Below are 113082 nucleotides of genomic sequence, written 5' to 3' on the forward strand. Positions count from 1 at the left end.
GCTGTGGATCGGGCCGTCGCCGCAAGCCAGTGCGGCCTCACGCACGGCCTCGGAATAGGTCGGGTGCGCGTGGCAGGGTTTGACGTGGTTCGGCGCAGCCGATGAAAGGTCCGGTGGACCTTTCACGCGTCAAACGGGCGGAGCCCGACCTGCCTAGCTGTGGATCGGGCCGTCGCCGCAAGCCAGTGCGGCCTCACGCACGGCCTCGGAATAGGTCGGGTGCGCGTGGCAGGTCAGGGCCAGATCCTCGGCGGATGCGCCGAATTCCATCGCCACGCAGACCTCGTGGATCAGGTCACCTGCGCCGGGGCCGATGATGTGGCAGCCCAGGATACGGTCGGTTTCCTTGTCTGCCAGAATCTTGACGAAACCGTCAGAAGCAAAGTTGGCTTTGGCGCGGCCGTTGCCCATGAACATGAACTTGCCGACCTTGTAGGCACGGCCTTGTTCTTTGAGCGTCGCCTCGGTTTCACCCACATTGGCGACCTCGGGCCACGTATAGATCACACCCGGTATAACACCATAGTTTACATGGCCATGCTTGCCGGCAACCTGTTCCGCGGCGGCCATGCCCTCATCTTCGGCCTTGTGCGCCAGCATCGGACCTTCGATCACGTCACCGATGGCGTAGATGCCCGGTACGTTGGTCTGCCAGTCCGCACCCACCTTGATCTGGCCGCGCGGGGTCATCTCGACGCCCAGAGCGTCCAGCCCAAGACCATCGGAATAAGGTTTGCGCCCGGTGGCCACCAGCACGGTATCGGCGTCGATCACATGCTCGCTGTCGTCCTTGAGCAGTTTGTAGGTCACCTTGGCCTTGGTCTTGGTTGCTTCGGTTTTCTGCACCGCCGCACCCATGATGAAATTCAGCCCCTGTTTCTTGAGGATACGCTGGAATGTCTTCTGAACTTCGGGGTCCATGCCCGGCGTGATTTCCTTGAGGAATTCGATCACCGTTACTTCGGCGCCCAGGCGGCTGTACACCGACCCCAGTTCCAGCCCGATCACACCCGCGCCGATCACCACCATTTTCTTGGGGATCTTGCCCAGAGACAGCGCACCGGTTGAGGTCACAACCACCTTCTCATCCACTTCGACACCGGGCAGCGAGGACGGTTCGGAGCCTGACGCAATGATGATGTTCTTGGTTTCATGGATTTCATCGCCAACCTGAACCTTGCCGGCCGCAGGGATCGAGCCCCAGCCTTTCAGCCAGTCGATCTTGTTCTTCTTGAACAGAAACTCGATGCCCTTGGTGTTGCCCTCGATCACCTCATCTTTGTAAGCCTGCATCTGTTTCCAATCGACCGAAGGCGATTTGCCCTTCAGGCCCATCTTGGCAAAGTTGTGTTCGGCTTCATGAAGCTGATGGCTGGCATGCAGCAACGCTTTCGAGGGGATGCAGCCCACGTTCAGACAAGTGCCGCCCAGCGTTTCGCGCCCTTCGACTACAGCGGTTTTCAAACCCAGTTGAGCGCAGCGGATCGCGCAGACATAGCCGCCGGGTCCGGCGCCGATTACGATGACGTCATAGTTTGCCATTACATTCTCCTAATCCGACCGGACGATCCGGCGCTTTCCCGACCCGATCTGGCGGGTCGGGAATATCTATTGTCAAACGGGTTCCAGCAGTTTGATCGAGATATGGGCAATGCCGCCTCGTTCATGGTGCATCGCCAGTTCTTCGGAACCGAAAAATGCCTTGGCCTTGTCCAGGTTGATCACCTCGAACATCGCGATCGCATGGTCCTTCTGATCGGGATCGCGCCAGACATGCAGGTCGCGGATGCCCGCGGCCTTGCGCATCGGCTTGTCCTCGCGGAACACTTTCAGCCAGGCGTCGAAATCGGCAACATCGGCCTGCCAGAGTACATGTGTCGCCATGGTTACAGATCCATCAGCAGGCGGCGCGGATCTTCCAGCGCCTCTTTCACACGTACCAGGAAGGTCACCGCGCCTTTGCCGTCAACGATCCGGTGGTCGTAGGACAGCGCCAGATACATCATCGGGCGGATCTTGATCTCGCCATTGATGACCATCGGCCGTTCCTGGATCTTGTGCATGCCCAGAATGCCCGACTGCGGGGGGTTCAGGATCGGCGACGACATCAGCGAGCCGTAAACACCACCGTTCGAGATTGTGAAGGTGCCACCCTGCATTTCGGCCATGGACAGCTTGCCATCGCGGGCGCGCTTGCCCTTTTCGGCGATGGCTTTTTCGATGGCTGCAAAGGACATGCTGTCCGCGTCGCGAATGACCGGCACGACCAGACCCTGCGGCGTGCCGGCCGCAACGCCCATGTGAACGAAGTTCTTGTAGACGATGTCGGTGCCATCGATCTCGGCATTGACCTCAGGCACTTCTTTCAGGGCATGGCAGCAGGCCTTGGTGAAGAATGACATGAAGCCCAGACGCACGCCGTGCTTCTTCTCGAACTGGTCCTTGTACTGATTGCGCAGGGCCATGACCTCGGTCATGTCCACCTCGTTATAGGTGGTCAGGATCGCGGCGGTGTTCTGCGCATCCTTCAGGCGCTTGGCAATGGTCTGACGCAGACGGGTCATCCGTACGCGTTCTTCGCGGGCCGCATCTTCGGCAGCAACCGGTGCGCGCGGAGCCTGTGCAGCAGGTGCGGGCGCAGCCGCCGCAGGTGCCGGAGCCGAAGCAGCCGCAACCGCCTTGGCAACATCTTCTTTCATGATGCGACCATCGCGACCGGTGCCGGTGACCTGATCGGCCGACAACCCGGCTTCGGCCATCGCCTTTTCGGCAGACGGCGCATTTGCAACATCCTTGCCGGTGCTTGTCGCAGCAGGAGCCGCCGCCGCCGCCGCAGGAGCGGGCGCAGGAGCTGCGCCAGCGGCCGCGCCAGAGATGACTGCCAGCTTTGCGGTTGCATCCACGGTTGCACCTTCCGATGCGACGATTTCCGCCAGAACACCCGCAGCCGGGGCCGGTACTTCGACCGAGACTTTGTCGGTTTCCAGCTCACACAACATCTCGTCCTGCGCGACGCTGTCGCCGACTTGCTTGAACCAGGTCGAAACAGTCGCCTCAGTCACGGATTCGCCTAGCGTGGGCACCATCACGTCAACCGACCCGCCCGATGCGGCAGGTGCGGCCTCGGGGGTTGCTGCCGCTGTTGCCGGGGCAGGCGCGGCTGCACCTTCGCCGGCAGCAATCGTCGCCAGCAGAGCATCGACACCAACCGTTTCGCCTTCGGCGGCCACAATCTCACCCATCACGCCGGCCGAGGGAGAGGGCACTTCGACCGTGACCTTGTCAGTCTCCAGCTCACACAGCATCTCATCCACGGCGACCGCATCACCGGGCTTTTTGAACCATGTTGCAACAGTGGCTTCGGTGACCGACTCGCCAAGCGTGGGAACACGAACTTCAATCGTCATCGCTTATTTTCCTTCGAGGCTCAGCGCTTCGTTAACCAGCGCTTCTTGTTGGGCTTTGTGTTGGCTGGCCAGGCCCGTTGCGGGCGAGGCCGAGGTTGCGCGACCGACATAAGCCGGACGGGTATGTTTCGCGCCGATCCGGGAAAGAACCCATTCGATATTGGGCTCGATAAAGGTCCACGCGCCTTGGTTTTTGGGCTCTTCCTGACACCAGACCATTTCGGCATTCTTGAACCGTTCAAGCTCGTTGATCAGAGAATGCGCCGGGAAAGGATAGAACTGTTCGATCCGCATCAGGTAAATGTCGTCGATGCCGCGTGCATCGCGTTCCTCCAGCAGGTCGAAATAGACTTTGCCGGAACACATCACCACGCGCTTGATCTTGTCATCCGCCACCAGCTTGGTGTCGGAATTGCCCTTCTGTGCATCATCCCACAGTACCCGGTGGAAGCTGGAGCCGGTGGTGAAATCCTCGGCGGTGCTGACCGCCAGCTTGTGGCGCAGCAGTGATTTGGGCGTCACCAGGATCAGCGGTTTGCGGAACGTTCGATGCAGTTGGCGGCGCAGGATGTGGAAATAGTTCGCAGGCGTGGTGCAGTTCGCCACGATCCAGTTGTCCTGACCGCACATTTGCAGGAACCGCTCCAGCCTTGCCGACGAATGCTCGGGGCCTTGCCCCTCGAACCCGTGCGGCAGCAGACAGACCAGGCCGGACATCCGCAGCCATTTCGATTCACCCGAACTGATGAATTGGTCGAACATGATCTGCGCGCCGTTGGCGAAGTCCCCGAACTGGGCTTCCCAAAGAACAAGCGCATTTGGTTCGGCCAGCGAGTATCCGTATTCGAACCCGAGCACAGCATATTCGGACAACATCGAGTCAATCACTTCGTACTGCGACTGACCTGCGCGAATGTTGTTCAGCGGGTAGTACCGTTCTTCGGTTTCCTGATGAATGAACCCCGAATGGCGCTGGCTGAAGGTGCCGCGCGTGGCGTCCTGACCTGCCAGGCGTACCGGGTACCCTTCGGTCAGCAGGGATCCGAAAGCCAGCGCCTCACCAGTGGCCCAGTCAAAGCCTTTACCGGTTTCAAACATCTGTTTCTTGTGCTCAAGCAGCCGACCAACCGTCTTGTGCATGGCAAATCCGCTTGGTGCGCGGGTCAAGGCGCCACCGATTTCTGCCATGGTTTCGGGCGTGATCGCCGTCTCGCCGCGCATGTATTCGTCTTTGTTCTTGTCAAGATGCGACCAGCGCCCATCCAGCCAATCGGCCTTGTTGGGTTTATAGTCCTTACCGGCCTCGAATTCGTCGTTCAGATGGGCCTGGAAGGCCGCTTTCATATCCTCGATCTCACCTTCGGGGATCAGGCCATCCTTGACCAGGCGTTCCGTGTACAGAGACAGCGTGGTCTTATGCGTCTTGATCTTCTTGTACATGATCGGGTTGGTGAACATGGGCTCGTCGCCCTCGTTGTGACCAAACCGGCGATAGCAGAAGATATCCAGAACCACGTCCTTGTGGAATTTCTGGCGGAACTCGGTGGCCACCTTGGCTGCATGAACAACCGCCTCGGGGTCATCCCCGTTCACGTGGAAGATCGGCGCCTCGACCATCAGCGCGATATCCGTTGGATACGGGCTGGAGCGTGAGAAATGCGGCGCGGTGGTAAAGCCGATCTGGTTGTTCACCACGATATGCATTGTCCCGCCGGTGCGATGCCCGCGCAGACCGCTCAGGCCAAAACCTTCGGCCACGACGCCCTGTCCGGCAAAGGCCGCATCCCCGTGCAACAGAATGGCCATGACCTTGGTGCGGTCCGTGTCGCCCAACTGATCCTGCTTGGCGCGGACCTTGCCCAGAACCACAGGGTTCACCGCCTCAAGATGCGACGGGTTCGCAGTCAGCGACAGGTGCACGCTGTTGCCATCAAACTCGCGGTCGCTGGAAGCACCCAGATGGTATTTCACGTCGCCCGAACCATCCACGTCTTCAGGTTTGAAACTGCCGCCCTGAAATTCGTTGAAAATGGCGCGGTACGGTTTGCCCATCACGTTGGCCAGAATGTTCAAACGGCCCCGGTGCGGCATGCCGATGACGATGTCGCTCAGGCCCAGCGCGCCGCCGCGCTTGATGATCTGCTCCATCGCCGGAATAAGCGCCTCACCGCCATCGAGACCAAAGCGCTTGGTGCCCATGTACTTGACGTGCAGGAATTTCTCAAAGCCTTCGGCCTCGACCATCTTGTTCAGGATGGCTTTGCGGCCTTCCTTGGTGAACTGGATTTCCTTGCCATAGCCCTCAATCCGCTCTTTCAGCCATGCAGCCTCTTCCGGGTTCGAGATATGCATGTATTGCAGCGCGAAGGTGCCGCAATATGTCCGCTTCACGATCTCGACGATCTGCCGCATCGAGGCAACCTGAAGGCCCAGAACGTTGTCGATGAAGATCGGGCGATCCATGTCGGCGTCGGTGAAGCCGTAGGTCTTGGGGTCGAGCTCTGGGTGATTGGTTGCCGCGCGCATGCCCAGCGGATCCAGATCGGCGGCCAGATGACCCCGGATGCGGTAGGCCCGGATCAGCATCAGGGCGCGCAGGCTGTCCAACACCGCACGCTTGATCTGGTCATCGCTGACTTCGACACCTTTGTCGGCGGCCTTTTCCTTGATCTTCTTGCCTGCGGCCTTGGCGTCAATCTCGGCCCACTCACCGGTCAGCGCACCGGTCAGATCATCGGCCGGCATCGGAGGCCAGTCCGTGCGCGCCCACGAAGGCCCTTCGGCCTCACGCTGCACATCAGGCGCGGCGTCGCCCATGGCCTTGAAGAACTCGACCCAGGCAGCGTCTACCGCACCGGGGTTCTTGGTGTACTGCGCATAAAGCTGTTCCAGGTATTCGGCGTTGTGCCCCTGCATGAAGCTGGAGGCATGAAAGGCAGTATTGGGCGAGTGTTCGGTCATTGGGCTACCTCATGTGGGTTGGGACCGTATTGATTGGTGCCTGGCTGGCTGGGGCGGGTCAGCCACCACAGCACCAGGAGGGGCGACACCACCAGAACGATAAGTGTCGGGATGACAATCAGCAATGTTGCGCGGGTGAACAAAATGTCCAGAGTGCCACCATGCTGGAAATGAGAGGCGAGGCCGATGCCGAAGATCAGAACCGCAAAGGCCCCAAGGATCAGCAGGATCGGCAGCAAAGCATAAAGCCCGCTGCGCCCGGTATCATGCATCCGTCGCCACGCGACAGCCAGATGCGGGAAGAAAACGATCAGGCCGACGATGCTCTGCACCGGTTGCGAAGAAGTGGCGGTGATGGATTTGGACGTATCCGTTTCAGTCACAGTGACCTGAGTGAAGAACTGCCAGTCGATGATCCCGGCGATGATGTTCCAGATCACGATGAACAGGAAAAAGAACCAGTACTCGGGCCGCGAGGCACGACCTGAGAAGGTGAAGAACTTGGCGAAACAGGTGCGGATGGCGTCAGAGAAGGTCATGGGGTTACCTCACTGAGGCTTAATGGGAGAGATACTGATGACTGCCGGTGGCAGAGCATCGAAGATTTGCGGATCGAATGTTCTTCTGGATTCGGGGAGCTCGATTGTCGTCGACGAATAGAGCGTTCTGAGTGTCGGTTCGTCCAGATTGGCGGCAAAGATCTTTGCGTTGCCCGCCGTTCCAAACAAGGCTGTCACGCCGTCCCGGTTGCTCTTTGGCATGTCCTCGGGCCATTTTTCTGCAAATCTGTCGAATTGTGTTACGGCGTCAAGGATGGTGCTGGGTCCCGCCATGATGCAATAACCCTTACCGAGGCTTACGCCGAGAACTGCCAGTTGGTACTCGCCTTTGCTATATGCGGGCTGGTTCGGAGGCAGCGCAGAGTTACCCAGAATTGAGGCGGCCATGAAGTCAGCATTGACAATCAAATAGCCAAGCTGCGTGCCAAAGTCGTCGCTATTTGCCACTAGCTCGAGGGCTTCATCGCCAAAGACTGCGAAGTCCCGCGCAAACAACAACCAGAACAATACTCCTAGACTAGTTTGTGGAGTATCAGCAGCTTGCCAGCCGAGATTATTTAACTTGTCATCAACCGTCGCAGCGTCGTTTCCGAGGTCAGAACACAGGCTCAGTGCCTCGCGGAAGGTTTCCGTTTCACCGGTTGCGTGTGAAGGATTACACAGAACGCTTAGCGTGGCGAATAATGCACCCGCCCCGCGGCAACGCCGGGCAGCGCCCGACCCTCCCCCCGGGAGGGCGCTTGCAGCACCCACCCAAGGTCGGGCGCTGCCCTCAGCGCCTGTGGAGAGTCGGCTTGCCATCAGCCAATCGCTTCCAGTACAGCCTCACCCAGCTGCGCCGGGCTTTCGGCCACGACGATACCGGCCGAGCGCATGGCTTCGATCTTGTCCTCGGCACCGCCTTTGCCACCAGCGACAATCGCGCCCGCGTGGCCCATGCGGCGGCCCGGAGGGGCTGTGCGGCCCGCGATGAAACCGGCGGTCGGCTTTTTGCGGCCCTTCTTGGCCTCATCCGCCAGGAACTGCGCGGCTTCTTCTTCGGCCGAGCCGCCGATCTCACCGATCATGATGATCGACTCGGTCTCGTCATCCGCCAGGAACCATTCCAGAACGTCGATATGCTCGGTGCCTTTGATCGGGTCGCCGCCGATGCCCACGCAGGTGGACTGGCCCAGACCCACGTCGGTGGTCTGCTTGACGGCCTCATAGGTCAGGGTGCCCGAGCGGGACACAACGCCGACCGAACCGCGCTTGTGGATGTGGCCGGGCATGATCCCGATCTTGCAGGCGTCGGGCGTGATGACACCGGGGCAGTTCGGGCCGATCAGGCGCGATTTGCTGCCTTCCAGCGCGCGCTTCACCTTCATCATGTCCAGAACAGGGATGCCTTCGGTGATGCAGACGATCACCTCCATCTCGGCATCAATCGCTTCGAGGATCGAGTCCGCCGCAAACGGCGGCGGCACATAGATCACCGAGGCATTGGCTTCGGTCACATGTTTGGCCTCGTGGACCGAGTTGAACACGGGCAGGTCGAGATGCGTCATCCCACCTTTGCCGGGGGTGACGCCGCCGACCATCCTGGTGCCATAAGCGATGGCTTGTTCAGAGTGGAATGTGCCCTGCGAGCCGGTAAAGCCCTGACAGATCACTTTGGTGTTTTCGTCGATGAGGACTGCCATTTTGTCCCTTTCTCTAGGCGGTGTTGGATTGATTGGGTTCGGTCGCCGGCAGAACCTGCGGCGCATAGGTAATTTTCTCGAGCGTGGCGCGTCCCAGCGCCAGATTGGCCGTCGTGCGCAGGCCGCTGCTGATTTCAGCGATGCCGCGCCTGACTTTTTGCCGGATCAGGGGCCAGCCTGTTGGCCGCGCGCGCGGTGCACCCATATTGTATTCGCCGGGCGCTTCGTTGCCCTGTTCGACCATGGCCGGGATCACCTGATAGATGTTGATCTGACGCGCCGCCGGCGAGGCGGACGGGTTGAACAACAAACCATCCAGCGTGATGTCAAAGGGTTTCTGCGCCAGAAAGTGCCGGGCCGCTTCGCGTGTCAGCGCATAAGCTGCACCACCGGGATGGCGCGAGCGCATCAGGCGCAATTCCCGCCCCAGATGGGGCAGCCGCTTGCGCCCAAGGGCCACGTAAAGCTTCGTGCTGCGCCAGCGTTCGAACCGCACGATGTCGGCATCCTCTGGCCACCATGATGCATCATTCAACCAGTCTGCCAATTCCGGTGTCAGAAACACATCATCCTCAAGGATCAAGGCCTGTTCCGCCCCCGAGGCGATCAGCGCCTCCCACGCTTTGGCATGGCTGAGGGTGCAGGCCATGTCCTTGGTGTGGAAATAGCCCCAAGGTCCTTCCGCCCGGCAGTCGCGCAGGAAATCCTCACGGGTGGCGGCATCGCAATCAACAGCGTTGACGCGCGTCGCCGACAGGCCTGCCTTTTGCAACTCCTGCTCCATCAAACGCGCCCGCCCGGTGGCGCGTTCCAAGCCTATGAGGAAAATGGGGATGGTCATCAGATCGATTGCTTCTTTCCGCCTTGCGCGGCAATGATTTTCAGCTTGGTTTTAGACGCGATGGGGCGGGCCTCAGGCCAGCCCCACGTGAACAAGCTTACCCTTTGACCGCCTTCACGATCTTCTCGGCACCGTCTTTCAGGTTGTCCGCCGCGATCACGTCCAGGCCAGAGGTGTTGATGATCTCTTTGCCCTTCTCGACATTCGTGCCTTCCAGACGCACGACCAGCGGCACTTTCAGACCAACTTCTTTCACCGCGGCGACAACGCCCTCGGCAATCACATCACAGCGCATGATGCCGCCGAAGATGTTGACCAGAATGCCTTTGACCTGCGGGTCCGAGGTGATGATCTTGAACGCCTCGGTCACTTTCTCTTTGGTGGCACCGCCGCCCACGTCGAGGAAGTTGGCAGGCTCAGCCCCATAAAGCTTGATGATATCCATGGTGGCCATCGCCAGACCGGCACCGTTGACCATACAGCCGATCTCACCATCCAGCGCGATGTAGTTCAGGTCGTACTTGCTGGCTTCCAGTTCCTTGGGGTCTTCCTCGGTCGTGTCGCGCAGTTCGGCGATATCCGGGTGGCGGTAGACCGCGTTGCCGTCAAAGCCGACCTTGGCGTCCAGCACCTTGAGATCGCCGCTGTCCGAGACGATCAGCGGGTTGATCTCCAGCATCTCCATGTCCTTTTCGACGAAGGCTTGATAGAGCTGACCCATCAGTTTGACGCATTGCTTGACCTGCGCGCCTTCCAGACCAAGCGAAAAGGCGATACGGCGGCCGTGATAGGGCATGTAACCGGTGGCCGGGTCGACCGAGAAGGACAGGATTTTCTCGGGCGTCGCGGCGGCCACTTCTTCGATGTCCATGCCGCCCTCGGTCGAACAGACGAAGGAAATGCGGCTGGTCTGGCGATCCACCAGCAGGGCCAGGTACAGTTCACGCTCGATGCCCGAGCCTGCTTCGATATAGATGCGGTTGACCTGCTTGCCGGCCGGGCCGGTCTGATGCGTGACCAGTGTACGGCCCAGCATCTTTTTGGCTTCTTCGGCCGCTTCTTCAACCGATTTGGTCAGACGAACGCCGCCTTTTTCACCGGCATCGGCCTCTTTGAACGAACCCTTGCCGCGACCACCCGCGTGGATCTGTGCTTTGACAACCCAAAGCGGGCCGTCCAGCTCACCTGCTGCGGTTTTGGCTTCTTCGGCGCGCAACACGGCGCGACCATCGGACACCGGTGCGCCATAGCTGCGAAGGAGGGCTTTGGCCTGATATTCGTGAATGTTCATCGAAACTGTCCCGTCTGACTGCGTTTAATCGTTATAGGGGTGTCTAGCGGGCAAGTTTAAAGGGTTTTTTGATGCTCGATGGGTTTTTAGCGAAGATTTTCGCTATTTGTGATCACAGTATTTTAGGGTGTGATCACAAACTTTCCGATGTGGCAAAACGATTCGAAAAAACGGCGCAGCATAAGAAAATCATATTCGAAAAAAGGGATTTGCGGCGTTTGCGCCAACATTTGCGACCGGGCATGCACGGGCCAAACGAAAACCGGCCCTGAAACGGGCCGGTCTCAAACTCGGATTGTATGGCTGACTTATGCCAGCGAGCTGTCGATGCCCTTGCACGCGTCGATCAGGCCCTTCACGGCGTTCACAGAGTTGTCGAACCCTGCCTGCTCGTCTTCGTTTAGCTTGATGTCGACGATACGCTCGACACCACCAGCACCGATGACGGTCGGAACGCCGACATAGAGGCCATCGACGCCCAGCTCGCCGTTGCAGTAGGCCGCGCATGGCAGAACGCGTTTCTGGTCTTTCAGATAGGCCTCGGCCATTTCGATCGCCGACGTGGCAGGCGCGTAATAGGCAGAACCGGTCTTCAACAGGCCAACAATTTCAGCGCCGCCGTCACGGGTGCGCTGCACGATGGCGTCCAGTTTCTCTTGCGTGGTCCAGCCCATCTCGACCAGATCAGGCAGCGGAATACCGGCAACCGTCGAGTAGCGTACCGACGGTACCATGGTGTCGCCGTGGCCGCCCAGCACGAATGCGGTGACGTCGCGCATCGAGACGTTGAACTCTTCCGACAGGAAATGTGCAAAGCGGGCAGAGTCAAGCACCCCAGCCATGCCACAAACCTTGTTGTGCGGCAGGCCCGAGAATTCACGCAGGGCCCAGACCATGGCATCCAGCGGGTTGGTGATGCAGATCACGAACGCATCGGGTGCGTGGGCAGCGATGCCTTCACCGACCGACTTCATGACTTTCAGGTTGATGCCCAGCAGATCATCGCGGCTCATGCCCGGCTTGCGGGCCACACCTGCGGTCACGATGCATACATCCGCACCGGCGATATCGGCATAGTCGCTGGTGCCTTTCATCGAGGCGTCGAACCCTTCCGAAGGGCCGGATTCCGCGATGTCGAGCGCCTTGCCCTGCGGCAGTCCGTCTGCGATGTCAAACAGGACAACGTCACCCAGTTCTTTGACAGCTGCGAGATGTGCAAGCGTGCCGCCGATGTTCCCCGCGCCGATCAGCGCAATCTTGGGTCTGGCCATTTGGAATTTCTCCATATCCGGTCGGTATTGAAATCGCGGTTGTGCTAGTCGTTAAAACGTCAATAGGCAAGAGTTCTGCGACGTGGCATACAACCGCATACTGTTTGCAGGCCCTGCTTTGATTGCGCTAAACGGCCTTTGACACAAGCCAAAACCGGGACTGTCACATGTTCGAACTGAACCTGATGTTTTTTGCCGTGGCGATCCCTGCCGTGATCTTTGCCGGCATTTCAAAGGGCGGTTTCGGTTCCGGCGTGGCTTTTGCGTCTTCGTCGATTCTGGCCTTGATCCTGACACCCGGGCAGGCTTTGGCCTTGATGCTGCCGATTCTGATGGTGATCGACGTGGCCACATTGGGTCCTTTTTGGAGACGGTGGAGCTGGCCGGATTCACGTCTGCTGATTCTGGGCGCGGTGCCCGGCGTGGCGATGGGAGCATGGCTTTATCGTGCAACGGATGATGATCTGCTGCGCCTGCTGATCGGTGGGATCTCTGTCGGGTTCGTGATTTGGCACATGGCGCAATCGCAAGGTTGGGTGCGGGGGTTTGCCAGGCGACTGCCGCCGTCTTCTGGTTTGTTTGCCGGGCTGGTCGCGGGTTTCACAAGCTTCGTCAGCCACGCCGGCGGCCCCCCGGCGGCTGTCTATCTTTTGTCGCAACGGCTGACCAAAACCGAGTTTCAGGCCAGCACGGTATTGGTTTTCTGGGTGATCAATATCGCGAAATTCGTACCCTACGCTTATCTGGGCATGTTCACATGGCAGACGTTGTGGGCGGACTTGTTGCTGACACCCTTTGCGATCCTGGGGGCATGGCTGGGCGTTCGGGCGCATTTCATGTTGTCCGAACGCCTGTTCTTCGGGCTCGCCTATGTGCTGCTGACACTCACCGGCAGCAAACTGATCTGGGACGCGCTTACCTGATCAGGCATTGGGGGGCAGCGCCTCGGTCACCTCTTCAAAAGCCTGACCGGAAGCCACAAGGCAGGTGATCCCGTTGGGCAAAGTCACCGTGATCGTCCAGCTGCCGGTTTCGCCCGAGGCAAAAAGCTCCATCACAGCGCCTTTCCGGGCCAGTCCCAAACCCCTGCGCGTTTCACCATAGGCCTCGTGCAAGCGCTCCAGCACAGCTTCTCTGGGCGCACAGTTTTGACCCTGAGCGTGCACATGTTGCGCGGCCAGGACCATGATCCCAAGCCCCATCGTCATCTTGAACACCGTCTTTTGCATCCCGTACCCTTTTTTGATTCCAACTGCCGATCAGGGTGGGTGGCAAGGGACGAAATCCGGTTAAGGGAACGCACGTTGCGTCGGGTTTGCTGCAGTGCGGCGATTTTATGCTTGAACTTTCCTGCAAAAAATGCCCCATTCCGCGCAACTTTATTTCAATGGGAGTGGTCCATGGATCCTCGTCAGCGCCCCTATCGTTCGGTTCTCTACATTCCTGGTTCGAAGGACCGGGCCCTGGACAAGGCCCGTTCTTTGCCTGTGGATGCGATCATCTTCGACCTGGAAGATGCAGTTGCAGCGGACGAAAAAGAAAACGCTCGCGAAACGCTGAAAGGGGCCTTGGCCGCCGGGGGGTATGGGGCACGGGTCAAGATCGTCCGGATCAATGGGTTGGATACCGAATGGGGGCGTGCCGACGCCGAGGCGGTGCGCGACATGGATGCCGATGTTGTCCTGTTGCCCAAGGTGAATGCGGCGGCTGACGTGGATGCACTGGCGGCGATCACCGGAGAAATGCCGATCTGGGCCATGATGGAAACACCGCGCGGAATGCTGAACGCCGCCGAAATCGCCGCGCATCCGTTGATGGCCGGGTTCGTGATGGGCACAAACGATCTGGCCAAAGAACTGCAAACCCGCTTCCGTCCTGATCGCTTGCCGATGATGACTTCACTGGGTCTGTGCCTGTTGGCCGCCAAGGCCGAAGGGCTGATCATCATCGATGGCGTGTACAACGCATTCAAGGATGCCGAGGGTCTGGCCGCCGAGTGTGCGCAGGGTCGCGACATGGGCTTTGATGGCAAAACACTGATCCATCCGGCCCAGGTCGATGTGGCCAACACGGCCTTCGCGCCATCGGATGACGAGATCGATCTGGCCCGCCGTCAAATCTCGGCATTCGAAGAGACCGAAGCGCAAGGACAGGGTGTTGCTGTCGTGGATGGCAAGATCGTTGAAAATCTGCACGTTGCAACGGCCCGCGAAATTCTGGCAAAAGCAGAGGCGATTTCAGCTTTGCAAGCGGGGTAAGCCAGCATGGGCTTTTTTCTTCTGATCTTGGGCGTGGCACTGTGGTGGGCGGCGCATCTGTTCAAACGTGTGGCGCCTGAACGCCGCGCCGCTATGGGCGACGGGGGCAAGGGGGCAGTTGCCCTGGCGCTGGTCGCGTCGATCCTGCTGATGGTGTTCGGCTATCGCATGACCGACTTCATCTATGTCTGGGCGCCGCCGACCTTCCTGATTCACGTCAACAATCTGTTGGTCCTTGTCGCGATCTACATGATGAGCCCAGCGGGCACCAAAGGTCGGGTGCTGAACAAGTTTCGCCATCCGATGCTGGGTGGGTTCAAGCTGTGGGCCTTTGCGCATTTGCTGGTGAACGGAGATCTGGCCTCGATCATCCTGTTCGGCGGTCTTCTGGCATGGGCCGTGGTGGAAGTCATTGTAATCAACAAGTCCGAACCCGACTGGACGCCGGGTGAGCCCGGTACTTACGGCAAGGATGCGATGTTCTTTGTGGCCTCGATCGTTCTGCTGGGGATTATCGGATATATCCACGGCCTGGTCGGTCCGTCTCCGTTCGGCTCATGAGGACCTGACTCCATGGCGAAACTCTATCGTTTGTTGACCGAAGAGGACACGTCAGCCTTCTGCCACAAGGTGTCGGATGCGTTGGCAAAGGGATGGGAGCTGTACGGCGACCCGTCCTATGCCTTTGACTCAGCCAGCAACGTAATGCGGTGTGCGCAGGCCGTGACAAAAGAGGTCGAAGCCGACTATTCCCCCGACATGAAACTGGGACAACAGTAATGGTAAAAACAAATCCGGGCCGATTTTTCGAGGATTATTCCGTAGGGCAGGTATTGCAACACGCCGTGCCACGCACAGTGACCGAGGGCGAACGCGGTTTGTATCACGCGCTTTATCCCGCGCGTCACGCGCTGTATTCCTCGGACGAATTTGCCCGGGATTGTGGTTTGCCGGAAAGTCCGCTTGATGATCTGGCCGCGTTTCATCTGGTGTTCGGTAAGACAGTACCGGATGTTTCGCTGAACGCGGTTGCCAATCTTGGCTACGGCGAAGGCCGCTGGCTGAAACCTGTCTACGCCGGTGATACTCTGCGGTCCGTATCCGAGGTGATTGGTCTCAAACAGAATTCCAACGGAAAAACGGGTGTCGTTTGGGTCCGCACCCGTGGATTGAACCAATTGGACGAAGTGGTCATCGAATATGTCCGTTGGGTCATGGTGCGCAAAGCAGACGTGAATGCGCCAGCGCCCGAAACGGTTGTTCCCGAGTTGAAGAAGGCATTGACACCCCAGGATCTGATCGTGCCCGAAGGTCTCGATTTCTCGAATTACGACTTCGCTTTGGCCGGTGAAGCGCATCGTTGGGGCGATTATGAAATCGGTGAGAAAATCGACCACGTGGACGGCGTCACCGTGGAAGAGGCCGAGCATATGCTGGCCACCCGGCTTTGGCAGAACACCGCCAAGGTGCATTTCGATCTGACGTTCCGCCCGGAAGGCAGGTTGATCTATGGCGGGCACGTGATCTCGATGGCGCGGACCTTGTCGTTCAATGGACTTGCGAACGCGCAGATGATTGTTGGCCTGAATGGCGGCGCGCATGCCAACCCCTGTTTCGCGGGTGACACGATCAAGGCCTGGTCCGAAGTCCTGGATAAAGCGGAAACCGGTGTTCCCGGCGTGGGTGCGATCCGTCTGCGCCTGGTGGCGACAAAGGGTGGCGATCCGTTCGTGTTGAAGACTGACGAGGGCCGGTATTTGCCCGATGTGCTTCTGGACCTCGATTATTGGGCACTCATGCCGCAGTAAGAGAACTGACGGTAATGTGAGCCATTTGCGTGCAAGCCGTGCTAGGCTTGCACCATGCATCTTCTGCGCGCGATACTAGCCAGTATTTGTCTGGCCCCGTCGGCTCAGGCCTGCGATCTGGCATTGGCCCTGGCGGTTGACGTTTCCGGCTCGGTCGACAGCAACGAGTACCGCATCCAGATGGACGGGCTGGCCGCCGGTCTGCGCGACCCGATCGTGTCCGAGGCGCTGGTGCGGGGTCAGGCGCAGTTGATGCTGGTGCAATGGACCGGGTCATCGCGCCAGCAGGTCACGATCCCCTGGACCCGTATCGACAGTTTCGCGGCGTTGGATCGTTTCGCCGATCAGGTTGCCGCAGATCCACGCATCTGGCGGAATTTCTCGACGGCGATAGGTGAGGCGTTGCACACGACGCTGGACGCTTTTGATTCCGTTTCCGATTGCAAGCGACGTCTGATCGATCTGTCGGGGGACGGCGTATCCAATGAAGGGGTCGAACCAACGCAGGTTCATGCCGCTCTGCGCAACCGCGGCATTGTCGTCAATGCGTTGGCCATCGAAGAAAGTGAACCGGATCTGACGGCCTATTTCTTTGAGAATGTCATCGTGGGCGAGGGCGCTTTTGTGGTTTCGGCCTCGGGCTTCGCGGACTATCCGGAACGAATTCGCAAAAAACTGCTGCGCGAAGTGACGCAGCAAACAGCGGGCCTGAAATGACAGTCAGGAGATTCGTGATCACATGCCTTTGATCTTGAAATCGCTAACATTGATGACGGGGGATGTGAAATGTGATCACGACAATATTTTGTGTGATCACATACCTGAATAATCCGCCAATTTGCACTGAATTTAGTGGTTTTTGCACCCGCAGCACGTGACAGTGTCGCAAAAACCAGTAAAACGTTCGGTAGCCAACCGAAAAGGAGCCGCCATGGCCGATGTAAATCGGGGCAACCGCCCACTTTCGCCGCACCTGTCGATCTATCGTCCACAGCTGACGTCGGTCACATCCATCCTGACACGCATCACCGGAAACGCGCTTCTACTGGCGGCGCTGTTGATCGTCTGGTGGTTTCTGGCCGCAGCAACGTCGCCCGAGGCCTTCGCCGTTGCGAACGGAGTGATTACTTCGGTGCTTGGCGACCTGGTGATGGCTCTGTCCGTTTGGGGTCTTTGGTATCACACGCTGGCCGGTGTGCGGCACCTGATCTGGGACAATGCGGTTGGTCTGGACCTTCCCACAGCGACAAAGCTGGGCTGGGCGGTTGTCATCGGATCGGTCGTTCTGACCCTTCTGACCCTTGTCATCGTCGCGTGATTGGAGGCCTGACATGCGTTATCTGACCGACCGCAAACGCGCCGCTGGCCTTGGCTCGGCGAAATCCGGCACAGCCCATTTCTGGGCGATGAAAGTCAGCTCGGTGGCTCTGCTGATCCTTGTGCCTTTGTTTGTCTTCACCTTCGGCCCGGTTCTGGGTCAGCCGTTTGACGTGGTGCTCGAGTATTACTCGCGGCCTTTCCCAGCCATCGTGGCAGCATTGACGCTGGCGGTTGGCTTCAAACACTTCGCAGACGGTGCGCAGGTGATGCTTGAGGACTATGTTCACGGCACGCTTGAAAAGGTCCTGATCATCTTGGTGACCTGCCTGTCCTACGGTGCGGCTGCGGCCGGCATCTTCGCCATCGCGCGCATTGCCCTTTAATTCCCGGAGCTGAAAGAAATGGCTGCATACGAATACGAAACGCATGAATATGACGTGGTCGTTGTCGGCGCCGGTGGGGCCGGTCTGCGGGCGACATTGGGTATGGCGGAACAAGGCCTGCGTACGGCCTGCGTGACCAAGGTTTTCCCAACCCGTTCCCATACCGTGGCCGCGCAGGGTGGCATTGCCGCATCGCTGTCAAACATGGGCCCCGACCATTGGCAGTGGCACATGTACGACACCGTCAAGGGCTCGGACTGGTTGGGCGATACCGACGCGATGGAGTATCTCGCGCGGGAGGCACCCAAGGCAGTCTACGAGCTGGAGCATTATGGCGTGCCATTCAGCCGGACGGAAGAGGGCAAGATTTATCAGCGCCCCTTCGGTGGGCACACCACTGAATTCGGAGAAGGTCCTGCGGTGCAGCGCACCTGTGCAGCCGCCGACCGGACCGGCCACGCGATTTTGCATACGCTGTACGGGCAGTCTCTCAAGAACAACGCCGAGTTCTATATCGAATATTTCGCCATCGACCTGATCATGTCCGAGGACGGCCAGTGTCAGGGGGTCGTCTGCTGGAAGCTGGACGACGGCACCATGCATGTCTTCAACGCCAAGATGGTGGTTCTGGCGACCGGCGGCTATGGCCGTGCCTATTTCAGCGCCACCTCGGCCCATACCTGCACCGGCGATGGCGGCGGCATGGTGGCCCGTGCTGGGCTGGCCTTGCAGGATATGGAATTCGTTCAGTTCCACCCCACCGGCATCTACGGGTCAGGCTGCCTGATCACCGAAGGTGCGCGCGGCGAGGGCGGTTACCTGACCAACTCGGAAGGCGAACGGTTCATGGAGCGCTATGCGCCCCAGTACAAGGACCTCGCGCCGCGCGACTACGTTTCGCGCTCGATGACCATGGAAATCCGCGAGGGACGTGGCGTAGGGGCCGAAGGAGATCACATTCACCTGAACCTCAGCCACTTGCCTGCCGAGGCACTGGCGGAACGCCTGCCCGGCATCTCGGAAAGCGCAAAGATTTTCGCGGGTGTGGATGTCACCAAGGAACCGATCCCGGTACTGCCGACAGTGCATTACAACATGGGCGGTATCCCCACGAACTATTGGGGTGAGGTTCTGAACCCAACTGCCGACGATCCGACTGCGGTCGTTCCCGGTTTGATGGCCGTTGGCGAAGCCGGCTGTGCCTCGGTCCACGGTGCGAACCGACTGGGGTCGAACTCGCTGATTGACCTCGTGGTCTTTGGCCGGGCGGCAGCGATCCGGGCCGGCAAGGTTGTCGACGCCGAATCCGCCAACCCGGTTCTGAACCAGGCGTCGGTCGACAAGGCGTATGACCGTTTTGATGCGGTGCGCAACGCCAGCGGCTCAATCCCAACCGCCGAACTGCGGCTTGAGATGCAAAAGACCATGCAGGCGGATGCGGCCGTGTTCCGAACCGCCACGACCATGGCCGAAGGCGTCGAGAAGATGACAGCGATTGCCGCAAAGATGGACGACCTGAAGGTCACAGACCGTTCGTTGGTCTGGAACAGCGATCTGATGGAAACCCTTGAACTGACCAACCTGATGCCAAACGCGCTTGCCACCATCGTCGGTGCCGAGGCCCGCAAGGAATCCCGTGGGGCCCACGCGCATGAGGATTTCAGCGAGCGCGATGACAAAAACTGGCGCGTTCATACGGTCAGCCGGGTTGAGGGCAACAAGGTTGAGCTCAGCTACCGTCCGGTCATCGTTGATCCACTGACGACCGAAGAACAAGGCGGTATCAGCTTGCAGAAAATCGCGCCCAAAGCGCGGACGTTCTAAGGGCTGGTCAGGAACAGGGCGAGATGGCAGAGTTTTCTTCGACCGATTATTGGCAACGCCGATATGAGCACGGCAAGACCTCGGGTGCGGGGTCTTACGGGCGTCTTGCTGTCTACAAAGCGAATTTCATCAACACGATGGTCGAGATGGAAGGCGTGGAATCGGTTGTAGAATTGGGATCGGGCGACGGAAATCAGGCGCAATTGTTTGATATCCCGAAATATACCGGCTTGGATGTCTCGGACCTCTGCGTTCGGCGCTGCAACGAAGTTTTTCGATCCCGCCCCAATTGGGTGTTCAAAAACGCCGATTCCGAGGTTGAGCCGCATGACGTTTCTCTTTCGTTGGATGTCATTTATCATCTGACCGAGGACAGCGTTTTCGACAACTACATGCGGCGGCTCTTCGGGTTGGCACAGCGTTATGTCGTTATCTATTCGTCGGATTTTGACCTGAACCCTTCCAACCAGCATGTGCGCCATCGTTCGTATTCCGCCTGGATAGAAGACTTCATGCCCGGCTGGCAGCTCTATTGTGAAGAAGAGAACCCGTTTGCCGTCAAAGGGCATGCCCATGCCTCAAAGAACAGCTTCGCCGCGTTCAAAGTGTTCGAGCGGAGATGAACGAGTGACTGGCGCAAGCACCATATCGACCGGGGAAGCCAAACAAGCCGCTTTTGATCCTGTCAAATGCCGGTGGGGCGTTCAAAAAAGCGCAAGCCATGATGAAATCCCAGGCGCATCGCGGCGTATGCTATGCTGGTGCTTGCAATGACGGTCGAGAAACTCCAATCCGGGCAAAGTGATCCCAAGATCATCCTGATCGGCTTGAACCGATGTGCGACGACCTCGTTTCACATGCTGTTTCAGAATAGCGGGATTCCTTCGGTGCATTGGGAAGATGACCAGGGTCTAAACCTTGCACATCGCATGGTAACCAATATTGCCATGGGGCGCAGACCGCTGGATGGGTTTGGTACAGTCCGGGCCTTCACTGATATCGCCTTCGTCAATTCGCGCTTCATGCTGGACGGCGCGCGGTTCTTTCGAGAGCTGCACGCGGCTTACCCGGACGCCTATTTCTTGCTGAACACGCGCAATCGCGATGACTGGATCGCATCACGTGCCAACCATTCCGGCGGTAGGTACCTTGAGCGATGCTGCAAGGCCAATGGACAGACGGCCGACCAAGTGAAGCGGGGCTGGGTGCATATGTATGACGTGCACCATTCCGAGGTCGAAGCTTTCTTTGACGACAACCCGCGCTTTCTGCGTTTTGATATCGACCGGGACGACCCGCAAAACCTTGCGGATTGGCTTTCTCCGGATTTCGACGTGAACATCGCCCATTGGGGGCATTATAACCGAGGGGCGTCTGAACGCGCCCGGACAGGCTGAAAGGCGGCCTTGTGCTGAATGGAGAATTGACATGGTTCAACTGACCCTGCCCAAGAATTCCCGGATTACCACCGGCAAGACCTGGCCAAAGCCGGACGGCGCCACGAACGTGCGCAAGTTCCAGATCTATCGTTGGAACCCCGATGACGGGCAGAACCCGCGTGTCGATACGTATTTCGTTGATATGGATACGTGCGGTCCGATGGTTCTGGACGCGCTGATCAAGATCAAGAACGAGATTGATCCGACCTTGACGTTCCGCCGGTCTTGCCGCGAAGGCATCTGTGGATCCTGCGCGATGAATATCGATGGGATCAACACGCTGGCCTGTATCTATGGTATGGATGAGATCAAGGGTGACGTGAAAATCTACCCGCTGCCGCATATGCCGGTGGTCAAGGACCTGATCCCTGATCTGACCCACTTCTATGCCCAGCACGCCTCGATCATGCCGTGGCTGGAAACCAAGACCAATCGCCCTGCGAAGGAATGGAAGCAATCCATCGAAGACCGCAAGAAACTGGACGGTCTTTATGAATGCGTGATGTGCGCCAGCTGCTCGACCTCTTGCCCCAGCTACTGGTGGAACGGCGACCGCTATCTTGGCCCCGCGGCCTTGCTGCATGCCTATCGCTGGATCATCGACAGCCGGGATGAGGCGACGGGTGAACGTCTGGATGAGCTGGAAGATCCGTTCAAGCTCTACCGCTGTCACACAATCATGAACTGTGCCAAGACCTGTCCGAAAGGTCTGAACCCGGCCAAGGCGATTGCCGAGATCAAGAAGATGATGGTCGAGCGCGCGGTCTAACCACGGGCGCGATTTGCGGTTTTCGCATGTCCATCTTGCAAAATTAGGCGATGCAGCCCCGGCTGCATTGCCTTATTTTTTGGACAGGGAGGAGTGATGAGTTTTAGTCAGGATCACTCCAATGAGCAAAGAAACATCCAAACGGAAAACCGACGCCCAAGAAGCGCTGGACCTGCTTGAACAGGCATGGGCCTATTACACGCCAGAACCTGCGAAGGCTGACAAGGAACCAGAGCTTTTCGAATACGCAAACGCTGCCTGATACGGGCGGCAAGACTTGAAAACCGACGGTTTATCGGCAAAGCAGAGGGATGCCTGTTCTTCTGCTTCTTCTGGCGACCGGCGTGTTTGCCTATTTCCTCTGGCGCTCGCGCCATTCCGGGCTGACACGTGATTGCAGGTGGCGGCAGGACAAGAGCCACGGCATCTGGCGGTGCAGCTTCTGCGGTGCCGAAATCACTGCGCTGGACCAACCATTGCGGTGTTTGCGGGCGCGTGATCCCTGAAAGATAGTGCTTTTCGCGGGCTGAATAATGCGCCACTCTGCCCGGCATGACCGTTTCAGAAAACACTGTCCACCCTCCCGAAGATGCCGAAGCCCGACGCGCGGTTGCCCCTGTCATCTGTTACCCGAACGAGGCATTGCCGCGACCGGATGTGCGCTGGATGAGGTCCCTTCGCGAACGCGCAAGCAAAACGGGCGAAGTGCTGGTGCCGCCACGTGATGCGCGTTGTTTCGAAGTGCCTGCCGGCCATTTCTTTCGCATCACTTCCGTCGAGGGGCCGCAGGTTGGCGATCTGAACCTGTGGAACCGAAACGACTTGTCGGAACGCTTCTATTCCGGAAAAACCCGGGCGCTGCATGGCACGCATCTGACCACCGGAGAGCGGATGTGGTCCAGTTTCCCGCATCTGCGCCCGATGGCCACGATTATTGCGGATACGCTTGAGTGGTACGGAATCGATCCCTATGGGGGGTCGGTTCATGACGTCATCGGCACGCGATGCGATCCGTATACGGGCAACCTTTTGTCCGGCACGCAATACCACCATTGCTGCCATTCCAACCTGACCCGCGCGCTTGCGGATCACCTCAATATTCCGCTGACTGAAGCCGAACCAGCGGTACACGACGTGCTGAACGTTTTCATGTGTACCGGTTTCACCCGCGACACGGGTCAATACTTCATGAAAGCCTCACCCGTACGTCCCGGAGATTTTCTGGAGTTCTTTGCCGAGATTGATCTGCTGGGCAATCTCAGCGCCTGCCCGGGCGGGGATTGTTCGTCCGAGCATTCCTCGGACACAGCTGCGTGTTACCCCTTGCTGGTCGAGGTTTTTGCTCCGGCTAGAGGCGATTTGGAGGGGTGGGACAGCCCCGCGAGCAATGGTTATGATCGCTCGCACGGGCGTTAGGATCGGCAGGCACCAATATTCGGTACCTGCGCTTTGTCAGCTGTTCGGGAATGCGGCCTGAAGCGCGATCTCGACCATATCGCCAAAGCTGCTTTCACGTTCTGAGGATGGCAGAGCCTCTCCGGTCAACAGGTGATCGGAAACAGTCAGAACGGCCAAGGCGCGGCATTTGTGGCGCGCCGCCAAAATATAGAGTTCGGCCGCTTCCATTTCGACGCCCAGAATGCCGTGACGCACCATCTGTTCGTTGAGATCAGGGCGCTCGTCATAAAAGACATCTGACGAGTAAATTCCACCAACATGGGTCGGCGTTCCCTTGGCCGCAGCCGCTGTGGCGGCAGCTTGCAGCAGCCCCCAATCGGCGCAGGGCGCAAAGTTGAGCTCTTTCATGATGCCGCGCGACGGTGTGCTCAGCGTGGTTGATGTCATGGCCAGAATAACGTCACGAATTTTGACGCTGTCCTGCATCCCTCCGCAGGATCCGATGCGGATCAGGGTTTTCGCACCGTAATCGCGGATCAACTCATTTACATAAATGGAAAGAGACGGCATTCCCATGCCGCTTCCCTGAATTGTTACGGGATTTCCCTTCCAGTTTCCGGTAAAGCCAAGCATTCCGCGAACGTTATTGACCTGTTTGACATCGCCCAAAAACGTCTCGGCTGCCCATTTCGCCCGGTAGGGATCACCGGGCAAAAGAACGGTTTCAGCTATTTCGCCTTTTTCGGCGCCAATATGAATTGTCATTTTCAAAATCGCTCAGATTAGATTTCCAGATCAGAAATATCCACGCCTGCGGTCAGCGCGTCATGCACCCATTGAGGTTTGCGGCCGCGACCGGTCCAGGTTTGATCGGGGTTTTCCGGGTTGCGGTATTTAGCCTTTGTTTTTGTTGGCTTAATACCGCGCGGCGCTTCTCCGGACAGTTCAGACAAAGAAAAGCCGAATTCTGCCGCAGCCTTTTCTGCGGCTTTCAAAGCCTCCTGACGTTCGCGTTTTTCTGCCCTGATCAAAGCTTTTTCGACGTCATTGCGCAAAGCCAAAAGGTCTTTACGTGACATTTGCTCAAGATTGATCCCCATCAGTCTTCTCCATCAGATAATAATTACGGTGCACATGAGCGCGCACCGTAATTCCAAATACCAGCTTATTCCATCCCGAATATTTCAGGGACGGAAACAGGAGAAAAAGTGCCTTAAACCTTGATTACTCTGCTGCGAGATTCCGAGGATCCGCCAGAGTAACAATATCGCCCATTATCGAATTGAGTTCGAAGTTCTTCGGGGTGTAGACCTTGGCCACACCCATGGATTTCAGTTTTTCGGCATCTTCGTCCGGAATAATGCCGCCCACCACGACTGGGATATGAGACAACCCCGCCTGCCGCAGACGTTCCATGACGTCTTTGACCAGTGGCAGGTGGCTGCCGGACAAGATCGACAGTCCAATGACATGCGCGTCATCTTCGCGGGCGGCTGCAACGATTTCTTCGGGTGTCAGGCGAATGCCCTCATAGCTGATGTCCATACCGCAATCGCGGGCACGGAAGGCAATCTGTTCGGCGCCGTTGGAATGGCCGTCCAGCCCGGGTTTGCCTACAAGGAACTTCAGACGCCGGCCCAGCTTGTCGCTGACGGCATCAACGGCGGCACGCAGGTCGTCCAACCCTTCGGTCTTGTTCGAAACAGACCCCGAAACACCGGTTGGGCCGCGATAGGTTCCGTAGACCTTTCGCATCTCTTCGGCCCATTCGCCCGTCGTCGCGCCGGCCTTTGCGGCGGCAATGGACGGTTCCATGATGTTTGCCCCGGTCTGTGCCGCTTCGCGCAGCGCCGCCAGGGCGGCTGTTACGGCCGCTTCGTCCCGTTCTGCGCGCCACGTATTCAGGCGGTCGATCTGTTCTTGCTCCACGGCAGGATCAACAACCATGATGCCACCGTCTTCGGTTTGCAGGGGGGATGCCTCGCCTTCGATCCATTTGTTCACACCGACGACGACGGTTTCATTGCGCTCGATCCGGTTCAGGCGTTCAGCGTTGGAATCCACAAGTCGGGATTTCATGTATTCGATCGAAGCGACCGCGCCGCCCATCGAATCCAGGTTGGCCAATTCGGCCCGTGCGCCTTCTTTCAGGTCTTTGACCTTGGCATCTACAGCGGGGTTGCCATCGAACAGGTCATCATATTCCAGCAGATCGGTCTCATAGGCCAGAATCTGCTGCATCCGCATCGACCACTGCTGGTCCCACGGACGCGGCAGACCCAGCGCCTCGTTCCAGGCGGGCAACTGCACTGCACGGGCGCGTGCATTCTTCGACAGGGTTACGGCCAGCATCTCGATCAGGATGCGATAGACGTTGTTTTCGGGCTGCTGCTCAGTCAGACCCAGAGAGTTCACCTGCACGCCATACCGGAATCGACGGAATTTCGGATTTTCAACGCCATAGCGTTGTTGCAGGATCTCATCCCAAAGATCCACGAAGGCGCGCATCTTGCACATTTCGGTGACAAAGCGGATGCCAGCATTCACGAAAAAGGAAATCCGGCCGCAGAGCGCCGGGAAATCTTCGGCAGGTACACGTGGGCGCAATTCGTCCAGCACGGCGATGGCAGTGGCCAAGGCATAGGCCAGTTCCTGCTCTGGCGTCGCACCCGCCTCTTGCAGGTGATACGAGCACACGTTCATCGGGTTCCATTTCGGAACATTGGTATAGCAATACTCGGCCACGTCCGCGATCATCTTGAGCGACGGCTTGGGCGGGCAAACATAAGTGCCGCGGCTCAGGTATTCCTTGATCAGGTCGTTTTGAACGGTGCCCTGTAGTTTGGATACATCCGCGCCTTGCTCCTCGGCGACGGCGATGTAAAGCGCCAAAAGCCATGGCGCAGTGGCGTTGATCGTCATCGAGGTGTTCATCTGTTCCAGGGGGATCTGGTCGAACAGAACCCGCATGTCACCCAGATGACAGACCGGCACACCCACCTTGCCGACTTCACCGCGCGCCAATGTGTGGTCGCTGTCATAGCCTGTTTGTGTCGGCAGATCGAAGGCCACGGACAGACCGGTTTGGCCCTTCGCAAGATTCCCCCGATAGAGCGCGTTCGAGGCTTTGGCCGTGGAATGACCGGCATAGGTTCGGATGAGCCAGGGGCGATCTTTCTGCGTCTGCGTCATAGCGGGGCCTCGCATTTCAGTGGGCAATAAAATTTCGTCTTGAGGTTCTAAAGCGCAATTTTCGGGACATGTCAATTCGCTGCGTTGCGGCATGCCGCAATTGTTCAGATTGTGGGTCAGTGTGATTGGTGGCAATGTGCGGCCATGACGCAAACCGTGGAACTTCCGCTTTGGCTTTTCGTGCTGATCGTGGTCTTTGCCATGGTCACTTTCGCATCGCATTTCCTGTTCCCATCTGTCCGCTGGTTTTTCCGCCGGAGGCTGGAACGCGCGGTGGCACGCCTGAACCAGCGCCTTCAGCGCCCGATCCAGCCTTTCAAGCTGGCGCGTCGACACGACATGATTCAGCGCTTGATTTATGATCCGCAGGTCGGTCAGGCGGTTCAGCAACATGCCCGCGAAACCGGTATGCCCGAGGCTGTCGCCTCGGAGCAGGCGCGCCGCTATGCCCGTGAGATCGTGCCGTCCTTTTCGGCCTTCGCCTATTTCAGCTTTGCGATTCGACTGGCCCGGCTGCTGAGCAACACATTCTACGAGGTGCGGCTTAGCTACCAAGACGAAGAATCCGTCAGGAATATCGACCCTGAAGCAACGGTTGTCTTTGTCATGAACCACCGGAGCAACATGGATTACGTATTGGTCACGTATCTTGCAGCCCGACATTCTGCGCTGTCCTATGCTGTCGGAGAGTGGGCCCGGGTCTGGCCGCTCAGCCGATTGATCCGGGCGATGGGGGCTTACTTTATCCGGCGCAAGTCCGGCAGCGAACTCTATCGCCAGGTTCTGTCCACCTATGTGCGTCACGCAACCGAAGCCGGCGTAACTCAAGCCATGTTTCCAGAAGGCGGGCTGAGCCTGACCGGGGCCATTGCGCGCCCCAAGCTTGGACTGCTCAAATATATTATGGATGGAACGTCGCCACAGGGGCGCGATGTGGTGTTTGTTCCGGTGGCACTGAATTACGACCGTGTGTTGGAAGACACCATCCTGACCCGCGCGGCACTTGGCACTGAGCGGCGGTTTCGCGCGCGGATCGGTGTCATCACGCGTTGGATATTGAAACAGCTTTGGCGTCGTTTGATCGGCCGATACAAGCGGTTCGGTCTGGCGTCCGTCCGGTACGGCAGGCCGATCTCTCTGAAGGACTTCCGGGCTGAGGGCAGCGACGACGTGATGACGGATTTGGCCCGGGTGCTGATGCAGCGAATCCAGCATGCTATTCCGCTGGTGCCGGCACCAGCGGCCTGTTTGCTGGTACGCGACAACGGCCCGATGTCCGAAGAAGACGCTCTGTCACGAATTCAACAGATGATGGAGCGCGATGACCCGCAGACAAGGGACAATTCGCAGGCCATATCAAATGCTTTGGATCAACTGGTTGAACGCCGGATTCTGAACCGACAGGGGAATATGCTGTCTGTATCAGGTCAGCGCGGCGATCTTCTGGACTATTACGCCGCATCCGTCCCGGCGGATTCAGGTATCGGAGTTTCTGCATCCGCAAAATAACTTTCTGCAACCGCTGGGTCATAAAATTACAATATGATGCCAAAAACGGTTGCAATATTACTCGGCGCCCAATATTCCAGTCTGTGAAGCGCGCGATTCTGCGTCGCGGCAAAGGTACTGAAAAGAGGAGGCCGGCATGGCTTTGGACACCGAAAGTGGTATCGCGTCGTACGAGGCACCTGAAAAAGATCTGTATGAAATGGGTGAAATCCCACCCATGGGATATGTCCCAAAGCAGATGTATGCCTGGGCCATCCGCAAAGAACGTCATGGCGAGCCGAACACGGCCATGCAGCAGGAAGTTGTGGATGTTCCGACCTTGGACAGCAACGAAGTGCTGGTTCTGGTTATGGCTGCCGGGGTCAACTACAACGGCGTCTGGGCCGCTCTGGGGCAGCCGATCAGCCCGTTTGATGGCCACAAAGCACCCTACCACATCGCGGGTTCGGATGCGTCGGGCATCGTTTGGGCCGTTGGCGACAAGGTAAAGCGCTGGAAAGTTGGCGACGAGGTTGTGATCCACTGCAACCAGGACGACGGCGATGACGAGGAATGCAACGGCGGCGATCCGATGTATTCGCCCAGCCAGCGGATCTGGGGTTATGAAACGCCGGATGGCTCGTTCAGCCAGTTCACGCGCGTGCAGGCTCAGCAGCTTATGCCGCGCCCCAAGCATCTGACATGGGAAGAAGCGGCGTGCTACACCCTGACGCTGGCAACCGCATACCGGATGCTGTTTGGCCACGAGCCACACGATCTGAAACCGGGTCAGAACGTCCTGGTCTGGGGTGCATCCGGGGGCCTGGGTTCCTATGCGATCCAATTGATCAATACCGCCGGTGCAAATGCGATCGGTGTGATTTCAGACGAAAGCAAGCGTGATTTCGTTATGGGTCTGGGCGCCAAAGGTGTTCTGAACCGTCGTGATTTCAACTGCTGGGGACAATTGCCCACGGTCAACACACCGGAATATGCCGAATGGTTCAAAGAGGCCCGCAAATTCGGCAAGGCGATCTGGGACATAACCGGCAAAGGCAACAATGTTGACATGGTGTTCGAACACCCGGGTGAAAGCACTTTCCCCGTGTCGACCTTCGTTGTGAAAAAAGGCGGTATGGTCGTGATTTGCGCTGGAACATCGGGTTTCAACTGTACATTCGATGTGCGCTACATGTGGATGCACCAAAAGCGTTTGCAGGGCTCGCACTTTGCTCATCTGAAGCAGGCGGCAGCCGCGAACAAACTGATGGTCGAGCGTCGTCTGGATCCCTGCATGTCCGAAGTGTTCACCTGGAATGACCTGCCTGAAGCACACATGAAAATGCTGCGGAACGAGCACAAGCCGGGCAATATGTCCGTTCTTGTTCAGGCGCCGCGTACTGGTCTGCGTACCCTCGAGGAAGTCCTGGACGCAGGTTGATAACCCGCCAGGGTTGTAGACAAAAAAACACCCGCGAATCACCTTGTTGGTTCGCGGGTGTTTTGTGTTTTTCAGGCCTCTGACGATCTTTCAAATGTTTGCATTTTTGCCCATCGCTATTATTGGGGAGTAGAAACCGGCGAATAGGCTGAAAAAGATCATACATGTTATGGTTGTGTTAACCCTTCGTTAACTGTTTCAGAGAGACCCTGATGGCGCAAAATGAGTGGATATTGGACGTATTGTCGGACCTCAATGCTTTCGCCGTTGCGAATGGTTTGAGCGCGCTTGCAGAGCAGCTTGATGACACAAGACTGATCGCGGCTGCCGAGATTGCGTCCTTGAAGAACGAGGTACGGGCGCCCGCGGATGGCAACGAAGGTCGATTTGGGTCAAATCCTTCAGGATTTGGAAAACACCAACACGCTTGAAGAACTCAGCGCCGTAGCGGAGCGTTTGCGGGACGCGTTGAAGGTCGAGCACCTGACGTATCACTGGGTTGACGGTGCCGGAGATCAATACGGCTACACCACCTATTCAGACGCTTGGGATGAGCGCTACAGGGAAAAAAACTATCACCGTATCGACCCAGTGATCTTGGGGTGTTTCCAGCGGTTTCACCCGGTTGACTGGAAGTCTCTGGATTGGTCCGGCAAGGTGGCAAAAGCCTTCCTTCTGGATGCGCAAAGCCATGGCGTTGGCAATCAGGGGTATTCCATCCCAATTCGGGGTCCAAATGGTCAGTTCGCCCTGTTCACGGTCAACCACAGTTGTGATGATCAAACCTGGAAGAACTTTATCTCGACTTACGGGCGTGATTTGATTCTTGTTGCGCATTACATAAATCGCAAGGCGCTGGAGTTTGAAAAAGACAGGCAGCCGGACTGCCCGCGCAGCTTGTCGCCAAGGGAAATCGACGCGATCACACTTTTGGCGTTGGGATACAGCCGCGCCCAAGTGGCCCATTCTCTGACGATTTCCGAGCATACGTTGCGCGTTTACATTGAAAGCGCGCGCTCAAAGCTGGGCGCACATAACACAACCCACGCAATTGCCACGGCACTCAGCCGGGGATTAATAGTGGTTTAAGGGGTGAACGGCCTCCACACGCAAAATTAACCACGACTCTGTACTCCCTTCGTTCCTGCACAGGACGACAAGGGGAACAAGTCATGTTGCGTTATCTATATGCCGATGAGTTACACAGATTTCCGACTCTGGCAGAGGGGATGTTCAAGGATCGCGCGGATCAGTTCAAGACCCGGTTGGGGTGGGATGTCCACGTCAACGAGAAAGGGGAAGAGCGGGACGAATACGATGATCTCAATCCGCTTTATGTCATCTGGGAAGAGCCGGATGGCAGCCACGGAGGGTCGATGCGTGTATTGCCTACGACCGGCCGGGTGATGATCAATGAGGTTTTTGGTCATCTCAACGGCGGCAAGCCGATTTGCAGCCCCCTGATCTGGGAGGTCACCCGGTTCTGCCTGTCCCGAACAGCCAGCCCGCATACTGCCGGCGCCATTATGTTGAGCGGCGGTGAAATGATGGAAGGTTTCGGCCTGACGCATATTGCCGGCGTATTCGATGCCAGAATGATCAGAATCTATCGCCTGATCGGGTCATCGCCCGAGGTTCTGGGAACCCAGGGCAGCGGACGCGATCAGATTTCAGTCGGTTTGTGGCCCTATTCCGCGGATGACTGCAACCGGGTGGCCGCGCGTGCGGGCATCCCGCGCGACCTGTCTCGGATGTGGTTCAAGGCCGCATTCGGCCCGAAGAAACAGCACCGGTTCGCCCTGTCCGCCTAAGTGTCGGAAAACGCAAATCCACATCTGGTGATGGCTGGCGCGGCCCTGTAGGGTCGCGCCATGTCCTTGCCGAATGTAACGTTCTCAGATGATCAGGCCGCCGCGTATGACAGCATCGCCGAGATGCTGCGGGCAGCAGGTGTTGATCTGGAAGATGATGCCCTTCTGAAACTGCCGGGCGCAGGAAAATCCGGTGTGATGGCCGTGATCGGCAAGGCCGGCTCGGGCAAAACGCTGCTGTTGGCCGAGTTGTACAAGGCACTGGCAGAGACGGGTGTTCAGATCGTGTCCGGCGATTATGAAAGCCGTAAATCGAAAGACAAGCGCAGCCTTGCCATACTGGCCCCGACGAACAAGGCTGCAAGCGTTCTGCGATTGCGCGGCGTGCCTGCGACCACGATTCACCGAATACTGTACACGCCGGTTTATGATCCGGAATACGAGCGTATTGCGGAATGGCTGGCCGGCAATGACGAACGCCCCGATATCGAAGGTTTGACGGATGAAGCCTTGGATCGCGCGGCTGCTTTCTATCAAAACAACAAATCGATCCCCGGGGCCCTGGCCGCCGCCGGTTTGCGAGGGTCGGATTTCATCACAGGGTGGAAGCGCCGTGACGAACCACTGGATATCGGGTTTGTCGATGAAGCGTCGATGCTGGATGACCGTCAGTTCGATGATCTCAAAGAGATTTTCCCGACCCTTCTTTTGTTCGGCGACCCGGCTCAGCTGGCACCGGTAAATCAGTCCGGCAGCATGGTTTTCGAGGCATTGCCCGAGCCCAGGAAGCTGACTCTCCAGCGGGTGCACCGCCAGGATGCGGACAATCCAATTCTGGATCTTGCGCATGCGCTGGCCGATCCGGCAATGGGCTTCGAGGATTTCGAGCGACTGATCGAAGAATCCGCTCGTCGGGATGACCGGGTTGTCTGGGGCCAGCGGGTCGAGGTCGATCTGATGGCCCGAAGCCCGGTTCTTGTCTGGCGCAACGCCACGCGCATTCGTTTGATACAGGCTTTCAGGCAAGTTCACGGTGCGCCGGATACGGAATTGCTGGAAGGTGAACCGCTCATTTGTGATGGGATCGAGTTGCCCCTGAAACATCGCAAGAAGCGGCTGGATCTAGAGGCGCGCGGGCTGATCAAAGGAGCTCAGGTGGTGTATCTGGGGCCGGGACGAAAGCCGGGTTTCTCGCGTCTTCACGTGATGGGGGCCGAAGACCCTCAGGTCAGTGCCGCCTCGATCGTTCAGATCGAAAAACCGGATGAGGAAGAGCCTTTTATTCCTTACGCTGCCCGCATGGGGGCGACCTTTTTGCACGGGGCGGCCGTTACGATCCACAAGGCGCAAGGGTCACAATGGGATACGGTTCAGGTGTTCGCTCCGGATCTCTATGCCGCCGCTCGCATGGGCCGGACCGAGGCCGGACAGCCATTGTGGAAACGTTTGGCATATGTCGCGATCACGCGGGCGCAAGAGCGTTTGATCTGGGTGGTGCGCAATCGCCTGTCAAAGCCCACGCACCCCCTGCGTGTGGATGACTTGAGGGCGCTTCCGGCGGCTTCGCTGACATTGGAGGCGGAAGAGACATGAAATCCATCATCGTGACGGGTGCCAGTTCAGGTATTGGTCGGGCGACAGCCCAGCTGTTCTTGTCCGAAGGGTGGACGGTCGGGCTGTTGGCACGCAGCAAGGAAAAGCTGGAAGCCCTGGCAAAAGAACATCAGGCGGCCATTGTCCTGCCTACGGATGTGACCGACCCGGATGCGGTTGAACGGGCTTTCCGGGCTTTTACAGACCACACGGGGCGGCTGGATGTTCTGTTCAACAACGCCGGGATCTTTGCGCCGGGCGGTACGATCGACGAGATCGCTCTGGACGATTGGTACCAAAGCGTCAACGTGAACCTGAACGGCATGTTCCTCTGTGCGCGAGAAGCCTTCAGGATCATGCGCCACCAAAACCCGCAGGGCGGCCGGATCATAAACAACGGCTCGATAGCGGCGCATGTTCCGCGCCCGAATTCGGTGCACTATTCGGCCACGAAGCACGCCATTACAGGGCTGACGCGCAGCCTTTCGCTGGATGGGCGACCCTTTGGAATCGCATGCGGGCAGATCGATATCGGAAATGCGCGCACGCAGATGGTGCAAGGCCTTGTGGACGCGGCGCATGCCGCTGGCGAGACACCGGACCCGACGATGGCCGTGGAAGACGCCGCGCGTTCGGTCCTGCATATGGCAAGCCTGCCGCCCGAGGCAAACGTGCAGTTCATGACCGTCATGGCCACGACCATGCCCTATATCGGCCGAGGTTGACCGTTATTTTTCACGCAACAGCCGGAAGGCTGTCGAGGCGCCCCAGCCTGCCGCAATCGCTATGACCAGCGACATCAGGCCGTACCAGACGGGTTGCTGGCGGGACATATTGTACAAAAAACGCTCCAGGCCGACTTTCCGGACATCGATGATCGCTTCATATTGCGAGACGACCTCTCCGCCACGGGTCAGGAATATCCGGGCGGCATAATCGCCTTCGGTCAGGTCGGCGGGCATATCGATCGAGGTGCGGAACAAGGTCTGTTCATCCACTGCCACGGTATTTTCGCGGATGGAATACAGGTGTTCGTTTTCTCGAATCCTTATCACGGCATCTGCAAAATCCTGTGCGCCCCGGATGTGCATCGCGGCACCGACCGAGCGGATCGCGCGTTCGATCGAAATCCGGTAACGCAGGTCTTCGGTGTCGGACAGGATGTCGTCGAAGGGCCCGCTGGTCGCAACAGCATAAAAGCTGGGTGCAAGGTCGACAAGAACACTGTCGGTGTTCACCCAGATCCCAAGCTTGCGTTCCTTGCGTCGCACGGTGACAGGTTCGGACGGACCCGCAACCGCGACGATGACTTCAACCGGTGGGCCGGAAGGGATTGGGGTTTCCCGCTTGATGGCCCCAAAAATCAGAAGCTCCGATCCGTCGAATGTAGCGGTGATGGCAACCCGGTCCTGGCTGAGACCAAGGACAACCTGCTCTTCCGCCGCCAAAGCGGGCACGCAGAACAAGCACAGGGCGGCAATAAGCGAACGCAGCATCCTCAGTGCCCTCCGCCATTGCCAAGCGAGTAGAGCTCGGCAGGTTCAAGAAGCAGATCAAGTGCCAGCTTGCCACATACGGCCAGTACCAAAGCGGCAAGCAGCACGCGCAATTGTTCCGCCGGCATCCGGGCTCCGATCACGGTTCCGATCTGGGCGCCAATGACGCCGCCGACCAGCAACAAGACCGCCAGAACAACATCAACCGTATAGTTGGTGGTGGCGTGCAGCATCGTGGTGAAGGCTGTCACAAAGATGATCTGGAACAGCGACGTGCCGACAACGACCTTGGTCGGCATACCCAGCAGATAGATCATGGCAGGAACCATGATGAAGCCGCCGCCAACACCCATGATCGCGGACAGAACCCCAACGCACAGACCGACCAAGGCCGGTGGAATGACCGAGATATACAGGCCCGAGGTGCGGAAACGCATTTTGAAGGGCATGGCATGGACCCAGCCCCGCTGCCGACGCTTGGCAGGGGCCGCGCCGCCCTTCTTGGCTTTACGCAGGGCCCTCAGGCTTTCGACAAACATCAGGCTGCCGATGACGCCAAGAAAAACAACGTAACAGAGTGTCACCAGCAGATCGACCTGACCCAGGCTTTTGAGATAGTTGAAGACAACCACGCCCAAAGCGGCCCCGACAAGCCCGCCAACCAGCAATACCGTTCCCATCTTGAGGTCCACGGTCTTTCGTCGGAAATGTGCCAGAACTCCGGAAAAGGATGATGCGACGATCTGATTGGCTTCGGTTGCAACGGCCACCGCCGGCGGAATACCGATGAAAAACAGCAGCGGGGTCATCAAAAATCCGCCACCGACACCGAACATGCCGGACAGGATGCCGACCATGCCGCCCAACCCCAACAAGAGGAAGGCGTTTACTGAGACTTCTGCGATGGGAAGGTAAATGTGCATGGTACTGTTACTTTGCGTATGGTCGTGGCTTGCCTGTTATAGGTTGAGAATTCAAGTGTGGTAATTGTCATGTGCCGTGGGTCAAACAACATCAAATCCCCCCGGGTTCCGCCAAAGAAAAGATCTCTTCTTGCGGTAAAAAAAGGTCAAACCCGATCTTTCCGGCGACACCCATGACTAGAAGCGCCAAAAGGATACGCAACTGTTCGGCTTTCAGACGTGCACCAATCTGCGTTCCCAATTGCGCACCCAAAACACCGCCCAGCAACAAGAACAGGGCGAGGACAATGTCGACACTGTAGTTGGTTGAGGCATGTATCATCGTTGTGAACCCGGCGACGAAGATGATCTGGAACAGGGATGTCCCGATGACCACCTTTGTCGGGATACCAAGAACATAGATCATTGCGGGCACCATGATGAACCCGCCGCCGACTCCCATGATTGCCGACAGAACACCAACGCCGAATCCGACCAGCGCCGGAGGTATGACCGAGATGTAAAGTCCAGATGCCGGGAACCGTTTCTTGAACGGCAGGGCATGAATCCAGGTTCGCTGGCGTCGCTTGGGGGCAGGTTCATTGCCTGACTGTCTGGCCTTTCGGATGGCTGCCAGGCTTTCGATGAACATCAGGGTTCCGATAGCCCCCAAAAACGCCACATAGCAAAGCTGTACCGCCAGATCGACCTGCCCGAGATGCTTGAGGAAATTGAAAACCACCATCCCAAGGGCCGCACCGAACAACCCTCCGGCCAGCAGAACGCTTCCCATTTTCAGGTCCACGGTCTTGCGTCTGAGATGAGCCAACAAACCCGAAATGGACGAGGCAACAACCTGATTGGCGGATGTTGCCACAGCAACCGCAGGAGGTATTCCGATAATGAACAGCAACGGGGTGATCAAAAACCCGCCTCCGACCCCGAACATACCGGACAAAATGCCGACGGCCCCGCCGATCCCCAATAGCAGGAATGGGCTGACGGAAACTTCTGCTATGGGAAGGTATACGTGCATACCCTCTTAGAACGGTTGCGGCATGCAAAATCAACTCTGCATGCCGCTCCGCAGCGAACAGGACTGAAACTCAGTTCGGAACTGGCCTTATCAGCGCTCTTTGACGTAGGGTTCTCCGCCCGCCCGCGGTGGAATGGCTTTGCCGACGAACCCGGCAAGAATCACCACCGTCAGGATATAGGGCAGGGCGTCCATCACCTGCACGGGAATCACGACGCCACCCAGGTCGATATTTTGGAACCGCAGCGCGATCGCTTGCAGCAGACCGAACAGCAAGCAGGCCCACATGGCATGCCACGGGCGCCACTTGGCAAAGATCAGCGCGGCCAAGGCGATAAAGCCACGACCGGCGGTCATTTCCTTGACAAACCCTGCCTGCAAGGCCGTGGCCAGATAGGCGCCTGCAATACCGCACAGCACACCGCAGATGGCGACAGCGGCGAACCGCAGGCCAATCACTGAAACACCGGCAGTGTCCACTGCGGCAGGGTTCTCACCCACCGCCCGCAGGCGCAGACCGAACCGGGTGCGATACAGAATCCACCAGGTGGCCGGAACCATCAGGAACGCGACATAAACCAGGATCGAGTGGCCCGAGAGCAGTTCGGAATAGATGGGGCCGATAATCGGCACACCGCTGAGGGACTCGGCGAATGGGAAGTTGATCGGTTCGAACCGCCCGCCGCCAAACAGCGATGGTGTCCGCCCACCCTGCTGAAACCAGCTTTGGGCGACCAGAACAGTCAGCCCCGAGGCCAGAAAGTTGATGGCCACACCCGATATCAGTTGGTTGCCCCGGAAGGTGATAGATGCCAGCCCATGCAGACCCGACAGCAACAACGAGGACGCAATACCAGCCAGCAAGCCCAGCCAAACCGACCCAGTAACAGCAGCGATGGCAGCCGAAAAGAACGCTGCCATCAACATCTTGCCTTCGAGGCCGATGTCAAAGATCCCGGCCCGTTCTGAAAACAGACCGGCCAGACAGGCAAGCAGCAGCGGCGTAGACAGGCGAATGGTCGAATCCAGAACCTGAATGAGGGTAACAAAGATTTCCATCACTCAGCCCTCTTCCGCATACCCAGGAACAGTTTTTCAAGCGGCATTCGCACCATGTTGTCCAATGCGCCGGTGAACAGGATGACCAGGGCCTGAATGACCACGATCAGTTCCCGCGGGATCGAAGCCCACAGCGCCAGCTCGGCGCCCCCCTGGTACAGAAACCCGAACAAGAGCGCGGCCAGAAACACACCGAACGGATGTGAACGCCCCATCAGAGCCACGGCGATGCCAATGAAACCCGCGCCCTCAGTCGAGTTCATAACAAGTCGCTCGGCTTCGCCCATGACATTGTTGATGGCCATCAGCCCCGCCAGCCCGCCGGAAATCAGCATCGCAACAATCGTGATGCGCACAGGTGAAATACCGGCATAGACAGCGCCGGTCTCGGAATGGCCATAAGCCCGGATTTCATAACCCAGACGCGTGCGCCAGATCAGTGCCCAGACTACGACGCAGGCAAGCAACGCGATGAAGAAGGTGATGTTCGCCGGGGCGCCTCGGAAAACAACGTTCTCTGCGGTCGAGAACATTTCTTGGAAAGAGGGCAGATGCACGCTTTCAGAGAACCGCGCGGTGGCCGGGTCCTGCGACCCTTGGGGGCGCATGACATTGACCAGCATGTAGTTCAGGAAAGCAGCGGCGATGAAGTTGAACATGATCGTGGTGATCACGATATGGCTGCCGCGTTTTGCTTGCAGATAGGCCGGAATGGCCGCCCAGAGCGCGCCGAACAGCATCGATGCCGCGCAGGCGGCAAGCAAGGCAATGCTCCAATGCGGCCAGTCGACATACAGACAGACCATGGCCACGCCCAGCCCGCCCAGCATCGCCTGGCCTTCGCCCCCGATGTTGAACATACGGGCATGGAAGGCGACGGCCACCGCAAGACCGGTAAACATGAAGTTTGTCGCGTAATAGAGCGTATAGCCCCAGCCATAGGTCGATCCCAGCGCACCGGTGACCATCAGTTTGACGGCTTCGACAGGGTTTTCGCCGATGGCGAGGATGACCAGCGCCGAAAGGATTGCGGCCAGTATCAGACTGATCAGCGGGATCAGAATGACATCGGCCCATTTAGGCATTTTTTCCATGTTACGCGGCCTCTCCCGCAACACCGGCCATCAGCAGGCCCAGTTCTTTTTCATCTGTCTCATGGGGCAGGCGTTCTCCCATGATATGTCCGTCAAACATCACCGCGATCCGGTCCGAGAGCGAGAAGATTTCTTCCAGCTCGACCGATACCAGCAGGATTGCCTTGCCCTGATCACGCAGCGCAACAATCTGTTTGTGAATGAACTCGATGGCGCCGATGTCCACGCCCCGCGTGGGTTGCCCGACCAGCAGCAGGTCAGGGTTGCGTTCAATCTCGCGCGCGACAACGATTTTCTGCTGGTTGCCGCCCGAGAAACTCTTGGCTGCCAACCAGGGATTGGGCGGGCGGACGTCGAATTTCTGGATCTTGGCTTCGGTATCGGCGCGCAACGCCGCGTTGTCCATGAAGATACCGCGTTTGTAGGCCGGGTCGCGGTGATATCCGAAGGCCACGTTTTCCCAGGCGTGGAAGTCCATGATCAGGCCTTCGCGCTGCCGGTCTTCGGGCACGTGGGCGATATGTTGCGCGCGGCGGGCCTGACCATCTGATCCGGCCCCACTCAGTGCCAGCGGTTCGCCGTTCAGCTTGATCGTGCCCTGTCCGGGGCGCATTCCGCCAAGAACTTCCAGCAGTTCGGATTGACCATTGCCGGCCACGCCGGCGATGCCGACGATCTCACCTGCGCGCACGGTCAGGTCGATATTTTTGACCCGTTCAACGCCCGCCGAATCAAAAACGCTGAGATTTTCGATCTCGAGGATGGGTTTGCCGGGCGTCGCGGGCACCTTGTCGACCTGTAGCAGAACCTTGCGGCCGACCATCAGTTCGGCCAGCTCCTCGGGACTGGTCTCGGATGTTTTGACAGTCGCCGTCATTTGCCCGCGCCGCATAACCGATACCGTGTCGGTGTTTTCCATGATTTCGCGCAGTTTGTGGGTGATCACGATGACCGTCTTGCCCTCGGACCGCAGCCGGTCGAGGATGCGGAACAGCTGATCGGCCTCGGCAGGGGTCAACACGCCGGTCGGTTCGTCCAGAATCAGAATTTCGGCCTTGCGGTACAGCGCCTTCAGGATCTCGACCCGCTGTTGCATCCCCACGCCGATCTCGTCGATACGCTTGTCGGGATCGACGAACAGTTCGTACTCTTCGTCGAGCTCTTTCAGCTCTTTGCGGGCTTTTGCCAGTGATGGCGCCAGCAACCCGCCATCCTCGGCGCCCAGTACGATGTTTTCCAGTACGGTGAAATTTTCCACCAGCTTGAAATGCTGGAACACCATCCCGATGCCCGAGGCGATGGCCGCTTGGCTGTCCGGGATGTCGGTCTTGGTCCCATTGATCCAGATCTCACCTTTGTCGGCTTTGTAAAAGCCGAAGAGAATGCTCATCAACGTGGATTTGCCTGCGCCGTTTTCGCCGATGATCCCATGGATCGTACCGGGTGCAACGCTGATCGAGATGTCTTTGTTGGCCTGAACTGGCCCAAAGGCCTTGGATATCCCTTTGAGCTCAATGGCTGGGACGGTCATGTCTTGCCCTCAACTGCCGAGAAAGCCATCCGGCTGTCCGCTCGGATGGCGAAGTGGGTGGCGAGGCGGAAGGCACTCTCCCGCCCCGCACGTTATCAGAACTGCAGTGCCGGGCAGCTGTCGTTCTCGTAATAGCTTACAACTTCGATGTCGCCGTTGATGATCGCCTTGCGGGCTTCGTCGACAGCGTCGCTCATGCGAACCGAAACAAGCTCTTTGTTGTTTTCATCCATGGCAACGCCGACCCCATCTTCGGCCAGACCCATGATGAAAACGCCGGTTTCGACGTTTTCGCCTGCTTTCATCGCTTCATAAACAGCAACGTCCACACGCTTCAGCATCGAAGTCAGCACCTTGCCTGGGTGCAGGTGGTTCTGGTTGCTGTCCACACCAATCGACAGGATGCCTTCGTCAGCCGCAGTTTGCAGAACGCCAACGCCGGTTCCGCCGGCCGCGGCGTAAATCACATCAGCACCCTGGCTGATCTGTGCTTTCGTCAACTCCGAACCTTTTACAGGATCGTTCCAGGCGGCAGGAGTCGTGCCAGTCATGTTGGCGACAACATTGATGTCCGGGTTCACGGCCTTCGCGCCCTGGGCATAGCCGCAGCCGAAGTGGCGAATCAACGGGATGTCCATGCCTCCGATGAAACCAACGGTGCCGGTTTTCGACGCCATGGCGGCCATCATGCCGACCAGGTAAGAACCTTCGTGCTCGGCAAAGCCGATCTGGCGGATGTTTGGAGCGTCCAGCCAAGTCACGTCAACCGCGACGAATTTGGTGTCGGGGTAATCACTTGCAACAGCGGCCAGGGCGTCAGCGATTCCGAACCCCATGGTGATGATCGGATTTGCACCGGATTCCGCGAAACGGCGCAGGGCCTGTTCGCGCTGCGGTTCTGCCTGAATTTCGATTTCCAGATACTTGCCGCCGGTTTCATTCGCCCAGCGCTGCGCGCCGTTATAGGCGGCCTCGTTGAAGGACTTGTCGAACTTGCCGCCCAGGTCAAAGATCACCGCCGGCTCGGCCAGAACCGCTCCGGCTGACATTGCGACCGCAGCGGCAGCACCCATCAAGGATTTCATCAGGGTCATTTCAGTCTCCCAATATTATTTTGTTGGCACAGGGTCAGATTAGCCCCGTTCACCCACTTTTAGCGAGCATAACTGTTGTGATGGCGGGTATTAAGGGGGTTTGCAACCACCATGGTCAACTGAATTCTGACCAAATGGTCTAAGAAACGGGCGATTGCCGTTGGGGCAGGCAGCATTCCATTACAAGTGCATCAGTTTTTTGGCCCGTTTCGCGCGCATAGTACGCCTTGCGCAGCCCGCACTGCCGATATCCGCATCGATTGTACAGGAAAATGGCCGCAATGTTGTCGGCCGCGACATCCAGAAAGGCACGCGTTGCCTGCAAAACGATTGCCTGATCATGCCATTCCTGCATGAGTCGAAGTGCCAGGCCCTGCCGTTGAAACGAAGGGTGGGTCGCAATTGTCAGCAACTCGGCTTCGCCCGCAATCACCTGAAACAGTGCAAAGCACCGGGAATCTCCGACCGCATGAGTAAAGCGGTTTTCGAGAAGGTCGGCGAATTCATCTTCTGTCCAGCCGCGCGATTGCGAAAACGCAGCGGCATGAGTCGATGCCATCTCGTGCGGTGTCATTCGTTCAGTAGCACAGGGGGTGTATCACGGGACGGAGCCGCGTCGGCAGGCCTGACGTACAAAGGTGCCGGCGGCAAACTGGTACGATCCCAGCGCCGCGCGGCCAGAAGGGCGATGGATTGTGCCAGCAAGGCAGGGTCAGAGCAGGAAAACAAAGGCCCACCAAGTTCCGCTTGGGCCCGGGGCAAGAGACACGGATCGGCACCGGGCATTTTCACATAAACCTGGTCGCGCGGGGCAGGAATCGCCGGTATCTGCCCTTCTTTCGCCAATTCATGCAGGGAATCGAAGCCGGATACCCCGACCGCAGGGATTTCGAGCCCAAGTGCAAGACCCCGCGCGGCCGAGACCGAAATGCGAATGCCGGTGAAGTTGCCGGGCCCTATCCCAACGCCGATTGCGTCCAGACCAGCCCAGTCACATCCGGATTCAGCCAGAACGTCTTCCAGCAGCGGAATCAATCGTTCTGCCTGTCCGCGTGACATCGCTTCGGCATGGGACGTCACGATCTTGCCGTCGCGCAACAAAGCGGCCGCGCAATGCGCGGCCGATGTGTCAAACGCCAGAATCGTAGGGTTAGACGGCAACAGGGCGAACCTCGGTCACTTCCGGAATGTAATGGCGCAGAAGGTTTTCGATACCCATCTTCAGGGTCAATGTCGAAGACGGGCAACCTGCGCAGGCCCCCTGCATGTGCAGATAGACCACGCCGCGATCAAAACCGTGGAACGTGATGTCACCCCCGTCCTGAGCCACAGCAGGGCGCACACGGCTATCCAGCAAATCCTTGATCTGGTTGACGATATCAGCGTCTTCACCAGAGTGCTCGGCATGGCCCGAGGCCCCGGCGGAATCTGCGCCCATAACGGGCTGGCCGGATTGATAATGTTCCATCACCGCGCCAAGAATGGCCGGTTTGATGTGGTCCCACTGTACGTCTTCCGTTTTGGTGACGGTGACAAAATCATTGCCGAAGAACACGCCAGCCACACCGTTGACTGCAAATATGCGCTTGGCCAGCGGGGATTTTTCGCCCGCTTCCGCAGTTGGGAAATCCGCTGTTCCGGCTTCCAGCACCGTTTGGCCGGGCAGGAATTTCAACGTGGCCGGATTGGGGGTGGATTCGGTCTGGATGAACATGAGGGCGCTCCGTCTGATGTGCTTCTGATATGCGCGCAGGCGCACGGGAAGTCAAGATTTGGAACGATTCTAAATTGTCGAGGCGTATTCGAGCGCGTCATCCAGACGGTCATCGCCCCAGAACAACTCTTCCCCGGCCAGAAAACTTGGTGCACCAAACAGGCCAAGCGCCTTGGCGCGGGCAGATTGTTCGAACAGGGCCTCTTTTATGTTCTTGTCCCCTGCGCGGTTCATCACGCTGCCGCGCAACCCTGCCTCGTCGAGGCAGGAGGTCAGTACGCTGTCCTTTGAGATATTCTGCCCGGCGCCGAATTCGGCGCTGTAGACAGCCCGAACAAACGCCGCCCGTTCCCGATGATCCTCGATGGCCAGAACCAGACGCGCTGCCCTGAGCGAATTCTGCGGAAACGGATCAGGCTTTGCGAAAGGAAGCCCGCGCGCCTTGCACAGGCGTTCCATATCGCGCCACATGTACCGCCCTTTGGCCGGATACAGGTTGAAAGGCGAGGTGCGCCATCCTTGATCCGCGAAAATCGGACCCAACAGGAACGGGTGCCATTCAATGGCGACGCCCTTGTCTTGCGCGGCTGCTTCGATCCGCATCGCGCTGAGGTAGGAATAGGTCGAGGCGAATTCGAACCAGAACTGTATCGTCTTCGCCATCGCCGCTCCTCAGGTAATTTCTTCCAGTTTCTCTTTGCTCAGATTGCCCGGAACGATCGTGATCGGAATCGGCAGGCTACCCGAGTTCTTTGTCAGTTGAGTCACCAACGGACCAGGGCCTTTCTTGCCGGTCCCCGCCCCGAGAACAAGAACGCCAATCTCGGGATCGGACTGAACATGTTCGATGATCTCTGGCACGGGATCACCTTCGCGAATGGCCAGTTCAGGTTCCACGTTCTGTTTGTCCCGCATCCATTTGGCAAACACTTCGAAATGCGCGTGGATACGTTCGCGGGCCTCTTCACGCATGGTTTCGGCCACCCCGATCCAGTGATTGAATTCGTCAGGCGGGATGACAGAAAGGACCGTCACACCACCTCCGGTATGGGCGGCCCGCATCGCGGCAAACCGCATCGCGTTCAGGCATTCGCGGCTGTCATCCAGAACGACTAGGAACTTACGCATGGGTATCCTCTTTAGGTTTCCGGGATCATGCCCGACCGATCGCGCGCTGGCAACTCGGGCAAGCCTGGGGCATTGCGCTAGCGTTCACTTGCAGCCCAATCCCAATAGAGCGCGCGGGCACGGCGAGCAACAGGACCCACCTGAAATTGCGTGTCCTCCAGCGCAGTTACCGGTGTGACCTTGCTCATGTTGCCGGACATGAAGACCTCGTCGGCCTCGTGGAAATCCTCGAAGCTCAGAACCGTTTCGTGGACCTTTACACCATCCGCGCGCAGGTTTTTGATATGCCGTGCTCGGGTAATGCCGGCCAGGAAGGTTCCGTTCGGGATCGGTGTAAAGACTTCGCCGTCCTTCACCATAAAGATGTTGGCCGTCGCCGTTTCCGCCACATGCCCCATCGCATCGGCCACCAGGGCGTTGGAAAAGCCTTTCGAGCGCGCCTCTTGCAGCATGCGGGCGTTGTTGGGGTAAAGGCACCCGGCCTTGGCGTTTACGACCGCGCTTTCCAGAACCGGGCGGCGGAAGCGCGTGGTCGACAGAGTGACCGACGCGGTTTCGGGGGCCATTGGGATTTCTTCCAGGCAGATTGCAAAACCTGTGCTGTTTTCCTGCGGAACTATGGCCGTGCTGTCACCATCGATACCCCAATACATCGGGCGGATGTAAACGGCTGTGTCCGGGCTGTAGGCCTGCAACCCTTCGCGTACCAACTCGACCATCTGTTCGGTCGTCATGGTCGGCGTCAGCATCAAGGCTTCGGCTGAGCGGTTCACCCGCGCGCAATGGGCCTCCAGATCCGGGGCCACCCCGTCAAAATACCGCGCGCCGTCAAAGACCGAAGATCCCAGCCAGGCGCCATGATCCGCCGCGCGCATGATGGGTGCGTCCCCCTCATGCCATTGGCCTTGAAAATAGGTCCGGATGTTCGTGCCGGTTGCCATGACGCCCTCCTTTGATTCAGGCAAACCCTAGGAGGGCGTCAGGCGAAGGTCCAGCGCAATCAGCGTGATCCAGCGCCGACCATGCCCACGATTTCGTAGGTCTTTTGCAGGATCGGAGCCGCGATCTCGCGGGCGCGCTCGGCACCGCGGGCCAGAATCCGGTCGATCTCGGCCTGATCCCCCATCAGACGTGACATTTCGGTCGAAATCGGGGCCAGTTTCGCCACTGCCAGATCGGCCAGCATCGGTTTGAAGTCACCGAACTGCTTGCCGCCAACATCGGCCAGAACCTGCTCGATGCTTTGATCGCTCAGGGCCGCGTAGATATTGACCAAGTTACGCGCCTCGGGGCGGTCCTCCAGCCCTTCGGCTTCTGACGGCAGAGCATCGGGGTCGGTCTTGGCTTTGCGGATTTTCTTGGCAATCGCTTCGGCGTCATCCGTCAGGTTGATCCGGCTCATATCCGATGGATCGGATTTCGACATCTTCTTGGATCCGTCCCTCAGGCTCATGACCCGTGTGGCCGCACCTTCGATCACCGGCTCGGTGACGGGGAAGAAATCGACGCCGAAATCATTGTTGAACTTGATGGCGATGTCGCGGGTCAGCTCAAGATGCTGTTTCTGGTCTTCCCCGACCGGCACGTGGGTTGCGTGATAGATCAGAATGTCGGCTGCCATCAGGGCAGGATAGGCAAACAAGCCAAGCGAAGCGTTCTGCTGGTTCTTGCCCGCCTTGTCCTTCCACTGGGTCATGCGCTGCATCCAACCCATACGCGCAACACAGTTGAATATCCAAGCCAGTTGCGCGTGTTCCGGCACTTGGCTTTGATTGAACAAAATCGATTTTTCGGGGTTTAGTCCAGAAGCGATGTAACCGGCACAAAGCTCCCGCGTTGCATGCTGCAACTCGATTGGATCTTGCCAGACCGTGATTGCATGAAGATCGACCATGCAATAGATGGTTTCAAACTCCTCGCTTTGCATTCTAACCCAGTTCCGAAGCGCACCGAGATAATTGCCGAGGTGCAGGTTGCCCGAAGGCTGTGCGCCGGAAAACACGCGCGGCGTGAAATGGGTCTCGGTCATCAAAGGGAACTCCCATCTGGAAAAACTAGCCTCCGTCGCTTACCCATGAGGCAAAGGGACGTCAACAGCCGCGAAAGGCCAGCCCAATGAGCAGCGATCATTACACACCGCCTGTGAACCCCCTGCCACCGGTCGTGGTGGCGCTGGTTCTGTTCATCATCGGCATTGAGCTTGTCTTCACGTTGGGCGCGCGGGGGCTGGTCGGGGGTCCAGCGGCAGTCGGCTGGCGCCTGGACGCGATACAGCATTATGCCTTCTCGGCGGATATTTTCGACTGGATGATGCTGAACGGGCGTTGGCCGTTCGACCATGTGATCCGGTTCGTGACTTATCCCTTTGTATCCGCCAATTTCACGCAGGCGGTTTTTGTCTGTGTCTTTGTGTTGGCGATGGGCAAGATGGTCGGAGAGGTATTCGGGGGCTTTCCCATGCTGCTGATCTTCGTCGTCTCGGGGATTGGCGGTGCGTTGACCTATGCCGTTCTCCTTGATCCTCGCTATCCCCTGATCGGAGGGTTCCCACCTGTTTACGGGCTGATCGGAGCATTCACGTGGTTGTTGTGGCGCAAACTGTCGCTTGTGGGGGCAAATCAGGCAAGGGCGTTCCAACTGATCGCCGTTCTTATGGGCATTCAGTTCCTGTTTGGTCTGATCTTCGGCGGCAACGCGGAATGGGTTGCTGATCTGGGCGGGTTTGCCACCGGCTTTGGCATGTCGTTTTTGGTGGCGCCGGGGGCCTGGGCCCGGATCGTCGAGCGCATCCGCCGTGATTGATCAGGACCAGCGCAAGGCGCGTTTGAACTCTGACAGTTTGAACGCGCCCAGGACATGACCCAGGCAGAAATACGAGACGGCGGCGACCACGATCAGGGTCAACAGCGCAAGATAGCGCCAGCCGGGAATGTCCAGCGTCCAACCATAAAAGTGGGTCGCTGCAAACAAGACCGCGCCCATCCCGACCGAGGCCAGAACGATCCGGCCCGCACGTGCCCTGAAACGGTCATCGAAACGCGCTTCTTCGCCCATGCGGCGTGCGCCGATCGCCAAAAGAACAACCATGGCCCAGCCGGCAGTTGACGCGGCAATCGCAGGGGCGATCCAGCCCACCAGCGGAAACAGGCCAAACGCCAGTGCCGCGTTCACCACCATTGCGACCACCGCATATCGGAACGGGGAACGCGTATCCTCGCGTGCAAAGAAAAGTGGTTGCAGCAATTTTTGCAGCATGAATGCAGGCAGACCGATGCCATAGATCGCGACCGCCAGCGCTGTCGCAGCGGTATCCTCGGGGCTGAACTGTCCCCGTTCGAACAGCACCGAAACCAGCGGGTTCGGGATGATCAGGAACGCCACGGTCGAGGGCAGCGTCAACAGCAGCATGAATTCCCCGGCGCGGGAAAACGCGTTGCGGGCTCCTTCCTTGTCGTCGGCGCGCAGACGGCGGGACAGGTCGGGCAGCAGGACAATGCCAATGGCGATTCCGACCACACCCAAAGGCAGTTGGTACAGGCGATCCGCGGCAAACAGCCAACTCACGGCTTTTTCAGTTTTGGACGCCACCAGTTGCCCGACCACCAGATTGACCTGAGTAACCCCCATGGCCAAGGCGGCCGGAACCGCGATGCGAACCATCCGGCGCATCTCGGGCGTCAGGTGGGGCAGGCCGGGGCGTATGCGGATACCGGCACGCTCGGTCGCTACCCAGACCAGTACCAGCTGCGCGACGCCGGCGACCGGAATGACCGAGATCAGCCATCGTATCACCTCACCGCCCGAGAAGGCCCCGGCAATCAGCGCGGTGCAGGCAAAGATGTTCAGCAAAACAGGTGCCGCTGCGGCCGCGGCGAACCTGCCGGTTGCGTTCAATACGCCCGAGAACAGGGCCGCCAAGGACATGAAAAGGATATACGGGAACACGACATAGCCATAGTCCACGGCCAGATCGAACCGTTCATCGCCATAAAACCCTTCGGCTGTCAGCCACACCAGGCCGGGCATGAAGACCATGGCCAGCCCGACCAGCGCCAGAACGGCCACGGCCAGCAGGTTGAACGCATCCTGCGCGAAGCCCTGTGGATTCTCATCCGCTTCCAGCCGTTTCGAGAACATGGGCACAAAGGCTGCGTTAAACGCGCCTTCGGCAAAAAATCGGCGGAACATGTTCGGCAGGCGAAAGGCCGCCACGAAAGCATCCATCACCGGCCCGGGGCCGATGAAGGCGGTCAACAGAATTTCCCGCAAAAACCCCAGTATTCGACTGGCCAGCGTCCAGAAACCGACCGTGAACAGGCCCGAGACCAAGCGTATTTGCTTCATGACGCAGCACGCTCGGCGCCATCGGTGATCGCCTTGCGCAGCTTGGCCTCGAGCCCACGTTGCTTGCTTTCCGAATGGTACTTCAAGCCGAACATATCCTTGACGTAAAACGTATCGACCACCTGTTCGCCATAGGTCGCGATCACCGCATTGGCGATGTAAACATTGGCTGCGGCGAGGGTGCGGGTCAGATCAAACAGCAGGCCCGGCCGGTCGCGGGTGTCCACTTCGATGATCGTGTAAATTTCAGAACCGTCATTGTCGAAGGTAATATGCGTCGGGACGTTGAAGGCACGCTCGCGTTTCTTGATCTTGTCGCGGGATTTCAACGCCTCCTTCGCAACGACTTCGCCGCGCAGTGTCTTGTGGATCATCTGCGTCAGACGTGGCAGGCGCGAGGCTTCAAACGGGTGCCCTTCGGCGTCCTGAATCCAGAAGGCATCGGTGACATAGCCGTCTTTGGTGGTATAGCTGCGCGCATCCACGACATTCGCGCCGACCAGGGCCAGCGCGCCGGCTATGCGCGCAAAAATACCGGGGTGATCGCCCATCGCAAAACAGGCTCGGGTTGCGTCGCGATCCTCGTCCGGTTGCAGGCGGATCTCCATCGCGCCGGGGTCGCCGCTTTGTTCCAGCGCGCGCAGCATGTTCGCAAACTCGACATGTGTAGCCAGATTGAGACCCTGCCAATACGGGTCGTAGTGGCGCCCCGTCTCGGATTTGAGGTCGGCCTTGGACCAGGCTGCAAGTTCGGCGCGCAGGGCTTTTTTTGCCTCGGCCCCGCGATTGGCGCGGTTGAGGTCCTCCATCCCGGTTTCCAGCGCGCGCTTGGTTTCAGCGTGAAGGGCACGCAGCAGCGTGGCTTTCCAGTTGTTCCAGGTATTCGGCCCCACGCCGCGAATGTCGCAGACGGTCAGAACGGTCAACAGGTCCAGCCGTTTGACTGTTTGGACTGCTTTGGCAAAATCACGCACTGTGCGGGGGTCTGAAATGTCACGTTTCTGTGCCATGTCGGACATGAGCAGATGATAGCGCACCAGCCATTCCACCGTCTCCGAATCCGCTTTGTTCAGACCCAATCGTGGCGCGACCTTGCGTGCGATCTGTGCCCCAAGGATCGAGTGATCTTCGGGTCGCCCCTTCGCGATATCATGCAGCAACAGGGCGACATACAGCACCTTGCGATTGACCCCACCTTGCAGAATCGACGATGCAAGAGGCAGGGATTCAATCAACTCTCCGCGTTCGATCTGGGCCAGGTTCACGATGCACTGGATGGTATGCTCGTCCACCGTATAGCTGTGGTACATGTTGAACTGCATCATTGCCACGATGGGCTCGAACTCGGGCAGGAAGGCGGACAGCACACCCAGTTCGTTCATCCGCCGCAAAGCCCGTTCCGGATTTCCGTGTTTCAGCATCAAGTCCAGAAAGATGCGCCGCGCCTCTTTGTCGTTGCGCATTTCGTCGTCGATCAGATGCAGATTTGCCGCCACCAGACGCATGGCATCCGGATGGATCAGCATTCCTGTTCGCAAGCCTTCTTCGAACAGGCGCAGAAGGTTCACTTTGTCGGACAGAAACTTGTCAGGGTCTGCTACGTCCAGACGGCCGTGAACAACCTTGTATCCGGCTTTGACCCGCCGGCGTCTGCGGAAAATGCGCTCCAGCAATGGCGCGCCTTTCACGTGCAGCGCCTCAAGCTTTGTCAGAAAAATCCGCGTCAACTCGCCCACACGTGTGGCTTCGCGGAAATAGCGTTGCATGAATACTTCGACCGCACGGCGACCGGCTCGATCCTCATAGCCCATGCGCGCTGCGACCTCGACCTGCATGTCAAAGGTCAGCTGTTCGGTGGCGCGGCCTGTCACCAGATGCAAATGCGAACGAACGGCCCAAAGAAATTCTTCGGCCTGAACGAAGGTCTTGAACTCTTCCGGGGTGAACAGACCCAAAGGCACAAGTTCGGCCACGTCCTGAACGCCATAGATGTACTTTGCAATCCAGTAGAGGGATTGGAGGTCGCGCAACCCCCCTTTGCCTTCTTTCACGTTGGGTTCGACCTTGTATCGCTCCCCTTGTTTCAGGTGCCGTTCATCGCGTTCATTCAGCTTGGCTTCGATGAATTCCCGTTCGGTTCCCTTGAACAGCTCGGTTTTCAGCCGTCGCTCAAGCTCGTCGGCCAGCGCCTTGTCGCCCGCCAGATAGCGTTGTTCAAGCATTGCGGTACGGATCGTGAAATCCTCGGTGCCCAGCCGAAGGCAGTCTTTGATCGTGCGCGAGGAATGCCCGACCTTGAGCCTGAGATCCCAAAGGATATAAAGCATCGATTCGATGACGCTCTCGGCCCAGGCGGTGATTTTGTAAGGGGTCAGAAACAGCAGATCGACATCGGAGGACGGCGCCATTTCACCGCGCCCGTACCCGCCAACGGCCAGAACAGCGATCTTTTCACCCTGAGTTGGTGTCGCAATCGGATGCAGGCGCGTGCTGGAGACCAGCATCGCGGTTCCGACCAGCTGGTCCGTCAGGTAGGTATAGGAACGGGTCAGCGCGCGCGCGTCGAACGGACGCTCGCTGAAGGCATCGGCAATGGCTTTGCGACCCGCTTTCTGAGCGTCGCGCAGAATGCGCACTGTTTCAGAGCGCATTTTGCTGTTGTCAGAGCAGGTCTCGAACACCTCGGCCAGCGCATCATTGACGCTGACGCTGTCAAAGATGTTTTCGGCAGGGCAAATCAGCGCGCCATCCGGCGCCATGGTCTCGCCCGATCGCTCAGAAACCGGCACCAGAGAAGCTTTGCGGGGCAGGGTCAATCACAACCACCTGTTTATTCTGAATCGTCGCTACGGCAAGGCCGCGTTCGTTGGTGCCGTTTGGACGCAGGCGGAAGATACCGCCAACGCCCTGGAAACCGGCATTCTGAGTTAAGGCAGCACCGGTCAGGGCATTGGACTTGCCCTGACTGACCAAAGCACCGATCGCCGCTATGCCGTCATAGGCCAGACCGCTGATCGGGTGAGGCGCTTCGCCATACGTCGCGTTGTACCGTTGACGATAGGCTTGTGCCTTGGATGGGTCGGGCAGGGCAAACCACCCCCCCTGCACGCCCGGCAGTTCCAGCGTCTGCGGGGGGATATCCCAACGGGTCAGGCCGATGAATTGTGTCGTCGCGGGTGAAACGCCTGCCTCAGGCAGCAATTGCGAGAAAAGCGGCAAGGCACCCGCAGTCGTGGCCGTCATGAAAATCGAGTCCGCCCCTGTCGAATCGACGGTGGCCTTGATGGTGGGAACCGAGTTGATGACACCCTGTTGCGACCGGTCATATCCGACGGTTCCGGCATTGTTGACGCGGCTGTTTGCCAGAGCATTGGCGATGGCAGATTGTCCCACTTGCCCCGCAGCATCATTGCTGTGCACGATAACCATGTTTGCTTTGCCTTGCCGGCCTGCGAAACTGACCAGCCGGTTGGCGGTGTTTTCAAAGGTCGGCCCAAGCACGAATACGTTGCCACCCGCAATGCTGGTGTTGTTCGAGAACGAAAGAACATTGACGTTTTTGTTCAGCACCGCCAGTCCGGCAGCGTTTGCCGCCTGGGCGTAGACAGGGCCGACGATGATCTTGGCCCCTTCGGCAACGGCCTGCTGGGCCACCGCCGTCGCCGTGGTCGGGTTTCCTGCGGTATCGTAAACACGCAGGTCGATTTTGACGTTGGGCAGATCGGACATCGCCATACGGGCCGCATTCTCAAGGCTCTGCGCCAGCGCGGCGTCGCCCGAGCGGGGAACCAGCAAAGCAACCGGAACAGGGTTCGACGTGTCGATCGAAGGGCCACCCCCAACGCCGCCGGGTTCACAAGCGGCCAGAAATGCTGCTGTCGTCAGGGCAATGGCGGCTTTCGCCAGCTTGCTTACGGGCTTGCAAACGGTAAACATCTAAATGAAAACTCCCTGATCCGGCGGCTGTGATTGCTTCTGTTCTGTTGCGCCGCGATAATAAACGTCACGCTGTGAGGGTCCAGCTTTGAATTTCCAAAAGATCAGATTGGCTGCGGGCCTGTATTTTGTTGCCACTCCGATCGGAGCCGCGCGCGATATTACGCTCAGGGCGTTGGATGTTCTGGCATCGGCCGATGTGATAGCGGCGGAGGACACCCGGAGCCTGCGGCGGTTGATGGAAATCCATGGTATCCCGCTGGAGGGTCGGCATATCCAGACCTACCATGATCACAGCGGCGCCGGGGCGCGTGGCAGACTTATGGATGCCCTGGCACAGGGGCAATCGGTCGCCTATGCATCCGAGGCGGGTATGCCACTGATCGCTGATCCGGGATATGATCTGGGCAAGCAGGCGGCCGAAGCCGGGCATATGGTGACCTGTGCACCCGGGGCATCCGCCGCCATAACAGCGCTGACCCTGGCGGGTCTGCCTACGGATTCATTCTTTTTCGCAGGTTTCTTGCCCAATGCATCGGGCGCACGCCGGACCCGGATTGAGGCGTTGAAAAACATACCAGGCACCTTGGTGTTCTATGAATCCCCGAAACGCGTCTCGGCCAGTCTTGCAGATCTTGCCGAATGCCTGGGGGCAGACCGTCAGGCGGCTTTGTGTCGTGAACTGACGAAAAAGTTCGAAGAAATCCGCCGTGGAAGCCTTGCCGATCTGGCAACTGATATTCAGGAAAAACCGGTGAAGGGTGAGATTGTTCTGCTGGTAGACCGCAGCCATTCGCAAAGTGTTAACGAAGCCGACGTAGAAGAGGCTTTGAAGCGAGCTTTGGAAACCCACTCGGTTCGGGACGCAGCGGATCTTGTTTCAGAAATGTATGATCTGCCGCGCCGTCCGATCTACCAGAAAGCTCTGAAACTGGGAAAGGGATGACATGGGGCGGCGTGCAATTCAGGGCTTGGTTTCCCATCAGGCGGGGCAGTCGGCTGAACTTCGGGTCGCCACGGACTACGAGCGCCGGGGCTTTGCCATTGCGCATCGCCGGTGGCGGGGCGCCGGTGGCGAAATCGATCTGATTGCGCGGGACGGTGACGGGCTTGTGTTCATCGAGGTCAAGAAAAGCTCCAGTTTCGAAAAGGCTGCGGCCCGGATCAGTCAAAGACAAATTGACCGAATCTGTGCTTCAGCCGCGCAATATCTGGAAAACGAACCGGGTGGACAGCTGACAGATGTCCGTTTTGACGCGGCACTTGTAGATGGCACTGGCGCGGTTCAAATCATCGAAAACGCCTTCGGTCACGCCTAAGCCCCATTGAACCCTCAGGCCTGCTGGGCCATGTATCTTGCGTGAAACTGAGGGACACGCCATGAAAATCGCCTTTCAAATGGACCCGATCGGGGCCGTGGACATCAACGCCGACAGCTCATTCCGTCTGGCGGAAGAGGCGCAGGCGCGCGGTCATTCGTTGTTTTTCTATGGGCCGGATCAGCTGGCCTATCAGGAAGGTCGTATCACGGCGCGCGGCCATGACATGACCGTACAGCGGGTTGCCGGCGATCCGGCGGTTCTGAGCCCCGAACGTGAAGTTGACCTGGCGGATTTCGACGTGGTCTGGCTGCGTCAGGATCCACCCTTTGACATGCATTACATCACGTCGACCCATCTGCTGGACCGCCTGAAAGGGCAAACGCTGGTGGTCAACGACCCGTTCTGGGTTCGGAACTATCCTGAAAAGCTGCTGGTTCTGGATTTTCCCGACCTGACCCCGCCGACAACGATTGCCCGTGACATAAAAACGATCAAGGCGTTCAAGGAAAAGCACGGCGACATCATCCTCAAGCCGCTTTATGGCAATGGCGGCGCGGGCGTGTTCCGCCTGGACGCCAATGACCGCAACCTGACCTCTCTGCACGAGCTGTTCACGGGGTTCTCGCGCGAGCCTCTGATCGTGCAGAAATTCCTGCCGGATGTCAGCAATGGCGACAAGCGGGTGATCCTGGTGGATGGCGAACCTGTCGGCGCGATCAACCGGGTGCCGGCCGCGGGCGAAACGCGCTCAAACATGCATGTGGGCGGTCGCCCGGAAAAGATCGGTATGTCACAGCGTGATCTGGAGATCTGCGCCGCCATCGGGCCGCTGCTGAAAGAAAAAGGTCAGATTTTTGTCGGGATCGACATCATTGGCGACTACCTGACCGAGATCAACGTGACCTCGCCCACCGGTATTCAAGAGCTGGAACGGTTCGACGGCGTGAACATCGCCGAGAAGATCTGGCAGGCGATTGAAGCCAAGGTCTAAGCCATGACCCGGGCGCTGATGCGAAAGCTCAGCGCCTCTGCCACATGTGGTCTGCGGATGTCGGCTGAACCGTCCAGGTCGGCGATCGTCCGCGCCACCCTCAGGATGCGGTGAAAGGCACGTGCCGATAACCCGAACTGATCGGCTGCTTTCAGCAACACCGCTTTTCCTTCGGCGTCAGGTGTTGCGATCTGTTCCAGAACCTTGCCTTCGGCGTCGGAATTCTGGCGCAGGTTTGGCATTCCCCGAAACCGCTCTGCCTGAAGGGCGCGGGCGTTTTCAACCCGCGCGGCAACTGTCGCCGAGCTGTCGCCGGATGGGGGCAGATCAAGATCGGTGAAGCCCACAGGCGGAACTTCGATCCGCAGGTCGAACCTATCCATCAGGGGCCCCGAGATACGGTTCAGATAGTCCTCGCCGCAGCCGGGTGCGCGAGAGCAAGCTCGTGAGGGATCCGTCAGGTAGCCGCATTTGCATGGGTTCGCAGCGGCCACCAGCATGAAACGGCAGGGGTATTTCACATGGGCATTGGCCCGCGCCACCATGACTTCGCCGGATTCAATTGGCTGGCGCAGGGTTTCCAGAACCGTACGCGGAAATTCGGGGAACTCATCCATGAACAGCACGCCGTTATGCGCCAGTGAGATTTCACCGGGTTTGGCGCCTTTGCCGCCGCCGACAATGGCTGCCATCGACGCCGTATGATGCGGTTCCCGAAAAGGACGGGTGCGGTTGATGCCGCCTTCGTCCAGCAACCCGCACAGGGACTGGATCATCGAAGTTTCCAACGCTTCGACCGCCGTGAGCGGAGGCAAGATGCCCGGAAGCCGTGCAGCCAGCATGGATTTGCCCGATCCCGGCGTACCGATCATGATCAGATGGTGACGTCCGGCTGCCGCGATTTCCAGGGCGCGCTTGGCGCGTTCCTGTCCCTTTACATCGCGCAGATCCCGCACGCTGGGCGTCAGATTCACCTCGCCGGGTTGTGCCGCCGGCAAAGGGCACTGTCCCGAGAAATGGCGGACGACATCACCAAGGGAATCCGCGCCGATGACCTGAGTGGCGTCGACCCATGCCGCTTCGGCGCTGGAGGCTTTGGGACATAGCAACATGCGATCCTCGGACGCTGCCGTCATGGCCGCGGGCAGGGCGCCGACAACAGGCACCAAAGAGCCATCAAGCGACAACTCTCCCAGTGCAACCGTTCCTTCGGCGGCATCGGCCGGGATGATTTCGAGCGCAGACAACAGCGCGACCGCGATGGGCAGGTCGAAGTGGCTGCCTTCCTTGGGCAGATCCGCAGGAGACAGGTTGATCGTAATTCGTTTCGAGGGCAGGGCGATGGCCATCGCACTCAGCGCGCTGCGGACACGGTCGCGGGCTTCGGATACGGCCTTGTCGGGAAGGCCCACGATGGAAAAGGCCGGCAAGCCGGGCGATACGGCACATTGAACCTCGACCGGGCGGGCTTCGACCCCTTGAAAGGCAACAGTGTGGGCGCGGGCAACCATGGCAGTCCTGTTCTTGGTTAACAGGACGTTGCTGCCATGGTTGTGGTTTAAGAGTCGTTAACGGTTGCGCGCAAGGCAGCGAATTTGGGCCACGCGTCGGGATCTGCAACGGTTTTGTCGCGGCAGAACGGATTGCAGAAGCCCCAGCATTTGCCGTCCAACTCCAGAAACTCCACGACGGGTTTGCCGGAATAGGGGCAAACTTGGTTGATTGACGGGCCGGAGACCGGCTTGGCGGTTGAAACCCCTCCGATCGGCCAGGGCTTGGACGGCAAGTCCTGACGATAGGGAAAAGGGTCGTATCTGACGGTCAGGCCCATTGCGCGCCATTGTCTGACGGCGGGGTCTGACAACTGGTCCAGGCAATAGGTTCGGTTGGCCCTTGAAACTGGCAGTCCATATCCGATGATCCGCGCTGCGACAGGTGTGTAAAACACGTCCGCCAGCGAATACGTGCCAAACAACGGGCCTTGTTCCGCACCGGACACTGTGCGCGCATGGTCCCAGAGTGTTTCGATACGAGCCAGATTTGCCAGTGTTTCATCCGATGGGTCGAAACCCTGCCAGACATGCAGCAATTGCATCGGGCATTCGCCTCGTAGGGCACCGAACCCTGCCACCATCTCGGCGCACAGCCAGCGGGCGGTTGCCCGGGCGGCGGGATCTGATGGCCACAACCCGGCATCAGGGTGGTGCTCGGCCAGGGTTTCAGCCATGGCCAGGCTTTCGCCGACCACAGTTCCTTCCGGCAGGCGCAGGGCGGGCACAAGTCGAGCCGGAGCCAGGGGAGCCATATCCTGTGTCATGGTGCCCGAATACAGGCCAATCATGTGGCTTCTATGGGGCAGGTTGAATTTCTCAAGCATCAGCCAGCCACGCATTGACCAGCTGGAGAAGAGGCGGTCGCCGATATACAAATCATACGTCATACGCAGACGATGCCGCAGGTTCACAGCCCGGTAAAACAGTGATTTGTGCGGGGTCTGTTCACGGAAGGTGATTGATTGTACCGACGGACCACCTACCTGCGTCGATCAGGATATCCGTCACCGACAGGTTGTCGACTCGGTGTGAAAAAGTCTGTTGTCCATCCAGATCAAGGGCGCGCTGTACCTGGGTGAGGATAACGCCGAAATGCGCAACGATGACCAGATCGCGGCCTGAATGTGCTGAAACAAGCGTGTCGATCACCGCGTCGACCCGATTGCGGACCTCGTTCCAGCTTTCACCTTGCGGCGGGCGGACATCGCCGGGGTTGTCCCAATAGGCAAAGGCCAGTTCCGGGTCTTCTGCTTCGATTTCGGCAAATCCGCGCAACTCCCAGCGACCAAAATGGATTTCCCGCAAGCCCGGGTGATGAGGAAGACGTTGACGTTGGCCTTGGATGGCCGTTGCCGTGTCAACTGCCCGTGACAGATCGGACGAGATCACAAGCGCCTCGGGCGGCAAATGGTCGTGCAGTCGGTTCAGTGCGGCTGTATCGCTCAGGTCAGCGGGCAGGTCGGACCAGCCGACCATGGTTTTCGCATGTGTCGGCCCGTGTCGGACAAGGTGAAGACGCGTCACGGCAATTGTCCTTTCAGAACCAAAGGCAACCCGGCGGTGATCTGCACCACCAGATCGGCCTGCGCTGCAAGCGCGATGTTCAGCCGCCCCTGGGCTTCGCGAAACCGCCGGGCCAGGGCGTTGTCCGGGACAATGCCGTGGCCAACTTCGTTCGAGACCATCACGATTTGCGCCGGGCATGCGCGCAATGCTTCAAGCAGGGCGGTTTGTGCGGCTTCCAGATCGGTTTCGGCCAACAGGTGGTTGCTCAGCCACATGGTGGCGCAGTCAATCAGGCAAATCTGATCGGGCGACAACGTGGCCAGAACCGGCCCCGGATCGAAGGGCTCTTCAATCGTGGTCCAACCGTCGCCGCGTTGCGCGAGATGGCGCTCGACCTTCTGGCGCATCTCGTCATCAAACACTTGTGATGTCGCAAGGTAAACTTGGCTTTTCCCCCGAGAAACAACCAGTTCTTCGGCGAAAACCGACTTGCCCGACGCGGCCCCGCCCAGAACCAAGGTTAAATCCGGCGACACAATACTTACCTATAGTTGATCCGATTGGTGCTGTTTTGCGTAAAGGTCATAGGTCGGCAAGGCAAGTCTGACCAGTACCTGCAAACAGGGGAGAGGTTTATGGCACTGGATAATGCGACGGACTTTTCGATGTCCCGGCAAGCAATGAAGGCCGAGCTGCTGGATGCGGAAACTGAACTGAAACTGGCTTATGCCTGGCGTGATGAGCGTGATGAAAAGGCGTTGCACCGTCTGATCACCGCCTACATGCGTCTGGCGATTTCGATGGCGGCCAAGTTCAAGCGCTATGGCGCGCCGATGAATGATCTCATTCAGGAAGCGGGCCTTGGCCTTATGAAGGCCGCGGACAAGTTCGATCCGGATCGCGGCGTGCGTTTTTCGACCTATGCCGTTTGGTGGATCAAGGCAAGCATTCAGGATTACGTGATGCGGAACTGGTCCATGGTTCGGACCGGGTCAACCTCATCTCAGAAATCGCTGTTCTTCAATATGCGCCGCGTGCAGGCCCGGCTGGAACGCGAAGCCGCCACCGAAGGTCAGGAACTGGACCGTCATCAGTTGCATCAGATGATCGCCACGGAAATCGGCGTGCCGCTGCGCGACGTTGAGATGATGGAAGGCCGCCTGTCCGGCTCTGATTTTTCGCTGAATGCGGTTCAGTCCGCTGATGAGGATGGGCGCGAGTGGATCGATGCCCTGGAAGATGACCGCGAACAGGCAGCCGAGGCCGTTGAGCACAGCCACGATACCGAACAATTGCGCAAGTGGTTGTTGACGGCGATGAGTGCCTTGAATGATCGCGAGCGTTTCATTGTGCGCGAGCGCAAGCTGCGAGACCCCGCTCGAACCCTGGAAAGCCTTGGAACAGAGCTGGGCCTGTCCAAAGAACGTGTGCGACAGCTTGAGGCCGCAGCCTTTGCGAAGATGCGCAAGAACCTTGAAGCCCAGTCGCGCGAGGTGCAACACTTCCTCGCATGAAACAGTTTGCGATTCTTGCGTGTGTTCTTGGTCTTACGGTTGCGACAACGCGACCGGGACTGGCAGAAAGACTTGTTCCTGCTGATGCTATGTCCGTGATGCGGGATGCTGATGTCGTGATATTGGGAGAAGTTCACGACAACCCGACGCATCATCTGGTGCAGGCCGAAGCTCTCGAGGCTGTTTCACCCTCGGCCGTCGTCTGGGAGATGGTCACCGAAGAGGGCGCGCAAAGGCTCGCGCAGAAAGCTGTGTCCAACCCAGAGGAGCTGAGCCGCATTCTGAAATGGGCTGAAAGTGGCTGGCCTCCGCTCAGCATGTATTATCCGGTGTTCGAGGCGTCAGGCGCGCCGGTTTACGGGGCCATGGTTCCGCGTGCTGCCGCGCGTGCCGCGATGGAACGCGGGGCCGCCACGGCGTTGGGTGCAGACGCGGCGCGTTATGGCCTGACGGTGCCTCTCTCGCCCGAAGAACAGGCCGCGCGCGAGGCCGACCAGTTGGCGGCGCATTGCGATGCGCTTCCGGCTGAAATTTTGCCCCAGATGGTTGCGATCCAGCGCCTGCGCGATGCTGTGCTGGCCCGTGCGGTTGTGCGTGCGATGGACGAAACCGGGGGTCCGGTTGCCGTGATCACCGGAAACGGTCATGCGCGAAAGGATCGGGGCATACCGACCTATCTTGCGCGCCTCAAGCCAGGTTGGAAAGTCGTGGCCGTCGGACAATCCGAAGATGGAGCGATCGAAGGAGAATTCGATATCGTGATTGACAGCCCTACAGCCGAGCGCGAAGACCCCTGTGCGGCCTTTCAGGTTCAGAATTAATCGCTGGAACTACCTGCGGGCCTTGCCTAATGTCGGGGCCGACCGGGACAGGAAGGGCTGAACATGCTGTCATCCAAACGCATTCTGCTGATTATCGGTGGCGGAATCGCGGCCTACAAGTCGCTGGACCTGATCCGCAGGTTGCGCGAGCGTGGCGCGGACGTGACCCCTGTATTGACGCGCGCCGCGGAAGAGTTCGTGACGCCGCTGTCCGTATCGGCTCTGGCAGGTGAAAAAGGCTTTCGCGATCTGTTTGACCTCACCGATGAGGCCGAGATGGGGCATATTCAACTGTCCCGCTCTGCGGATCTGATCGTTGTGGCCCCCGCAACGGCGGATCTGATGGGCAAGATGGCCGCAGGGCTGGCCAACGATCTGGCCTCGACCCTTCTGATGGCCACGGACACGCCCGTTCTGTGTGCGCCCGCGATGAATGTGCGGATGTGGACCCACCCGGCAACACAGCGAAACCTGAAGCAGTTGCAAGCGGATGGCGTGCGCTTTGTGGGCCCGAACGAAGGCGACATGGCCTGTGGTGAATACGGCCCGGGGCGCATGTCCGAGCCGATGGAAATTGTTGCGGCAGTTGAGGCTCAGTTGTCTGCGGGGCCTTTGGCGGGCAGGCGAGTGCTGGTGACGTCCGGCCCGACGCATGAACCGATAGATCCGGTCCGGTATATCGCCAACCGGTCGTCCGGGGCTCAGGGTGCGGCCGTGGCGCGGGCGCTGGCGGAATTGGGGGCCGAGGTGACCTTTGTGACCGGCCCGGCAGATGTGCCGCCCCCGGCGGGCGTGCGGGTCGTACCTGTCGAAACCGCGCAACAGATGTCTGATGCGGTTGATGCGGCTCTGCCCGTCGACGCCGGAATATTCGCGGCTGCGGTCGCGGATTGGCGTGTCGCCAGCGTATCGGACAAGAAGCTGAAGAAAAGCCGCGATGGCCTGCCGGTACTGGAATTCGCCGAAAACCCGGACATTCTGAAACGTGTTTCCAGGATGGAAGCGAACCGTCCGCCGTTGGTTGTCGGTTTTGCGGCCGAGACCGACAATGTGGTCGAACACGCCACGGCCAAGCGCCTGCGCAAAGGCTGCGACTGGATCGTCGCCAACGATGTAAGCCCTGCAACAGGCATTATGGGCGGGTCAGAAAATGCGGTCATCCTGATTTCGGACAACGGGGCCGAGGAATGGCCCCGCATGGGCAAAGACGAAGTTGCCCGGCGATTGGCGGCGAAGATTTCGGACGCGTTGGCAGGCTGAAGGAAAGGCAAGGGCATGGTTGCAATCCGGGTGATCCGCGAAGACGGGGCAGACCCCGCCGTGGCGCTTCCCTCTTACGAAACCTCGGGGGCGGCCGGCGCGGACGTGCGTGCCAATCTGCCCGGCGGCGCGCCGATTACGCTGGACCCCGGTCAGCGGGCGCTGGTGCCGACCGGCCTGCGTATTGAAATCCCGCAAGGGTATGAGGTTCAGGTTCGGCCCCGCTCGGGCCTTGCGTTGAAGCATGGGATTACACTGCCCAACACGCCGGGCACCATCGACAGCGACTATCGTGGGCCGTTGGGCGTGATCGTGATGAATGCGGGCCAGGAACGGTTCGAGATCGCCCACGGCGATCGTATCGCGCAGCTTGTGGTCGCGCCGGTTGTGCAGGCCAGGTTTGAACTGGCTCAGGCGCTGGGCGAAACCGATCGCGGGGCTGGCGGTTTCGGCTCGACCGGGCGCGGCTGATGCTGTTGGTTTTCATCCTGGCTGCGGGGCTTTGGGGTGTTGGTTATATCGCCGGCACGTCGAAAAAAGCGCGCATGGTTTCCGTGAGTGTGTTGCTGGCCGGCGTCATACTGTCCCATCTGATCTTGCCGGATGGGCACCCTCTTCGCGAAGCAACGGGTGGGTCTGCGGCGCTTTGGCTGATCCTCGTGGGTTTCGCGGCGCTGGCTTTGCTGTATGGCAGAGTACTCAAAGCCTTGCGCAACCGTGCAGTTTCATCTGCGGACCCGGAGCCCAATATGCCCTCGGACCGATTTACCGAGACCGAGCTGGACCGCTATGCCCGCCACATCGTTTTGCGTGAACTGGGTGGACCTGGTCAGAAAAAGCTAAAAAAAGCCCGCGTTCTGGTGATCGGCGCTGGTGGTCTGGGTGCCCCTGCGCTGCAATATCTGGCGGCAGCAGGCGTCGGCACGATCGGTATCATCGACGATGACGTCGTCGAGAATGCCAACCTGCAACGACAGGTCATTCACCGCGATGCGGATATTGAAATGCCCAAGGTCTTCTCGGCCCAGCAGGCGATGCAGGCGCAGAACCCGAACGTCGTTGTTCTGCCCTATCACCGCCGTTTGAGCGAGGAAATCGCCACCGATCTGTTTGCAGATTTCGATCTGATCCTTGACGGGACCGACAATTTCGAGACCCGGTATCTGGCCAACCGAACCGCCGTCGCGCTGGGCAAACCGCTGATATCGGGGGCTTTGTCACAGTGGGAAGGTCAACTGAGTGTGTTTGACCCGGCCAATGGCAGCCCCTGCTATCAGTGTATCTTCCCAGAGGCCCCGGCCCCCGGTCTGGCCCCTTCCTGTTCCGAGGCCGGAGTGATCGGCCCGCTGCCGGGCGTGGTTGGGTCGATGATGGCGGTCGAGGCGATCAAGGTAATAACGGGCGCCGGCATGGCGCTGCGCGGCGAGATGCTGATCTATGACGCGCTGTATGGCGAAAGCCGCAAGATTGTTCTGACCCGCCGGGACGATTGCCCTGTTTGTGGCATGAGAAACGATTAACCTTTCTTCACATGGGTAGGGTGTTCTGGAACACCCGGCCATGGCAACATAGCTATGGGATCAAAGGAGATCCGCATGACCAACCCGATCCTGTCCAATTGGACCACACCGTTTGAAATCGCCCCTTTTTCCGATATCTCGGATGATGATTTCTCGCCCGCACTGGAGCAGGCGATGAAAGAGCATAACGCCGAGATTGATGCGATAGCTGCAAATCCGGATACCCCCACATTCGCCAACACGATCGAGGCGCTCGAGGCTGCGGGCGGGCAACTGGACAAGGTCCTGTCGGTCTTCTTCACGATTGCGGGCGCGGACAGCAACCCAAAGCGGGAAGAACTGCAACGCGCGTTTTCCCCCAGGCTTTCAGCGCATTTTTCGGGCATTTCTTCAAACAAATCGCTGTTCAAGCGTGTTGCCGACCTATGGGCACGGCGCGATGATCTTGACCTGACCGAGGAGCAGGCGCGTGTGCTGATGCTGACCCACCGGGGTTTTGTGCGTGCCGGCGCGGCCTTGGAGGGGGACGAAGACGCCCGTATGCAAGAGATCAAGTCGCGCCTCGCGTCGCTGGGCACGGCGTTTACCCAGAACCTGCTGGCGGATGAGCGGGACTGGTTCATGGACCTGACCGAAGAGGATCTGAACGGCCTGCCGGATTTCGTTGTGGACGCGGCACGTGCCGCGGGGCAGGAGAAGAAAGCCGAGGGACCAGTGGTCACCTTGTCACGGTCGCTGATCGTGCCATTCCTACAGTTTTCGCCCCGCCGGGACCTGCGCGAAAAAGCCTATCGTGCCTGGGCCGCGCGCGGTGCCAATGGGGGCGAGACCGACAACCGAGACATCGCGGCCGAGATCCTGGCCTTGCGCGAAGAGCGCGCCAAGCTTCTGGGCTATGACACGTTCGCCGACTACAAGCTGGAAACCGAGATGGCGCGCACGCCGGATCGGGTGCGTGAGCTTTTGATGCAGGTATGGGAACCGGCCAAGTCCCGCGCAGATGCCGACGCAGGTGTTCTGACGCAGATGATGCAGGAAGACGGCATCAATGGCCCGCTGGAAGCCTGGGATTGGCGGTACTACGCTGAAAAGCGGCGCAAGGCGGAACACGATCTGGATGAGGCCGCGTTGAAACCCTATCTGCAACTGGATCGCATGATCGAGGCTTCGTTTGCCTGCGCCAACCGGCTTTTCGGGCTGGAATTCAAACCGTTGGACGTACCCCTCTATCACCCGGATTGCCGGGCTTGGGACGTTACCCGCGACGGGCAGCATATTGCCGTGTTTATCGGAGACTACTTTGCACGAGGGTCCAAGCGGTCAGGTGCCTGGTGCAGCGCGATGAGGGCACAGGCCAAATTCCCAAAGAAGCAGACACCGGTTGTCATCAATGTCTGCAACTTCGCCAAGGGGGATCCCGCCTTGCTGTCCTATGATGACGCGCGGACCCTGTTTCATGAATTCGGCCATGCCCTGCACCAGATGCTGTCCAACGTGACATATGAAAGCATCTCGGGCACGTCGGTCGCGCGCGATTTCGTGGAATTGCCCAGCCAGCTTTACGAACATTGGCTGGAAGTGCCAGAGGTCCTTGCCGAATTTGCGACCCATGCGGAAACGGGCGAGCCGATGCCGCAGGAAATGCTGCAAAAGGTGCTGAAGGCGGCCAATTTCGATCAGGGATTCCAGACGGTGGAATATGTCGCCTCGGCCCTTGTCGATCTGGCCTTCCACGATGGCGAGGCACCGGCAGATCCGATGGCGAAACAGTCGGAAGTTCTGGCCGGGTTGGGGATGCCGAAGGCCATTGGAATGCGCCATGCCACTCCGCATTTCGCGCATGTCTTCGCAGGCGACGGCTACAGCTCGGGGTATTACAGCTATATGTGGTCCGAAGTGATGGATGCCGACGCCTTTGCCGCCTTTGAAGAGGCGGGTGGTGCCTTTGACCCCGAACGCGCCAAGGCGCTGGAGGACAACATCCTGTCCACTGGCGGTTCGCGCGAGGCAGAAGACCTGTACCTGGCGTTCCGGGGAAGATTGCCGGGGGTTGACGCCCTGTTGAAAGGCCGCGGTCTGATCGCGGCCTGAAATCAGTAGCCCAATGTGCGATCCACCAGGTGCACGAAGGGCTCTCCGGCTTCGCCACGCCGGATGTTTTCGCAAACGACCTGCGCGGCTGTGACCGGGCGGGTCTCGGACGCGATATGAGGGGTCACGGTCACGTTCGGATGTGACCAATACGGGTGGTCGGGGGGCAGGGGCTCGACCCGGAACACATCCAGCGTCGCGTGACCGACCTGACCCGAGTTCAAGGCATCCAGCAGCGCTTCGTCATCAATCAGGGGCCCGCGACCCGGGTTGATGATCCGCGCGCCTTTGGGCAGCAGGGCCAGCGTTTCAGCATTCAACGCGTTTTCCGTGGCAGCGGTGTCAGGCAGCAGCAGAACCAGTATCTCGGCCCGGGAAAGCGCATCACGCAGCCCGTCAGGACCGTGCAGACAGGTTACGCCGGGGATGTCCTTGGCGGTGCGGCTCCAGCCAGTGACCGTGAAATTCAGCGAGGCCAGGGCGCGGGCCGCGGCTTCACCCAACGCGCCGAGGCCCAGAATGCACAGGTTGCGCTGCTGCGCCAAAGGTGGGGCATCCGGGGCCCAGACGCCATCCTGGATGGTGATGTGGCGATCCATTCCCAGATGATAGCGCAGCACATGGCCCACCACCCACTCGGTCATTCCCTGCGTCAGCCCGTGATCCACCATCCGTGCCAATGGGACGCTCAGCGTGTCATTGTCCGCGATCTTTTCGACACCGGCCCAAAGGCTCAGAACCGCCTTCAGGCGCGAAAAGGGCGAAAAATCCAGTAACCCGCCATTCGGAGCGTAGACAACGTAATCAACCTGATCCGGGTCAAATTCCGTACTGATCTCCGCCTCTACGCCAGCTTCTGCAAGGTATCGAGTGAGCAGCGGTTCATACACGGGCCACAGGGCAGGGCGCGCGGAAAACAGAACGTTTACGGGCATCGGGGGCCTTTCAGATCAGCGGGGACGATGGATATGTGCGCTTTGGACGATGCCGAACGCGGCCATCAGCACCAGCATGGCCGATCCGCCATAGCTGACCATTGGCAGTGGGACGCCCACGACCGGTGCCATGCCCATCACCATCGACATGTTGACGGCAAAGAACAAGAAGAAGTTCAGCGCGATGCCCAGAGTAACCAGAGAGGAGAACCGATCCTTGGTGGCCAGCGCGGTCGCCATGCAGAACACAAGGATCAGGGCGTAGAGAACCAAGAGCGTGATGCCCCCGACAAAGCCGAACTCCTCGGCGAGGGTGGTGAAGATGAAATCGGTGTGTTTCTCGGGCAGGAAGTTCAGCCGGGATTGTGTACCCTGCATGAAACCGCGCCCGTTCCAGCCCCCCGATCCAAGGGCGATCTTGGATTGCGTGATGTGATACCCGGCACCCAGAGGATCGGTAGAGGGGTCGAGAAACGTGTCGATCCGGCGGAACTGATAATCCTTGAGCAACTGCCATTCGGTCCCGCGACTGTTGAACACGGCGGCGATCAGGCCCACGACGGCGGCAATGACGGCTGCAAAGTAAGCCCAGTGGACACCTGCAAGAAACATCAGCCCGCCACCGGCGGCCAACAGCAGGATCGACGTGCCGAGATCCGGTTGCTTCAGAACAAGCAAGGTGGGCAGAACAATCAGGGCCACGGGGATGAAGACCCACAGAGGGCGGGACGTCTTGTGCGATGGAAGCCAATCGTAATACGCCGCCAGAACCATGACCAGGGCCACCTTCATGACCTCTGAGGGCTGAAGGCGCATGAACCCAAGGTCGATCCAGCGCTGTGCGCCCATGCCGATGGTGCCGAACAATTCCACGAATACCAGCAATGCGACCGACCCGAGATAGGCCAGAACGGACATGTTGCGCCAGAACCAGATCGGAACCAGAGCAATGATGAACATCGCGATCAAGCCAAGCCCGAACCTCTCCATCTGCGGCTCGGCCCAGGGTGTCCACGACCCGCCTGCGACCGAATACAGCATCAGGAACCCTGCGCTGGCGGTGCTGATCAGCAGCAGGGTCAGCGGCCAGTTCATGTACAGGAACTTCCGAAACCCCGACGGCGTGGATTTCACGGCATATTCTAGATAGCTCATGCGCGGTCCTTTCCGTCTGGACGCGCTTTGGGGCGACGGTCGCCCTCGAGCCGTTTTTGCTGTTCCTTGATGCGCTCGCGGTCGGCAACCGGATATGCCTCAAGCGGCGGAGTACCGTTGTAGAGCGCCTGAAGCATGATATCGCGGGCCACCGGTGCCGCCGCCTTGGACCCGCCGCCGCCATGTTCAACGACCACGGCAACCGCGTATTTCGGATTGTCGTAGGGCGCGAAGCAGACGAACAACGCGTGGTCGCGACGTTCCCATGGCAGGTCTTCGTTGCGGATCACGCCGGCGGCACGTTCGGCCTTGGTGATGTTTCGAACCTGGCTGGTGCCGGTTTTGCCGGCCATGCGGAACTCGTCCGCGATGATGCGGCTGCGATAGGCAGTCCCCCGCCGGTCGTTCGAGACCGAATACATGGCCTTGCGCACCTGTTCCAGATTGTAGGAATTGATGTCCAGCGGTTCCCCCGCGCCCGAAGTCTGCTCGATACCGTCGATCGAACGCACAAGCCGCGGTGTCACAGATCGGCCGGTGGCGATACGAGCCGTCATTACGGCCAGTTGCAACGGTGAGGCCAGCATGAACCCTTGCCCGATGGACGCGTTGGCCGTGTCGCCCACCAGCCAATCCTGACCGTGTGTCCGCTGCTTCCATTCCTGATTGGGGGCAAGTCCAGCGGCAACCGCCGACATCGGAATATCGTGCTTGACGCCCAGCCCCAATGTACGGGCCATCTCGGATATCTTGTCGATGCCCACCCGCAAGGCCACGTCGTAGTAATAGACGTCGCAGCTGCGTTTCAGCGACAGGTTCAGATCAACCGTGCCATGCCCGCCGCGTTTCCAGCAGTGGAACCGGCGGCTGCCGACCTTCAGGTGCCCGGGGCAATACACTGTGTTTCCGGGGCCTATCACGCCAGCCTCCAGCGCGGCCAATGCAGTGACCATCTTGAATGTCGACCCCGGGGGATAAGTGCCTTGCACGGACTTGTTGGCCAGGGGGCGATACTTGTCCTGCGTCAACGCCCGATAATCAGCGACCGAGATACCGCGCACAAACAGATTTGGATCGAAACTGGGTGTAGAGCTGACGGCGCGCAGATCCCCGGTTTCGCAATCCAGAACAATGGCAGCCGCGCTTTCACCTGCCAGCCGCGCTTGCGCGTATTGTTGCAGGTCGGCATCGATCGTCAATTGCAGGTCCGCACCCGGCTGACCTTCCTGCCGGTCCAGTTCGCGCATGACGCGCCCGGTGGCGTTGACTTCGACACGCTTTGCGCCGGCTTTGCCACGCAAGGCAATTTCCTGTTTGGCCTCCAACCCGACCTTGCCGATCTGGAACCGGGGGATCCGCAAAACCGGCTCGGGGTCTTCGAGCTTGCTGAGATCATAGTCGCTGACCGGGCCGACATAGCCGACGATATGGGCGAAATCCTCATAGCGTGGGTATTGTCGCGTCAGGCCGACCTCGGGCGTCACACCCGGCAGGGCCGGGGCATTGACCGCGACTTTCGAGATGTCTTCCCAAGTGACCTGATCCGCCAGAGTCACCGGCAGGAACGGCGCTGATCGGCGCATTTCGGTCCGGGCGCGCTCGATCTCATCATCGTTCAGCGGGATGAGTTCCGACAATTTGGCAATCACCTTGTCGACGTCACCTGCGTCTTCACGCACGATGACGATGCGATAGGATGGTGAGTTCTGACCGATGATCTGCCCGTTGCGGTCATAGATACGTCCACGGGTTGGCGGGATCAGGCGAATGTTGATGCGGTTTTCTTCGGCCAGCAGGCGATATTCGTCGGCCTGATCCACCTGCATGAAACGCATCCGTGCGGCCAGCCCGCCGACAAAAGCCGCCTGCAAACCGCCCAGCAGCAGCGCCCGGCGTGGCAGGCGTTTATAGGCAAGGCCCGGCGATTTGGGTTTGCGTTGCTTCATGCCCTGCCTCCTACGGCTCCGGCATCCGCAGCAGACAGGCGGTGGACGCCAAATACGCTTTGGGTCAGCAGCACGATGACCGGGTAGAAGGCGATTGTTAGCACAAGTTGAATCACCACTGGCCACAAGGCGGCCTGCTGCACCGACAAGATCGACAGGACGACTCGGTTCATCAAAAACACCATGGCAATCACCACACCGACAGACATCCATTCTCCGACAAATCCGGTGTCCTTCATACCCGGGGCGGCAGCGCGCAGATAGGCTGCGCCGAACACCACCAGCGCGGCCAGAAGGCCGGGCGGGCGTTGCAGCAGCAGATCCGCCATCAGCATGACAAACGCGACCAACAGGGTGGGCACATAATCGGGGCGCCGCAACACCCAGGCAAAGGTCAGCGCAATCAGCACATCGGGAAAGGGCCAGCGATCCGGTTGCGCATCAAGCGGCAGCAAATGCAGGAACAGCACGACAAAAGCCAGTGCCGCGTAAAGGCTGCGCATGGCCCAGTTGTATGAGGCGGGCCTATCCATCACTTACCTCATCCGGTACAAGCGCAGTTTCGGGTCGCGTTGGCCCGACGATCCCACCCGGATCCTGAATTGGCGGGGGCGAATGGAAGCGCAGAACACGAAGAAACTCGAGCCGTTCAAAATCCGCCGAAAGGCGAACGCGCAGGCGGCCGCCCGGATCCGCGGCGATCTGGCCGATCAGCAGACCTGCCGGAAAAACGCCACCGTCGCCGGATGTGATCACTCGATCACCGGGACGGACCAGCTCTCGGTTTTCCAGGAACTCGACCACTGGGGCCGGGGTGTTATCTCCTTTGATCAGTGCGGTCTGGCCAGAAGGCTGGATCGTTGCCGGAATGGCGCTGGTCGCGTCCGTCACCAGGATCACCCGAGCCGTGTCCGGCCCGACTCCGGAAATGCGGCCAACCAGCCCGATCCCGTCCATCGTGGCCCATCCATCGACGATCCCGTCGCGCTCCCCCACATTCAACAGGACGGACTGCCGGAAGGGTGACCCGCTGTCGGCCATCACGACACCCGTGATGTATGTCAGGCGCGGGTCGAGGCGGACATTGTTCAGATCCAACAGCCGTGCATTCTCCTGCTCCAATTGCAGTGCGGCCTCTTTCCAGGCACGCATCAGGCGCAGTTCGCTGCGCAACTCGCGGTTCTGCTCGCTCAGGCGCTGGTAGCTTTGGAAATCGCGCACAAGGTTCACAGCGGCAGTCACGGGCACCATGGCCCAATCCATCGACGGTACGACCGCGTCCACCACCTGCGCGCGGAACCGCTCGACTCGGGGGCTGTCGATCCGCCAGACCAGAAAGATGCCCAGCAAGCACAGGATAACGATCCCCAGCAACAAGCGGCGCAGAGGGGTCGTGTAGTCATCGCGCTGTGATCGGTCTTTTGCCACAGGTTACCTTCCCGTGCTGCTCGTGCCGAATTAAGCCTGTCCCTAGAAGGTGCGCGCCTTAGCTTTCGTAGTCAATCGCGTGGCGCAGCTGTTTTTCGTATTCTAGCGCCTTGCCCGTGCCCAAAGCCACACAATTCAGGCTTTCGTCCGCAATGGACACGGCCAGGCCGGTCTGTTCGCGCAGGGCAAGATCAAGATCGCCCAGCAATGCACCACCACCGGTCAGCATGACGCCCCGGTCCACGATATCGGCGGCCAGATCGGGTGGAGTGGTTTCCAGAGCGGTCATCACAGCCTCGCAGATCTGCTGGACAGGTTCCGACAGTGCCTCGGCGACCTGGGCCTGGCTGATCTCGATTTCCTTGGGAACGCCGTTCAACAGGTCACGACCCCGGATATGCATCGACTGGCCGCGGCCATCATCGGGCATCCGCGCCGTGCCGATTGTCGTCTTGATCCGCTCGGCGGTGGATTCACCGACCAGCAGGTTCTGCTGACGACGCAGGTACGAGATAATGGCTTCATCCATGCGGTCACCACCGACGCGGACCGAGCGGGCATAGACGATGTCACCCAGCGACAGAACCGCCACTTCGGTTGTACCACCACCGATGTCGACGACCATGTTGCCGGTCGGGTCGGTGATCGGCATGCCCGCGCCAATCGCGGCGGCGATCGGTTCGGCGATCAGGCCGGCGCGGCGGGCGCCAGCGGACAGAACTGACTGACGGATCGCACGCTTTTCAACGGGTGTCGCGCCATGGGGGACGCAGACGATGATCTTGGGCTTCGAGAAAGTCGAACGCTTGTGCACCTTGCGGATGAAGTGCTTGATCATTTCTTCGGCTGTATCGAAGTCAGCAATCACGCCTTCGCGCATGGGGCGGATGGCTTCGATCGAACCGGGCGTTCGCCCCAGCATCAGCTTGGCATCTTCGCCGACAGCCAGAACTTTCTTCACGCCGTCCTTGACGTGATAGGCTACGACCGAAGGCTCAGACAGGATGACACCGCGCCCCTTGACGTAAACCAGCGTGTTCGCCGTTCCAAGGTCGATGGCCATGTCCGCTGTGAACAGGCCGCCCAGATTGCCAAAGATCCCCATGTTTCCCCTGATCCTGTATGTCGGTTTTTCTACTGCCCGCGACTCGACGGTTCCGGGACGGATGACTTATAGGGTGCCATCACGCCCGGTAAAAGGGCTGATTCCGCGACAATCAGCACCTTTCCGCCTTATTGAATGGGACTTTAGAAGGCAAAATGCTCTCTTATCAACACATTTACCACGCCGGGAATCTGGCTGATGTCCAAAAGCACGCATTGCTGGCCTGGGTGCTGGATTATTTGACGCGCAAGGACAAGCCGCTCAGCTATATCGAAACGCATTCCGGACGGGGGCTGTACCAGTTGGACGCAGACGAATCCATGCGGACGGGCGAGGCAGCGGCTGGGATCGAGCGCGCGAAACGAGAAGGGTGGTTCGGACCCGGACATCCGATGGCGCGGGTTCTGGAAAACGTACAGGCCCGGCACGGTGACGCGGCCTATCCGGGGTCACCGATGATTGCAGCAAGTCTGTTGAGGGATCAGGACAGTCTGCATTTTGCAGAGCTGCACCCTCAGGAACATGCCGCGCTGTCTTTGGCGATGTCGCCGTTCGGGGCGAGGGTGTATCAGCAGGACGGGTTTGAACTGGCGCAATCCCTGCTGCCTCCGACGCCGCGACGGGGAATGTTTCTGATTGACCCAAGCTATGAGGTGAAGACTGATTACGATCGACTGCCCGGCGTGATTGCCAAACTGCACCGGAAATGGAATGTCGGGGTGGTCGCGCTGTGGTACCCGGTTCTGACGGACAAACGCCACGCCCGGATGATCGCGACGCTTGAAGCGCAAAACTTCCCCAAGGCCATTTGTCATGAGGTGACATTCCCACCGGTGCGCGAGGGGCATCGGATGGTGGGATCAGGGATGTTCATTCTGAACGCACCATTCGGCATCGAGGAAGAAACGACACGTCTGTCGCAGCTATTCGCAGGTCTCTGAGGTCAGCCAAAAGAAATGCAACCGATGCTCCCGCCCTGTTTGCCCGCATCAGAGATGCCGTCAAACATGTTGGGCCCGGCAGCGCGCCGCAGGCGCGCTGCCGGGCCCAAAGCTGCAAGGGTGCTCGGCGCAGCCGGGCAACCGCAGGTGCGGGAGCCCCTCGCCGCGCCAATTCGGATCAGGTCAGGTCTTTGTAGCTGATTTCGCGGGCATCGGCGCCCGGGCCGGTCTTTTCCCGGCGCACGATCAGGCGGTTCAGCGCGTGGATATAGGCTTTGGCCGAAGCCACGACGGTATCCGTGTTCGCTGATTGACCCGTGGCGATCATGCCATCTTCTTCCAGCCTGACCGAAACCGTGGCCTGCGCATCGGTGCCTTCGGTCACCGCATGAACCTGATACAGCTGCAAGCGGGCCGTGTTGGGGTAAATCGCACGGATTGCCTTGAAGGTCGCGTCTACCGGCCCGTCACCGTGTTCAGTTGCGATGACGTCCTTGCCGTCGACTTCCAACTCGACCGTCGATTCCGCCTGCCCGCCGGTGCCGCAGGTGACCTTCATCGACACCAGTTGCAGATAGTCATCCGCCTCATCCAGGGTCATCAGCGCAATGAGATCATCGTCGAACACTTCTTTCTTGCGATCCGCCAAATCCTTGAACCGCACGAAGATGTCTTTGAGTTGATTGTCGCCAACTTCAAAGCCCAGCGTTTCCAGTTTGTCGCGCAGAGCCGCGCGGCCCGAGTGTTTGCCCAGAGGCAGGGATGTGCCCGACAGGCCGATATCCTCGGGGCGCATGATCTCGAAATTGTCGCGGTTCTTGAGCATGCCGTCCTGATGGATGCCGCTTTCGTGGGCAAACGCGTTCTTGCCGACGATGGCCTTGTTGAACTGCACGTTGAAGCCCGACACCGTAGCGACCCGGCGCGAGATATGCATGATCTTGGTCGTGTCGATCCCGGTGTGGAAGGGCATGATGTCATTGCGCGTGCGCATTGCCATCACGACCTCTTCCAGGGCGGTGTTGCCGGCGCGTTCACCCAGGCCGTTGATGGTGCATTCGATCTGGCGCGCACCACCGATGACCGCCGCCAGCGAATTCGCGGTCGCCATGCCGAGGTCGTTATGACAATGGGTGGCAAAGATCACCTCATCTGCGCCCGGAACCGTTTCGATCAGGCGTTTGATCAGGTCCGCGGATTCCAGCGGCGCAGTATACCCCACGGTGTCGGGGATGTTGATGGTGGTCGCCCCGGCCTTGATCGCGATTTCGATGACGCGGCACAGGTAATCCCATTCGGTCCGGGTCGCGTCCATCGGCGACCACTGCACGTTTTCGCACAGGTTGCGCGCGTGGCTGACCGTTTCGTGAATTTTGTCAGCCATCTCGTCCTGTGTCAGGTTCGGAATGGCGCGGTGCAGCGGAGAGGTGCCGATGAAGGTGTGAATGCGGTTCTGTTCCGCGTGTCTGACCGCCTCCCAGCAGCGATCGATATCGGCGAAATTGGCGCGGGCCAGACCACAGATACGGGCGTTCTTGGCGTTCTTGGCGATCTCGGATACCGCTTTGAAGTCACCTTCGGATGCGATCGGAAAACCGGCTTCGATGATGTCGACGCCCATGTCATCCAGCAGCTCGGCAATCTCGAGCTTTTCGTCATGGGTCATGGTCGCGCCTGGGCTCTGCTCGCCGTCGCGCAAAGTGGTATCGAAGATCAAGACACGGTCTTGGTCGGTCACGTTGGTCATGGGAATCTCTTTCTTGTCTGTCCTAAAGCCTGTTGGCGCGCTGGCGTCCTCCTCTGAGCGGGCGCGCCGGATGGCACGCTCAGAGGCGGATTAGGATCAGTAGGCCACGCAGAACCGCGCCGCGAGGGGCGGCTTTGGCAAAAGGGATATCTGCGCAGTTGATCATGGGTTTGAGGTTATACAGACGCCGCCGGGAATGAAAAGAACCAATTTTCGACAAGTTGCGGCGTAGGGGGGTCGAAATTCCCGCCCCTTGATTGATCCGTCCATGCCGCTAGCTGGTCGCAGATGGATACTGCTTTGATCATTGGTGCGTCCGGCGGGATCGGTGCGGCCGTACGCGAGCAATTGGAGGCACAGGGTGTTGCGGTGACGTGCCTTTCGCGCTCTGTCGAGGGGTTCGATCTGATGGAACCGGACCAAGCGAGTCGGATGCTTGATCGCCTTTCAGGCCCGTTCGATCTTGTTCTTGTCGCTTCCGGGGCGCTGGAAATTTCAGGCAATGCGCCCGAAAAGACCATTCGATCTGTTTCGGCAAGGGCAATGATGGACCAGTTTGCTCTGAATGCCGTTGGTCCGGCGCTGGTGCTAAGCCGGGCCCATCAATTGTTGCCGCGACAGCGGCGTTCGGTGTTTGCTGTTTTGTCCGCGCGGGTCGGTTCAATAGGAGATAACCGGATGGGCGGCTGGATCAGCTACCGCGCGGCCAAAGCAGCGGTCAATCAAATCGTCCATACTTCGGCGATAGAATTGGCCCGGACCCATAAACAGGCGATATGTGTTGCGCTGCATCCGGGTACGGTCAAGACAGAATTTACCCGGAAATACCTGGACCGGCATCCCGCCGTTGAACCCGTGGAAGCCGCGCGCAATCTGTTGTCCGTGATCGGCGGTTTAAGCCCGGCAGATACCGGTGGGTTCTTTGACTGGGCCGGAAAACCTGTTCCCTGGTGAGCGATCATTCGCTAGACGGATCTGGTTGTACCGTCTCTGACTCCGGGTCTGTCTGCTGTGCCGGAGTGTCTGCGCCGCCCTGTTGATCCGGGGTTTGATTCGGCAGCACACCGTTTTCCCAGATACCGGTTTCTTCTTGCCCGTTGGCGTAACGCATGGTCCCGCTGCCCTGCCTCTTGTTGTCGACAAAGTTGCCCTCATAGACGTCGCCGTTCGAGTAGGTCGCTATGCCTTCGCCGTTGATTTTGCCCTCGGACCAGTCGCCGACATACTTGAACCCGGCAGGGGTCACGATTTCTCCTTTGCCGTGACGTTTTCCGTTCATGAAATCTCCGGTGTAAACGGTGCCGTCAGAGTAGGTCGCCTTGCCTTTTCCCTGACGGACCCCGTTGACCCAATCCCCGTCATAGATCGAACCGTCCGCGCGGGTCATCACACCCTTGCCGTGGCTTTGCGCGTTTTTGAACTGACCCTTGTAGATCATACCGGTGGCATAGGTCGCCGTACCCTGACCTTCGATGACGCCCGCGATCCACTCACCCTCGTAGGTGGAGCCGTCGGGATAGGTGATGCGGCCGTTTCCTTCCGCCAGATCGGCCACGAAATCGCCCACGTAAACCGAACCGTCGGGATAAGTCAGCTCTCCCAGGCCTTCTATCTGACCCTGGTTCCAGTCGCCGGTGTACACAAAACCATCAGTTCCGGTGAACGTGCCGTTGCCATGGCGGCGATCATCGACAAAGTCACCCTCGTAGACGTCCCCTGACGCGTGAGTTACTTTGCCCTTGCCCTGGCGGCGCCCTTCCACAAGCGCGCCTTCATACACATCGCCATTGGCATAGGTCAGACGACCCGTCCCGGTGATCTGGTCCTGTGTCCATTCGCCCTCGTATTTCATTCCGTCAGGCATCGTCTGGGTGCCTGTGCCATCGCGCAAGCCGGCATTGACATCGCCTTCGTAGACGCTGCCATCGGCATAGGTGATCGTGGCCTTGCCTTGTCGCTGGCCGTCCACCCAATCGCCATCGTAGACATATCCGTCGGGAAAGGTCAGTTTGCCCTTGCCGTGCCGCTGTGCGTTCCTGAATTCACCCTCATAGCGCGAGCCATTGGCAAATTCAGCGACGCCCGTGCCGTTGATGGATCCGTTGGACCACTCACCGTCATAGCTGCTGCCATTGGCATAGACGATCTTGCCGCGCCCTTCCGGCTGACCTTTGGCGAACGCGCCTTCGTAAACCGATCCATCCGGGTACTTGGTGACGCCCTGACCCTGAATTTCGCCTTCCACCCACTGGCCGGTGTATTCGAACCCGTTGGGCAGCCGATACGTACCCGTCCCGTGGCGCAGGCCATTCTCATAAGTGCCCTCGTAGACGCCGCCCACTTCGTCATCCTTGACGATAACCGTACCGTCCTGCGCAAAAGCGGTCGCAGCTGCCAGGCTCATGGCCACAGCCCCAATTGAGTTTCGGATCACGTTCATTTTGGTCCTGCCTGCCGGATCATCGTTGGTTGCATCCCTGTGCGCAAAACTAGGGTACCGTCGAGGGCAGGGCAACGGGTTTTGCCGCATTGGCCTTTTACTCGCGCGGTGATCTGCTAAATGGCAGTAGGACTGACGAGGCAAGAGGGCAGCATGGCCGACCGTTTCCGCATCACTCTGGCGCAACTGAACCCGACCGTAGGGGATATCGACGGCAATGCGGCCAAGGTCGTTGCCGCATGGGAACAGGGCAAGGCGGCGGGGGCCGATCTGGTGGCGTTCCCCGAGATGTTCATCACCGGCTACAACACGCAGGATCTGGTGCTGAAACCGGTGTTTCATCGCGCGGCCATGGATGCGGTCGAGTCTCTGGCCGAGAAATGCGCCGAAGGGCCCGCGATTGCCCTGGGTGGTCCGTGGGTCGATGACGGAAAGCTGTACAACGCCTATCTGATCCTGAAGGGGGGGCGGATCACCAGCAAGGTTCTGAAGCACCACCTGCCGAATGAGACTGTTTTCGACGAAGTGCGCCTGTATGATGCGGGTCCTCTGGGCGGTCCGTATTCGGTTGGCAACTTCCGGATCGGCAGCCCCATCTGCGAGGATGGCTGGCACCCGGACGTCGCCGAAACGCTTGAGGAATCCGGGGCCGAGTTTCTACTGATTCCCAATGGATCGCCCTATTTCCGGAACAAATACGATGTACGTCTGAACCATATGGTCGCGCGCGTGGTCGAAACGGGCCTGCCGCTGATCTATTTGAACATGGTTGGCGGGCAGGATGATCAGGTCTTTGACGGCGCCAGCTTCGGTCTCAACCCGGGCGGAGAACTGGCCTTCCGGATGCCGGTATTCGACGAAGTGATTGCGCAGGTGGATCTTGAGCGCGGCGATGATGGCTGGCGCATTGTGCCGGCTGAGATCGTGCCCCAGCCGGATGTGTGGGAGCAGGACTATCGCGCGATGGTGCAGTCCCTGCGGGACTATATGGGCAAGACCGGTTTCAAAAAAGCAGTGCTGGGATTGTCCGGAGGGATCGATTCCGCGTTGGTGGCAACTATCGCGGTGGACGCTATCGGGGCCGACAACGTTCGCTGTGTGATGTTGCCGTCGGAATATACCAGCCAAGCCTCATTGGACGATGCCGAGGCCGTCGCCAAGGCGCTGGGTGTGCACTATGACCATGTGCCGATTTCTGAAAGCCGGGCTGCCGTCACCAATACGCTCGCTCCGCTGTTTGCGGGGTTGGACGAAGGGTTGACCGAGGAAAACATCCAGTCCCGCCTGCGCGGGCTTTTGCTGATGGCGATCTCGAACAAGTTTGGTGAAATGCTGTTGACCACCGGCAACAAGTCCGAGGTCGCTGTGGGTTATGCCACGATCTATGGCGACATGAATGGCGGCTACAACCCGATCAAGGATCTGTACAAGACCCGCGTGTTCGAAACCTGCCGCTGGCGCAACGCCAATCATCGAGACTGGATGATGGGGCCTGACGGAGAGGTCATTCGCCCGTCCGTCATCGACAAACCCCCCAGCGCCGAACTGCGCGAGGATCAGAAGGACAGCGACAGCCTGCCGGACTATCCGGTACTGGATGGGATACTTGATATTCTGGTCGATCAGGACGGATCCATCGCGGATTGCGTCGCCGCCGGATTTGACGAGGCGGATGCGAGAAGGGTCGAACATCTGATCTATATCAGCGAGTACAAGCGGTTCCAGTCCGCTCCGGGCACGCGCTTGAGCAAGCGGGCATTCTGGCTGGACCGGCGGTACCCGATCGTGAATCGCTGGCGCGAACGTCGCTGAAATCGAAGCCCGTTCTGCAAGATCGGAAACAGTGACGTTTCCTTTACGCGCTTTGTTCCCAGATCGGGGGGTGTTGCCTGTTAAATGGGGCAAAAAACGCCACGCCAGACTTGTTTGGATGACATTTTTCTGACACATTTTTGCTTGGAAGTTGCCCGATGTGGGGCGGATGCGACGTATTGTTTGTTGAAGTTGCAAAGCTGATTTTGGTGAACGCGGCGTATCCGGGGTTGGATGTCTGAGTGAATGGTTTGGTGTTAAAATGTACGAGGATTATGAAAGATCGCTTCATGTGCCTTTGAAGTGGCGTACGATGGAATCTCCGCCGCAAGAATTGGATGAAGAAAAGCTGGATGCAGCAATTGCCGATTTGTTGAATGAGCAGCGGCAGTCGGAAGATCAGAGAGTGGCGATGTTGCGGCCAGAGTTTCCGCAATTGCTTCCACAGGAAGATGTGTCTGCGCAAGCGGCGCTGAAGGAAAACCGGTTGTCCTCGATCTTGCGCCAGAAATGGGCGGAACTGTCCGGCGCAGCGTAACCTTCGGCCCGCATTCATAACCTCAGGCGTCTGGGTCACAGATGCCAAAATTCGCGTGGTCGCGGTGACGGTTTGTATTGCCTATGCTTTGTCTCTTGGTCTCCATAACGGTCCAAGTGACAGAGTAAGGCCTATCGATGACCGCGCCCAAACCGACTCCTGTAGAACCTGATCTTGCCCTGCCCAAAACCGTTGATGTCGTGGTCATCGGCGGCGGAATCATCGGCGTTTCAACCGCGTTGGAACTGGCCGAGCGGGGTGCCTCGGTTCTTTTGTGCGAAAAAGGGCAGATTGCCGCCGAACAGAGTTCTCGCAATTGGGGGTGGGTCCGTCTTGGGATGCGGGACCCAAGGGAAATTCCCCTGATGCAGGAATCGTTGCGCATCTGGCAGACGCTGGATGACCGGCTGGACCGCAAGACAGGTTTCACCCGATCCGGTATTCTTTTTGGTGCATCGGGCAAGCGGGATGCGGGGAACATGGAGCGTTGGCTGTACCACGTGGAGGGTTTGCAGACCGGCGCGCGGATGGTTTCGGGCGGTGAGCTGGCAGACCTTTTGCGCGGCAACCAAACGGGCTTTGAAACAGCGCTGTACATGCCGCAGGATGGTCGTGCCGAACCTCAATGGACAGCCCCCGCCATTGCCGAAGCTGCGCGGGCTCGGGGCGCGGTGATCATGACGAATTGCGCCGTGCGCAGCGTGGACGTTCAGGCTGGACGTATCGCCGGTGTCTTCACCGAACGCGGCAGAGTTGCCAGCGGGCGCGTCGTTCTGGCCGGGGGCGCGTGGTCGCGCCTGTTTGCAGGCAATGCGGGGATCGAACTGCCGCAGCTGAAAGTTCTGAATACGGTCCTGCGCACATCCCCCATCGCAGAGGGGCCTGAGGCGGCGTTGTGGTCGGATGACTTTGCGATCCGAAAACGGGCCGATGGCGGTTACACAATTGCGTCCGGTCATGAGAATACCGTTGACATCGTGCCGGACAGTTTTCGATTGGCGATGCAGTTCCTGCCGGCATTTGTGCAGGAGTGGAAATCTCTGCGCTTTCGCCTGTCCAAACGCTGGACGATCGAAGCAAAACAGGACCGGAGATGGCTGCCAACCGATGTGACACCATTCGAAAAGTGCCGGATCCTGGACCCTGAGCCGTCGCAAAAAACGTTGCGACGCGCCTGGGCCAGTGCATGCAAGGGATATCCCGCTGTGCAAACCGGCGAGATCGTACAAAGCTGGGCAGGTTTGATCGATGTGACGCCGGATGCCATTCCCGTCATCTCGGGTGTGGATGATCTGCCGGGAATGTACATTGCCACCGGGTTTTCAGGCCATGGTTTTGGGATCGGCCCCGGGGCGGGGCGGCTGATGGCTGATCTGGTTTCAGAAACAGTGCCTTGCGTGGACCCGGCTGCCTTTCGCCTGTCGCGGTTCAGCGACGGTTCAAAAGTGCGACCGGATCCGGGGTACTGACAGCCTAACCCATCATCTGGTAGCTGACCGGGACAAAGCGGAAGCCTTCTCCGCGTGCCTCAACATAGCCTGCACCGGGGAAAGGCATGTGATAGCCGACCATGGGCACTTTGTCGGCAGCCAGCATGCCAAGGACATTGCGGCGCGCGGCAGTTGCTGCGGCCTTGTCCATGTCAAACCGGACTTCCCATTCGGGATGAGCGAAAGACCAGACATAATGGTTGGCCAGATCCGCCGTCAGCACCAGACGTTGCCCGTTGCTTTCCAGATGATAGACCGTGTGGCCCGGTGTATGGCCATAAGCGGCAACCGCGGTAATGCCCGAGGCGACCTCGCCCCCGTCTTCGACAAAGGTCATTTTCTCGGCCAGTGGTGTGACTTTTTCAGCGACCAGATCGCCTACGCGATTGCCTGCGTCCTGCGCAGCCCAGAAATCATATTCCGGAGAAGCCGTCACGTAGCGCGCATTGGCGAAGGTGGGCGCGCCTTCGGTGGTCATGCCACCGATATGGTCAGGGTGCATATGCGTTATCACGACCACATCGATCTGATCCGGGGTTACACCCGCATCTGCCAGCGCGGCCTGTATGCCACCTTGCCCCAGACCGGTATCAAACAGAACCAGCTCTGAGCCTGTATTGACCAGCGAGGGGGTAAAGAAAAACTGTGCGACGTCTGCGGGAATGAAGTTCTCAGCCGAAACCTTGGCGAATTCTTCGTCCGACGCGCCGCCCCCAAAAATCTCTTTGGCTCCGTCGCGTGGAAAGCTGCCATCCAGCAGGGTCGTGACCGTGAAGTCGCCAACATGAAATGACTTGGCGATGGTCGAGTTTGCTTTGGTTTCCGGGCTTGCGGCCAGAACCGGTGCGGCTGCGGTTGCAAACGGCAAGGCGGCGGCAGTTCTCAAAGCGGCGCGGCGCGTGAGTTTCATTGTCATCTTCGTTCTCCCTGTCACGACTTCATTGTTGCAGTTAGGGCGTCGAGAGTCTCTTGCCAGTTTATACGCCATTCAGATGGGGTGCATGGATGAATATTACGTGTTAATTTTTGTTCATGGCGCGATCAGACAACAAGACAGTTCCGACGGATCAAAGCGTCGAGCATTTCCTGACAACGGTTCAACCTGCGCGCCGTGCCGAAGACGCGCACCAGCTTGACAAGCTGTTCCGCGCCACCACCGGGTTTGAACCGCTGATGTGGGGGCCGTCGATCGTCGGGTATGGCCGCTACCACTATCGCTATAAATCGGGTCGGGAAGGGGACTTTCTGGCAACCGGTTTTTCGCCGCGCAAATCAGCTTTGGTGATTTACATCATGCCGGGTTACGCAGATTTTGCGGATCTCATGGCCAGATTGGGAAAGCACAAACTGGGCAAGTCCTGCCTTTACGTCAACAAACTGGCGGATATCGATACGGGCGTTTTGGGCGAACTCATTCGCGCCGGATTGGACGACCTCGACAGGGTGTGGCCGGTGAAACCATTCTGAATCACCTGATGGATCAAGCGGCGGCTGGACAAAAACGCCCCCATGTGACAAGAGCCGCGCCAACAGGAGACACCCATGACAACCACCCGTTTCGCCCCGTCGCCCACCGGTTACATCCATGTGGGCAACCTGCGCACCGCCCTGATGAACTATCTGATTGCCCGCAAGGCAGGAGGTACGTTCATCCTGCGCATCGATGATACCGACCCCGAACGGTCGAAAGAAGAATATGTCGATGCCATCAAGCAGGACCTGGAATGGCTGGGTTTGCATTGGGACCGGGTCGAGCGTCAGTCGGACCGTCTGGATCGCTATGCCGAAGCGGCCGACAAGCTGCGCGCGATGGGTCGTTTGTACGAGGCATTCGAAACGCCGACCGAACTGGATCTGAAACGCAAGAAGCAACTGAACATGGGCAAGCCGCCGGTCTATGACCGCGCTGCGCTGAACCTGTCGGAGGCCGAAAAAGAAGCCTTGCGCGCCGAACGTGGCAACGGCGTCTGGCGCTTCAAGCTGGATCATGAACGTATCGAATGGAATGACGGCATTCTTGGCGACATCTCGATTGATGCGGCTTCGGTTTCCGATCCGGTTCTGATCCGTGGCGATGGTCAGGTTCTCTATACGATTGCGTCGGTTGTGGATGATACTGAAATGGGCGTAACTGATGTCGTACGGGGTTCGGACCATGTGACCAACACGGCGACGCAGATCCAGATCATCGAGGCGCTGGGCGGGCGTTGTCCGCGTTTTGCCCACCATTCTCTGCTGACTGGTCCGCAGGGCGAGGCATTGTCGAAACGGCTGGGCACGCTGGCTTTGCGCGATCTTCGCGAACAGGGTGTGCAACCGATGGCGTTGCTGAGCCTGATGGCGCGTCTGGGCTCGTCTGATCCGGTTGAGCTGCGCTCGGAAATGGCCGAGCTGATCGACGGATTCGATGTGAACCGGTTTGGCGCCGCGCCGACCAAGTTCGATGTACAGGACCTGTTCCCGCTGACCGCCAGGTATTTGCAATCGCTGCCGCTGTCCGATGTGGCCGGTGCCGTTGCGGATGCCGGTGTTCCCGATGAATTGGCAGAACTTTTCTGGGCCATGGCCCGTGAAAACATCACCACCCTGGCCGATCTCAAGGGCTGGTGGGAACTGTGCCGTGACGGGGCAGATCCCCTGATCGCCGATGAAGATCAGGAATTCATTGCCCAGGCGATGGCTTTGCTGCCCGAAGGTCCGTTCGACGGTGAGACCTGGAGCACCTGGACCAAAGCCGTGAAAGAGGCAACCGGTCGCAAGGGCAAAGGTCTGTTCATGCCGCTGCGCAAAGCGCTGACCGGCAAGGAGCGCGGCCCGGAAATGGCAGCGCTGATGCCGTTGCTACAGGTGATCCGCGCGCGCGGCTAACGTGGTGGCACACCAGAATTCTGGGCCACGTCATCGGCGTGGCCCTTTTTTGTTTACGCTGGTTGCACAAATCGAACCGACAAACTGGTCAGGCGGTCATCGACAAAATCACGTTCGACAGGTTTGAGTTGCTGGTGGCGTGGATAACGCGGTTCGGCGCGATCATTCAGGATCGGGGCATTCCATCCGGTTGTCGTCTCAAAGAATCGATCCGCGCCGTCCTCGCCGAATGCCCGCAAGTAACCCTGCACGACAACGTCGATATAGCTGAGCAGCAATGGATGGTGATTGCTGGGCTCGCTGTGCCGATCCTGAGGGACGGCGTAGACAGCTATTTCGACATCGTGCGTCAGGGGATGCGAAACCGACTGCGTTGCAGGAATTCGGTCATACGCCCATTCCCGTTCATCCAGCGCGGCCCAGTCATTTTTTGGAACATGCGCAATCATGCCTTCGATCTCTGACTCGGGGGCGGGCACGGCAGTCAGAAACGCCACGGGTCGCAGATCGGTATGCCGCCAGGCCCGCCGCCAACCTTTCAGTCGCGCGGGGCGCGGATCGGGGAAATCATGCGTCGCGAGGTTCACGAGGCTGCCATAGCCAAAGAAATAGGGGTCGGCCATCCGAGAAGTGTCCTTTGGGTCGATTGATGTATGTCAAACCGCTTTTTTCCCGGACATGCAATAAGGTTGCATCTTGATTTTAGGGAGGCCCTCATGCGGATTACCAAACGGACGAATATCGCTGTGCGCCTGTTGATGTATTGCGCAGCTCACCCGGACAGGCTGGTGACGAAATCCGAAATCGCCGAAGTGTGCAACATTTCCGAAAACCATCTGGCGCAGGTGATCAATCAGTTGAGCCAGCTGAACTATCTGAGCACGCAGCGCGGTCGTAACGGTGGCATGTCGCTGGCGCGCCCCGCGGATCAGATCCGCATCGGTGCGGTGTTCCGGCATGTTGAAGGGGCTTTGCCTATTGCCGAGTGTTTCGCCGACGCTGACAACACGTGCCCGCTCACGGATGCCTGCCGGCTGAGGCTTGCGCTTCAGGACGCGGCAGAGGTGTTCTATGCGTCCCTCGACGATGTTACCCTGGATGCGCTGGTATGTGACAATGATCCGCTGCTGAGGCTCTTGCAGCCTGTGGCCTGCGTGCGCTGATTTCAGTCGCTTGCGCGCAATATGCGCGCCGGACGCACCGAAAGTGGACGCAGGGCAAAAACCAGCCCAGCACATAACGTGACACCTATCCCGGCCAGAACGATGCCGAAGGCCGATGACCAGATGACCGTGAACTCTGTGTCGAAGATGTAGGTGGCAACGGCCCAGCCGCCCAGGATACCAACGAACAGAGCGACGCAACCCGCGGCGGCCCCAAGCAGAACAGATCGCAGGCCAAAGCTGCGCAGGATATGGCTGCGGTCTGCACCCAGTGTCCTGAGGATTGCTGCTTCGTACCTGCGGGCAGGTTCGCCCGCCGCCGCTGCACCGATCAGCACCAGAAATCCGGTCAGCAGGGATACTCCCGCGCCATACGAGGTTGCTGCGGCGATGCCTGCCAGCAGGCCCGAGACGCGATCAATGGCGTCGCGCACCCGGATGGCCGTGATATTGGGGAACTGGCCGGCAAGATCCCGCAGGATGGCTGCCTCGGCCTGTTCGTCGGCATAGACCGTCGCGATAAAGCTGTGCGGCGCACCCGCCAGCGCAGAGGGGTTCATCGACATGACAAAGCCCATTCCCGCGGTAGAGAAATCCACCTCGCGCAGGGATGTCAGTTCTGCCGTGATGTCACGCCCCAGGATATTGACGGTCAGTTGGTCGCCCAGGTTCAGGCCCATCTCTTCGGCTTCTTCCGCGGCGAAACTGACCTGAGGCGCACCTGCGTAATCTTCGGCCCACCATTCCCCTGCGGTCAGGCGTGTGTTCGGCGGAGGTTGAACCGAATAGGTCACGCCGCGATCCCCTTCCAGAACCCAGTGATCTCCGGCCACGTCCCGAGCGGGCCGGCCGTTGATCTGCGTGATGATCCCGCGCAACATCGGCGCGCTTTCAATGCGGCTGACTGCGGGGTCGCTTTGCAGGCGCTCGGTGAAGCCGGGCATTTGTTCTTTCTGGATGTCTACAAAGAAGTACGACGGCGCCACATCCGGCAGGTTGCCCGAAATGGCGTTGCGCAGGGTGCCGTCGATCTGCCCGACCGCTGCCAGCACCGACAGGCCCAGCCCCAGTGACAGAACCACAGACCCTGCGCCCTCGCGTGGGTCCGAGATGGCCGACAACGCCCATCTGACGGTGGGCCGCCCGCGGGCCAACGAAGCCCCAGCCCGGGCCAGTTTGCGAATGGCATAAGCGGCGAGGGCCAACAGCGCCAGTGCACCGACAAGCCCGCCACCGGTCCAGACAGTAAGCCGCGTCGAGCCGCTGAACCATGACGCCAGGGCGATCAGCAACAACAGCCCTACACCCGTTGCCACGACGTAAATCAGACGCGGAAAGGGGCGGGCCGAGCTTAACGCGTCGCGAAACAACGTCGCGGCGCGCACATCCTCGGTGCGGGCCAGAGGCCAGAGGGTGAACAGGAACGCTGTGAGCAGACCGTAAATTGCGGCCTCGATCAGCGGCTGTCGATACAGGGAAAACACTGCGGGAACCGGCAATTGGCTTTCCAGCAGCGGGGCCAGAACAAGCGGCGCCAACCCACCCAGCGTCAGGCCAATCACGATCCCGAAGACGGACAGAACGCCAATTTGAATCATGTAGGTTTGAAAAATGGTGGCGCGATCGGCCCCCAAGGTGCGCAGCGTCGCAACGGTTTCCGTCTTCTGCGTCAGATAAGCACGCACGGCGGCAGACACGCCGATGCCGCCGACAGCAAGCCCCGACAGCCCGACAAGGACAAGAAAGGCACTCAGGCGATTGACGAACTCGGATATCCCGGGGGCACCGTTGCGCGCGTCCGTCCAACGCATCCCGGTGCCTTCGAATGCTGCATCAGCTTTTGCGGATACATCCGAGAGATCTGCGTTCCGGGGCAGGATCATCCTGTACTTGGTCGAAAACAGCGTTCCGGGTTCCAGCAGACCGGACGCCTGCAACGCCTCGGTTCGTACCAGAGTGCGCGGCCCAAGGCCAAACCCATCCGCCGCACTGTCGGGCTCGTCCAGCAAGGCAGCCGTCAGGATGAACTCTTGCGTCCCAAGTGAAAACCGATCACCGACGGACACCCCAAGCCGGTCCATCAGCACAGGTTCCATCACCGCCCCGGGCAAGCCGGAACTGCCGTTCAGGGCGTCTTCCAGCGGGATCTCGGGTTCCAGCCGTACCGAGCCGACAAGTGGGTACGCGGCGTCGACCGACTTGACCTGAGTCAGCGCTCGTTCCGGACCTGTCGCGCCGGGCACGACGGCCATCGAGCGGAAATCGACAATCTCGGAAACGCCCGCGGACGTCTGTTGCATCCACGCGCGTTCGGCCGTGTCGGCAAATCGATAGGTGAACTCAAGCTCGGCATCGCCCCCCAGCAGCGAGGCTCCTTCCTGAGCCAGTCCCGTCTGGATGGCTGTACGGACCGAACCGACGGCCGCGATGGCCGCGACCCCCAACGCCAAACAGGCCAGAAAGATCCGAAAACCACTCAGGCCTCCGCGTAGCTCGCGGCGGGCGAGCCGCCCGGCCATCCGCAGGCTCATTCAGCGGCCTCCTGCCGGGTCTCTTCGGCGATCCTGCCGTCACGCAACCGAACGACCCGATCACATCTTTCGGCCAATGAATGGCTGTGTGTCACCAAAACCAGGGTTGCGTCGTATTTCCGACGCAGACCAAACAGCAGATCAACAATTGCGGCCCCGTTGGTTTCGTCCAGGTTCCCGGTCGGTTCATCAGCCAACAGGATTTTGGGACGTGGCGCAGATGCTCGTGCCAGGGCAACACGTTGTTGTTCTCCGCCCGACAGTTGCGCCGGGTAATGGTCGCGACGGTGCGACAGGCCCACGGCGTCCAGCTCTTGCTCGGCCCGGTCGAACGCATCCTTGTGCCCCGCCAGTTCCAGTGGGGTCGCCACGTTTTCAAGCGCCGTCATTGTTGGGATCAGGTGGAAGTTCTGAAACACCACCCCCATACTGTCGCGCCGAAACCGGGCCAGTGCGTCCTCATCCATGTCGGTCAGGTCCTGACCCAGCGCCACGATTTGACCACGCGTGGCCTGTTCCAACCCGCCCATCAACATCAGCAGCGAAGACTTGCCCGAGCCCGAAGGCCCGATAAGCCCCAGCGTCTCGCCCTTGTTCACGGTCAACGTAATGTCATGCAGAATATTGACCCGCCCGGCATTGCCATCCAGTGACAAAGCGGCATTTTGGAGGGCGAGAACAGCAGTCGTCATGGGTCTACCCGAAAAAGGAGCGGTCTTTTGGGATATGGAGCGATCACTACGTTGCGCAAGGCTTTGATGGCAGGCCTTTTCACGTGGTGCGGTTTTGCGGCCACAGCCGAACAAGTGGTGATTGCGGCTTTGGGAGACTCGCTGACTCAGGGCTATGGGCTGGTGGAGGAGAACGGGTTTGTTCCGCAGCTTGACCGTTGGCTGCACGCGCAGGGGGCGGATGTCAGGGTAATCAACGCCGGGGTTTCGGGCGATACCACGGCGGGCGGGGCCGCGCGCGTGGATTGGACCCTGACCCCGGATGTGGACGGGATGATCGTGGCCTTGGGTGGGAACGATCTGTTGCGGGGGATCGATCCGGCCGTCTCAAAGGCCAATCTGCGCAAGATCCTGGACGTGGCGCGGGGCGCGAATGTACCGGTTCTGCTGATCGGCATGCAGGCGCCGGGCAACTATGGGGCCGATTACAAGCAAGCTTTTGACGGGATGTACCCTGACCTGGCACAGGAGTTCGATGTCCACTTCGCCGCCAGTTTCTTTGAAGGGCTTGCGGCCGAGGACGACCCCGGTGCGGTATCGCAGTTCATGCAGCCTGACGGAATACATCCAAACGCGGACGGGGTGGCAAAGATCGTTGAATCACTGGGGCCGTCCGTTCTGAAGCTGGTTGATCAGGCAGATCGAGCGGAATAGGCGCCCATCCATGCGCACTCAGACGACTGTAACGACAGTTCCGATCGGCACCCGGTTGTACAAATCGATCACATGCTCGTTCAGCATTCGTATGCAACCGTTGGACACTGCGCGACCGATGGTTTGCGGCTGTGTCGTGCCGTGGATACGGAAATAGGTATCGACACCGTTCTGGAACAGATACAGCGCCCGCGCGCCCAGCGGGTTGTCTCCGCCACCGGGTTGGACATAGTCATTGTCCTTGAATTTTGCGTAAGCGACGGGATCACGTTCGATCATCTCATCGGTCGGACGCCAGGTCGGCCATTCCTTTTTCACATCGATGGTGGCTGTGCCGGTAAACTCCAGCCCCGCCTTGCCGACACCGCAGCCATAGCGGATCGCCTTGCGAGGTTCAGTGACGAAATAGAGATAGAACGACCGGGGCGCGACCAGCAGCTGACCTGGTACAAACTGTTTTTTGATGCGCACGAATTGCGGTGTCGGATCATACTCGACCGCCTTTTTGGCGCTGGCGATGCCCGGCAACATGCTGGCCGCCGTTCCGGCCAGAAAAATACGGCGTGTAAACATCGAAACCCTCGTCGAATGACCAATGAAACTGAAACCAATTTCATCATGATATGATAATTGGTCAATTCTAGGGCAGACATCACGTGGACGTGATGTGTCCTGCCTGCCACCGGAAGGTCGCGGCGGGAAAGGGGCGAGGGGGGATCCCCTCACCCGATCTCAAGCTCAGGCCAGCTGGATGCTGTCGGCGCTTTCGCGGCCGTCACGGCCGGCACGCAGCTCGTACGTGACTTTCTGGTTGTCGGCCAGACCGGTCAGGCCCGAACGCTCGACAGCCGAGATGTGCACGAATACATCTTTGCCGCCCTCTTCCGGTGCGATGAAGCCGAAGCCTTTGGTGGTGTTAAACCATTTTACGGTGCCTGTAGGCATATCCGTGTCTCCTGTTTGAGTGCTGCCCACGGAGTTGCGGCAGCCTGGCGTCGTCGGTCTGTATCGATAGACTGACTGCCGATGAAGGAGACAGTAGGTCGAATAGATAAACGTAAGCTCTTTTCATATGGCATCGGGGCGGGGGTGTGACAAGAGATTTTGTTGGATTTGTACATGGGTATGAGCGATTTCCGCCGTGCCTACATGCCCGGGGGCCGCGTATTCTTTCAAGGTGCCGCAGCCTTGCCCAGAATCGACGAACAGGTTGAACGGCTGCATTTGGTCATCACAGAAACCGTGCAGAGTGGTGTTCATGTCGGCAGATGGTCACGCGCCCTTTTCGCAGCAATGCAGGTCGCGATGGATGGAGAGAATCCCGCGCCACACGCCCCTGTCGTCGGCTCAAGGGACACGCTGCGATTTCAGGCAACAAGCTGGCAGGCATGCCTGTTACTTGTAAAGTGCGCGGGCCTCGGCGAAGGACAGCAGACGACGGTTCTTCTCGTCCCACAGGTGAAGCCGCGCATTGGCAAGACTTTCCCGAATGGTCATCCGGTTGCTGTTCGCCAGTTCTTCATGATCGCGCAGCACTTCGGTCAGGCGGTAGAACGGAATGCGGCTGTAGAGGTGGTGTACATGGTGGATGCCGATATTGGCACTGAACCACTGCAACACCGAGGGCAGGATATAGTGTGAACTTCCGTGCAGCGCCGCTTCATGCAGTTGCCAGTCTGCATCGGCGTCCCAATGCGTGTTCTCGAACTGGTGTTGTACATAAAACAGCCACACTCCGGCCGTTGCGGCAATCAGTGTCGACGGCAGAAAGATCAGCAACATCGGCATCAGCCCGCCAAAATAGTAGATGGCCACCAGTGCAATCAGAATGGCAAGATTGGTCGCCATCGCGCTGACCCAGAACCTGACGCTGTCTGTCAGGCCCAGCGGAAGGCGGTTTTGAAACAAAAACAGATAGCCAGGGCCAAGTACGAACAAAGTGATCGGGTTCCGGTACACGCGATACCAGAACCTGTTCAGTGGTGTTTTGGCCCGATATTCGGCCACGGTCAGGGTATGGATATCGCCCATCCCCCGCTTGTCCAGGTTGCCTGAACTGTTGTGATGTGCGGAGTGCGTGCGGCGCCAGACATCATATGGGGTCAGTGTCAGAACACCGATGCCGCGCCCGATCCAGTCACTGACGGTCCGATTCTTGAAGAACGCGCCGTGCCCGCAATCATGCTGGATGGCAAACAAGCGAAGCAGAAAGGCCGCATTGAGGACGGAAAGCGCAAAGGCCAGCCAATAGCTGACCGACAGTGACATCCAGGACAAAGCCCACAGCGCGAAAAAGGGGATAATGCTTACGCCCAGCTCAAAAGAGCTGCGCATTTGGTCCGGTTCGCGATATCTGGCAAGCGTTGTTACCCAGTCACGTGCGGCGGTGGTCTCCGGCTTTGCCCGGAGTGAGGGAGAGGGTTCAGTCATACGCCTGCCAGTCAAGTGTTTGCAGGCCACCGGATAGACGACCACCCCGACATAGCAAGCGGTTTTTGTAAAACTCGCTGCATTTTACGGTCACTTTTCGGTCAAGGGCCGGCAGAGGTGCCCTTTGCGTAACACTTGGCTCGGGTCCCCATGCCGGAACTTCAGGGCGCAGGGCAATCTACAGGCTTGTCAAGTGCGTTTATCGGGCCTATACGCCTGCGGTGGCTTTCCGCCACGAGAATCAAAACCAAGAAATGCCGTGTTTGGCCCATCACGCTTCGGGGTCATATCCGGCTTAGGAGAAGCGACATGAAACTGAACGAATTGCGCGACAATCCCGGCGCCAACCCGAAACGCACCCGCGTTGGCCGTGGTCCGGGTTCCGGCAAAGGTAAAATGGGTGGCCGAGGTATCAAAGGCCAGAAATCCCGTTCGGGTGTGGCCATCAATGGCTATGAAGGCGGTCAGATGCCATTGTACCAGCGTCTTCCCAAGCGTGGCTTCAACAAGCCGAACCGCAAGGAATTCGCCGTTGTCAACCTGGGTCTGATCCAGAAATTCGTCGAAGCGGGCAAGCTGGACGCTTCGGCTGCGATCACCGAAGACGCTCTGGTTGAGTCCGGTCTGGTTCGCCGCAAGCTGGACGGTATCCGCGTTCTGGCCAAAGGCGAAATCAGCGCCAAGGTGAACCTGGAAGTGACCGGTGCTTCGAAATCTGCCGTCGAGGCAGTCGAGAAAGCGGGCGGTTCACTGAAGGTCACAAAAGCTGCTGCGGCAGAGTAATCGCTTGTGAGCGGGCAAAGACCCGCTTACATAGACCTCAGAGTTTTCCAAGACGCCGTCCGAGCCGGAAAACGGTTCCGGGCGGCGTTTGCATAAGAGAGACCGATTTATGGTATCAGCAGCAGAACAAATGGCAGCCAACACAAGCTGGGCTGCTTTGGGCAAGGCCACCGATCTGCGCAACCGCATCCTGTTCACGCTGGGTTTGCTGATCGTCTATCGTCTGGGCACATTCATTCCGGTGCCGGGGATCGACGGAGCAGCTTTGCGCGAATTCATGGAGCAGGCGGGGCAGGGCATCGGCGGCATGATTTCGATGTTCACCGGCGGGGCGCTGGGGCGGATGGGTATCTTTGCCCTCGGCATCATGCCCTACATCTCGGCCTCGATCATCGTTCAGCTGCTGACATCGATGGTTCCCGCGCTCGAGCAACTCAAGAAAGAGGGCGAGCAAGGGCGCAAGAAGATCAACCAGTACACCCGGTTCGGCACCGTGGCTCTGGCCACCGTTCAGGCTTATGGCCTGGCCGTTTCGCTGGAGTCGGGCGATCTGGCGACCGATCCGGGTCTCTATTTCCGGATGTCGACCATGATAACGCTGGTTGGCGGCACCATGTTCCTGATGTGGCTGGGTGAGCAGATCACCGCGCGCGGTATCGGCAACGGCATCTCTCTGATCATCTTTGTCGGCATCATTGCCGAGGTTCCGGCTGCTCTGGCGCAGTTCTTTGCAAGCGGCCGCAGCGGTGCAATAAGCCCTGCCGTCATCGTTGGCGTGATCGTCATGGTGATCGCGGTCATCACTTTCGTGGTGTTCATGGAACGTGCATTGCGCAAGATCCACATTCAGTATCCGCGCCGTCAGGCCGGTATGAAAATCTACGAAGGCGGCTCAAGCCACCTGCCGGTCAAGGTCAACCCCGCAGGTGTCATTCCGGCGATCTTCGCCAGCTCGCTGCTGCTGCTGCCGGTCACGATCTCGACCTTCTCGTCAGGTGCCGCGAACGGGCCGGTCATGTCTTGGCTGCTGGCCAATTTCGGCCCCGGACAGCCGCTTTACCTGCTGTTCTTTGCCTCGATGATCGTGTTCTTTGCGTATTTCTATACGTTCAACGTGTCGTTCAAACCGGACGATGTGGCGGACAACCTGAAAAAGCAGAACGGTTTCGTGCCCGGCATCCGCCCCGGCAAGAAAACCGCCGAGTATCTGGAATACGTGGTCAACCGCGTGCTGGTACTGGGTTCGGGCTATCTGGCAGCGGTCTGCCTGCTGCCCGAAATTCTGCGGGGCCAGTTTGCCATTCCGTTCTATTTCGGCGGCACCTCGGTTCTGATTATCGTCTCTGTGACCATGGACACGATCCAGCAGGTTCAGAGCCATTTGCTGGCGCATCAATATGAAGGGCTGATCGAAAAGTCCCAACTGCGGGGCAAAGGCAAGAAACGCGGCAGAAAGGGAGCTGCTCGTCGATGAACATCATTCTTCTGGGCCCCCCGGGGGCAGGCAAGGGAACGCAGGCGCGTCACCTGGTTGAAACCCGCGGTATGATCCAGCTGAGCACGGGTGACATGCTGCGCGAGGCGCGGACCAGCGGCACAGAGATGGGCAAGAAGGTTGCAGCGATCATGGACGCGGGCAAGCTTGTCACCGATGAGATCGTGATCGGCCTGATCGAAGAGAAACTGACCACCGAAAAGGGCGCCGGTTTCATCTTTGACGGCTTCCCCCGCACGCTGGCACAGGCCGACGCGCTGTCGGCTCTGCTGACCAAGCTGGGTCAGTCTCTACACACCGTGATCGAGATGCGTGTGGATGATGATGCGCTGGTGGAACGGATTACCGCGCGGTCAACCTGCGGCGGATGTGGTGAGGTCTACAACGACAAGACCAAGCCGATCCCGGCTGATGGAAAGTGCACCAATTGCGGCAAGGAAAACGACTTCGTGCGTCGCGCTGACGACAACGAGGAAAGCCTGCGCACGCGTCTGATGGAATACTACAAGAAGACGTCGCCGCTGATTGGCTATTACTACGCCAAGGGTGATCTGCGCCCGGTGAACGGGCTGGCGGACATCAAGGAAGTCACGGCGTCGATCGAAGCCATTCTCGGCTGAGTTCAATATGGGCTTGACGGCACCGCCAAAAGCCCATATCGACCCCCATCCCTAAAGGGAATCAAGATCGCGTGAGGGATTCGTCGCTTGCGCCCCGACCACCTCGAATAATACTGGACCCTCTGGCGTCACTGCCACGGTCAGGTGTTGTGAAAAAAGGTTCCGGAGTTACGGAACCGCAACAAAAAGGAAAGTGACACGTGGCACGTATTGCCGGCGTAAACATCCCGACTGCAAAGCGGGTACCTATCGCCCTCACATATATCACCGGTATCGGAAACACTTCGGCCAACGCAATTTGCGAAGCCGTAGGCATTGACGCATCGCGTCGTGTCAACGAACTGTCCGACGCCGAAGTTCTGGCCATCCGCGAACACATCGATGCAAACTTCACCGTAGAAGGTGACCTGCGTCGTGAAGTTCAGATGAACGTCAAGCGCCTGATGGATCTGGGCTGCTATCGCGGTCTGCGCCATCGCCGCAACCTGCCGGTTCGCGGTCAGCGTACCCACACCAACGCTCGTACCCGCAAAGGCCCCGCAAAGGCCATCGCTGGTAAGAAGAAATAAGGGAGGGTCTGACCGATGGCACGTGACAAGACTCGCGTTAAGCGCAAAGAGCGCAAGAACATCGCATCGGGCGTTGCCCATGTGAATTCGACCTTCAACAACACCAAGATCCTGATTTCGGACGTGCAGGGCAACGCCATTGCATGGTCCTCTGCCGGGACCATGGGTTTCAAAGGGTCGCGTAAATCGACACCCTACGCCGCTCAGATGGCTGCCGAAGACGCAGGCAAGAAGGCGCAGGAACATGGCGTCAAGACGCTGGAAGTCGAAGTTCAGGGCCCCGGTTCGGGCCGTGAATCGGCACTGCGCGCGCTGGCTGCCGTGGGCTTCAACATCACGTCTATCCGCGACGTGACGCCGATTGCCCACAACGGCTGCCGCCCGCCGAAGCGTCGTCGCGTCTAAGCGATTTTGAATTGAGCTGGGGCTGTGTTTCTGCACGGCCCCAGCACGTCATTTTGAACCTCGGGCGTCTGCACCTTGTTGGTCATGGGGCGCGGACAGGAATGGAGGGATTACATGATCCACAAGAATTGGGCCGAATTGATCAAGCCGACCCAGCTGGAAGCCAAGCCGGGCAATGATCCTGCACGTCAGGCCACCCTGGTTGCCGAACCGCTGGAGCGTGGCTTTGGTCTGACCCTGGGCAACGCCCTGCGTCGCGTTCTGATGAGCTCGCTGCAAGGTGCGGCCATCACCAGCGTCCAGATCGACAACGTCCTGCACGAGTTTTCGAGCGTGGCAGGCGTTCGTGAAGACGTCACCGACATCATCCTGAACCTCAAGCAGGTTGCCCTGCGCATGGAGGTCGAAGGCCCCAAGCGCCTGTCGATCAATGCCAAAGGCCCCGCAGTCGTCACCGCTGGCGACATCAGCGAAAGCGCCGGTATCGAGGTTCTGAACCGTGATCACGTCATCTGCCACCTGGACGATGGCGCAGACCTGTTCATGGAACTGACCGTCAACACCGGCAAGGGCTATGTCTCGGCCGAGAAGAACAAGCCCGAAGACGCACCCATCGGCCTGATCCCGATCGACGCGATCTATTCGCCGGTCAAAAAGGTCGCCTATGACGTTCAGCCGACCCGTGAAGGTCAGGTTCTGGACTATGACAAACTGACCCTGAAGATCGAAACTGACGGTTCGATCACGCCGGAAGACGCGCTGGCCTTTGCCGCTCGTATCCTTCAGGATCAGCTGTCGATCTTCGTCAATTTCGACGAGCCGGAATCGGCAAGTCGTCAGGACGAGGACGATGGTCTGGAGTTCAACCCGCTGCTGCTGAAGAAGGTGGACGAGCTGGAACTGTCGGTCCGTTCGGCAAACTGCCTGAAGAACGACAACATCGTTTACATCGGCGACCTGATCCAGAAGACCGAAGCCGAGATGCTGCGCACCCCGAACTTCGGCCGCAAGTCGCTGAACGAGATCAAGGAAGTGCTGTCCGGCATGGGTCTGCACCTGGGCATGGATGTCGAGGACTGGCCGCCGGACAACATCGAAGATCTGGCGAAGAAATTCGAAGACGCGTTCTAAGCGCGTCTTCCCCAATGCCCGGGCTGCCGGGGACAAAATGGGCATATCCGCCCCAAGGAGAGCCGGTGACACGCATCGCCGGCCAGACAAAGCAAAACGCGAAAGAAGGAACTAGAAAATGCGTCACGCACGTGGTTACCGCCGCCTGAACCGTACTCATGAGCACCGCAAGGCGCTGTTTGCGAACATGGCCGGCTCGCTCATTGAACATGAGCAGATCAAAACAACTCTGCCCAAGGCAAAAGAACTGCGCCCGATCGTTGAAAAACTGATCACTCTGGGCAAGCGCGGCGATCTGCACGCCCGCCGTCAGGCCGCATCGCAGCTGAAAGAAGACAAGGACGTCGCCAAGCTGTTCGAAGTTCTGGGCCCCCGCTACGCCGAGCGTCAGGGCGGTTATGTCCGCATCCTCAAAGCTGGCTTCCGCTATGGCGACATGGCTCCGATGGCGATCATCGAATTCGTTGACCGCGATCTGGACGCCAAAGGCGCGGCCGACAAAGCCCGCGTCGCCGCCGAAGAGGCAGCAGACGAAGAGTAAGATCTGACCCAAGGTCACGATCGAACCTCCGTTCGGGAAACCGGACGGAGGTTTTTTCGTTATGGCATGCCGGGCATGTTGCGGGGCATACCCGACCGCTGACTTGCAATTCAGATTTTGTGTCAGCATATCTGGGCCAATCACAAAAACGGAGCCACCATGATCCGCGTAATGCTGACCCTTGTTGCCTTGACCTGCGCGACGCAAGGAATGGCCGAAACGAAAGTTCCGCAGTCACAGGCCGAGATTTCGTTGGGATTTGCCCCGGTCGTAAAACAGGCTGCGCCGGCGGTTGTGAATATCTATGCCAAGATCGTCCGGCAGGGCCGGGCTAGCCCGTTTTTCTCGGACCCGTTCTTTCAGGATTTCTTTGGCCGGGGATTTGGCGAACCCCGTCAGCGTGTTCAAAACTCGCTGGGTTCCGGGGTTATCCTGTCTGACGATGGGTACGTCGTTTCCAACTATCACGTGGTCGGGTCCGCGACCGAGATCCGGGTCGTCACGACGGACCGGCGCGAGTTTTCGGCTGAGGTTGTGCTGGGCCATGAGGAAAGCGATATCGCGATCCTGCGGCTGAAAGAAGCCGAAGACCTGCCTTACCTGACCCTTCGCGATTCCGATCAGGTCGAAGTCGGAGAGCTGGCCCTGGCCATCGGAAACCCATTCGGGGTGGGGCAGACGGTGTCGTCCGGCATCATCTCGGGGCTGGCGCGCACGGGCACGGCAACCGGGAATGGCCGCGGGTATTTCATTCAGACAGATGCTGCAATCAACCCCGGCAACTCCGGTGGGGCGCTGATCGACGTGAATGGCCAACTTATCGGGATCAATACCTCGATTCTGACCCGATCGGGTGGATCAAATGGCATCGGCTTTGCCATCCCTGCCAATCTGGTGGCGCAATTCCTCAAGCAGGCGCAGCAGGGAAATGACAGTTTCGTCAGCCCGTGGGGGGGTATGTCGGGTCAACACATGAGCGCGGATATCGCGGAATCCCTCGGTCTGGCTATCCCGTTGGGCGTAGTGATCTCTGACCTGCATGAACTCAGCCCTTTGCGCGACGCAGGGTTCAGAGTGGGAGACGTGGTAACCCATGTGGACGGGGATGAGGTAAACTCGCCCGCCGAGATGAAGTTTCGGATGTCGGTCGCCGGGGTTGGTGGAACCTCGGTTCTGACCCGTTTGCGCGGTGCGCAAAGTGAAGATGTCGAGGTGGCCCTTATCAAAGCCCCCGATGTTCCGGCCGCCGAAGAAACGACGTTGAATGACAGAACCGTTCTTCCGGGCTTGGTGGTATCTCGGGTCAATCCTGTCGTGATCACCAAGATGGGTTTGTCGCTGTCGCAGACCGGTGTCGTCGTGGTGGATCCCGGCCCGTATGGTGGAAGGGCGGGTTTGCGAACCGGTGATATTCTTGAAAGCATCAATGCCGAAGAAATTAAGCGCCCACGGGACGTTGAGACCGCGCTGACCGACCCGGGCCGTTACGTGCAGATAGGTTTGCTGCGCGGGGGGCGGTCCGTTTCTTTGCGGTTCCGGTTGTGACCTTTGAGTGATCTGTTCGATACCGGGGCGGCTGAACCCGCCGCTTCTCCTCACCGGCCTCTGGCTGACCGGTTGCGGCCTCGAACCCTGGCCGAGGTGATCGGGCAGGAACAAGTGCTGGGCCCCGAGGCCCCGCTGGGTGTCATGCTGGCGGCAGGTAGTTTGTCCAGCCTGATCTTCTGGGGTCCACCCGGAGTTGGAAAGACGACGATTGCACGGCTGTTGGCGCAGGAAACCGATCTGCATTTCGTTCAGATCAGTGCGATCTTTACCGGTGTGCCGGATCTGAAGAAAGTTTTCGAGGCCGCGAAAATACGCCGCCAGAACGGGCAGGGCACCTTGTTGTTCGTGGACGAGATCCACCGTTTCAACAAGGCTCAGCAAGATGGGTTTCTGCCCCATATGGAAGACGGCACCATTCTGTTGGTCGGCGCAACGACCGAGAACCCGTCATTCGAGCTGAATGCCGCTGTGCTCAGCCGGTCGCAGGTGCTGGTGCTGGAACGGCTCAGCCTTGCCGATCTGGAGCGTCTGACCCAGCGGGCCGAAAAAGAGCTGAACCGTGCGTTGCCATTGACGCCTGCCGCACGCGATGCGTTGCAGGAGATGGCCGATGGCGACGGTCGGGCTTTGCTGAACCTGATCGAACAGGTTTCGGCGTGGAAGGTGGATGCGCCGCTGGGCCCTGATGCGCTGTCGACGCGATTGATGCGGCGGGCCGCAAAATACGACAAGTCCGGTGATGAGCATTACAACCTGATCTCGGCCCTGCACAAATCGGTGCGCGGCTCTGACCCGGATGCGGCTTTGTATTGGTTTGCGCGCATGCTGACCGGGGGCGAGGACCCAAGGTATCTTGCACGCAGGATCACACGCATGGCGGTCGAGGATATAGGCTTGGCCGATCCACAGGCGCAGGCCATTTGCTTGCAATCGTGGGAAACCTACGAACGTCTGGGTTCCCCGGAAGGAGAGTTGGCGCTTGCTCAGGCGCTGGTCTATCTAGCGCTGGCGCCAAAATCCAACGGCACCTATGTCGGCTACAAGGCGGCAATGCGATTGGCCAAGCAGTCGGGCAGCGAGCCACCGCCCAAGCATATCCTGAACGCGCCGACCTCTTTGATGAAGGATCAGGGTTACGGCGCGGGCTATGCCTATGACCATGATGCCGAGGACGGGTTTTCCGGTCAGGACTACTTCCCCGAGACGATGAAACGCCCGGTTCTGTATCAACCGGTCGAGCGCGGGTTTGAGCGTGAGCTGAAGAAACGCCTCGATTACTTTGCCAAGCTGCGGGCGCAGCGTAACAGCTAGTTACGCAGGGTCAGTCGTGGGCGTTCCGCGGCGTCACAGGCGACAGGATTGAAATTGGACGCTTCCCTTGGGTCAACGCTTGCAGGGGAGGACTTGATATGTCGGTTTCTATCGAAAAATCCGAAGATGTCTGGACCGTCATTCACGACAGGCCGGATGCGCGGAACGCTGTTGATACGGAACATGCCGAGGCTTTGGCAGAGGCATTTCTGAGTTTTGAGGCCAGTTCGGCCAAGGCTGCGGTGTTTTGGGGCCAGGGTGGCAATTTCTGTGCAGGGTGGGATCTGAAACTTGCCGCATCGCTGGCCGATCCGGAACGGCGTGAGGCTTACTTTGATAAACTTGCTTTTCCTATCGGGTCAGCCCCCTCAACGCTTGGGCCGATGGGACCGTCGCGGCTGGAGCTTTCGAAACCCGTCATTGCTGCGGTTGAAGGCGCGGCAGTGGCCGGAGGAATGGAGCTTGCCTTGTGGTGCGATATCCGGGTGATGGCGGAAACGGCTTACATGGGTGTTTTTTGCCGACGTTGGGGGATTACCCTGATGGATGGTGGCTCGGTCAGGTTGCCGCGTCTGGTGGGGCAGGGCAAGGCGTTGGAAATCGCTCTGACCGGTCGCAAGGTCGAAGCTGAAGAGTGTTACAGGATTGGGTTGGCGGAAAAGGTCGTCCCACAAGGCACAGCACGCAGTGCGGCTGAAGACATGGCTCATGATATCGCCCGTTTCCCGCAAGAGGCCGTTCGGGCAGACCGCCGATCGATCATAGAAACGCGTGGAATGCCGGTACGTGACGCGCTCAAGGTCGAATGGGCCAACGGGTTGGACGCCATTCGCCGTGAAGGTACCGCTGGGGCTGCCCGTTTCCGGGATGGAGCAGGGCGGCACGGCGACTTCTCGAACATCTGAGAACCATAGCCAGATAGCTTGACTCTTGCCGCGTTGCGCGCGACAGACGCCCATGATTTCTGGGACACGGGTAAACACGCAATCCGGGCGGATCACGCGCGCGGAACAAGGGGTAATGGCATGAGTGGCGTACAGATGATTACAGTCGCTGAAGGGGATGGGGACCAGCGCGTGGATCGTTGGCTGCGCCGCCTGTTTCCGCATGTCAGCCAGGGCCGCATTGAAAAGATGTGCCGCAAAGGAGAATTGCGTGTTGACGGAAGCCGCGCCAAGGCCTCGACCCGGTTGGAGGCAGGGCAGGTGGTTCGCGTGCCGCCCCTTCCGGATGCCGATCACAAACCGGCCGAGGTCAAGCATCGTATCTCGGATGCGGATGCCAGGATGATCCAGTCCTGCGTGATCTACCGCGACGATCACATTCTGGCCCTGAACAAGCCGCATGGCCTACCGGTGCAAGGCGGCAGCGGGCAGACCCGGCATGTTGACAGCCTGTCCGAAGCATTGCGGTTCGGCTATGACGAGAACCCTCGGCTGGTCCATAGACTGGATAAGGACACGTCAGGTGTTCTGCTGCTGGCCCGCACGCGGGAGGCCGCCAAGGGTTTGACGGCCGCCTTCCGTCATCGTGATACGCGCAAGATCTACTGGGCGCTGGTTGCCGGTGTTCCGACACCGTACCTGGGTGAGATCAAAACCGGCCTTGTCAAAGCGCCGGGTCATGGCAAGCACGGTGAGGGCGAAAAGATGATCCCCGTGCATATGAACGAAATTGACAGCACTCCGGGCGCGAAACGCGCGCATACGCATTACGCAACCCTCTATCGGGTTGCCAGCCGCGCTGCATGGGTGGCGATGGAGCCGATCACCGGACGGACGCACCAATTGCGGGCTCATATGGCCGCAATCGGGCACCCGATCATCGGCGACGGAAAATACGGCGGTTCGGGTCAGGAAAACCTTGGCGACGGATGGGGCGCGCAACTGGGCGGAGTCATAAGCAAAAAGCTGCATTTGCACGCAAGGCGGCTGTCCTTCCTGCATCCGATGACGCGGAAACCGGTGACGGTGACGGCGCCCCTGCCCGAGCACATGAAACAAAGCTGGGACACGTTCGGATGGAGCGAGGATCTGGCGGCTGACGACCCGTTTGAGAAGCTGCAATGAGCGCACCCTTGCGGCTGGTCCTGTTCGACGTCGATGGTACCCTGGTCGACAGTCAGGGCAGCATTGTTCACTCCATGACCACCAGCTTTCAGGCCGCTTCCGTGCCGGTTCCAACGCGAAAGGCGATCCTGTCCATTGTCGGCTTGTCGCTGCCCCATGCCATCGCCCGGTTGGCGCCGGAACAGCCTCTCTCGGTCCAGAACGATCTGGTCGAAGGGTATAAAGAAGCCTATCACGCCCATCGTCTTGAATTGGGGGCTGCCAGTTCTCCGTTGTACCCCGGTGCGCGCGAGGTGATTGAAGCATTGCATGCCGTGCCCGAAGTGCTGCTTGGCGTGGCAACCGGCAAGTCGCAGCGCGGGTTGGACGCGCTGATCGAAGCCCACGGGCTGGAACCGTATTTCGTGACCCGGCAGGTCGCGGATCACCACCCTTCAAAGCCGCATCCGTCCATGGTGCAGACCGCATTGGCGGAAACCGGGGTCGAACCCGGCTGTGCAGTGATGATCGGCGACACGAGCTTTGACATGGATATGGCCGCGGCTGCCGGTGTTCGCGGCATCGGCGTAACCTGGGGCTATCATCACCGATCGGCTCTGACCGCAGCTTCTTGCATTATCGAAACCTTTGACCAGTTGCCCAATGCGCTGGCTGGGATGTGGGATTGAAAGATGAGTGACTGGAAACCGAAACGCTTCTGGAAGGACAGTGCCGTTGTCGAGGTTGATGGCGGGTTTACCGTCGAACTGGATGGCCGCAGGGTCAAAACACCAGCCAAGGCAGACCTGATCCTGCCAACCCGCCTCATGGCCGAAGCGGTGGCAGGGGAATGGGACGCCCAGGAAAAAGAGGTTGATCCTGCCGCGATGCCTTTCACCCGTTCTGCAAATGCAGCGATTGACAAAGTCCGCATCCAGCACGGCGAAGTTGCCGACATGCTGGCCGATTATGGCGATTCTGATTTGTTGTGCTATCGCGCAACCCACCCGCAGGAGTTGCATGATCGTCAGAGCGCCGAATGGGATCCCGCCCTGGATTGGGCCGAGACCGCACTGTCCGCCCGTCTGGTTCCGGTTGCCGGGGTTCTGCATCAACCGCAGTCGGAATCCGCCCTGGCGACATTGCGATCTCGGGTGCACGGGCTGGATGCGTTCCAACTGGCCGCTTTTCACGATCTGGTCAGCCTGTCGGGGTCATTGATTCTTGGCTTTGCGGCCGCCATGAATTGGCGCAAACCGGACGAGATATGGCGCATTTCAAGATTGGACGAAACCTGGCAGATTGAACAATGGGGCCATGACGAAGAAGCCCATCAGGTTGCCGAGACCAAGAAAGCGGCATTCATGCATGCCAAACGCTTCTTCGACATATCGGTTTGATCCTAAATTCCGGTTTTTTGAGCAAATCTGTAAACAGCTTGGGGCCTGATCCATCGTTTTCGATGATCCGGCCCTTGACGTTTGTTTATGAATACGCCCAAACTCGGTGCCACTAAAGGGGAGACACCTTTGGGGTAACCTATCCGGCATCCACTTGCCGGGCAGAGCCGTCTCGGACGGGGCGGAAAATCAGGAAGAGGTAAAAATGAAAAAATCCGTATTCTTGGGCGCGGCAACGATTGCCGGTCTTGCTGCTGGCGCAGCCATGGCAGGGACCGTTGACGACGTTAAAGCACGCGGCAAGCTGAATTGTGGTGTGACCACCGGTCTGGTTGGTTTTGCTGCGCCCGACGCCAATGGCGAATGGCAGGGCTTTGACGTATCGCTGTGCCGCGCCGTTGCTGCTGCCGTTCTGGGCGACGCCAACGCCGTTGAATTCGTTCCGACCACCGGTAAGACACGTTTTACCGCTCTGGCCTCGGGCGAGATCGACATGCTGGCACGGAACACCACCTGGACCTTCAGCCGCGACGTCGACCTGAAGTTCGAATTCACCGGCGTGAACTATTATGACGGTCAGGGCTTCATGGTTCCCAAGGCACTGGGCGTCAGCTCGGCCAAGGAACTGGATGGCGCCCGTGTCTGCATCCAGACCGGTACCACCACCGAGCTGAACCTGGCCGATTTCTTCCGTGCCAACAACATCAGCTACGAGCCGGTTCCGATCGAAACCAACGCCGAAGCGCAGCAGCAGTACCTGGCTGGTGCATGTGACGTTTACACCACCGACGCATCGGGTCTGGCTGCAACCCGCGCCACCTTCGAAGCGCCGGACGAGCACATCCTGCTGCCCGAAATCATCTCGAAAGAGCCGCTGGGCCCGCTGGTCCGTCATGGCGACCACGAGTGGGGCGACGTCGTGCGCTGGACTCTGAACGCACTGATTTCGGCTGAAGAGCTGGGCGTGACATCGGCAAACATCGACGAACTGAGCGCCGGCACCGACAACCCGGAAATCAACCGCCTGCTGGGTACAGAAGGCACTCTGGGTGAAATGCTGGGTCTGGACGCCGACTGGGCTGCCAAAGCGATCAAAGCTGGCGGCAACTATGGTGAAATCTTCGCCAAGAACATCGGTGAAGAAACACCGATCGGTCTGGCGCGCGGCCTGAACGCACAGTGGACCGAAGGTGGTCTGCTGTACTCGCCGCCGTTCCGTTAAGGCATCAATGGAGGAGGGCGCAGGGCAACCTGCGCCCTCTTCTACAATAAATTGCTGCGGGCAGATGCAGAGCGGGGAAAACCTCGCCGATATTTAACAGCTCGCAAGCCACGGGGATCCCAAAATATGTCGACTATGACTGACCCACCGAAAGCTGATTTTCGGTTGTCTATGCTCATAAACGATACCCGCTATCGCTCTCTTACATTTCAGGTGATTGCGGCCATCGTCATTGCGCTTTCGATCTGGTATCTGGGCAACAACCTGATCCAGAACCTCAGGGCCGCAGGGCTCAATATTTCCTATTCTTTCCTCGGCGATTCCGCCGGGTATGACATCAACCAGCGTCTTGTCGAATATGACAGTCAGTCATCACATGCACGCGCGGCACTTGTCGGTTTGCTGAACACATTGCTCGTGGCCTTTCTGGCCTGTATCACTGCAACTGTTTTCGGTGTGATCGCGGGTGTTCTGAGACTGTCGAACAACTGGCTCGTATCGAAGCTGATGGCAGTATATGTCGAGATCTTCCGGAACATACCGGTGCTGATCTGGATCATCATCATCTTCACGATCATGACGGCCGTGCTGCCGCCGCCAAGCGCGTTCCGTGGGGAAAACCCGACGTCATCGATGCTGTTTGGGTCCTTTGCCTTTACCAACCGGGGCATCTATTTCCCGCGTCCTGAATTCGCCAATGGCCTGTTTGCATCGGCAGCCCTGAACTGGTTGCTGGTCATCGCCGTCCTGATCGGATCGTGGTTCGTCAGCGGCGAAGTCGAAAAGCGCGCAACCAAGAAGCAGGAAGAAACCGGCGAGCGTCCCGCGACGCTGTTGCCGAAACTGGCAATCTGGCTGGTGCCTTTTGTGCTGTTGATGATCATCATGGGCTTGACCTGGGATGTCCCCGAGCTGAAGCGCTTTAACTTCAGCGGCGGACTGAATGCCGGCGGTCCTCTGATTGCACTGTGGTTCGCCCTGTCGATCTATACCGGTGCCTTTATCGCGGAAAACGTGCGTGCGGGTATTCAGGCGATCAGCAAAGGTCAGACCGAGGCTGCCGCCGCACTGGGCCTGCGTCAGGGACGGATTATGAAACTGGTCATCCTGCCCCAAGCATTGCGGGTCATCATCCCGCCGCTGATCTCGCAGTATCTGAACATCACCAAGAACTCGTCTCTTGCGATTGCCGTGGGCTATGCGGATATCACCGCAACACTGGGTGGTATTACCCTGAACCAGACCGGCCGGGCGATTGAATGCGTTCTTCTGCTGATGTTGTTCTACCTCACGGCCTCGCTGCTGATTTCGACCGGGATGAACATCTACAACGCTTCCGTCAAGCTGAAGGAGCGCTGAGCCATGAGTGATCAAGCAACAAACCCGATCGCCTTCGTGGCCGAAGGCACCATCCCGCCCTCACCGCCGCCGGCGAATGAGACCGGCGTCATCAAATGGCTGCGCGAGAATCTGTTTTCCGGGGTCGTCAATTCGATCCTGACAGTTCTGTCGCTGATCCTGATCTACATTCTTCTCAAGAATACCCTGCCATGGATTCTGAACGGAGTGTGGAATGCCAACTCGCTGGCGGAATGCCGCGAAATTCTGGGGGACAAGACCGGAGCCTGTTTCGCGGTTCTGACGGAACGCTGGCCGCAGCTGATCTATGGGTTCAAATACCCCGTCGATGCCTATTGGCGGCCGAACCTGGCCTTTGTGCTGATGCTGGTGGCGATTGCGCCGGTGCTGTTCTTTGACCTGCCCCGCAAGATGCTGTTGTTCACGGCGGTCTATCCCTTCCTGGCTTTCTGGCTGATCTGGGGTGGCACGATCATTGTGCCTCTGGTTGCACTTGTTGGCTGCATAGCCGCCGGTGGTGTCTTCCAGAAGCTGGGCAACAACAGCTTTGCCGCCGGGTTCTTCGGAGCAATCGTGACCGCACTGGTCATCTGGAACGTCGGAGGGGCCCTGATCCCGGAAGGCGCATCAGAAAACGCGTGGCTGTCGGCCGTTCCCAGCCGTGACCTGGGTGGCTTCATGCTGAACATGATGCTGGGCGTGACCTGTGTGTCGCTGTCGGTACCACTCGGGATCGCATTGGCCTTGGGGCGACAGTCGAACATGCCGCTGATCAAGTGGGTCTGTGTCATCTTCATCGAGTTCATCCGCGGCGTGCCTCTGATCACGCTGCTGTTCGTGGCTTCGGTGATGCTGGCCTATTTCTTCCCGCCGGACAGCACGGTCGACCTGTTCCTGCGCGTTGTGATCATGATCACCATGTTCTCGTCCGCCTATATCGCCGAGGTGATCCGCGGCGGTCTGGCAGCACTTCCGCGCGGGCAGTACGAGGCCGCAGACAGTCTTGGGCTGGATTATCCGCAGGCGATGCGGCTTATCATCCTGCCACAGGCGCTGAAGATCTCGATCCCCGGGATCGTGAACGTGGCCGTGGGCCTGTTCAAGGATACGACACTGGTTTCGGTCATTTCGATGTTCGATCTGGTGGGCATGATCCGTGGTCCCATCCTGGCGTCGACCGAATGGAACGGCGTCTACTGGGAGCTTCTGGGCTTTGCCGCGCTTCTGTTCTTCGTCGTCTGTTACGGCATCTCTCAATATTCTCAGTGGCTCGAGCGTCGCCTTGCCACAGATCATCGTTAAGGAGTTCAACACATGTCTGAACTTGCAATCGACCGCGAAATCGACCGCTCCAAGATGCAGGTGAGCGACGAGGTCGCCATCGAAATCAACCAAATGAACAAGTGGTACGGGTCCTTCCACGTGCTGCGCGACATCAATCTGACCGTCAATCAGGGCGAGCGGATCGTGATCGCGGGCCCGTCGGGATCGGGCAAATCCACGCTGATCCGCTGTCTGAACGCGCTGGAGGAACACCAGCAGGGCACGATCGTGGTGGACGGGATCGAGCTGTCGAATGACCTGAAGAACATCGACAAAATCCGGTCCGAGGTTGGGATGGTGTTCCAGCACTTCAACCTGTTCCCGCATCTGACCATTCTGGAAAACTGTACGCTGGCCCCGATCTGGGTGCGCAAGACGCCCAAGAAAGAGGCCGAAGAGCGCGCGATGCACTTCCTGGAAAAGGTGAAAATTCCCGAACAGGCCGACAAGTATCCCGGTCAGCTTTCGGGTGGTCAGCAGCAGCGTGTGGCGATTGCCCGCTCGCTCTGCATGATGCCGCGGATAATGTTGTTCGATGAACCGACATCGGCGCTGGACCCCGAGATGATCAAAGAGGTGCTCGACACCATGATCGAACTGGCCGAGGAAGGCATGACCATGCTGTGCGTGACCCACGAGATGGGTTTTGCCCGTCAGGTCGCCAACCGCGTGATCTTCATGGATGCCGGGCAGATCGTGGAACAGAACGAACCCGAAGAGTTCTTCAACAACCCGCAAAGCGAGCGGACCAAACTGTTCCTGAGCCAGATTCTGGGTCACTGACCCACACAAGGGCGGAAAGAATGAAGGCGGGGTATAGCCCCGCCTTTTTTTATTCGATCAACTCACGCGGGATGGTGAACCCCAGCACTGTCCCGGTTTGCCATCGAACCTCGGCCCAGCTGTTGATGTCGAATGACATGACCGTTGTTGCACAGGTTGGATAATCGAAAAAGCGAGCATGACTTGGCGGTTGTCGCACCAGACGGTTGGCGAAATCGGCGATCCCGGGATTGTGACCCAGTATCAATACAGCCGGTTCCGTAGCGCCCGAAAGCTCTCGCAGCATGACCCTTGAATCAGCGTGGTAGAGGGCGCTGAGAAAACTGATTTTTTTGGCCTGCAAACCCATGCGATCCCATGTCTCGCGGGTGCGGGTTGATGTGGAGCTGAGAACCTCATCCGGTAGCCATCCGTGGTGACGCAACCAAGCAGCGATGGCCGGGGCTGACTTTCGTCCACGCTTGTTCAGCGGGCGGTCATGATCGCCAAGACCCGGGCTATCCCAGCTGGATTTCGCATGACGTGTCAGGATCAGAATTCGGGTCATGACGGATGAAAGGCTTTCATGTGATGGGCCGATTGTTCGGGGTCGCGCCCCGCGCCCGCGCTCAGGGGGCAGGCAAGGCGGGCCAGACATCCACCAGACATGCAGGTCTGACCTTCAGCGGTGCCAAGATGGTCGTGGCATGCAGCGACGTCATAGAAATCCTGCGCGTTCAGCGCGCTGACCGGACAGGTCGTCGTGCAAGGCGCGGCGCAGGTTTCGCAAGGCGACACGCCGGCAGGGGCTGGGATGGCGAACTCTTCGGCAAAATGTAGTGCGCCCCGATAGGAAATCATCATGCCAACGGTATCATGCACCAATGCCCCGACCGGGCTGCTGAACGTCCGTCCAGATTTGAGCGCCCAGTCGATGAATGGCGTGTAAGGGGGGCCGCCAAACGGAAAATACGCCCGGGCGCCGAGCGCCTCAGCCATCTGACTGACCACCCTTTTCGACCATCGGTCAACGGGGTCGGCCTGGTGCCATTCTGGTGAGGCTTTCAGTGCGGGCCAGAAGTCCGGCCCGGCCCCCAACAGGATCAGCGTACCGGTGTCGAGTTCCTTGGCTGCAACGTGGCGAGGATGCAGTGCGCCCATGACCAACAAACCAGTATGACGGGCGGCGTTTTCAACCTGTTCATAAGGCGTCGCGTCACGATCAGAGGAAGGCTGTGCAAGATGTGTCATGTCTCCTCCTCTTGTGCGGGGGTCAGTCCGGGCGTATCAGTGACCCGGCCCCGTGTTCGGTGAACAGCTCCAGCAGCACGGCATTCGGTGCACGCCCGTCCAATATGACAACCGCCCGCACGCCGCTGTGCAGGGCGTCCAGCGCGGTTTCCGTCTTGGGTATCATACCGCCTGCAATGGTGCCTTCGCGGGTCATTTCCCTGATCTGACCGGCCTTGAGTTCGGTCACGACATCACCCGCCGCGTTCTTGACACCGGAAACATCCGTCAGCAGCAACAGACGGTCTGCCTTGAGCGCAGATGCGATTGCCCCGGCTGCCGTGTCACCATTGACGTTGAATGTCTCACCGTCGCGGCCTGCACCAAGCGGCGCAATGACCGGGATTACGTCATGGGAAAACAGATCGTGCAGGATCTTCGGATTCATCTCGGCCGGAGTGCCGACAAAGCCCAGCGACGTATCCGTCTGATCGCAGACCATCAGGCTTGCGTCCTTGCCAGACAGGCCCACGGCCGACCCGCCCTGATCATTGATCGCCTGTACGATGCGTTTGTTCACGAGGCCGGACAGAACCATTTCGACCACTTCAACCGTGGCCTTGTCGGTCACTCGCTTGCCGTTCACGAAATCGGATTGAATGTCCAGCTTGCCCAGCATTGCATTGATCATCGGACCACCGCCGTGGACGACCACCGGGTTCACACCCACCTGGCGCATCAGAACCACGTCCCGGGCAAAGCTTTCCATCGCCTCGTCGCTGCCCATGGCGTGCCCGCCAAGTTTGATGACGACAATGGCTCCATCATAGCGCTGCAAATAGGGCAGGGCGCTGTTGAGTGTGGCTGCGGTGGCGATCCAGTCCCGGTTCATATCTCGTGTCTTCATAGCTAAAGTCCTTCTGGAAAACCGTGTTAGGACCTTTGCCCCACGCTGCCAAGGGCGAAGCTATTCCAGATGCGCAATGATGGACCGCAGGGTCGCGATGCCATCACCCTTTTCGGAAGACGTAAGCACAATCCCCGGAAAAGCTGCGGGATGTTTGGACAACGCAGCCCGGGTTTGTTCCAACACCTTCTCGCGTTCGTTGGCTTTGACCTTGTCTGCCTTGGTCAGTACGCATTGAAACGTCACGGCGCTGGTGTCCAGCAACTTCATGATTTCGTCATCGACCGGTTTTACCCCGTGGCGCGAGTCTATCAGGACAAAGGCACGGCGCAACGTCTGGCGCCCGCTGAGATATTGTTTCAGCAGCTTCTGCCACTTCTCGACCACTTTCACCGGGGCGTTTGCATAGCCATAGCCCGGCAGGTCCACGAGATAGAGTTCCGGGCCTTGGGTGAAAAAGTTGATCTCTTGCGTGCGGCCGGGTGTGTTGGATGCGCGGGCCAGACCCTTCGTGCCGGTCAAGGCATTGATCAGGCTGGACTTGCCCACGTTCGAACGCCCCGCAAAACAGACTTCCAACCGGTCCGGGGCAGGCAGACCGTTCATGGCGACAACGCCTTTGACGAACTCGGACGGGCCTGCAAATAGTTTGCGGCCTCGTTCCAGGGCGAATTCATCCGGGTCTTCGGCCAGGGGGAAGGGAAGCGTGGTCATAGCACCTGCACCTCATCGTTGACGCGGATTTCGCCGCCCTGAAGGACCTCGGCGTAAACGCCGAAATCCTGATGATCCCAGCTGTTCAGGGCGCGCAGCGTGTCTGCGTCCCTCTCACCGGTTTCGGGATTGGCAGTGGTGGCCATACACCGCGTGATCCGTTCGCGTACCCGAAGCACGGCCTCGCCTATGCGCACGTCACGGCCCAGCCAGTCAAACTCATCCCACAACGGCAGACCTTCGAACCAGATATTGCCGCGCCACCGAACAATGGACAGAGTCTGGCCCAGCTTCTGTTCGACTGCGCGATGCGATGCCATGTTGCACAGGCTGATCGACGGAAAGTCGCTGTCCGTCATACCGCGCCCGGGAACCCGAACGATCCGGGCTGATGCAGCGCGATCCGCAGGCATAAGCGGCTTTACCCAGTCCAGAAAGACTTCCTGTTCCGTATCAGGTTCAAAAGTCAATTCCGGTCGCTGCGGGTGGCGCAGTGTAACCCTTTCGCCCTGCAATTCGGCCGAAATGGCCATCAACTGAGGCGCTTTTGAACCGCGGCTGAAATTGAAACAGGGGGCCCATTCAGAACCATCGGTTTTGGCGGCCTCATGAGCGACCGCCCAAACGCGATCCCCGGGCATGGTCTGCCCGGGGATGAGTGTGACTTGGCTCAGGGCTTCACGCCCGTGGCTTTTGATCGGGTGGCGCCAAAGGCCTGAAACCGTTCCGCTCATTTGTTGTCCGTATTTGGCGTCCGCTTGAAACCGGACTTGATGTTTCCGAACACGTCCGGCTTGTAGCCCTGGCTGCGCATGATCAGATATTGCTGTGTGAACGTGATCGTGTTGTTCGCGATCCAGTATACGACCAGGCCACTGGCGAAACCACCCAGCATGAACATGAAGACCCAAGGCATCCAGGCAAAGATCATTGCCTGCGTCGGATCGGTTGGTGCCGGGTTCAGTTTCTGCTGCAACCACATCGAAATACCCAGCAGCAGCGGCAGAATGCCGATGAAGATCAACGCCATCAGGCTGTCAGGCTGCGGGCCGGCCCAAGGCAGCAAGCCAAAGAGATTCATGATCGAAGTCGGATCCGGCGCGCTCAGGTCCTGGAACGGGCCGAACCAAGGGGCCTGACGCAGTTCGATCGTCACGAAAATAACCTTGTACAGCGAGAAGAAGATTGGAATCTGCAACAGAATTGGCAAGCAGCCTGCGGCAGGGTTCACCTTTTCCTTTTTGTACAGCTCCATCATGCCCTGCTGCATCTTCTGACGGTCGTCGCCGGCGGCTTCTTTCAGGGCTTCCATCTGCGGCTGCAATTCCTTCATCTTCGCCATCGAGACGTAGGATTTGAAGGCCAGCGGGAACAGGATGGCCTTGATGATCAGCGTCAGTCCGATGATCGACCAGCCCATGTTTCCGATCAGGGCATTGATGTTGTGCAGCAGCCAGAAGATCGGCTTGGTCAGGAAGTAGAACCACCCCCAGTCGATGCTGTCGATGAACTTCTGAACACCTTCCGCCTGATACTCTCGGATGGTTTCCCATTCCTTGGCGCCGGCGAAAAGCCTGGTTGTGACCTCTTCCGTGGCGCCGGGCGCGACTGTAAGGGTCGGCAGAACCGTTTCCGTCTGGTAAATCTTGCGACGTGAATCGTATTTGGCAGCGGCCTTGAACGCTGAACCCTCGGCCGGGATCAGGGTGGTCATCCAGTAGTGATCCGTGAACCCGACCCAGCCGCCTTCTTTGACCTGATAGACCTCGGCCTGCGCGCGTTCATTGGGGTCGATATCGAAATCGCGCACATCGCCATAGTCGATCTCATCCAGAACGCCGTCAGCCATGACCATGACGCCTTCGTGCAGAATGAAGAAGTTCTTCAGGCCGGGCAGGTCACCGTCTTCGCCCATGCCGTGGCGTGCCAGAATGCCGTAGGGGGCCATGCCGACCTCGGCGTCCGTGGTGTTCTCGACCGACTGGGTGACCGAGAACATGTAGTTTTCATCCACGGCAATGGTGCGGCGGAAGGTGAGGCCGTTTCCATTGTCCCAGGCCAGCGTGATCGGAGTGTCAACACCCAGAGTTTCGCCCTGCTCAAGCGTCCAAAGAGTGTTCGGGCCGGGGACGTCCGTGACCGACAGGCCCGCGCCGGGGGCCCAGCCGTAAAGGGCATAATAGGCCGAGTCACTTCCAACCGGGGACAGAAGTTCGACGATCGGAGAATCCTCGTCCAGTGAAACCTTGTAATCCTTCAGCGACAGCTCATCAATTCGGCCACCGGCAAGCGACAGGCTACCCGTCAGGCGGGGCGTGTCGATGCTGACGCGGGGCGCCTCGGTTTCGGCTTCGGCTTCGGCTTCGGTGGCGGTTGCAGTTGCTTCGCCGACCGTACCGGTGTCGGCGGCGCTGGGCGTCTGAACCTCATTCCCTTCGATGCTGGCGATTTCAGCCTGTTCCGTGGTTGGTGTGGGTTCCGGAGGAGGGAACAGCACGAACCAGACCAGGATCACGAGAAAGCTGAGCGCGGTTGCGAGGATGAGATTCTTGTTCTGATCGTCCATCTGGGACAGCCACCTTGAGCAGTGAAAGACACCCGCAGGGTTCAACAGAGTGCAGGCCCAAAGGTCAAGCGGAATCGCTCGTCATTTCGTCATGGATTGGTCTTCTGTGGTGCAGTTTCCGGTTCTTCAGCCCGTTTGCCGCCCGATTTTGGGCATTCCGTCGATCTTGTTGCGATGAGACGTGATCCAGCCCTCGGTTTTTTCGAAAGGCATGGGCTTGCCGATGCCAAACCCCTGAACATGGTCACATCCCAATTGCGCCATCAAGGCGTGTTCCCCGGGCGTCTCGACCCCTTCAGCAAGCGTTTCCAGATTCAGCCGTTCTGCCATGGTCAGAATTGCGCTGGCCAACTGCTGCTGGCTTGGGTCCTGGTCCGCCTTTGTCACGAAAGAGCGGTCGATTTTGATCCGGGACACGTTGAACCGCTTGATTGACGCGATCGAGGCATGCCCGGTGCCGAAATCGTCCAGATCGATACAGCACCCCATTGCGGCCAAGCCCGTGACATTGCGGGTGATTACGTCATCCGGCCCTCTGGAAAACACGGTCTCCAATACTTCGACCGCCAATCTGTCCGGCGTCAG

At 59.0% G+C, this 113082-nt stretch carries 114 protein-coding genes (1 of these 114 only partly in view); 57 read left to right on the forward strand and 57 right to left on the reverse strand.

All coding sequences use genetic code 11. The features are described from left to right. Window positions 1-153: 153 nt before the first annotated feature. The 10 genes from lpdA to mdh all read right to left on the reverse strand — a co-directional run bounded on the left by lpdA (window position 154) and on the right by mdh (window position 12013). The gene (gene lpdA / locus AC2FFD_RS00005) at window positions 154-1542 is read right to left on the reverse strand and encodes a dihydrolipoyl dehydrogenase (protein WP_425078949.1); all 1389 of its coding nucleotides are present in this window, start codon (window positions 1540-1542) and stop codon (window positions 154-156) included. Between the two features lie 72 nt (window positions 1543-1614). Next, a complete protein-coding gene (locus tag AC2FFD_RS00010; RefSeq protein WP_152456823.1) occupies window positions 1615-1884 on the reverse strand; it encodes a hypothetical protein in 270 nt (89 codons plus the stop codon). A gap of 2 nt (window positions 1885-1886) precedes the next feature. Then, on the reverse strand, window positions 1887-3407 hold the full coding sequence (odhB, locus tag AC2FFD_RS00015; RefSeq protein ID WP_496871302.1) for a 2-oxoglutarate dehydrogenase complex dihydrolipoyllysine-residue succinyltransferase: 1521 nt from the start codon (window positions 3405-3407) through the stop codon (window positions 1887-1889). A gap of 3 nt (window positions 3408-3410) precedes the next feature. Continuing rightward, window positions 3411-6368 carry a 2-oxoglutarate dehydrogenase E1 component gene (locus tag AC2FFD_RS00020; protein WP_496871304.1) on the reverse strand — a complete coding sequence of 986 codons (2958 nt, stop codon included), beginning with the start codon at window positions 6366-6368 and terminating at the stop codon, window positions 3411-3413. Then, entirely contained in the window at window positions 6365-6907 is a 543-nt protein-coding gene (locus AC2FFD_RS00025; RefSeq protein ID WP_496871306.1) for a DUF805 domain-containing protein, read from the reverse strand. The genes AC2FFD_RS00020 and AC2FFD_RS00025 overlap by 4 nt, the downstream gene beginning before the upstream one ends. Before the next feature lie 9 nt (window positions 6908-6916). After that, window positions 6917-7435, reverse strand: coding sequence for a hypothetical protein (locus AC2FFD_RS00030; protein ID WP_496871307.1), 519 nt, complete (start codon window positions 7433-7435; stop codon window positions 6917-6919). 293 nt (window positions 7436-7728) lie between these two features. After that, window positions 7729-8610, reverse strand: a complete 882-nt coding sequence (sucD, locus tag AC2FFD_RS00035) for a succinate--CoA ligase subunit alpha (protein WP_496871309.1) — start codon at window positions 8608-8610, stop codon at window positions 7729-7731. A gap of 13 nt (window positions 8611-8623) precedes the next feature. Continuing rightward, on the reverse strand, window positions 8624-9451 hold the full coding sequence (locus tag AC2FFD_RS00040; protein ID WP_425078944.1) for a glycosyltransferase family 25 protein: 828 nt from the start codon (window positions 9449-9451) through the stop codon (window positions 8624-8626). 97 nt (window positions 9452-9548) lie between these two features. Further along, the gene (gene sucC / locus AC2FFD_RS00045; RefSeq protein ID WP_299642301.1) at window positions 9549-10742 is read right to left on the reverse strand and encodes an ADP-forming succinate--CoA ligase subunit beta; all 1194 of its coding nucleotides are present in this window, start codon (window positions 10740-10742) and stop codon (window positions 9549-9551) included. Between the two features lie 308 nt (window positions 10743-11050). Beyond that, a complete protein-coding gene (gene mdh / locus AC2FFD_RS00050; protein ID WP_117870353.1) occupies window positions 11051-12013 on the reverse strand; it encodes a malate dehydrogenase in 963 nt (320 codons plus the stop codon). Window positions 12014-12180: 167 nt separating this feature from the next. On the opposite strand from mdh, the gene AC2FFD_RS00055 reads away from it, so the two are divergent. After that, window positions 12181-12936 carry a sulfite exporter TauE/SafE family protein gene (locus tag AC2FFD_RS00055; RefSeq protein ID WP_496871312.1) on the forward strand — a complete coding sequence of 252 codons (756 nt, stop codon included), beginning with the start codon at window positions 12181-12183 and terminating at the stop codon, window positions 12934-12936. On the opposite strand, the gene AC2FFD_RS00060 is transcribed toward AC2FFD_RS00055, so the two are convergent. Continuing rightward, complete coding sequence (locus tag AC2FFD_RS00060; RefSeq protein WP_496871314.1) at window positions 12937-13242, reverse strand: hypothetical protein; 306 nt, start codon at window positions 13240-13242, stop codon at window positions 12937-12939. It lies immediately after the preceding gene. A 171-nt stretch (window positions 13243-13413) separates the two neighbouring features. On the opposite strand from AC2FFD_RS00060, the gene AC2FFD_RS00065 reads away from it, so the two are divergent. From AC2FFD_RS00065 to AC2FFD_RS00130, 14 genes are all read left to right on the forward strand, one after another. Further along, complete coding sequence (locus tag AC2FFD_RS00065) at window positions 13414-14271, forward strand: HpcH/HpaI aldolase/citrate lyase family protein (RefSeq protein ID WP_170346363.1); 858 nt, start codon at window positions 13414-13416, stop codon at window positions 14269-14271. 6 nt (window positions 14272-14277) lie between these two features. Further along, entirely contained in the window at window positions 14278-14832 is a 555-nt protein-coding gene (locus tag AC2FFD_RS00070; protein ID WP_171119697.1) for an NnrU family protein, read from the forward strand. Between the two features lie 12 nt (window positions 14833-14844). Next, window positions 14845-15051 carry a DUF1737 domain-containing protein gene (locus tag AC2FFD_RS00075; protein ID WP_170346365.1) on the forward strand — a complete coding sequence of 69 codons (207 nt, stop codon included), beginning with the start codon at window positions 14845-14847 and terminating at the stop codon, window positions 15049-15051. After that, complete coding sequence (locus AC2FFD_RS00080; RefSeq protein ID WP_425078940.1) at window positions 15051-16079, forward strand: MaoC family dehydratase; 1029 nt, start codon at window positions 15051-15053, stop codon at window positions 16077-16079. Before AC2FFD_RS00075 ends, AC2FFD_RS00080 begins: the two co-directional genes overlap by 1 nt. Before the next feature lie 54 nt (window positions 16080-16133). Beyond that, window positions 16134-16796 carry a DUF1194 domain-containing protein gene (locus AC2FFD_RS00085; protein WP_257599957.1) on the forward strand — a complete coding sequence of 221 codons (663 nt, stop codon included), beginning with the start codon at window positions 16134-16136 and terminating at the stop codon, window positions 16794-16796. Window positions 16797-17010: 214 nt separating this feature from the next. Next, complete coding sequence (gene sdhC / locus AC2FFD_RS00090) at window positions 17011-17397, forward strand: succinate dehydrogenase, cytochrome b556 subunit (protein ID WP_170346368.1); 387 nt, start codon at window positions 17011-17013, stop codon at window positions 17395-17397. A 13-nt stretch (window positions 17398-17410) separates the two neighbouring features. After that, window positions 17411-17782 (forward strand): succinate dehydrogenase, hydrophobic membrane anchor protein, encoded by a 372-nt coding sequence (sdhD, locus tag AC2FFD_RS00095; protein ID WP_117870336.1) that lies wholly within the window; start codon window positions 17411-17413, stop codon window positions 17780-17782. A gap of 18 nt (window positions 17783-17800) precedes the next feature. Then, complete coding sequence (gene sdhA, locus AC2FFD_RS00100) at window positions 17801-19606, forward strand: succinate dehydrogenase flavoprotein subunit (protein ID WP_496871317.1); 1806 nt, start codon at window positions 17801-17803, stop codon at window positions 19604-19606. 23 nt (window positions 19607-19629) lie between these two features. Then, complete coding sequence (locus tag AC2FFD_RS00105) at window positions 19630-20229, forward strand: class I SAM-dependent methyltransferase (RefSeq protein WP_171726801.1); 600 nt, start codon at window positions 19630-19632, stop codon at window positions 20227-20229. Window positions 20230-20361: 132 nt separating this feature from the next. Then, a complete protein-coding gene (locus AC2FFD_RS00110) occupies window positions 20362-21003 on the forward strand; it encodes a sulfotransferase (protein WP_496871318.1) in 642 nt (213 codons plus the stop codon). 31 nt (window positions 21004-21034) lie between these two features. Further along, complete coding sequence (locus tag AC2FFD_RS00115) at window positions 21035-21814, forward strand: succinate dehydrogenase iron-sulfur subunit (protein WP_152456842.1); 780 nt, start codon at window positions 21035-21037, stop codon at window positions 21812-21814. Between the two features lie 121 nt (window positions 21815-21935). Further along, entirely contained in the window at window positions 21936-22076 is a 141-nt protein-coding gene (locus AC2FFD_RS00120) for a hypothetical protein (protein WP_170346373.1), read from the forward strand. Window positions 22077-22125: 49 nt separating this feature from the next. After that, window positions 22126-22320 (forward strand): hypothetical protein, encoded by a 195-nt coding sequence (locus tag AC2FFD_RS00125; RefSeq protein ID WP_170346374.1) that lies wholly within the window; start codon window positions 22126-22128, stop codon window positions 22318-22320. Window positions 22321-22366: 46 nt separating this feature from the next. Then, window positions 22367-23230 carry an urea carboxylase-associated family protein gene (locus tag AC2FFD_RS00130; protein WP_496871320.1) on the forward strand — a complete coding sequence of 288 codons (864 nt, stop codon included), beginning with the start codon at window positions 22367-22369 and terminating at the stop codon, window positions 23228-23230. A 36-nt stretch (window positions 23231-23266) separates the two neighbouring features. Here the strand turns inward: AC2FFD_RS00130 and deoD are convergent, their stop codons facing one another. The 3 genes from deoD to AC2FFD_RS00145 all read right to left on the reverse strand — a co-directional run bounded on the left by deoD (window position 23267) and on the right by AC2FFD_RS00145 (window position 26404). Next, window positions 23267-23977, reverse strand: coding sequence for a purine-nucleoside phosphorylase (deoD, locus tag AC2FFD_RS00135; RefSeq protein WP_496871322.1), 711 nt, complete (start codon window positions 23975-23977; stop codon window positions 23267-23269). A gap of 17 nt (window positions 23978-23994) precedes the next feature. Further along, window positions 23995-24312, reverse strand: a complete 318-nt coding sequence (locus tag AC2FFD_RS00140; RefSeq protein ID WP_496871323.1) for an H-NS histone family protein — start codon at window positions 24310-24312, stop codon at window positions 23995-23997. A 124-nt stretch (window positions 24313-24436) separates the two neighbouring features. Beyond that, on the reverse strand, window positions 24437-26404 hold the full coding sequence (locus AC2FFD_RS00145) for a methylmalonyl-CoA mutase family protein (protein ID WP_496871325.1): 1968 nt from the start codon (window positions 26402-26404) through the stop codon (window positions 24437-24439). Between the two features lie 144 nt (window positions 26405-26548). Here AC2FFD_RS00145 and AC2FFD_RS00150 point away from each other — a divergent pair, with 144 nt between their 5' ends. From AC2FFD_RS00150 to AC2FFD_RS00175, 6 genes are all read left to right on the forward strand, one after another. Next, a complete protein-coding gene (locus AC2FFD_RS00150) occupies window positions 26549-27913 on the forward strand; it encodes a 1-acyl-sn-glycerol-3-phosphate acyltransferase (RefSeq protein ID WP_496871326.1) in 1365 nt (454 codons plus the stop codon). Window positions 27914-28049: 136 nt separating this feature from the next. After that, window positions 28050-29333 carry a crotonyl-CoA carboxylase/reductase gene (gene ccrA / locus AC2FFD_RS00155; protein ID WP_170346380.1) on the forward strand — a complete coding sequence of 428 codons (1284 nt, stop codon included), beginning with the start codon at window positions 28050-28052 and terminating at the stop codon, window positions 29331-29333. 369 nt (window positions 29334-29702) lie between these two features. Beyond that, window positions 29703-30422, forward strand: a complete 720-nt coding sequence (locus AC2FFD_RS00160) for a helix-turn-helix transcriptional regulator (protein ID WP_170346381.1) — start codon at window positions 29703-29705, stop codon at window positions 30420-30422. Window positions 30423-30505: 83 nt separating this feature from the next. Then, the gene (locus AC2FFD_RS00165; protein WP_170346382.1) at window positions 30506-31144 is read left to right on the forward strand and encodes an acyl-homoserine-lactone synthase; all 639 of its coding nucleotides are present in this window, start codon (window positions 30506-30508) and stop codon (window positions 31142-31144) included. A 60-nt stretch (window positions 31145-31204) separates the two neighbouring features. After that, window positions 31205-32737, forward strand: coding sequence for an ATP-dependent DNA helicase (locus AC2FFD_RS00170; protein ID WP_496871329.1), 1533 nt, complete (start codon window positions 31205-31207; stop codon window positions 32735-32737). Further along, a complete protein-coding gene (locus AC2FFD_RS00175) occupies window positions 32734-33462 on the forward strand; it encodes an SDR family oxidoreductase (protein WP_425078930.1) in 729 nt (242 codons plus the stop codon). The genes AC2FFD_RS00170 and AC2FFD_RS00175 overlap by 4 nt, the downstream gene beginning before the upstream one ends. 3 nt (window positions 33463-33465) lie before the next feature. Here AC2FFD_RS00175 and AC2FFD_RS00180 read toward each other — a convergent pair whose 3' ends face one another. The 14 genes from AC2FFD_RS00180 to trpS all read right to left on the reverse strand — a co-directional run bounded on the left by AC2FFD_RS00180 (window position 33466) and on the right by trpS (window position 45820). After that, complete coding sequence (locus AC2FFD_RS00180) at window positions 33466-34233, reverse strand: TIGR02186 family protein (protein ID WP_170346385.1); 768 nt, start codon at window positions 34231-34233, stop codon at window positions 33466-33468. A 2-nt stretch (window positions 34234-34235) separates the two neighbouring features. Continuing rightward, window positions 34236-35156, reverse strand: coding sequence for a sulfite exporter TauE/SafE family protein (locus AC2FFD_RS00185; protein ID WP_170346386.1), 921 nt, complete (start codon window positions 35154-35156; stop codon window positions 34236-34238). Between the two features lie 91 nt (window positions 35157-35247). Further along, entirely contained in the window at window positions 35248-36171 is a 924-nt protein-coding gene (locus AC2FFD_RS00190; protein WP_425078928.1) for a sulfite exporter TauE/SafE family protein, read from the reverse strand. A gap of 90 nt (window positions 36172-36261) precedes the next feature. Continuing rightward, complete coding sequence (locus tag AC2FFD_RS00195) at window positions 36262-37230, reverse strand: ABC transporter permease (RefSeq protein WP_170346388.1); 969 nt, start codon at window positions 37228-37230, stop codon at window positions 36262-36264. Continuing rightward, window positions 37230-38324, reverse strand: a complete 1095-nt coding sequence (locus AC2FFD_RS00200) for an ABC transporter permease (RefSeq protein WP_152456858.1) — start codon at window positions 38322-38324, stop codon at window positions 37230-37232. Before AC2FFD_RS00200 ends, AC2FFD_RS00195 begins: the two co-directional genes overlap by 1 nt. 1 nt (window position 38325) lies before the next feature. Next, window positions 38326-39855, reverse strand: coding sequence for an ABC transporter ATP-binding protein (locus tag AC2FFD_RS00205; protein ID WP_496871333.1), 1530 nt, complete (start codon window positions 39853-39855; stop codon window positions 38326-38328). A gap of 95 nt (window positions 39856-39950) precedes the next feature. After that, entirely contained in the window at window positions 39951-40949 is a 999-nt protein-coding gene (locus tag AC2FFD_RS00210) for a BMP family lipoprotein (protein ID WP_170346390.1), read from the reverse strand. Window positions 40950-41088: 139 nt separating this feature from the next. Then, window positions 41089-41508 (reverse strand): GNAT family N-acetyltransferase, encoded by a 420-nt coding sequence (locus AC2FFD_RS00215; RefSeq protein ID WP_496871336.1) that lies wholly within the window; start codon window positions 41506-41508, stop codon window positions 41089-41091. Window positions 41509-41519: 11 nt separating this feature from the next. Continuing rightward, the gene (gene tsaB / locus AC2FFD_RS00220) at window positions 41520-42110 is read right to left on the reverse strand and encodes a tRNA (adenosine(37)-N6)-threonylcarbamoyltransferase complex dimerization subunit type 1 TsaB (RefSeq protein WP_496871338.1); all 591 of its coding nucleotides are present in this window, start codon (window positions 42108-42110) and stop codon (window positions 41520-41522) included. Further along, on the reverse strand, window positions 42100-42663 hold the full coding sequence (locus AC2FFD_RS00225; RefSeq protein WP_170346393.1) for a NifU family protein: 564 nt from the start codon (window positions 42661-42663) through the stop codon (window positions 42100-42102). The genes tsaB and AC2FFD_RS00225 overlap by 11 nt, the downstream gene beginning before the upstream one ends. Window positions 42664-42732: 69 nt before the next feature. Beyond that, complete coding sequence (locus AC2FFD_RS00230) at window positions 42733-43326, reverse strand: 2-hydroxychromene-2-carboxylate isomerase (RefSeq protein WP_496871341.1); 594 nt, start codon at window positions 43324-43326, stop codon at window positions 42733-42735. A gap of 9 nt (window positions 43327-43335) precedes the next feature. Then, complete coding sequence (locus AC2FFD_RS00235) at window positions 43336-43791, reverse strand: universal stress protein (protein ID WP_170346395.1); 456 nt, start codon at window positions 43789-43791, stop codon at window positions 43336-43338. 77 nt (window positions 43792-43868) lie between these two features. Continuing rightward, window positions 43869-44732, reverse strand: a complete 864-nt coding sequence (locus tag AC2FFD_RS00240; RefSeq protein ID WP_171616791.1) for a branched-chain amino acid aminotransferase — start codon at window positions 44730-44732, stop codon at window positions 43869-43871. A 59-nt stretch (window positions 44733-44791) separates the two neighbouring features. Next, entirely contained in the window at window positions 44792-45820 is a 1029-nt protein-coding gene (gene trpS, locus AC2FFD_RS00245; protein WP_170346397.1) for a tryptophan--tRNA ligase, read from the reverse strand. 86 nt (window positions 45821-45906) lie between these two features. On the opposite strand from trpS, the gene AC2FFD_RS00250 reads away from it, so the two are divergent. Then, a complete protein-coding gene (locus tag AC2FFD_RS00250) occupies window positions 45907-46593 on the forward strand; it encodes a rhomboid family intramembrane serine protease (RefSeq protein WP_496871344.1) in 687 nt (228 codons plus the stop codon). Here the strand turns inward: AC2FFD_RS00250 and murJ are convergent, their stop codons facing one another. From murJ to AC2FFD_RS00265, 3 genes are read right to left on the reverse strand one after another with little or no spacing between them, the layout of a single operon-like run. Beyond that, window positions 46594-48135: a murein biosynthesis integral membrane protein MurJ gene (gene murJ / locus AC2FFD_RS00255; protein ID WP_496871345.1), complete on the reverse strand. Its 1542-nt coding sequence runs from the start codon at window positions 48133-48135 to the stop codon at window positions 46594-46596. After that, window positions 48132-50951, reverse strand: a complete 2820-nt coding sequence (locus tag AC2FFD_RS00260) for a [protein-PII] uridylyltransferase (protein ID WP_496871346.1) — start codon at window positions 50949-50951, stop codon at window positions 48132-48134. Before AC2FFD_RS00260 ends, murJ begins: the two co-directional genes overlap by 4 nt. Then, window positions 50911-52071 carry a penicillin-binding protein activator gene (locus tag AC2FFD_RS00265; RefSeq protein WP_170346400.1) on the reverse strand — a complete coding sequence of 387 codons (1161 nt, stop codon included), beginning with the start codon at window positions 52069-52071 and terminating at the stop codon, window positions 50911-50913. The genes AC2FFD_RS00260 and AC2FFD_RS00265 overlap by 41 nt, the downstream gene beginning before the upstream one ends. Window positions 52072-52159: 88 nt before the next feature. Here AC2FFD_RS00265 and rsmI point away from each other — a divergent pair, with 88 nt between their 5' ends. The 3 genes from rsmI (at window position 52160) to gshB (ending at window position 54384) form a co-directional block, all read left to right on the forward strand. Next, complete coding sequence (gene rsmI, locus AC2FFD_RS00270; protein WP_496871349.1) at window positions 52160-53017, forward strand: 16S rRNA (cytidine(1402)-2'-O)-methyltransferase; 858 nt, start codon at window positions 52160-52162, stop codon at window positions 53015-53017. Window position 53018: 1 nt separating this feature from the next. Then, the gene (locus tag AC2FFD_RS00275) at window positions 53019-53390 is read left to right on the forward strand and encodes a YraN family protein (protein WP_170346402.1); all 372 of its coding nucleotides are present in this window, start codon (window positions 53019-53021) and stop codon (window positions 53388-53390) included. A 61-nt stretch (window positions 53391-53451) separates the two neighbouring features. Beyond that, entirely contained in the window at window positions 53452-54384 is a 933-nt protein-coding gene (gshB, locus tag AC2FFD_RS00280; protein ID WP_257599971.1) for a glutathione synthase, read from the forward strand. On the opposite strand, the gene AC2FFD_RS00285 is transcribed toward gshB, so the two are convergent. The 4 genes from AC2FFD_RS00285 to cobU are packed head-to-tail and all read right to left on the reverse strand — an operon-like array spanning window position 54381 to window position 57979. Beyond that, on the reverse strand, window positions 54381-55895 hold the full coding sequence (locus AC2FFD_RS00285) for a YifB family Mg chelatase-like AAA ATPase (protein WP_496871351.1): 1515 nt from the start codon (window positions 55893-55895) through the stop codon (window positions 54381-54383). The genes gshB and AC2FFD_RS00285 overlap by 4 nt on opposite strands. Before the next feature lie 47 nt (window positions 55896-55942). Beyond that, entirely contained in the window at window positions 55943-56824 is an 882-nt protein-coding gene (locus tag AC2FFD_RS00290; RefSeq protein WP_496871353.1) for a glutathione S-transferase, read from the reverse strand. 58 nt (window positions 56825-56882) lie between these two features. Beyond that, a complete protein-coding gene (locus AC2FFD_RS00295; RefSeq protein WP_425078916.1) occupies window positions 56883-57461 on the reverse strand; it encodes a histidine phosphatase family protein in 579 nt (192 codons plus the stop codon). After that, window positions 57458-57979: a bifunctional adenosylcobinamide kinase/adenosylcobinamide-phosphate guanylyltransferase gene (gene cobU / locus AC2FFD_RS00300; RefSeq protein WP_425078915.1), complete on the reverse strand. Its 522-nt coding sequence runs from the start codon at window positions 57977-57979 to the stop codon at window positions 57458-57460. The genes AC2FFD_RS00295 and cobU overlap by 4 nt, the downstream gene beginning before the upstream one ends. A gap of 99 nt (window positions 57980-58078) precedes the next feature. Here cobU and AC2FFD_RS00305 point away from each other — a divergent pair, with 99 nt between their 5' ends. The 6 genes from AC2FFD_RS00305 to AC2FFD_RS00330 all read left to right on the forward strand — a co-directional run bounded on the left by AC2FFD_RS00305 (window position 58079) and on the right by AC2FFD_RS00330 (window position 64649). Further along, complete coding sequence (locus tag AC2FFD_RS00305; RefSeq protein WP_170346408.1) at window positions 58079-58957, forward strand: RNA polymerase factor sigma-32; 879 nt, start codon at window positions 58079-58081, stop codon at window positions 58955-58957. Continuing rightward, a complete protein-coding gene (locus tag AC2FFD_RS00310) occupies window positions 58954-59778 on the forward strand; it encodes a ChaN family lipoprotein (protein WP_425078914.1) in 825 nt (274 codons plus the stop codon). The genes AC2FFD_RS00305 and AC2FFD_RS00310 overlap by 4 nt, the downstream gene beginning before the upstream one ends. A 63-nt stretch (window positions 59779-59841) precedes the next feature. Continuing rightward, window positions 59842-61038 carry a bifunctional phosphopantothenoylcysteine decarboxylase/phosphopantothenate--cysteine ligase CoaBC gene (gene coaBC / locus AC2FFD_RS00315; RefSeq protein WP_496871356.1) on the forward strand — a complete coding sequence of 399 codons (1197 nt, stop codon included), beginning with the start codon at window positions 59842-59844 and terminating at the stop codon, window positions 61036-61038. Between the two features lie 15 nt (window positions 61039-61053). Next, on the forward strand, window positions 61054-61509 hold the full coding sequence (dut, locus tag AC2FFD_RS00320) for a dUTP diphosphatase (protein ID WP_171641698.1): 456 nt from the start codon (window positions 61054-61056) through the stop codon (window positions 61507-61509). After that, window positions 61509-62558, forward strand: coding sequence for a HesA/MoeB/ThiF family protein (locus AC2FFD_RS00325; protein WP_496871358.1), 1050 nt, complete (start codon window positions 61509-61511; stop codon window positions 62556-62558). Before dut ends, AC2FFD_RS00325 begins: the two co-directional genes overlap by 1 nt. Before the next feature lie 75 nt (window positions 62559-62633). Further along, the gene (locus tag AC2FFD_RS00330) at window positions 62634-64649 is read left to right on the forward strand and encodes a M3 family metallopeptidase (protein WP_496871360.1); all 2016 of its coding nucleotides are present in this window, start codon (window positions 62634-62636) and stop codon (window positions 64647-64649) included. Window positions 64650-64651: 2 nt separating this feature from the next. On the opposite strand, the gene AC2FFD_RS00335 is transcribed toward AC2FFD_RS00330, so the two are convergent. The 6 genes from AC2FFD_RS00335 to AC2FFD_RS00360 are packed head-to-tail and all read right to left on the reverse strand — an operon-like array spanning window position 64652 to window position 71218. Then, a complete protein-coding gene (locus AC2FFD_RS00335) occupies window positions 64652-65584 on the reverse strand; it encodes a 2-hydroxyacid dehydrogenase (RefSeq protein WP_496871362.1) in 933 nt (310 codons plus the stop codon). A 15-nt stretch (window positions 65585-65599) separates the two neighbouring features. Then, on the reverse strand, window positions 65600-66739 hold the full coding sequence (gene rodA / locus AC2FFD_RS00340) for a rod shape-determining protein RodA (RefSeq protein WP_170346415.1): 1140 nt from the start codon (window positions 66737-66739) through the stop codon (window positions 65600-65602). After that, on the reverse strand, window positions 66736-68685 hold the full coding sequence (gene mrdA / locus AC2FFD_RS00345; protein ID WP_496871364.1) for a penicillin-binding protein 2: 1950 nt from the start codon (window positions 68683-68685) through the stop codon (window positions 66736-66738). The genes rodA and mrdA overlap by 4 nt, the downstream gene beginning before the upstream one ends. Next, window positions 68682-69218 (reverse strand): rod shape-determining protein MreD, encoded by a 537-nt coding sequence (locus AC2FFD_RS00350; RefSeq protein WP_496871366.1) that lies wholly within the window; start codon window positions 69216-69218, stop codon window positions 68682-68684. The genes mrdA and AC2FFD_RS00350 overlap by 4 nt, the downstream gene beginning before the upstream one ends. Beyond that, window positions 69211-70113, reverse strand: a complete 903-nt coding sequence (mreC, locus tag AC2FFD_RS00355; protein ID WP_170346418.1) for a rod shape-determining protein MreC — start codon at window positions 70111-70113, stop codon at window positions 69211-69213. Before mreC ends, AC2FFD_RS00350 begins: the two co-directional genes overlap by 8 nt. 58 nt (window positions 70114-70171) lie before the next feature. After that, entirely contained in the window at window positions 70172-71218 is a 1047-nt protein-coding gene (locus tag AC2FFD_RS00360) for a rod shape-determining protein (protein WP_039523195.1), read from the reverse strand. A gap of 155 nt (window positions 71219-71373) precedes the next feature. Between AC2FFD_RS00360 and AC2FFD_RS00365 the strand changes: the two genes are divergently transcribed. Continuing rightward, entirely contained in the window at window positions 71374-72159 is a 786-nt protein-coding gene (locus AC2FFD_RS00365) for a 23S rRNA (adenine(2030)-N(6))-methyltransferase RlmJ (RefSeq protein WP_496871368.1), read from the forward strand. A gap of 178 nt (window positions 72160-72337) precedes the next feature. On the opposite strand, the gene AC2FFD_RS00370 is transcribed toward AC2FFD_RS00365, so the two are convergent. After that, entirely contained in the window at window positions 72338-73906 is a 1569-nt protein-coding gene (locus AC2FFD_RS00370) for a 2-isopropylmalate synthase (RefSeq protein WP_425078907.1), read from the reverse strand. Window positions 73907-74194: 288 nt separating this feature from the next. Between AC2FFD_RS00370 and AC2FFD_RS00375 the strand changes: the two genes are divergently transcribed. After that, complete coding sequence (locus tag AC2FFD_RS00375) at window positions 74195-74860, forward strand: SDR family NAD(P)-dependent oxidoreductase (protein WP_480683598.1); 666 nt, start codon at window positions 74195-74197, stop codon at window positions 74858-74860. A gap of 4 nt (window positions 74861-74864) precedes the next feature. On the opposite strand, the gene AC2FFD_RS00380 is transcribed toward AC2FFD_RS00375, so the two are convergent. Then, the gene (locus tag AC2FFD_RS00380) at window positions 74865-76346 is read right to left on the reverse strand and encodes an MORN repeat-containing protein (protein ID WP_496871370.1); all 1482 of its coding nucleotides are present in this window, start codon (window positions 76344-76346) and stop codon (window positions 74865-74867) included. A 153-nt stretch (window positions 76347-76499) separates the two neighbouring features. On the opposite strand from AC2FFD_RS00380, the gene AC2FFD_RS00385 reads away from it, so the two are divergent. From AC2FFD_RS00385 to AC2FFD_RS00395, 3 genes are all read left to right on the forward strand, one after another. Beyond that, window positions 76500-78158 carry an NAD+ synthase gene (locus tag AC2FFD_RS00385; RefSeq protein WP_425078904.1) on the forward strand — a complete coding sequence of 553 codons (1659 nt, stop codon included), beginning with the start codon at window positions 76500-76502 and terminating at the stop codon, window positions 78156-78158. Between the two features lie 313 nt (window positions 78159-78471). After that, window positions 78472-78696, forward strand: coding sequence for a hypothetical protein (locus tag AC2FFD_RS00390; RefSeq protein WP_254447215.1), 225 nt, complete (start codon window positions 78472-78474; stop codon window positions 78694-78696). Window positions 78697-78833: 137 nt separating this feature from the next. Further along, window positions 78834-80165 (forward strand): NAD(P)/FAD-dependent oxidoreductase, encoded by a 1332-nt coding sequence (locus AC2FFD_RS00395; protein ID WP_496871372.1) that lies wholly within the window; start codon window positions 78834-78836, stop codon window positions 80163-80165. Window positions 80166-80169: 4 nt separating this feature from the next. On the opposite strand, the gene AC2FFD_RS00400 is transcribed toward AC2FFD_RS00395, so the two are convergent. Beyond that, the gene (locus AC2FFD_RS00400) at window positions 80170-81102 is read right to left on the reverse strand and encodes an MBL fold metallo-hydrolase (protein WP_496871373.1); all 933 of its coding nucleotides are present in this window, start codon (window positions 81100-81102) and stop codon (window positions 80170-80172) included. Between the two features lie 116 nt (window positions 81103-81218). Here AC2FFD_RS00400 and AC2FFD_RS00405 point away from each other — a divergent pair, with 116 nt between their 5' ends. Both AC2FFD_RS00405 and gltX read left to right on the forward strand, forming a co-directional pair. Next, window positions 81219-81653 carry a DUF1801 domain-containing protein gene (locus AC2FFD_RS00405; protein ID WP_425078902.1) on the forward strand — a complete coding sequence of 145 codons (435 nt, stop codon included), beginning with the start codon at window positions 81219-81221 and terminating at the stop codon, window positions 81651-81653. Window positions 81654-81728: 75 nt separating this feature from the next. After that, complete coding sequence (gene gltX, locus AC2FFD_RS00410) at window positions 81729-83054, forward strand: glutamate--tRNA ligase (RefSeq protein WP_496871375.1); 1326 nt, start codon at window positions 81729-81731, stop codon at window positions 83052-83054. A 53-nt stretch (window positions 83055-83107) separates the two neighbouring features. On the opposite strand, the gene AC2FFD_RS00415 is transcribed toward gltX, so the two are convergent. Next, entirely contained in the window at window positions 83108-83677 is a 570-nt protein-coding gene (locus AC2FFD_RS00415) for a gamma-glutamylcyclotransferase family protein (protein ID WP_480683603.1), read from the reverse strand. A gap of 93 nt (window positions 83678-83770) precedes the next feature. Between AC2FFD_RS00415 and AC2FFD_RS00420 the strand changes: the two genes are divergently transcribed. Then, window positions 83771-84217: an RrF2 family transcriptional regulator gene (locus tag AC2FFD_RS00420; RefSeq protein WP_170346430.1), complete on the forward strand. Its 447-nt coding sequence runs from the start codon at window positions 83771-83773 to the stop codon at window positions 84215-84217. A 2-nt stretch (window positions 84218-84219) separates the two neighbouring features. On the opposite strand, the gene AC2FFD_RS00425 is transcribed toward AC2FFD_RS00420, so the two are convergent. Together AC2FFD_RS00425 and AC2FFD_RS00430 are read right to left on the reverse strand one after the other, a co-directional pair. After that, complete coding sequence (locus AC2FFD_RS00425; protein ID WP_496871377.1) at window positions 84220-86748, reverse strand: ABC transporter permease; 2529 nt, start codon at window positions 86746-86748, stop codon at window positions 84220-84222. Then, on the reverse strand, window positions 86745-87440 hold the full coding sequence (locus AC2FFD_RS00430) for an ABC transporter ATP-binding protein (RefSeq protein WP_496871379.1): 696 nt from the start codon (window positions 87438-87440) through the stop codon (window positions 86745-86747). Before AC2FFD_RS00430 ends, AC2FFD_RS00425 begins: the two co-directional genes overlap by 4 nt. Window positions 87441-87506: 66 nt before the next feature. On the opposite strand from AC2FFD_RS00430, the gene AC2FFD_RS00435 reads away from it, so the two are divergent. Next, window positions 87507-88133 (forward strand): arylesterase, encoded by a 627-nt coding sequence (locus AC2FFD_RS00435; protein WP_496871381.1) that lies wholly within the window; start codon window positions 87507-87509, stop codon window positions 88131-88133. An 18-nt stretch (window positions 88134-88151) separates the two neighbouring features. Here AC2FFD_RS00435 and AC2FFD_RS00440 read toward each other — a convergent pair whose 3' ends face one another. The 3 genes from AC2FFD_RS00440 to AC2FFD_RS00450 all read right to left on the reverse strand — a co-directional run bounded on the left by AC2FFD_RS00440 (window position 88152) and on the right by AC2FFD_RS00450 (window position 90563). Next, window positions 88152-88706, reverse strand: coding sequence for a L,D-transpeptidase (locus AC2FFD_RS00440; protein ID WP_170346434.1), 555 nt, complete (start codon window positions 88704-88706; stop codon window positions 88152-88154). Window positions 88707-88871: 165 nt separating this feature from the next. Then, complete coding sequence (locus AC2FFD_RS00445; protein WP_170346435.1) at window positions 88872-89078, reverse strand: cold-shock protein; 207 nt, start codon at window positions 89076-89078, stop codon at window positions 88872-88874. Window positions 89079-89528: 450 nt separating this feature from the next. Next, window positions 89529-90563, reverse strand: a complete 1035-nt coding sequence (locus AC2FFD_RS00450) for a fatty acid desaturase (RefSeq protein ID WP_425078898.1) — start codon at window positions 90561-90563, stop codon at window positions 89529-89531. Between the two features lie 309 nt (window positions 90564-90872). On the opposite strand from AC2FFD_RS00450, the gene rplO reads away from it, so the two are divergent. From rplO to AC2FFD_RS00535, 17 genes are all read left to right on the forward strand, one after another. Next, window positions 90873-91346, forward strand: a complete 474-nt coding sequence (gene rplO, locus AC2FFD_RS00455) for a 50S ribosomal protein L15 (protein WP_496871384.1) — start codon at window positions 90873-90875, stop codon at window positions 91344-91346. A gap of 109 nt (window positions 91347-91455) precedes the next feature. After that, entirely contained in the window at window positions 91456-92820 is a 1365-nt protein-coding gene (secY, locus tag AC2FFD_RS00460; RefSeq protein WP_170346438.1) for a preprotein translocase subunit SecY, read from the forward strand. Continuing rightward, window positions 92817-93461: an adenylate kinase gene (locus AC2FFD_RS00465; protein WP_170346439.1), complete on the forward strand. Its 645-nt coding sequence runs from the start codon at window positions 92817-92819 to the stop codon at window positions 93459-93461. Before secY ends, AC2FFD_RS00465 begins: the two co-directional genes overlap by 4 nt. A 200-nt stretch (window positions 93462-93661) precedes the next feature. Then, the gene (gene rpsM, locus AC2FFD_RS00470; protein WP_170346440.1) at window positions 93662-94030 is read left to right on the forward strand and encodes a 30S ribosomal protein S13; all 369 of its coding nucleotides are present in this window, start codon (window positions 93662-93664) and stop codon (window positions 94028-94030) included. A gap of 15 nt (window positions 94031-94045) precedes the next feature. Continuing rightward, window positions 94046-94435 carry a 30S ribosomal protein S11 gene (rpsK, locus tag AC2FFD_RS00475; protein WP_093965380.1) on the forward strand — a complete coding sequence of 130 codons (390 nt, stop codon included), beginning with the start codon at window positions 94046-94048 and terminating at the stop codon, window positions 94433-94435. 114 nt (window positions 94436-94549) lie between these two features. Then, window positions 94550-95566 carry a DNA-directed RNA polymerase subunit alpha gene (locus AC2FFD_RS00480; RefSeq protein WP_117870179.1) on the forward strand — a complete coding sequence of 339 codons (1017 nt, stop codon included), beginning with the start codon at window positions 94550-94552 and terminating at the stop codon, window positions 95564-95566. A 118-nt stretch (window positions 95567-95684) separates the two neighbouring features. After that, a complete protein-coding gene (gene rplQ, locus AC2FFD_RS00485; RefSeq protein WP_170476977.1) occupies window positions 95685-96107 on the forward strand; it encodes a 50S ribosomal protein L17 in 423 nt (140 codons plus the stop codon). A gap of 159 nt (window positions 96108-96266) precedes the next feature. Then, entirely contained in the window at window positions 96267-97652 is a 1386-nt protein-coding gene (locus tag AC2FFD_RS00490; protein ID WP_496871385.1) for a trypsin-like peptidase domain-containing protein, read from the forward strand. 3 nt (window positions 97653-97655) lie between these two features. Beyond that, entirely contained in the window at window positions 97656-98966 is a 1311-nt protein-coding gene (locus AC2FFD_RS00495; RefSeq protein ID WP_496871386.1) for a replication-associated recombination protein A, read from the forward strand. 98 nt (window positions 98967-99064) lie between these two features. Continuing rightward, complete coding sequence (locus AC2FFD_RS00500) at window positions 99065-99871, forward strand: crotonase/enoyl-CoA hydratase family protein (RefSeq protein ID WP_496871387.1); 807 nt, start codon at window positions 99065-99067, stop codon at window positions 99869-99871. 120 nt (window positions 99872-99991) lie between these two features. Further along, entirely contained in the window at window positions 99992-101035 is a 1044-nt protein-coding gene (locus tag AC2FFD_RS00505; RefSeq protein ID WP_425078892.1) for an RluA family pseudouridine synthase, read from the forward strand. Beyond that, window positions 101032-101703: an HAD-IA family hydrolase gene (locus tag AC2FFD_RS00510; RefSeq protein ID WP_496871388.1), complete on the forward strand. Its 672-nt coding sequence runs from the start codon at window positions 101032-101034 to the stop codon at window positions 101701-101703. The genes AC2FFD_RS00505 and AC2FFD_RS00510 overlap by 4 nt, the downstream gene beginning before the upstream one ends. A gap of 3 nt (window positions 101704-101706) precedes the next feature. Next, on the forward strand, window positions 101707-102414 hold the full coding sequence (locus AC2FFD_RS00515) for an ATP12 family chaperone protein (protein WP_496871390.1): 708 nt from the start codon (window positions 101707-101709) through the stop codon (window positions 102412-102414). 205 nt (window positions 102415-102619) lie between these two features. After that, entirely contained in the window at window positions 102620-103636 is a 1017-nt protein-coding gene (locus AC2FFD_RS00520; RefSeq protein ID WP_170346448.1) for an amino acid ABC transporter substrate-binding protein, read from the forward strand. 126 nt (window positions 103637-103762) lie between these two features. Then, a complete protein-coding gene (locus AC2FFD_RS00525; RefSeq protein ID WP_257599999.1) occupies window positions 103763-104995 on the forward strand; it encodes an amino acid ABC transporter permease in 1233 nt (410 codons plus the stop codon). A gap of 3 nt (window positions 104996-104998) precedes the next feature. After that, entirely contained in the window at window positions 104999-106297 is a 1299-nt protein-coding gene (locus tag AC2FFD_RS00530) for an amino acid ABC transporter permease (protein WP_496871392.1), read from the forward strand. Between the two features lie 12 nt (window positions 106298-106309). Further along, window positions 106310-107101 carry an amino acid ABC transporter ATP-binding protein gene (locus tag AC2FFD_RS00535; RefSeq protein ID WP_170346451.1) on the forward strand — a complete coding sequence of 264 codons (792 nt, stop codon included), beginning with the start codon at window positions 106310-106312 and terminating at the stop codon, window positions 107099-107101. Between the two features lie 49 nt (window positions 107102-107150). Here AC2FFD_RS00535 and AC2FFD_RS00540 read toward each other — a convergent pair whose 3' ends face one another. The 7 genes from AC2FFD_RS00540 to AC2FFD_RS00570 form a co-directional block, all read right to left on the reverse strand. After that, complete coding sequence (locus AC2FFD_RS00540) at window positions 107151-107648, reverse strand: SixA phosphatase family protein (RefSeq protein WP_496871395.1); 498 nt, start codon at window positions 107646-107648, stop codon at window positions 107151-107153. Beyond that, window positions 107645-108331, reverse strand: a complete 687-nt coding sequence (locus AC2FFD_RS00545) for a ferredoxin (RefSeq protein WP_496871396.1) — start codon at window positions 108329-108331, stop codon at window positions 107645-107647. Before AC2FFD_RS00545 ends, AC2FFD_RS00540 begins: the two co-directional genes overlap by 4 nt. A gap of 22 nt (window positions 108332-108353) precedes the next feature. Beyond that, window positions 108354-109217, reverse strand: a complete 864-nt coding sequence (argB, locus tag AC2FFD_RS00550) for an acetylglutamate kinase (protein WP_496871397.1) — start codon at window positions 109215-109217, stop codon at window positions 108354-108356. Between the two features lie 60 nt (window positions 109218-109277). Continuing rightward, window positions 109278-109931: a ribosome biogenesis GTP-binding protein YihA/YsxC gene (yihA, locus tag AC2FFD_RS00555; RefSeq protein ID WP_480485690.1), complete on the reverse strand. Its 654-nt coding sequence runs from the start codon at window positions 109929-109931 to the stop codon at window positions 109278-109280. Continuing rightward, window positions 109928-110665, reverse strand: a complete 738-nt coding sequence (locus AC2FFD_RS00560; protein ID WP_480485688.1) for an MOSC domain-containing protein — start codon at window positions 110663-110665, stop codon at window positions 109928-109930. The genes yihA and AC2FFD_RS00560 overlap by 4 nt, the downstream gene beginning before the upstream one ends. Beyond that, a complete protein-coding gene (gene yidC, locus AC2FFD_RS00565; RefSeq protein ID WP_480485686.1) occupies window positions 110662-112497 on the reverse strand; it encodes a membrane protein insertase YidC in 1836 nt (611 codons plus the stop codon). The genes AC2FFD_RS00560 and yidC overlap by 4 nt, the downstream gene beginning before the upstream one ends. A 126-nt stretch (window positions 112498-112623) precedes the next feature. Continuing rightward, window positions 112624-113082 carry the final stretch of a putative bifunctional diguanylate cyclase/phosphodiesterase gene (locus tag AC2FFD_RS00570; protein ID WP_496871400.1) on the reverse strand. The gene runs 1074 nt beyond the window's last position, so only the last 459 of its 1533 coding nucleotides appear in the window; the start codon falls outside the window, past its right edge; its stop codon occupies window positions 112624-112626.

The sequence above is a fragment of the Ruegeria sp. YTSC002 genome, from assembly GCF_059609845.1.

Excerpts from the sequence above, each read along its gene's own strand:
- AC2FFD_RS00025 (WP_496871306.1), bottom strand. The coding sequence starts at position 6,907 with ATGACCTTCTCTGACGCCATCCGCACCTGTTTCGCCAAGTTCTTCACC.
- AC2FFD_RS00465 (WP_170346439.1), top strand. The coding sequence starts at position 92,817 with ATGAACATCATTCTTCTGGGCCCCCCGGGGGCAGGCAAGGGAACGCAG.
- AC2FFD_RS00140 (WP_496871323.1), bottom strand. The coding sequence starts at position 24,312 with ATGGGGATCAATCTTGAGCAAATGTCACGTAAAGACCTTTTGGCTTTG.
- AC2FFD_RS00395 (WP_496871372.1), top strand. The coding sequence starts at position 78,834 with ATGACCGCGCCCAAACCGACTCCTGTAGAACCTGATCTTGCCCTGCCC.
- AC2FFD_RS00425 (WP_496871377.1), bottom strand. The coding sequence starts at position 86,748 with ATGAGCCTGCGGATGGCCGGGCGGCTCGCCCGCCGCGAGCTACGCGGA.
- ccrA (WP_170346380.1), top strand. The coding sequence starts at position 28,050 with ATGGCTTTGGACACCGAAAGTGGTATCGCGTCGTACGAGGCACCTGAA.
- coaBC (WP_496871356.1), top strand. The coding sequence starts at position 59,842 with ATGCTGTCATCCAAACGCATTCTGCTGATTATCGGTGGCGGAATCGCG.
- AC2FFD_RS00535 (WP_170346451.1), top strand. The coding sequence starts at position 106,310 with ATGTCTGAACTTGCAATCGACCGCGAAATCGACCGCTCCAAGATGCAG.
- mdh (WP_117870353.1), bottom strand. The coding sequence starts at position 12,013 with ATGGCCAGACCCAAGATTGCGCTGATCGGCGCGGGGAACATCGGCGGC.
- AC2FFD_RS00235 (WP_170346395.1), bottom strand. The coding sequence starts at position 43,791 with ATGCGTAAGTTCCTAGTCGTTCTGGATGACAGCCGCGAATGCCTGAAC.
- AC2FFD_RS00165 (WP_170346382.1), top strand. The coding sequence starts at position 30,506 with ATGTTGCGTTATCTATATGCCGATGAGTTACACAGATTTCCGACTCTG.
- AC2FFD_RS00060 (WP_496871314.1), bottom strand. The coding sequence starts at position 13,242 with ATGCAAAAGACGGTGTTCAAGATGACGATGGGGCTTGGGATCATGGTC.
- AC2FFD_RS00525 (WP_257599999.1), top strand. The coding sequence starts at position 103,763 with ATGTCGACTATGACTGACCCACCGAAAGCTGATTTTCGGTTGTCTATG.
- lpdA (WP_425078949.1), bottom strand. The coding sequence starts at position 1,542 with ATGGCAAACTATGACGTCATCGTAATCGGCGCCGGACCCGGCGGCTAT.
- trpS (WP_170346397.1), bottom strand. The coding sequence starts at position 45,820 with ATGACCGAGACCCATTTCACGCCGCGCGTGTTTTCCGGCGCACAGCCT.
- AC2FFD_RS00435 (WP_496871381.1), top strand. The coding sequence starts at position 87,507 with ATGGCAGGCCTTTTCACGTGGTGCGGTTTTGCGGCCACAGCCGAACAA.
- AC2FFD_RS00275 (WP_170346402.1), top strand. The coding sequence starts at position 53,019 with ATGGGGCGGCGTGCAATTCAGGGCTTGGTTTCCCATCAGGCGGGGCAG.
- sdhA (WP_496871317.1), top strand. The coding sequence starts at position 17,801 with ATGGCTGCATACGAATACGAAACGCATGAATATGACGTGGTCGTTGTC.
- AC2FFD_RS00350 (WP_496871366.1), bottom strand. The coding sequence starts at position 69,218 with ATGGATAGGCCCGCCTCATACAACTGGGCCATGCGCAGCCTTTACGCG.
- AC2FFD_RS00445 (WP_170346435.1), bottom strand. The coding sequence starts at position 89,078 with ATGCCTACAGGCACCGTAAAATGGTTTAACACCACCAAAGGCTTCGGC.
- AC2FFD_RS00480 (WP_117870179.1), top strand. The coding sequence starts at position 94,550 with ATGATCCACAAGAATTGGGCCGAATTGATCAAGCCGACCCAGCTGGAA.
- odhB (WP_496871302.1), bottom strand. The coding sequence starts at position 3,407 with ATGACGATTGAAGTTCGTGTTCCCACGCTTGGCGAGTCGGTCACCGAA.
- AC2FFD_RS00200 (WP_152456858.1), bottom strand. The coding sequence starts at position 38,324 with ATGGAAAAAATGCCTAAATGGGCCGATGTCATTCTGATCCCGCTGATC.
- deoD (WP_496871322.1), bottom strand. The coding sequence starts at position 23,977 with ATGACAATTCATATTGGCGCCGAAAAAGGCGAAATAGCTGAAACCGTT.
- AC2FFD_RS00170 (WP_496871329.1), top strand. The coding sequence starts at position 31,205 with ATGTCCTTGCCGAATGTAACGTTCTCAGATGATCAGGCCGCCGCGTAT.
- murJ (WP_496871345.1), bottom strand. The coding sequence starts at position 48,135 with ATGAAGCAAATACGCTTGGTCTCGGGCCTGTTCACGGTCGGTTTCTGG.
- AC2FFD_RS00310 (WP_425078914.1), top strand. The coding sequence starts at position 58,954 with ATGAAACAGTTTGCGATTCTTGCGTGTGTTCTTGGTCTTACGGTTGCG.
- AC2FFD_RS00250 (WP_496871344.1), top strand. The coding sequence starts at position 45,907 with ATGAGCAGCGATCATTACACACCGCCTGTGAACCCCCTGCCACCGGTC.
- AC2FFD_RS00190 (WP_425078928.1), bottom strand. The coding sequence starts at position 36,171 with ATGCACGTATACCTTCCCATAGCAGAAGTTTCCGTCAGCCCATTCCTG.
- gltX (WP_496871375.1), top strand. The coding sequence starts at position 81,729 with ATGACAACCACCCGTTTCGCCCCGTCGCCCACCGGTTACATCCATGTG.
- AC2FFD_RS00265 (WP_170346400.1), bottom strand. The coding sequence starts at position 52,071 with ATGTTTACCGTTTGCAAGCCCGTAAGCAAGCTGGCGAAAGCCGCCATT.
- AC2FFD_RS00335 (WP_496871362.1), bottom strand. The coding sequence starts at position 65,584 with ATGCCCGTAAACGTTCTGTTTTCCGCGCGCCCTGCCCTGTGGCCCGTG.
- secY (WP_170346438.1), top strand. The coding sequence starts at position 91,456 with ATGGTATCAGCAGCAGAACAAATGGCAGCCAACACAAGCTGGGCTGCT.
- AC2FFD_RS00065 (WP_170346363.1), top strand. The coding sequence starts at position 13,414 with ATGGATCCTCGTCAGCGCCCCTATCGTTCGGTTCTCTACATTCCTGGT.
- AC2FFD_RS00215 (WP_496871336.1), bottom strand. The coding sequence starts at position 41,508 with ATGGCATCGACTCATGCCGCTGCGTTTTCGCAATCGCGCGGCTGGACA.
- AC2FFD_RS00285 (WP_496871351.1), bottom strand. The coding sequence starts at position 55,895 with ATGGTTGCCCGCGCCCACACTGTTGCCTTTCAAGGGGTCGAAGCCCGC.
- AC2FFD_RS00500 (WP_496871387.1), top strand. The coding sequence starts at position 99,065 with ATGTCGGTTTCTATCGAAAAATCCGAAGATGTCTGGACCGTCATTCAC.
- AC2FFD_RS00175 (WP_425078930.1), top strand. The coding sequence starts at position 32,734 with ATGAAATCCATCATCGTGACGGGTGCCAGTTCAGGTATTGGTCGGGCG.
- mrdA (WP_496871364.1), bottom strand. The coding sequence starts at position 68,685 with ATGAAGCAACGCAAACCCAAATCGCCGGGCCTTGCCTATAAACGCCTG.
- AC2FFD_RS00125 (WP_170346374.1), top strand. The coding sequence starts at position 22,126 with ATGCCTGTTCTTCTGCTTCTTCTGGCGACCGGCGTGTTTGCCTATTTC.
- AC2FFD_RS00505 (WP_425078892.1), top strand. The coding sequence starts at position 99,992 with ATGAGTGGCGTACAGATGATTACAGTCGCTGAAGGGGATGGGGACCAG.
- AC2FFD_RS00075 (WP_170346365.1), top strand. The coding sequence starts at position 14,845 with ATGGCGAAACTCTATCGTTTGTTGACCGAAGAGGACACGTCAGCCTTC.
- AC2FFD_RS00305 (WP_170346408.1), top strand. The coding sequence starts at position 58,079 with ATGGCACTGGATAATGCGACGGACTTTTCGATGTCCCGGCAAGCAATG.
- AC2FFD_RS00450 (WP_425078898.1), bottom strand. The coding sequence starts at position 90,563 with ATGACTGAACCCTCTCCCTCACTCCGGGCAAAGCCGGAGACCACCGCC.
- rodA (WP_170346415.1), bottom strand. The coding sequence starts at position 66,739 with ATGAGCTATCTAGAATATGCCGTGAAATCCACGCCGTCGGGGTTTCGG.
- AC2FFD_RS00510 (WP_496871388.1), top strand. The coding sequence starts at position 101,032 with ATGAGCGCACCCTTGCGGCTGGTCCTGTTCGACGTCGATGGTACCCTG.
- AC2FFD_RS00370 (WP_425078907.1), bottom strand. The coding sequence starts at position 73,906 with ATGACCAACGTGACCGACCAAGACCGTGTCTTGATCTTCGATACCACT.
- AC2FFD_RS00150 (WP_496871326.1), top strand. The coding sequence starts at position 26,549 with ATGACGCAAACCGTGGAACTTCCGCTTTGGCTTTTCGTGCTGATCGTG.
- AC2FFD_RS00540 (WP_496871395.1), bottom strand. The coding sequence starts at position 107,648 with ATGACCCGAATTCTGATCCTGACACGTCATGCGAAATCCAGCTGGGAT.
- AC2FFD_RS00070 (WP_171119697.1), top strand. The coding sequence starts at position 14,278 with ATGGGCTTTTTTCTTCTGATCTTGGGCGTGGCACTGTGGTGGGCGGCG.
- AC2FFD_RS00380 (WP_496871370.1), bottom strand. The coding sequence starts at position 76,346 with ATGAACGTGATCCGAAACTCAATTGGGGCTGTGGCCATGAGCCTGGCA.
- AC2FFD_RS00490 (WP_496871385.1), top strand. The coding sequence starts at position 96,267 with ATGATCCGCGTAATGCTGACCCTTGTTGCCTTGACCTGCGCGACGCAA.
- AC2FFD_RS00180 (WP_170346385.1), bottom strand. The coding sequence starts at position 34,233 with ATGCTGCGTTCGCTTATTGCCGCCCTGTGCTTGTTCTGCGTGCCCGCT.
- AC2FFD_RS00520 (WP_170346448.1), top strand. The coding sequence starts at position 102,620 with ATGAAAAAATCCGTATTCTTGGGCGCGGCAACGATTGCCGGTCTTGCT.
- sucC (WP_299642301.1), bottom strand. The coding sequence starts at position 10,742 with ATGAACATTCACGAATATCAGGCCAAAGCCCTCCTTCGCAGCTATGGC.
- yihA (WP_480485690.1), bottom strand. The coding sequence starts at position 109,931 with ATGACCACGCTTCCCTTCCCCCTGGCCGAAGACCCGGATGAATTCGCC.
- AC2FFD_RS00240 (WP_171616791.1), bottom strand. The coding sequence starts at position 44,732 with ATGGCAACCGGCACGAACATCCGGACCTATTTTCAAGGCCAATGGCAT.
- argB (WP_496871397.1), bottom strand. The coding sequence starts at position 109,217 with ATGAAGACACGAGATATGAACCGGGACTGGATCGCCACCGCAGCCACA.
- AC2FFD_RS00530 (WP_496871392.1), top strand. The coding sequence starts at position 104,999 with ATGAGTGATCAAGCAACAAACCCGATCGCCTTCGTGGCCGAAGGCACC.
- AC2FFD_RS00225 (WP_170346393.1), bottom strand. The coding sequence starts at position 42,663 with ATGTTCATCCAGACCGAATCCACCCCCAATCCGGCCACGTTGAAATTC.
- AC2FFD_RS00130 (WP_496871320.1), top strand. The coding sequence starts at position 22,367 with ATGACCGTTTCAGAAAACACTGTCCACCCTCCCGAAGATGCCGAAGCC.
- AC2FFD_RS00105 (WP_171726801.1), top strand. The coding sequence starts at position 19,630 with ATGGCAGAGTTTTCTTCGACCGATTATTGGCAACGCCGATATGAGCAC.
- AC2FFD_RS00430 (WP_496871379.1), bottom strand. The coding sequence starts at position 87,440 with ATGACGACTGCTGTTCTCGCCCTCCAAAATGCCGCTTTGTCACTGGAT.
- sdhD (WP_117870336.1), top strand. The coding sequence starts at position 17,411 with ATGCGTTATCTGACCGACCGCAAACGCGCCGCTGGCCTTGGCTCGGCG.
- sucD (WP_496871309.1), bottom strand. The coding sequence starts at position 8,610 with ATGGCAGTCCTCATCGACGAAAACACCAAAGTGATCTGTCAGGGCTTT.
- AC2FFD_RS00390 (WP_254447215.1), top strand. The coding sequence starts at position 78,472 with ATGGAATCTCCGCCGCAAGAATTGGATGAAGAAAAGCTGGATGCAGCA.
- AC2FFD_RS00110 (WP_496871318.1), top strand. The coding sequence starts at position 20,362 with ATGCTGGTGCTTGCAATGACGGTCGAGAAACTCCAATCCGGGCAAAGT.
- rplQ (WP_170476977.1), top strand. The coding sequence starts at position 95,685 with ATGCGTCACGCACGTGGTTACCGCCGCCTGAACCGTACTCATGAGCAC.
- AC2FFD_RS00195 (WP_170346388.1), bottom strand. The coding sequence starts at position 37,230 with ATGGAAATCTTTGTTACCCTCATTCAGGTTCTGGATTCGACCATTCGC.
- rpsK (WP_093965380.1), top strand. The coding sequence starts at position 94,046 with ATGGCACGTGACAAGACTCGCGTTAAGCGCAAAGAGCGCAAGAACATC.
- AC2FFD_RS00120 (WP_170346373.1), top strand. The coding sequence starts at position 21,936 with ATGAGCAAAGAAACATCCAAACGGAAAACCGACGCCCAAGAAGCGCTG.
- AC2FFD_RS00405 (WP_425078902.1), top strand. The coding sequence starts at position 81,219 with ATGGCGCGATCAGACAACAAGACAGTTCCGACGGATCAAAGCGTCGAG.
- yidC (WP_480485686.1), bottom strand. The coding sequence starts at position 112,497 with ATGGACGATCAGAACAAGAATCTCATCCTCGCAACCGCGCTCAGCTTT.
- AC2FFD_RS00440 (WP_170346434.1), bottom strand. The coding sequence starts at position 88,706 with ATGTTTACACGCCGTATTTTTCTGGCCGGAACGGCGGCCAGCATGTTG.
- AC2FFD_RS00290 (WP_496871353.1), bottom strand. The coding sequence starts at position 56,824 with ATGACGTATGATTTGTATATCGGCGACCGCCTCTTCTCCAGCTGGTCA.
- AC2FFD_RS00115 (WP_152456842.1), top strand. The coding sequence starts at position 21,035 with ATGGTTCAACTGACCCTGCCCAAGAATTCCCGGATTACCACCGGCAAG.
- AC2FFD_RS00545 (WP_496871396.1), bottom strand. The coding sequence starts at position 108,331 with ATGACACATCTTGCACAGCCTTCCTCTGATCGTGACGCGACGCCTTAT.
- AC2FFD_RS00360 (WP_039523195.1), bottom strand. The coding sequence starts at position 71,218 with ATGGGGATCTTTGGCAATCTGGGCGGCCTGTTCACAGCGGACATGGCC.
- AC2FFD_RS00515 (WP_496871390.1), top strand. The coding sequence starts at position 101,707 with ATGAGTGACTGGAAACCGAAACGCTTCTGGAAGGACAGTGCCGTTGTC.
- AC2FFD_RS00055 (WP_496871312.1), top strand. The coding sequence starts at position 12,181 with ATGTTCGAACTGAACCTGATGTTTTTTGCCGTGGCGATCCCTGCCGTG.
- AC2FFD_RS00415 (WP_480683603.1), bottom strand. The coding sequence starts at position 83,677 with ATGGCCGACCCCTATTTCTTTGGCTATGGCAGCCTCGTGAACCTCGCG.
- AC2FFD_RS00020 (WP_496871304.1), bottom strand. The coding sequence starts at position 6,368 with ATGACCGAACACTCGCCCAATACTGCCTTTCATGCCTCCAGCTTCATG.
- rplO (WP_496871384.1), top strand. The coding sequence starts at position 90,873 with ATGAAACTGAACGAATTGCGCGACAATCCCGGCGCCAACCCGAAACGC.
- AC2FFD_RS00365 (WP_496871368.1), top strand. The coding sequence starts at position 71,374 with ATGCTCTCTTATCAACACATTTACCACGCCGGGAATCTGGCTGATGTC.
- AC2FFD_RS00040 (WP_425078944.1), bottom strand. The coding sequence starts at position 9,451 with ATGACCATCCCCATTTTCCTCATAGGCTTGGAACGCGCCACCGGGCGG.
- gshB (WP_257599971.1), top strand. The coding sequence starts at position 53,452 with ATGAAAATCGCCTTTCAAATGGACCCGATCGGGGCCGTGGACATCAAC.
- AC2FFD_RS00085 (WP_257599957.1), top strand. The coding sequence starts at position 16,134 with ATGCATCTTCTGCGCGCGATACTAGCCAGTATTTGTCTGGCCCCGTCG.
- AC2FFD_RS00385 (WP_425078904.1), top strand. The coding sequence starts at position 76,500 with ATGGCCGACCGTTTCCGCATCACTCTGGCGCAACTGAACCCGACCGTA.
- dut (WP_171641698.1), top strand. The coding sequence starts at position 61,054 with ATGGTTGCAATCCGGGTGATCCGCGAAGACGGGGCAGACCCCGCCGTG.
- AC2FFD_RS00325 (WP_496871358.1), top strand. The coding sequence starts at position 61,509 with ATGCTGTTGGTTTTCATCCTGGCTGCGGGGCTTTGGGGTGTTGGTTAT.
- AC2FFD_RS00080 (WP_425078940.1), top strand. The coding sequence starts at position 15,051 with ATGGTAAAAACAAATCCGGGCCGATTTTTCGAGGATTATTCCGTAGGG.
- AC2FFD_RS00205 (WP_496871333.1), bottom strand. The coding sequence starts at position 39,855 with ATGACCGTCCCAGCCATTGAGCTCAAAGGGATATCCAAGGCCTTTGGG.
- AC2FFD_RS00010 (WP_152456823.1), bottom strand. The coding sequence starts at position 1,884 with ATGGCGACACATGTACTCTGGCAGGCCGATGTTGCCGATTTCGACGCC.
- AC2FFD_RS00210 (WP_170346390.1), bottom strand. The coding sequence starts at position 40,949 with ATGACCCTGATGAAATCCTTGATGGGTGCTGCCGCTGCGGTCGCAATG.
- AC2FFD_RS00330 (WP_496871360.1), top strand. The coding sequence starts at position 62,634 with ATGACCAACCCGATCCTGTCCAATTGGACCACACCGTTTGAAATCGCC.
- AC2FFD_RS00400 (WP_496871373.1), bottom strand. The coding sequence starts at position 81,102 with ATGACAATGAAACTCACGCGCCGCGCCGCTTTGAGAACTGCCGCCGCC.
- AC2FFD_RS00230 (WP_496871341.1), bottom strand. The coding sequence starts at position 43,326 with ATGGCGAAGACGATACAGTTCTGGTTCGAATTCGCCTCGACCTATTCC.
- AC2FFD_RS00375 (WP_480683598.1), top strand. The coding sequence starts at position 74,195 with ATGGATACTGCTTTGATCATTGGTGCGTCCGGCGGGATCGGTGCGGCC.
- sdhC (WP_170346368.1), top strand. The coding sequence starts at position 17,011 with ATGGCCGATGTAAATCGGGGCAACCGCCCACTTTCGCCGCACCTGTCG.
- AC2FFD_RS00185 (WP_170346386.1), bottom strand. The coding sequence starts at position 35,156 with ATGCACATTTACCTTCCCATCGCAGAAGTCTCAGTAAACGCCTTCCTC.
- AC2FFD_RS00560 (WP_480485688.1), bottom strand. The coding sequence starts at position 110,665 with ATGAGCGGAACGGTTTCAGGCCTTTGGCGCCACCCGATCAAAAGCCAC.
- AC2FFD_RS00160 (WP_170346381.1), top strand. The coding sequence starts at position 29,703 with ATGGCAACGAAGGTCGATTTGGGTCAAATCCTTCAGGATTTGGAAAAC.
- AC2FFD_RS00420 (WP_170346430.1), top strand. The coding sequence starts at position 83,771 with ATGCGGATTACCAAACGGACGAATATCGCTGTGCGCCTGTTGATGTAT.
- AC2FFD_RS00145 (WP_496871325.1), bottom strand. The coding sequence starts at position 26,404 with ATGACGCAGACGCAGAAAGATCGCCCCTGGCTCATCCGAACCTATGCC.